This is a genomic window from Pseudomonas agarici, from assembly GCF_001543125.1.
Classification (GTDB): domain Bacteria; phylum Pseudomonadota; class Gammaproteobacteria; order Pseudomonadales; family Pseudomonadaceae; genus Aquipseudomonas; species Aquipseudomonas agarici.
Genome location: NZ_CP014135.1, coordinates 2,307,490 through 2,422,832, shown reverse-complemented (window position 1 = coordinate 2,422,832; position 115,343 = coordinate 2,307,490). Strand labels below are relative to the sequence as shown.

At 60.2% G+C, this 115,343-nt stretch carries 90 protein-coding genes and 1 pseudogene (1 of these 91 running past the window's edge); 49 read left to right on the top strand and 42 right to left on the bottom strand.

Going from position 1 to position 115,343, the window contains the following annotated elements; translation table 11 throughout:
* On the bottom strand, window positions 1-7,515 hold the 5' portion of the coding sequence (locus tag AWM79_RS10630; protein WP_060782787.1) for a non-ribosomal peptide synthetase. Its footprint begins 5,502 nt before the window's first position; only the first 7,515 of its 13,017 coding nucleotides appear in the window; its start codon is at window positions 7,513-7,515; its stop codon lies beyond the left edge, outside the window.
* A gap of 72 nt (window positions 7,516-7,587) precedes the next feature.
* A complete protein-coding gene (locus AWM79_RS10625; protein ID WP_017131833.1) occupies window positions 7,588-8,346 on the bottom strand; it encodes a thioesterase II family protein in 759 nt (252 codons plus the stop codon).
* 300 nt (window positions 8,347-8,646) lie between these two features.
* Between AWM79_RS10625 and AWM79_RS10620 the strand changes: the two genes are divergently transcribed.
* Window positions 8,647-9,195 carry an RNA polymerase factor sigma-70 gene (locus tag AWM79_RS10620; protein WP_026013162.1) on the top strand — a complete coding sequence of 183 codons (549 nt, stop codon included), beginning with the start codon at window positions 8,647-8,649 and terminating at the stop codon, window positions 9,193-9,195.
* Window positions 9,196-9,213: 18 nt separating this feature from the next.
* Here AWM79_RS10620 and AWM79_RS10615 read toward each other — a convergent pair whose 3' ends face one another.
* Both AWM79_RS10615 and AWM79_RS10610 read right to left on the bottom strand, forming a co-directional pair.
* On the bottom strand, window positions 9,214-10,227 hold the full coding sequence (locus AWM79_RS10615; RefSeq protein WP_017131831.1) for a GNAT family N-acetyltransferase: 1,014 nt from the start codon (window positions 10,225-10,227) through the stop codon (window positions 9,214-9,216).
* Between the two features lie 85 nt (window positions 10,228-10,312).
* A complete protein-coding gene (locus tag AWM79_RS10610; RefSeq protein ID WP_017131830.1) occupies window positions 10,313-11,071 on the bottom strand; it encodes a substrate-binding periplasmic protein in 759 nt (252 codons plus the stop codon).
* A gap of 410 nt (window positions 11,072-11,481) precedes the next feature.
* On the opposite strand from AWM79_RS10610, the gene AWM79_RS10605 reads away from it, so the two are divergent.
* Together AWM79_RS10605 and ppnP are read left to right on the top strand one after the other, a co-directional pair.
* Window positions 11,482-12,024: a 3'-5' exonuclease gene (locus AWM79_RS10605; RefSeq protein WP_060783970.1), complete on the top strand. Its 543-nt coding sequence runs from the start codon at window positions 11,482-11,484 to the stop codon at window positions 12,022-12,024.
* Between the two features lie 109 nt (window positions 12,025-12,133).
* A complete protein-coding gene (gene ppnP / locus AWM79_RS10600) occupies window positions 12,134-12,415 on the top strand; it encodes a pyrimidine/purine nucleoside phosphorylase (RefSeq protein WP_017125714.1) in 282 nt (93 codons plus the stop codon).
* A gap of 266 nt (window positions 12,416-12,681) precedes the next feature.
* Here the strand turns inward: ppnP and AWM79_RS10595 are convergent, their stop codons facing one another.
* Window positions 12,682-14,442 (bottom strand): ABC transporter transmembrane domain-containing protein, encoded by a 1,761-nt coding sequence (locus tag AWM79_RS10595; protein WP_060782786.1) that lies wholly within the window; start codon window positions 14,440-14,442, stop codon window positions 12,682-12,684.
* A gap of 241 nt (window positions 14,443-14,683) precedes the next feature.
* Between AWM79_RS10595 and AWM79_RS25270 the strand changes: the two genes are divergently transcribed.
* Window positions 14,684-14,860 (top strand): PA1571 family protein, encoded by a 177-nt coding sequence (locus AWM79_RS25270; RefSeq protein ID WP_017131828.1) that lies wholly within the window; start codon window positions 14,684-14,686, stop codon window positions 14,858-14,860.
* 58 nt (window positions 14,861-14,918) lie between these two features.
* Here AWM79_RS25270 and pdxB read toward each other — a convergent pair whose 3' ends face one another.
* The 3 genes from pdxB to AWM79_RS10580 all read right to left on the bottom strand — a co-directional run bounded on the left by pdxB (window position 14,919) and on the right by AWM79_RS10580 (window position 17,470).
* A complete protein-coding gene (gene pdxB / locus AWM79_RS10590; protein ID WP_060782785.1) occupies window positions 14,919-16,061 on the bottom strand; it encodes a 4-phosphoerythronate dehydrogenase PdxB in 1,143 nt (380 codons plus the stop codon).
* 116 nt (window positions 16,062-16,177) lie between these two features.
* Complete coding sequence (gene tusA / locus AWM79_RS10585) at window positions 16,178-16,429, bottom strand: sulfurtransferase TusA (RefSeq protein WP_017131826.1); 252 nt, start codon at window positions 16,427-16,429, stop codon at window positions 16,178-16,180.
* 81 nt (window positions 16,430-16,510) lie between these two features.
* Window positions 16,511-17,470 carry a terpene synthase family protein gene (locus tag AWM79_RS10580; protein WP_244159633.1) on the bottom strand — a complete coding sequence of 320 codons (960 nt, stop codon included), beginning with the start codon at window positions 17,468-17,470 and terminating at the stop codon, window positions 16,511-16,513.
* Window positions 17,471-17,829: 359 nt separating this feature from the next.
* Here AWM79_RS10580 and AWM79_RS10575 point away from each other — a divergent pair, with 359 nt between their 5' ends.
* Window positions 17,830-19,383: a prenyltransferase/squalene oxidase repeat-containing protein gene (locus tag AWM79_RS10575; protein WP_060782783.1), complete on the top strand. Its 1,554-nt coding sequence runs from the start codon at window positions 17,830-17,832 to the stop codon at window positions 19,381-19,383.
* Here the strand turns inward: AWM79_RS10575 and rlmM are convergent.
* Window positions 19,367-20,434, bottom strand: coding sequence for a 23S rRNA (cytidine(2498)-2'-O)-methyltransferase RlmM (gene rlmM / locus AWM79_RS10570; RefSeq protein WP_060782782.1), 1,068 nt, complete (start codon window positions 20,432-20,434; stop codon window positions 19,367-19,369). The two genes, AWM79_RS10575 and rlmM, sit on opposite strands and share 17 nt — an antisense overlap.
* A 410-nt stretch (window positions 20,435-20,844) precedes the next feature.
* Between rlmM and acnA the strand changes: the two genes are divergently transcribed.
* The 4 genes from acnA to AWM79_RS10550 all read left to right on the top strand — a co-directional run bounded on the left by acnA (window position 20,845) and on the right by AWM79_RS10550 (window position 32,615).
* Window positions 20,845-23,586 carry an aconitate hydratase AcnA gene (gene acnA / locus AWM79_RS10565; RefSeq protein ID WP_060782781.1) on the top strand — a complete coding sequence of 914 codons (2,742 nt, stop codon included), beginning with the start codon at window positions 20,845-20,847 and terminating at the stop codon, window positions 23,584-23,586.
* Between the two features lie 248 nt (window positions 23,587-23,834).
* A complete protein-coding gene (locus tag AWM79_RS10560) occupies window positions 23,835-28,718 on the top strand; it encodes a hypothetical protein (RefSeq protein WP_143063289.1) in 4,884 nt (1,627 codons plus the stop codon).
* Between the two features lie 121 nt (window positions 28,719-28,839).
* Entirely contained in the window at window positions 28,840-30,405 is a 1,566-nt protein-coding gene (locus tag AWM79_RS10555; RefSeq protein WP_060782779.1) for a methyl-accepting chemotaxis protein, read from the top strand.
* A gap of 356 nt (window positions 30,406-30,761) precedes the next feature.
* The gene (locus tag AWM79_RS10550; RefSeq protein ID WP_026013158.1) at window positions 30,762-32,615 is read left to right on the top strand and encodes a hypothetical protein; all 1,854 of its coding nucleotides are present in this window, start codon (window positions 30,762-30,764) and stop codon (window positions 32,613-32,615) included.
* An 88-nt stretch (window positions 32,616-32,703) separates the two neighbouring features.
* Here the strand turns inward: AWM79_RS10550 and AWM79_RS10545 are convergent, their stop codons facing one another.
* Window positions 32,704-34,821: an autotransporter outer membrane beta-barrel domain-containing protein gene (locus AWM79_RS10545; protein ID WP_017131821.1), complete on the bottom strand. Its 2,118-nt coding sequence runs from the start codon at window positions 34,819-34,821 to the stop codon at window positions 32,704-32,706.
* 486 nt (window positions 34,822-35,307) lie between these two features.
* On the opposite strand from AWM79_RS10545, the gene AWM79_RS10540 reads away from it, so the two are divergent.
* The 3 genes from AWM79_RS10540 to AWM79_RS10530 all read left to right on the top strand — a co-directional run bounded on the left by AWM79_RS10540 (window position 35,308) and on the right by AWM79_RS10530 (window position 39,932).
* A complete protein-coding gene (locus AWM79_RS10540) occupies window positions 35,308-37,206 on the top strand; it encodes a hypothetical protein (protein WP_060782778.1) in 1,899 nt (632 codons plus the stop codon).
* A gap of 143 nt (window positions 37,207-37,349) precedes the next feature.
* Complete coding sequence (locus AWM79_RS10535) at window positions 37,350-39,176, top strand: hypothetical protein (RefSeq protein WP_060782777.1); 1,827 nt, start codon at window positions 37,350-37,352, stop codon at window positions 39,174-39,176.
* 30 nt (window positions 39,177-39,206) lie between these two features.
* A complete protein-coding gene (locus AWM79_RS10530) occupies window positions 39,207-39,932 on the top strand; it encodes a hypothetical protein (protein ID WP_060782776.1) in 726 nt (241 codons plus the stop codon).
* A gap of 41 nt (window positions 39,933-39,973) precedes the next feature.
* On the opposite strand, the gene AWM79_RS10525 is transcribed toward AWM79_RS10530, so the two are convergent.
* Window positions 39,974-40,654, bottom strand: a complete 681-nt coding sequence (locus tag AWM79_RS10525) for an alpha/beta family hydrolase (protein ID WP_017131818.1) — start codon at window positions 40,652-40,654, stop codon at window positions 39,974-39,976.
* 208 nt (window positions 40,655-40,862) lie between these two features.
* On the opposite strand from AWM79_RS10525, the gene AWM79_RS10520 reads away from it, so the two are divergent.
* The 16 genes from AWM79_RS10520 to AWM79_RS10445 all read left to right on the top strand — a co-directional run bounded on the left by AWM79_RS10520 (window position 40,863) and on the right by AWM79_RS10445 (window position 61,882).
* Complete coding sequence (locus tag AWM79_RS10520) at window positions 40,863-47,549, top strand: hypothetical protein (RefSeq protein WP_060782775.1); 6,687 nt, start codon at window positions 40,863-40,865, stop codon at window positions 47,547-47,549.
* Window positions 47,550-47,897: 348 nt separating this feature from the next.
* The gene (ccoN, locus tag AWM79_RS10515) at window positions 47,898-49,319 is read left to right on the top strand and encodes a cytochrome-c oxidase, cbb3-type subunit I (protein ID WP_060782774.1); all 1,422 of its coding nucleotides are present in this window, start codon (window positions 47,898-47,900) and stop codon (window positions 49,317-49,319) included.
* Between the two features lie 10 nt (window positions 49,320-49,329).
* Window positions 49,330-49,938, top strand: a complete 609-nt coding sequence (gene ccoO, locus AWM79_RS10510) for a cytochrome-c oxidase, cbb3-type subunit II (protein WP_017131814.1) — start codon at window positions 49,330-49,332, stop codon at window positions 49,936-49,938.
* Window positions 49,939-49,941: 3 nt separating this feature from the next.
* Window positions 49,942-50,136: a cbb3-type cytochrome oxidase subunit 3 gene (locus AWM79_RS10505; RefSeq protein WP_279615812.1), complete on the top strand. Its 195-nt coding sequence runs from the start codon at window positions 49,942-49,944 to the stop codon at window positions 50,134-50,136.
* Window positions 50,133-51,071, top strand: coding sequence for a cytochrome-c oxidase, cbb3-type subunit III (ccoP, locus tag AWM79_RS10500; protein ID WP_060782773.1), 939 nt, complete (start codon window positions 50,133-50,135; stop codon window positions 51,069-51,071). The genes AWM79_RS10505 and ccoP (AWM79_RS10500) overlap by 4 nt, the downstream gene beginning before the upstream one ends.
* A gap of 334 nt (window positions 51,072-51,405) precedes the next feature.
* Window positions 51,406-52,848: a cytochrome-c oxidase, cbb3-type subunit I gene (gene ccoN / locus AWM79_RS10495; protein WP_017131811.1), complete on the top strand. Its 1,443-nt coding sequence runs from the start codon at window positions 51,406-51,408 to the stop codon at window positions 52,846-52,848.
* Entirely contained in the window at window positions 52,848-53,456 is a 609-nt protein-coding gene (ccoO, locus tag AWM79_RS10490; RefSeq protein ID WP_017131810.1) for a cytochrome-c oxidase, cbb3-type subunit II, read from the top strand. The genes ccoN (AWM79_RS10495) and ccoO (AWM79_RS10490) overlap by 1 nt, the downstream gene beginning before the upstream one ends.
* Window positions 53,457-53,461: 5 nt before the next feature.
* Window positions 53,462-53,647, top strand: coding sequence for a CcoQ/FixQ family Cbb3-type cytochrome c oxidase assembly chaperone (locus tag AWM79_RS10485; protein WP_003183474.1), 186 nt, complete (start codon window positions 53,462-53,464; stop codon window positions 53,645-53,647).
* The gene (ccoP, locus tag AWM79_RS10480; RefSeq protein ID WP_017131808.1) at window positions 53,644-54,618 is read left to right on the top strand and encodes a cytochrome-c oxidase, cbb3-type subunit III; all 975 of its coding nucleotides are present in this window, start codon (window positions 53,644-53,646) and stop codon (window positions 54,616-54,618) included. Before AWM79_RS10485 ends, ccoP (AWM79_RS10480) begins: the two co-directional genes overlap by 4 nt.
* Window positions 54,619-54,921: 303 nt before the next feature.
* Complete coding sequence (ccoG, locus tag AWM79_RS10475) at window positions 54,922-56,337, top strand: cytochrome c oxidase accessory protein CcoG (protein WP_017131807.1); 1,416 nt, start codon at window positions 54,922-54,924, stop codon at window positions 56,335-56,337.
* A gap of 11 nt (window positions 56,338-56,348) precedes the next feature.
* Window positions 56,349-56,888 (top strand): FixH family protein, encoded by a 540-nt coding sequence (locus AWM79_RS10470; protein ID WP_017131806.1) that lies wholly within the window; start codon window positions 56,349-56,351, stop codon window positions 56,886-56,888.
* Between the two features lie 52 nt (window positions 56,889-56,940).
* The gene (locus AWM79_RS10465) at window positions 56,941-59,391 is read left to right on the top strand and encodes a heavy metal translocating P-type ATPase (RefSeq protein WP_060783969.1); all 2,451 of its coding nucleotides are present in this window, start codon (window positions 56,941-56,943) and stop codon (window positions 59,389-59,391) included.
* A 22-nt stretch (window positions 59,392-59,413) separates the two neighbouring features.
* Window positions 59,414-59,632 (top strand): cbb3-type cytochrome oxidase assembly protein CcoS, encoded by a 219-nt coding sequence (gene ccoS / locus AWM79_RS10460; RefSeq protein ID WP_017131804.1) that lies wholly within the window; start codon window positions 59,414-59,416, stop codon window positions 59,630-59,632.
* Window positions 59,625-60,308: a sulfite exporter TauE/SafE family protein gene (locus tag AWM79_RS10455; RefSeq protein ID WP_017131803.1), complete on the top strand. Its 684-nt coding sequence runs from the start codon at window positions 59,625-59,627 to the stop codon at window positions 60,306-60,308. The genes ccoS and AWM79_RS10455 overlap by 8 nt, the downstream gene beginning before the upstream one ends.
* 232 nt (window positions 60,309-60,540) lie before the next feature.
* Window positions 60,541-61,275, top strand: coding sequence for a fumarate/nitrate reduction transcriptional regulator Fnr (gene fnr / locus AWM79_RS10450; RefSeq protein ID WP_017131802.1), 735 nt, complete (start codon window positions 60,541-60,543; stop codon window positions 61,273-61,275).
* Between the two features lie 58 nt (window positions 61,276-61,333).
* Window positions 61,334-61,882 carry an adenine phosphoribosyltransferase gene (locus tag AWM79_RS10445; RefSeq protein WP_017131801.1) on the top strand — a complete coding sequence of 183 codons (549 nt, stop codon included), beginning with the start codon at window positions 61,334-61,336 and terminating at the stop codon, window positions 61,880-61,882.
* 5 nt (window positions 61,883-61,887) lie between these two features.
* Here the strand turns inward: AWM79_RS10445 and AWM79_RS10440 are convergent, their stop codons facing one another.
* Together AWM79_RS10440 and moaB are read right to left on the bottom strand one after the other, a co-directional pair.
* Complete coding sequence (locus tag AWM79_RS10440; protein ID WP_060782772.1) at window positions 61,888-63,114, bottom strand: molybdopterin molybdotransferase MoeA; 1,227 nt, start codon at window positions 63,112-63,114, stop codon at window positions 61,888-61,890.
* Window positions 63,098-63,637 carry a molybdenum cofactor biosynthesis protein B gene (moaB, locus tag AWM79_RS10435; RefSeq protein WP_017131799.1) on the bottom strand — a complete coding sequence of 180 codons (540 nt, stop codon included), beginning with the start codon at window positions 63,635-63,637 and terminating at the stop codon, window positions 63,098-63,100. The genes AWM79_RS10440 and moaB overlap by 17 nt, the downstream gene beginning before the upstream one ends.
* A 112-nt stretch (window positions 63,638-63,749) precedes the next feature.
* Between moaB and mobA the strand changes: the two genes are divergently transcribed.
* Together mobA and AWM79_RS10425 are read left to right on the top strand one after the other, a co-directional pair.
* Window positions 63,750-64,361 (top strand): molybdenum cofactor guanylyltransferase MobA, encoded by a 612-nt coding sequence (gene mobA, locus AWM79_RS10430; protein ID WP_017131798.1) that lies wholly within the window; start codon window positions 63,750-63,752, stop codon window positions 64,359-64,361.
* A gap of 52 nt (window positions 64,362-64,413) precedes the next feature.
* Window positions 64,414-64,635: a YgdI/YgdR family lipoprotein gene (locus tag AWM79_RS10425; RefSeq protein WP_017131797.1), complete on the top strand. Its 222-nt coding sequence runs from the start codon at window positions 64,414-64,416 to the stop codon at window positions 64,633-64,635.
* A 68-nt stretch (window positions 64,636-64,703) separates the two neighbouring features.
* Here the strand turns inward: AWM79_RS10425 and AWM79_RS10420 are convergent, their stop codons facing one another.
* The 5 genes from AWM79_RS10420 to AWM79_RS10400 form a co-directional block, all read right to left on the bottom strand.
* On the bottom strand, window positions 64,704-65,594 hold the full coding sequence (locus tag AWM79_RS10420) for a pseudouridine synthase (protein ID WP_017131796.1): 891 nt from the start codon (window positions 65,592-65,594) through the stop codon (window positions 64,704-64,706).
* Window positions 65,595-65,814: 220 nt separating this feature from the next.
* Window positions 65,815-66,147: a hypothetical protein gene (locus AWM79_RS10415; protein ID WP_060782771.1), complete on the bottom strand. Its 333-nt coding sequence runs from the start codon at window positions 66,145-66,147 to the stop codon at window positions 65,815-65,817.
* A 151-nt stretch (window positions 66,148-66,298) separates the two neighbouring features.
* Window positions 66,299-66,499: a hypothetical protein gene (locus tag AWM79_RS10410; RefSeq protein WP_017131794.1), complete on the bottom strand. Its 201-nt coding sequence runs from the start codon at window positions 66,497-66,499 to the stop codon at window positions 66,299-66,301.
* 147 nt (window positions 66,500-66,646) lie between these two features.
* On the bottom strand, window positions 66,647-66,883 hold the full coding sequence (locus tag AWM79_RS10405; protein ID WP_017131793.1) for a glutaredoxin family protein: 237 nt from the start codon (window positions 66,881-66,883) through the stop codon (window positions 66,647-66,649).
* Between the two features lie 102 nt (window positions 66,884-66,985).
* On the bottom strand, window positions 66,986-68,194 hold the full coding sequence (locus AWM79_RS10400; RefSeq protein ID WP_017131792.1) for an ammonium transporter: 1,209 nt from the start codon (window positions 68,192-68,194) through the stop codon (window positions 66,986-66,988).
* Between the two features lie 340 nt (window positions 68,195-68,534).
* Between AWM79_RS10400 and AWM79_RS10395 the strand changes: the two genes are divergently transcribed.
* From AWM79_RS10395 to AWM79_RS10365, 7 genes are all read left to right on the top strand, one after another.
* Window positions 68,535-68,849, top strand: coding sequence for an ElaB/YgaM/YqjD family protein (locus AWM79_RS10395; protein WP_017131791.1), 315 nt, complete (start codon window positions 68,535-68,537; stop codon window positions 68,847-68,849).
* A 2-nt stretch (window positions 68,850-68,851) separates the two neighbouring features.
* Entirely contained in the window at window positions 68,852-69,229 is a 378-nt protein-coding gene (locus AWM79_RS10390; RefSeq protein WP_060782770.1) for a phage holin family protein, read from the top strand.
* The gene (locus AWM79_RS10385) at window positions 69,226-69,567 is read left to right on the top strand and encodes a hypothetical protein (RefSeq protein ID WP_017131789.1); all 342 of its coding nucleotides are present in this window, start codon (window positions 69,226-69,228) and stop codon (window positions 69,565-69,567) included. Before AWM79_RS10390 ends, AWM79_RS10385 begins: the two co-directional genes overlap by 4 nt.
* 108 nt (window positions 69,568-69,675) lie before the next feature.
* Window positions 69,676-71,007 (top strand): deoxyguanosinetriphosphate triphosphohydrolase, encoded by a 1,332-nt coding sequence (locus AWM79_RS10380; RefSeq protein WP_017131788.1) that lies wholly within the window; start codon window positions 69,676-69,678, stop codon window positions 71,005-71,007.
* Window positions 71,008-71,273: 266 nt separating this feature from the next.
* Window positions 71,274-71,690, top strand: coding sequence for a response regulator (locus AWM79_RS10375; protein WP_017131787.1), 417 nt, complete (start codon window positions 71,274-71,276; stop codon window positions 71,688-71,690).
* A 309-nt stretch (window positions 71,691-71,999) separates the two neighbouring features.
* Window positions 72,000-72,629: a response regulator transcription factor gene (locus tag AWM79_RS10370; RefSeq protein WP_017131786.1), complete on the top strand. Its 630-nt coding sequence runs from the start codon at window positions 72,000-72,002 to the stop codon at window positions 72,627-72,629.
* An 8-nt stretch (window positions 72,630-72,637) separates the two neighbouring features.
* Window positions 72,638-76,312, top strand: coding sequence for a transporter substrate-binding domain-containing protein (locus AWM79_RS10365; protein ID WP_026013155.1), 3,675 nt, complete (start codon window positions 72,638-72,640; stop codon window positions 76,310-76,312).
* 107 nt (window positions 76,313-76,419) lie between these two features.
* Here AWM79_RS10365 and AWM79_RS10360 read toward each other — a convergent pair whose 3' ends face one another.
* Complete coding sequence (locus AWM79_RS10360) at window positions 76,420-76,899, bottom strand: GAF domain-containing protein (RefSeq protein ID WP_017131784.1); 480 nt, start codon at window positions 76,897-76,899, stop codon at window positions 76,420-76,422.
* The gene (locus AWM79_RS10355; RefSeq protein WP_060782769.1) at window positions 76,896-77,786 is read right to left on the bottom strand and encodes an ATP-binding protein; all 891 of its coding nucleotides are present in this window, start codon (window positions 77,784-77,786) and stop codon (window positions 76,896-76,898) included. Before AWM79_RS10355 ends, AWM79_RS10360 begins: the two co-directional genes overlap by 4 nt.
* A 177-nt stretch (window positions 77,787-77,963) precedes the next feature.
* Between AWM79_RS10355 and AWM79_RS10350 the strand changes: the two genes are divergently transcribed.
* A complete protein-coding gene (locus AWM79_RS10350; RefSeq protein WP_026013154.1) occupies window positions 77,964-80,282 on the top strand; it encodes a hybrid sensor histidine kinase/response regulator in 2,319 nt (772 codons plus the stop codon).
* Window positions 80,283-80,316: 34 nt separating this feature from the next.
* Here AWM79_RS10350 and AWM79_RS10345 read toward each other — a convergent pair whose 3' ends face one another.
* Window positions 80,317-80,802, bottom strand: a complete 486-nt coding sequence (locus AWM79_RS10345; protein WP_017131781.1) for a glutathione peroxidase — start codon at window positions 80,800-80,802, stop codon at window positions 80,317-80,319.
* 55 nt (window positions 80,803-80,857) lie between these two features.
* Complete coding sequence (gene msrB, locus AWM79_RS10340; RefSeq protein ID WP_017131780.1) at window positions 80,858-81,253, bottom strand: peptide-methionine (R)-S-oxide reductase MsrB; 396 nt, start codon at window positions 81,251-81,253, stop codon at window positions 80,858-80,860.
* Between the two features lie 225 nt (window positions 81,254-81,478).
* On the opposite strand from msrB, the gene AWM79_RS10335 reads away from it, so the two are divergent.
* Both AWM79_RS10335 and htpX read left to right on the top strand, forming a co-directional pair.
* Window positions 81,479-82,690, top strand: coding sequence for a pyridoxal phosphate-dependent aminotransferase (locus AWM79_RS10335; RefSeq protein WP_060782768.1), 1,212 nt, complete (start codon window positions 81,479-81,481; stop codon window positions 82,688-82,690).
* Between the two features lie 317 nt (window positions 82,691-83,007).
* The gene (gene htpX / locus AWM79_RS10330) at window positions 83,008-83,895 is read left to right on the top strand and encodes a protease HtpX (RefSeq protein ID WP_017131778.1); all 888 of its coding nucleotides are present in this window, start codon (window positions 83,008-83,010) and stop codon (window positions 83,893-83,895) included.
* Between the two features lie 50 nt (window positions 83,896-83,945).
* Here htpX and AWM79_RS10325 read toward each other — a convergent pair whose 3' ends face one another.
* The 3 genes from AWM79_RS10325 to AWM79_RS10315 all read right to left on the bottom strand — a co-directional run bounded on the left by AWM79_RS10325 (window position 83,946) and on the right by AWM79_RS10315 (window position 87,631).
* Window positions 83,946-84,605, bottom strand: coding sequence for a thiopurine S-methyltransferase (locus AWM79_RS10325; protein WP_017131777.1), 660 nt, complete (start codon window positions 84,603-84,605; stop codon window positions 83,946-83,948).
* Between the two features lie 280 nt (window positions 84,606-84,885).
* The gene (locus tag AWM79_RS10320; protein WP_017131776.1) at window positions 84,886-86,559 is read right to left on the bottom strand and encodes a DEAD/DEAH box helicase; all 1,674 of its coding nucleotides are present in this window, start codon (window positions 86,557-86,559) and stop codon (window positions 84,886-84,888) included.
* A gap of 316 nt (window positions 86,560-86,875) precedes the next feature.
* Window positions 86,876-87,631, bottom strand: coding sequence for a spermidine synthase (locus AWM79_RS10315; protein ID WP_017131775.1), 756 nt, complete (start codon window positions 87,629-87,631; stop codon window positions 86,876-86,878).
* A 155-nt stretch (window positions 87,632-87,786) separates the two neighbouring features.
* Between AWM79_RS10315 and AWM79_RS10310 the strand changes: the two genes are divergently transcribed.
* Complete coding sequence (locus tag AWM79_RS10310; protein ID WP_017131774.1) at window positions 87,787-89,133, top strand: class II 3-deoxy-7-phosphoheptulonate synthase; 1,347 nt, start codon at window positions 87,787-87,789, stop codon at window positions 89,131-89,133.
* Between the two features lie 69 nt (window positions 89,134-89,202).
* On the opposite strand, the gene AWM79_RS10305 is transcribed toward AWM79_RS10310, so the two are convergent.
* From AWM79_RS10305 to AWM79_RS10295, 3 genes are all read right to left on the bottom strand, one after another.
* A complete protein-coding gene (locus tag AWM79_RS10305) occupies window positions 89,203-90,414 on the bottom strand; it encodes a winged helix-turn-helix domain-containing protein (RefSeq protein WP_060782767.1) in 1,212 nt (403 codons plus the stop codon).
* Between the two features lie 104 nt (window positions 90,415-90,518).
* Complete coding sequence (locus AWM79_RS10300; RefSeq protein WP_017131772.1) at window positions 90,519-91,268, bottom strand: sulfite exporter TauE/SafE family protein; 750 nt, start codon at window positions 91,266-91,268, stop codon at window positions 90,519-90,521.
* A 281-nt stretch (window positions 91,269-91,549) separates the two neighbouring features.
* The gene (locus tag AWM79_RS10295) at window positions 91,550-92,746 is read right to left on the bottom strand and encodes an amino acid aminotransferase (protein ID WP_026013153.1); all 1,197 of its coding nucleotides are present in this window, start codon (window positions 92,744-92,746) and stop codon (window positions 91,550-91,552) included.
* A 118-nt stretch (window positions 92,747-92,864) separates the two neighbouring features.
* On the opposite strand from AWM79_RS10295, the gene AWM79_RS10290 reads away from it, so the two are divergent.
* Complete coding sequence (locus tag AWM79_RS10290) at window positions 92,865-93,056, top strand: hypothetical protein (protein ID WP_017131770.1); 192 nt, start codon at window positions 92,865-92,867, stop codon at window positions 93,054-93,056.
* A 14-nt stretch (window positions 93,057-93,070) separates the two neighbouring features.
* Window positions 93,071-95,086, top strand: a complete 2,016-nt coding sequence (gene uvrB, locus AWM79_RS10285) for an excinuclease ABC subunit UvrB (RefSeq protein ID WP_017131769.1) — start codon at window positions 93,071-93,073, stop codon at window positions 95,084-95,086.
* Here uvrB and AWM79_RS26070 read toward each other — a convergent pair.
* From AWM79_RS26070 to AWM79_RS10275, 3 genes are all read right to left on the bottom strand, one after another.
* Entirely contained in the window at window positions 94,999-95,202 is a 204-nt protein-coding gene (locus AWM79_RS26070) for a GNAT family N-acetyltransferase (protein ID WP_143063290.1), read from the bottom strand. The genes uvrB and AWM79_RS26070 overlap by 88 nt on opposite strands.
* Before the next feature lie 43 nt (window positions 95,203-95,245).
* Entirely contained in the window at window positions 95,246-95,836 is a 591-nt protein-coding gene (locus AWM79_RS10280; protein WP_026013152.1) for a hypothetical protein, read from the bottom strand.
* A gap of 195 nt (window positions 95,837-96,031) precedes the next feature.
* Window positions 96,032-97,024, bottom strand: coding sequence for a hypothetical protein (locus AWM79_RS10275; RefSeq protein WP_017131767.1), 993 nt, complete (start codon window positions 97,022-97,024; stop codon window positions 96,032-96,034).
* A gap of 150 nt (window positions 97,025-97,174) precedes the next feature.
* On the opposite strand from AWM79_RS10275, the gene AWM79_RS10270 reads away from it, so the two are divergent.
* A complete protein-coding gene (locus tag AWM79_RS10270) occupies window positions 97,175-97,822 on the top strand; it encodes a carboxymuconolactone decarboxylase family protein (RefSeq protein WP_060782766.1) in 648 nt (215 codons plus the stop codon).
* A gap of 86 nt (window positions 97,823-97,908) precedes the next feature.
* Here AWM79_RS10270 and AWM79_RS10265 read toward each other — a convergent pair whose 3' ends face one another.
* Genes AWM79_RS10265 through AWM79_RS10240 form a run of 6 tightly spaced genes read right to left on the bottom strand, consistent with a single transcriptional unit; the run spans window position 97,909 to window position 103,678 of the window.
* Window positions 97,909-98,847 carry a Csu type fimbrial protein gene (locus tag AWM79_RS10265; RefSeq protein WP_244159632.1) on the bottom strand — a complete coding sequence of 313 codons (939 nt, stop codon included), beginning with the start codon at window positions 98,845-98,847 and terminating at the stop codon, window positions 97,909-97,911.
* A 46-nt stretch (window positions 98,848-98,893) separates the two neighbouring features.
* Entirely contained in the window at window positions 98,894-101,218 is a 2,325-nt protein-coding gene (locus AWM79_RS10260) for a fimbria/pilus outer membrane usher protein (RefSeq protein WP_060782764.1), read from the bottom strand.
* A gap of 43 nt (window positions 101,219-101,261) precedes the next feature.
* Window positions 101,262-102,056, bottom strand: coding sequence for a fimbrial biogenesis chaperone (locus AWM79_RS10255; protein WP_026013150.1), 795 nt, complete (start codon window positions 102,054-102,056; stop codon window positions 101,262-101,264).
* A gap of 34 nt (window positions 102,057-102,090) precedes the next feature.
* Complete coding sequence (locus AWM79_RS10250) at window positions 102,091-102,591, bottom strand: Csu type fimbrial protein (protein ID WP_017131761.1); 501 nt, start codon at window positions 102,589-102,591, stop codon at window positions 102,091-102,093.
* Window positions 102,592-102,596: 5 nt separating this feature from the next.
* Window positions 102,597-103,133: a Csu type fimbrial protein gene (locus AWM79_RS10245; RefSeq protein WP_017131760.1), complete on the bottom strand. Its 537-nt coding sequence runs from the start codon at window positions 103,131-103,133 to the stop codon at window positions 102,597-102,599.
* Window positions 103,134-103,153: 20 nt separating this feature from the next.
* Window positions 103,154-103,678, bottom strand: a complete 525-nt coding sequence (locus tag AWM79_RS10240) for a Csu type fimbrial protein (RefSeq protein WP_017131759.1) — start codon at window positions 103,676-103,678, stop codon at window positions 103,154-103,156.
* A gap of 623 nt (window positions 103,679-104,301) precedes the next feature.
* Here AWM79_RS10240 and zapE point away from each other — a divergent pair.
* Window positions 104,302-105,435 carry a cell division protein ZapE gene (gene zapE, locus AWM79_RS10235; RefSeq protein WP_060782763.1) on the top strand — a complete coding sequence of 378 codons (1,134 nt, stop codon included), beginning with the start codon at window positions 104,302-104,304 and terminating at the stop codon, window positions 105,433-105,435.
* A gap of 93 nt (window positions 105,436-105,528) precedes the next feature.
* A complete protein-coding gene (locus AWM79_RS10230; protein WP_060782762.1) occupies window positions 105,529-106,839 on the top strand; it encodes a leucine-rich repeat-containing protein kinase family protein in 1,311 nt (436 codons plus the stop codon).
* Window positions 106,840-106,864: 25 nt separating this feature from the next.
* On the opposite strand, the gene AWM79_RS10225 is transcribed toward AWM79_RS10230, so the two are convergent.
* Window positions 106,865-107,569, bottom strand: coding sequence for a YebC/PmpR family DNA-binding transcriptional regulator (locus tag AWM79_RS10225; RefSeq protein WP_017131756.1), 705 nt, complete (start codon window positions 107,567-107,569; stop codon window positions 106,865-106,867).
* A gap of 216 nt (window positions 107,570-107,785) precedes the next feature.
* Here AWM79_RS10225 and AWM79_RS10220 point away from each other — a divergent pair, with 216 nt between their 5' ends.
* On the top strand, window positions 107,786-109,684 hold the full coding sequence (locus tag AWM79_RS10220; protein WP_017131755.1) for a type VI secretion system Vgr family protein: 1,899 nt from the start codon (window positions 107,786-107,788) through the stop codon (window positions 109,682-109,684).
* 139 nt (window positions 109,685-109,823) lie between these two features.
* On the opposite strand, the gene AWM79_RS10215 is transcribed toward AWM79_RS10220, so the two are convergent.
* Window positions 109,824-110,381 carry an NADPH-dependent FMN reductase gene (locus tag AWM79_RS10215; protein ID WP_017131754.1) on the bottom strand — a complete coding sequence of 186 codons (558 nt, stop codon included), beginning with the start codon at window positions 110,379-110,381 and terminating at the stop codon, window positions 109,824-109,826.
* A 216-nt stretch (window positions 110,382-110,597) separates the two neighbouring features.
* Between AWM79_RS10215 and AWM79_RS10210 the strand changes: the two genes are divergently transcribed.
* Window positions 110,598-110,837 carry a hypothetical protein gene (locus tag AWM79_RS10210; protein ID WP_017131753.1) on the top strand — a complete coding sequence of 80 codons (240 nt, stop codon included), beginning with the start codon at window positions 110,598-110,600 and terminating at the stop codon, window positions 110,835-110,837.
* A 99-nt stretch (window positions 110,838-110,936) separates the two neighbouring features.
* Window positions 110,937-111,833, top strand: a complete 897-nt coding sequence (locus AWM79_RS10205; RefSeq protein WP_017131752.1) for a LysR substrate-binding domain-containing protein — start codon at window positions 110,937-110,939, stop codon at window positions 111,831-111,833.
* Between the two features lie 41 nt (window positions 111,834-111,874).
* Here the strand turns inward: AWM79_RS10205 and AWM79_RS10200 are convergent, their stop codons facing one another.
* The 3 genes and pseudogenes from AWM79_RS10200 to AWM79_RS24295 all read right to left on the bottom strand — a co-directional run.
* Window positions 111,875-112,435, bottom strand: a complete 561-nt coding sequence (locus AWM79_RS10200; protein ID WP_039792495.1) for a GNAT family N-acetyltransferase — start codon at window positions 112,433-112,435, stop codon at window positions 111,875-111,877.
* Between the two features lie 14 nt (window positions 112,436-112,449).
* On the bottom strand, window positions 112,450-114,705 hold the full coding sequence (locus AWM79_RS10195; protein ID WP_060782761.1) for an Orn/Lys/Arg family decarboxylase: 2,256 nt from the start codon (window positions 114,703-114,705) through the stop codon (window positions 112,450-112,452).
* Between the two features lie 137 nt (window positions 114,706-114,842).
* Window positions 114,843-115,022: pseudogene (locus tag AWM79_RS24295) on the bottom strand (IS5/IS1182 family transposase); the annotation flags it as partial.
* Between the last annotated feature and the right edge of the window lie 321 nt (window positions 115,023-115,343).

The following is a 115,343-nucleotide window of genomic DNA, read 5'->3' as shown; positions in this document are numbered from 1 at the left end:
GCCCTCCTCCAGCCGTTCAGGCGCCAGGCTGGCCAGCGGCATCACCACGGTTTCCGTCGGGCCGTAGGCGTTGAAGAACAGGCTCGGCTTGAATGCCGCACGAATCCGTTGCAGGTGCTCGCCGGTCAGGGCTTCGCCGCCGGTAATGCACATACGCACCGGCAAGGTCTGCGCCTGAGTCGCCAGCCACTGGGCCAATTGGCTGCCATAGCTGGGCGTAAAGCCGAGGATATTGACTCGTTCCTGGCGAATCAGTTGGCAGATGGCCTCGGCATCCCACTGTCCCTGGGCTCGCAATACTACTCGTGCGCCGCTCAGTAAAGGCACCAGCAGACGCTCGGTGGCGGCATCGAAGTTGATCGAGTAGAAATGCAGCTCACAGTCATCAGGCCGCATGTCGAAACGGCGGATCACCGCTTGGCAATGCATGGCGATTTCACCGTGGGACACCACCACGCCCTTGGGCTGGCCGGTGGAGCCGGAGGTATAAATCAGGTACGCCTGGTGCTGTGGCAAGCTGATAAACGGCGGCTCATCGGACGGATACGCCGCCAGCGCCGGACCGTCCTGCTCCAGGCACCATTGCCCGACACCCGCTGGCAATGGGCCAAGCGCGGCGAGCAAAGCACTGTTGCTCAGCAGCAAACCGATGCCGCTGTCCTCGATCATGTACTTGAGGCGCTCCAGCGGGTATTCCGGGTCCAGCGGCACATAGGCGCCACCGGCCTTGAGAATCGCCAGCAGGCCGATGACCATCTCCAGCGAACGCTCCAGCGCCAGGCCGACCCGCACCTGCGGCCCCACGCCCTGTTCGCGCAGGCGCCAGGCCAGGCGATTGGCCCGGGCATTGAGTTGGGCATAGCTCAGGGTCTGGCCGGCAAAGGTCAGTGCCGGTGCCTGTGGCCGGGCCTCGACCTGTTGGCTGAACAGCCGCTGGACGCACTGGTCGAGCCGGTGCTCGCCGTCTTCGCCCGCCAGGCTGGCGAACAGCGCCTGTTGCTCGTCGGCCTGCAACAGCGACAACTCGCTCAGGCGCTGTTGCGGATCGCTGATCAGTGCTTCAAGCAGGTTGCGCCAGTGCGCGGCCATGCGCGCGATGCGCGGTTCATCGAACAGGTCGGTGCTGTAGGTCAGGCAGCAACCCAGGCGATGATCAAGGTCGGTGACTTCCAGGTTGAGGTCGAACTTGGTCGCCCGGGCATCGTTGACCAGGTAGTCGACTTTCATCCCGCCGAGGCGGCGGCTTTGCTGGAACTCCCAGCGCTGGACATTGCACATCACCTGAAACAACGGATTATAGGCCGCGCTACGCGGCGGTTGCAGGGCCTCCACCAGATGATCGAACGGCAGGTCCTGATGGGACTGGCCTTCGATCACGGTGTGGCGTACCTGGTCGAGCAGCTCAGCAACGCGCATCTGCCCGTCGAGCTGACAGCGCACCACCTGGGTATTGAGGAAGGCACCGATCAGGCCTTCGCTTTCCGGGCGAATCCGGTTGGCCACCGGTGCGCCGATACGCAGGTCGGTCTGGCCACTGTAACGATAGAGCAGCACGGACAGCGCAGCCATCACGGTCATGAACAGGGTCAGGCCCTGTTGTGCGTTGAAGGCGTGCAACCGCGCAGCCAGCTCGTCACTGAGGTCGAAGCGGTACAACTCGCCGCGATGGCTTTGTACGGCGGGCCGTGGCCGGTCACCCGGTAGTTCGAGCAACGGATGTTCGTTGCCCAGTTGTGAACTCCAGTACGCCAACTGGCGCTGGCGCTCGCCAGATTCCAGCCATTGACGCTGCCAGACGCTGTAGTCAAGGTACTGCACCGGCAACGGCGGCAGTGGCGACTGGCGATCATCGATAAAGGCTTCGTAGAGCGCACTCAATTCACGGGCAAAGATATCCATCGCCCAACCTTCGGTGACGATGTGATGCAGGGTCAGGACAAAATAGTGCTCCTGCGCTCCGGCCTTGACCAGGCAGGCCCGTAGCAACGGTCCGGTCTCCAGGTCGAAGGGCCGATGCGCCTCGCGGTCGGCCAGTTGTTGCACACGCTGCTCGCACGTCTGGCGATCAAGGTCCGAGAAGTCTTTCCAGGCCAGGCGGATGCCGGTTTCGGTCGTCACCCGCTGATAGGCCACACCGTCAATGCTCGGGAAGCGGGTGCGTAGGGTTTCATGGCGCAGGATCAGGGCTTGCAGCGCGGCCTCGAAACAGGCGACATCGAGCACGCCGGTCAAACGCGCCATGCCGCCGACGTTATAGGCCGGGCTGTCCGGCTCCAGTTGCCAGAGGAACCACATGCGCTGCTGGGAATAGGACAATGCCACCGGCTGGCTGCGGTCGACAGTGCCGATTGTCGATTGCAGGTTACGCTGGCCGGACGCCTGGATCAGACGGACCCGCTCGGCAAACGCACCCAGCTCCGGCGTCTCGAACAACACCCGCAACGGCAGGTCGACATCGCAGGCCTGGCGGGTCCGGGAAATGATCTGGGTCGCCAGCAGCGAATGGCCGCCAAGGGCAAAGAAGTCATCGCCCAGCCCGACGCGCGCCAGGCCCAGCACTTCGCACCAGATCGCGGCGATTTGCCGCTCCAGCGCCGTGCGCGGCTCGATAGGCTCGCGTACCTGCCACTGCGGCTCGGGCAGAGCCTGGCGGTCCAGCTTGCCGCTGGGGCTCAGCGGCATTTGGTCCAGGCGCATCAGTTGCGCCGGCACCATATACTCCGGTAGCTGCGCCGCCAGGGCGGTCTTGAGCCGGAGAGCCTGGAGTTCGGCGGTTTCAGTCGCCTCGGGGCTGGTGTAGTAGCCGATCAACTGGCCGCCGGCGGCGGTCTCGCGCACCAACACCACGGCCTGAGCAACGCCGTCCTGAGCCAACAGACGTGCTTGGATTTCCTCGGGTTCGATCCGCAAGCCGCGCAGCTTGACCTGCTGATCCAAACGGCCAAGGTATTCCAGCACACCATCGGCGCCCCAGCGCACACGGTCGCCGGTACGATACAGGCGCTCGCCCGCCGTCCCCAGCGGGTCGGCGACAAAACGCTCGGCGGTCAGGGCGCTACGTCCCAGGTAGCCACGGGCCAGACCGTTGCCACCGATGCACAGCTCACCTGGCACCCCGCTGGGCAGCGGGTTCAGGTCGGCATCGAGCACCCGGCACAGCACGTTGCCCAAGGGCCGGCCAATCGGCGAACGCTCGCCGTCGGTCAATTGGCAGTGCCAGTGGGTGACGTTGATCGCGGTTTCGGTCGGGCCATAGCGGTTATGCAGCTGCACGTCCGGCAACTGCTCCAGCACCCGGTTGCGCAGCTCGGCGGGCAACGCTTCGCCACCGCTGAACAGCCGTCGCAGACTGGCGCACCGCGCCACCTGCGGTTCATTGATAAACAGTTGCAGCAGCGGCGGCACGAAGTGCAACGTGGTCACGCCGAACGCTTGCACCAATTGCGCAATGCGATAAGGATCGCGATGGTCGCCGGGGCCGGCGAGCAGTAACCGGCAGCCGGTGATCAGCGGCCAGAAACATTCCCAGACCGACACATCGAAACTCATCGGGGCCTTCTGCATCAGCACATCGCTGGCATCCAGGACGTAGGTCGCCTGCATCCATTGCAGCCGTTCGGCCAGAGCCGCATGGGTATTACCGACGCCCTTGGGCTGGCCGGTGGAGCCGGAGGTGTAGATCACATAGGCCAGGTTGTCGCCGTGCAGATGCAGGCCGGGTGCCTGGCTCGGCCAGTTGTCGAGCTTGAGCAGGTCCATCGCCACGGCACTGACGCTGGCTGTCACCGGCAGGTCGGCGAGCAGATGACTTTGGGTCAGCAGCAGTTCGGCGCCGCTGTCGGCGAGCATATAGGCCAGGCGTTCGCGCGGATAATCCGGATCGAGCGGCACATAGGCCCCTCCTGCCTTGATGATCGCCAGCAGGCCGATCAGCAACTGCGGTGAACGCTCCACGGCGATGGCCACCGGCACATCCGGACCGACACCCTTGTCCCGCAGGTAATGAGCCAGGCGGTTGGCCCGGGCATGCAGTTGGGCAAAGTCGAGGCTACCGCCCTCCCACACCAGCGCGACGCGCTCGGGGGTCAGCAGCGCTTGCCGGCTCAACAGCTCCGGTAACCACTGACGGGCTTCGGCACAGGGTGCCACGCTCCATTGGCGTTGCTGGGCCTGTTCGCTGGCCGTCAATAACGACAGCTCACCGACAGCCTGCTGTGGCCGGTTCGTGACTTGTTGCAGCAGGCTGACGAAATGCTCGGCCAGGCGCGCAATGGTCGCCTCCTCGAACAACTCGTCGGCATAGTCGAAAGCCAGGCTCAGGCGGCCATGGCGATCTTCCTCGCTGTGCAGTTGCAGATCGAACTTGGCCTCGCGGCTGTGCCAGGGCAACTCCTCGGCCAGCAGTCCCGGCAAGCGGCGCAAGGCATCAAGGTCACGCTGCTGGTGGTTGAACATGACCTGGAACAGCCCCTGCTCGCGGGCCTCGGGGAATGCTTCGAGCAGTTGTTCGAAGGGCAGGTCCTGGTTGGCCTGGGCCTCCAGGGTCGCCTGGCGGGTTTGCGCCAGCAGGTCGGCGAACGGCTGGCACGGGTCCAGCTCAACGCGCAGTACCAGGGTATTGATAAAGAAGCCGATCAGCCCCTGGGTTTCCAGGCGCGGGCGATTGGCACTGGGCACGCCGATACGAATGTCGCGCTGGCCGCTGTAGCGGTGCAGCAGACTCTGGAATGTCGCGAGCAACAGCATGAACGGCGTCGCCTCGTAGGCTCGGGCGGTCTGGCGCAGCGCCTCGCTGAGTGGGGCATCCAGGCGCAGGCTCAAGCGCGCCGCGCTACGGCGTTTGTATGCCGAACGCGGGTGGTCGGTGGCCAGGTTGAGCAGCGCTTGCCCGGCACCCAATTGCACTTGCCAGTACGCCAGTTGACGCTGGCTTTCGCCCTCGGCCAGCCATTGACGCTGCCAACTGCCGTAGTCAGCATACTGCAGCGGCAACGGCGTCAGTTCGGCGACCTGGCCTTGGGACGCCGCCGCGTACAGCCGGGAAAACTCGTCGAGCAGAATATTCAGCGACCAGCCATCAGCAATGATGTGGTGCATCGTCACCAGCAATTGGTGCTCCTGATCATCCAGGCGCATCAGGGTCACCCGCAACAGCGGCCCCTTTTCCAGGTCGAACGGGGTATGCGCTTCATTCTCGCGAATCTGCCGGGCGCGGGTTTCCCGCTGATCCGCCGGCAGATCGCCGAGGTCGATCAGCCGCAGTTCGAACGCGGCATCGGCGTCGACCCGTTGCAGGGCCTGGCCATCGCGCTCGTAGAAACGCGTGCGCAGGGATTCGTGGCGGTCGATCAACTGTTGGAAGCTGCGGCGAAGCGCCGCCTGGTCCAGTTCGCCGCGCAGGCGCAAGGCGCCGGGAATGGTATAGGCGCTGCTGTGAGGATCCAGTTGCCAGAGCAACCACAAGCGGTTCTGGGCCAGGGACTGCGGCAAATCCTCGTGGCGCGACAAGCGCGCAATAGCGCCCTGGGCCACCCCGCCGTCCTGTTGCTGGCATGCCACTTGGGCGGCGAATGCGGCGAGGGTCGGGGCCTCGAACAACAATCGCAGGCTCAATTCAATACCCAGTTCTTCACGCAACCGGGCCACCACCTGGGTCGCCAGGATCGAGTTGCCGCCGAGCAGGAAGAAATGGTCGTCGCCGCCGATCCGCTGCAGTTGCAGTTGTTCGCACCAGATCCGCCCGATTATTTCCTGCAGATCATCAGCCAGCGTATCGGTCGCCTCGCCTTGCGCAGCCGCTTGATCGGGGAACAACGCATAGCTGTCGAGGCCGCCGTCGGCCAGTTGGCTGCGGCAGGCCGAACGTTGCAATTTGCCGCTGGAGGTCTTTGGCAAGGCGCCCGGATTAAGCAGCACCACCACGCTGGGCGCCTCCTGGTAAGCCTCGGCCACGGCCTGACGGATAGCCTTGATCAATGCTTCAGGGGGCAAAATCTTCTGCACGCCGCGACTGATTTCCGCGGCGATGCCGATGCCTTCCTGGCCATCGCGAGTGACGGCGAAAGCAGCGACGCGACCCTGGCGCACCACTTCCACTGCGCGCTCGACGGTCTGCTCGATGTCCTGGGGATAGAGGTTGTGCCCGCGCACGATCAACAGGTCTTTCAGGCGCCCGGTGATATACAGCTCACCGTCGCGCAGGAACCCCAGGTCGCCGGTGCGCAGCCACGTGTGGCCATCATGGTGGACAAAGGTCCGGGCCGACGCCTCGGGGTTGCGCCAGTAACCCTGGGCAATGCTCGGACCGGCGGCCCAGACTTCACCAATGCTGTTGTCGCCGAGTACCTGTAAGGTGTTCGGCTCGACTACCCGCACCGCATGCCCCGGCTGGCCGGTGCCGCAACTCATGATTGGGCTACCCTCGCCCGGTTCCGCACGGTTCTGGGCCAAGGCCAGGTCATTCAGACGCAATGCCGCAATCCCCCGGCCACGCTGACCGCCAGCAACAAACAGGGTGGCTTCCGCCAGGCCATAGGAGGCGAAATAGCTCTGCTCGCTGAAACCGCACGGGGCGAACTTCTCGGCGAAACGTTCCAGGGTGTCGAGACGGATCGGTTCGGAACCGGAATACGCCACGCGCCAGCCGCTCAGGTCGAGCCGCGCCAGGGCAGTCTCGCTGATCCGCTCACTGCACAGCCGATAGGCGAAGTCCGGCCCGCCGCTGATGGTCCCACCGTACTCACTGATCGCCTCCAGCCAGCGTAATGGCCGACTGAGAAAATAACCTGGAGACATCAGTACACAGGGCACGCCGCTGAAGATCGGTTGCAGCAGCCCGCCGATCAGGCCCATATCATGGTACAGCGGCAACCAGCTCACGATCACGTCGTCGGGATTGAGGTCGATGCCGAAACCGTGGCGGATCAGCAATTCGTTGGCCACCAGGTTGCCGTGGCTGATCTGCACGCCCTTGGGCAGCGCTGTAGAGCCGGAGGTGTATTGCAGGAAGGCGATGCCATCAGGCTGTATGTCGGCTGCCTCCCAGGCAGCGGCCAAATCACTGTCGAGGGTATCGACACAGAGCAGTTGTGGCGCATCGACAGCCGACAACTCGTCCATCTGCAACAACGACTCGCGCAGATCGGCACGGCTCAACAGCAGGCGCGGTTGGGCATCGGCGATGATCGACAGCAGGCGCTCCCGGTGATGACGACGGCTCGACTCCGGCGGATAGGCCGGCACCGCGATCACTCCGGCGTACAGGCAGCCGAAGAACGCCGCGACATAGTCCGGGCCGCTGGGAAACAGCAGCACCGCGCGATCGCCCAGCCGGGCATTAGCCTGCAACGCCGCCGCGATGGTGCGTGCCCGCAGATCCAGGTCGCGGTAACTGAGGACTGCGCCCTGCTCCTTGTCTTCGGCGAGAAAACGCAACGCCACTCGCTCCGGAGTCTGCAGCGCACGGCGTTGAAGGGCCTGGGCCAGGGTATGGGGGAGTTCGAACGCGTCCATCATGGGATTCCTGCCTGGAGTCGGCTAGTCAATTGAATTCTGGGAAAGGGCTGTACGGGCGAACGCAGTACAGCTTCAGCTGGCGGCCTGGGCCCGTTGGCGAATCGCGCTATTGCGCCAACGCGCCAGATGCTCGTCGGCATAACGGCACAAGAGGCGCAAGAGCGCGGCTTGCTGATCGATCAGGTAGAAATGGTGGCCCTCGAACATATCCAGGGAAAAACCACCAGTAGTCTCCTCCTGCCAGTCGAGCAATTCATCGACGCGCACGCTGTCCTGCTTGCCACCGAAGACATGGATCGGCAGCGCCAGGGGGTCGCGCACGCCATAGCGGAAACTGCCGCAGAGCAGGAAATCGGCGCGCAGGATCGGCAACGTCAGGCGCATCAGCTCCTGATCGGCCAGGGCCTCCTGCGTCGTGCCCTGGAGCTCGCGCAGGCGCGTTATCAATTGTTCGTCGGTCTTCGCCTCGGCGTATTCGCTGACATCGCGCCTGGCCGGCCCGGCCGTTGCCGATGTGAACAACGCCAAGGGTGCCGGCAACCCTCGCTCCCGCAGCGCATGCGCCAGTTCGAAAGCCAGCAGGCCGCCCAGGCTGTGGCCGAACAGCGCGTAGGGACGCTCAAGTTCGGCACCGATTTCATCGGCCAGTTGCTCGGCCAACCGCGCGATGTCGTTCTGCAACGGCTCATCCATGCGCTTGCCACGTCCCGGTAACTCCAGGGGACACACTTGCAACCACTCGGGCAGGTTGCGTCGCCAGCGGCTGTAGACCACGGCGCTGGCGCCGGAATAGGGAAGGCAGAACAGGCGAAGGTTCAAAGAGGTGCTCATGCCCAGCCACCGTTGCGATTAACCATTGCGCCCTCCTCACGGGTATCGATCCTGAACCGGGTCGCTTACCCGGCCTATCACCCATGAGAACGGATGGCACTGGCAAATAATTAGTCCGCCAGACTGGCGGAACAACGACCGCCGAAAGCCCGGAAGCGAGCGTCATATTTCGGTAACGCACCGCAAAGCATTATTAATTCTACTTCGCAATTGACAATCATTATCATTAATAATAATTTGTCTCTCGATGTGTAACCAGCCGCTTACAGACCTCGACCTATTCGCTACCAGGTAATTTCCATGACGGAACAAGTATCCACAAGCAGGTGTGATTCACCATTGCTCCAGGCTTTTGTCGACAATCGTCTGATCCTGGTCAAGATCGCCGCGCGCATCACCGGCTGTCGTTCACGGGCCGAGGATGTGGTGCAGGATGCTTTTTTCCGATTGCAATCGGCACCGAGGATCACCTCCTCGTTCAAGGCCCAGCTCAGCTACCTGTTCCAGATCGTGCGTAACCTGGCGATCGATCACTATCGTAAGCAGGCGTTGGAACTGAAGTATTCGGGGCCGGAGGAGGAAGGGTTGAATGTGGTCGTCCACGGCGCTTCACCGGAAACCTCGCACATCAACTTCTCGACGCTTGAGCATATCGCCGATGCGCTGACCGAGCTGCCCCAGCGCACCCGCTATGCCTTCGAGATGTATCGCCTGCACGGCGTGCCGCAGAAGGACATCGCCAAGGAACTGGGCGTATCGCCGACCCTGGTGAACTTCATGATCCGCGATGCACTGGTGCACTGCCGCAAGGTCTCGGGGACCCGCGGTGACAGCTTCGCCCGGCGCTAAGCCATTGCCTGTTTTTCATCAGGCCAGCGAACAGCGTTCAAAAAAACGTTCACGCCCCAGCATCATCAAAGCTGCGCGCTTGTGAGGAAAGTCGAACTCCTTCTCGCAGTGAAAACATTGGTTGTGCATATGAGCGATCATCTTGGCGTTGTCGGCACGCGGCTCGGCCACCACGCGCTGGGTACGTGGATCATCGAGAAACAGATAATGCACCAGTGCCGACAACCAACTGGCGACCTTGTGCGGACCGCGATGATTCTCCTCCCCCACCAGCATGTGAATACCCCGATCGTAGTCGGCAACCTCGTAGAACGGCGCGATCCGATCCTCCTTGGCCCAGTACGCCTCGAAATAAGCGAACGGTTGATCATCGAAACAGCCGATCAAGGTCAGGGTATGCGGGTCGGCCTCGAGCTTTTCGAGATACTCGCGATGTCGCTCGATACTCCCGCCTTCCTGCCAGAAATTGAGTACCCGTGGGTGGTTCTGCCAGCGATTGAAGCGCGCTACGTCGCGCTCGATCTCCACGGTGCGCAGGGATACCCAGGTACCGAGCCGGGCATCGAAACGGCGGTACACCTCGCCAAGGGGTTTTGGCTCGCGAAAGGGGTGGCGCCGACCAGCACTGAGGACCATCTGCTGCGGATAAGGAGCGCTGCGGGAGCGCCCCAGCCAAGGCTGCGGCAGTTGCCAGAACAGCGTTCGCTCACAGCGGTATTCGCCGCTGATCGACGTCGCCAGCAATAAGCCGGTGGACAAGGCTTCATAGGGTGATTGCGGCAATTGCCACAGCAGTTGCTGACAGTCCGGGTCGCTGGCGAATAACCAGTAGCAGGCTGCCCACAAGGCCTGGGGATCGGGCTGTCGCTCGTCCTGTTCAAGGGCAATCCGCAACGTTGCCTTGCGCCTCAGTACCAGCCGGATCAGCGGCTGTCCCTCCAGCGTCAGGCTCAATCGGCCAGCGGTTTCATCGGCACCCAGGTGAACGCCCGAAGGCAGCGGCAAGGTGGTCAGCTCTTGGAGATAGGACATGAATGGGGCTCACGATAATCATCGAGGATACAGGTAAAGAAACGTGAGCGAGGAAGGCAAATTTAAGCGCCAGACAACCACTTCATCAGGGCTTGGCAGCGGTCGCATGGACGGCAGACATGACCTCGATGCGATAAGGCTGGAAGATCTTCATCAATTGGCCATTGTCACGCAGCCGCTGCAGCAACTGGCCGAACGCCTCGGCGCTGATCGGTGCCTTCGGCCGCAACAGGGCGTAGTGGTGATAGATCTGGTCAATGCGCTCGGAAATCAGCAACTCCTTGGCGACTCCCGGATTACGACTCAGGTAGTCGAACAGGTAGGAACGGGTGACCAACGCGATATCCGCCCGGCCGCGCAGCACCATCAGCAGGTTGCTGTCATGGGAATAGGTCAGCGTAGCGTTGTAGGTCTCGGCGAGGTACTTGGGGTCGGCATTGAACTGCGCGAACTCGTAGTGATAGCCGCTGAAGAGCGCGAGGCGCTTGTCTTTCAAGTCGGTAAAATAATCCTGGTCACGATCCGGCTTATTCTGGGCAACAAATATCTCGGCATCTTCCAGGCCCATGTCGACATTGACGTGGGCAATCGCGTTCCAGCCCCACTCCGGATTCTCGAAGATGGCCATGTCGGTACGACCGTCTTCGAAATCGCGAAAACGTCGGGGCACCGAGGTCGGCACCAGGACAAAGCGGTAGTCGCTCTGTAAGGCATTCAAGGCTTCGATCAGTTGCGGCAGCACACCGGTATCGGCCCCCTGCTCGGGTCGAATGGTGTAGGGTGGAAAGTGGGCGGCGCCGATCCTGACTTCTTGAGCGGCCGACACGGACTGAACCGCCAGCATCCCCAGCACCAACCCTAGAATTCGCAATGCCGTCCGTACTGGCGAAAGGTTCAAGGCCACGCACCTCAGAAAATACAATCGATGTTATTAAACTAAGCGCTTTCGACCACTTAGACAACGCCGCACCGATTAAATAATGACTTGCACAACGCGCACTTAGCTATCTGTGCAGGCCAGCATCAGGGCATCGTCAATCAGTTGCTTCGGCGTCGGACTGCCCCGGCGGGCAAAAACCTGGTGGCGCCCAGGATAAAGCCCCAGTCAGCGCACACCGGGTAACGAGTGCGCAGGGGCCGGAGCGATCAGGCCAAAAATCGGCAGATACGACGGCGACCGAATAAGCACCTAGGCGGATGCTTCGGCTTTGGCTACGCTTGATCCCGACTAGGATGCTGTCTTCGGAGCTCGATATGCCGCACTGGCTAGTGATTGATCTGGAAGCCACGACGGATGAAGGGGGCTGGCCGCTGGCGGAGATGGAAATCATCGAAATCGGTGCCACTCTGGTCAACCGCGAGGCCCGCGAGCAGGACCACTTCCAGCGTTTCGTGCGTCCCCTGCGCAGGCCACTGCTGACGCCCTTTTGCCGAAAACTGACGCATATCACCCAGGCTAACATCGACAGTGCAGCGCCGCTGACCGAGGTCTTGGAAGCATTCGAGCGCTGGCTCGGCCAACATCGGGAACGACTGGAGGGCTGGGCCAGTTGGGGCGATTATGACCGTCGACAATTGGAGCAGGATTGGCGACTCCTGCAACGGAGCAGCCTATTGAACCGGCTCCCTCACGCCAACCTCAAGCAACGTTTCGCCACGGCCCGTAAGTTGCAAAAACCTCCCGGTCTGAACACCGCCCTGCAACTGGCAGGCATGCAGTTCAGCGGGCAGCAGCACCGGGCGCTGGAAGACGCGCGCAATACCGCGCGGTTGTTACCGCTGATCCTGCCGAGCTGATGTCAGCTTTCCGCACAAACCTGCAACAGCGTCTTCAATGCGTGACGAGGCAAAAGCGCTTGGGCATACTGGTCGGCCAATTTTTTCAGCTCATTTCGAGGAGTCGCCCATGTTTAAAGTCAACGAGTACTTCGACGGCACCGTCAAGTCGATTGCCTTCGCACAAGCCGAAGGCGCGGCCACCATCGGCGTCATGGCTCCAGGCGAATACGAGTTCGGTACCGCCCAACGTGAAATCATGCACGTGGTGTCCGGCGCCCTGACCGTCAAGCTGCCTGACAGCAGCGACTGGGAAACCTTCGCCAGCGGCAGCCAATTCAACGTACCGGCCAACAGCAAGTTTCAGCTGAAAGTCGCCGTGGAAACCGCGTATCTGTGCGAATACCGCTGAGTCCGGGCGGGTAATACCAGAACGGCGCCCGCGGGCGCCGCTTTTGATGGGCCGGATTCAAGTCCCGCATCAGCGCTTGCGTGCGGCATCGCGAGCAGCAATGCATCGAGCATGAACTCAACGATTGCCCCAACCGCTCGCTGATATCGGCAACCAGCGAAAACATGCGGAGGGTCAACGTCAAGGGCGGCTGATAACGGATCATATCCTCGTCCGACTAGCCATCATGGGGAATCATAATGCCCGATCATGCAAGCTGCGGCCTATCAATGTTCAACAGTATTGAACTGCAACGCCGCCAGCCGTGCATACAAAGGGTTGCTCGCAATCAGTTCGGCGTGGCTACCGACCGCCACCAGCTTGCCCTGATCCATCACCGCAATCCGGTCGGCGTTCTGCACCGTGGCCAGGCGGTGGGCGATCACTAGAGTGGTGCGGCCTTGCATCAGGTTGGGCAGGGCTTGCTGGATCAGGTGTTCGCTCTGGGCATCGAGGGCGCTGGTGGCTTCGTCCAACAGCAGGATCGGCGCATCCACCAATAATGCCCGCGCAATCGCCAGGCGTTGGCGCTGGCCGCCGGACAGGCCCAGACCGCCATCGCCCAGATGGGTCCGGTAGCCGTCGGGCATCTGCAGGATGAAATCGTGGGCATGGGCGATCCGCGCCGCCGCGCGAACCTGCTCGTCGCTGGCCGTCGGGTTGCCGTAGCGGATGTTCTCCTCGACGCTGCCGAAAAACAGCGCCGGACTTTGCGATACCAGGGCAAAACAGCGCCGTAGGTCAAGCGGGTCGAGCTGGGTCAGGGGTTGCCCATCGAGCAGCAAGCGTCCCTGCTGCGGGTCGTGGAAACGCAGCAACAGGTCGAACAGGGTCGACTTGCCCGCTCCCGAGGGTCCCACCAGGGCCAGGGTCTCACCGGCCTTGACGGTCAGGTCGAGGCCGTCGATGGCGTAGCTGTCAGGTCGTGACGGATAACTGAAACGCAGGTTCTCCAGCACCAGGTTACCGTTGACCCGTTCGGCCAGCTGTACCAGACCACTGGCCGGCGCGGTGATCTCGTTGTTCGAGCGCAGCAATTGGCCGATACGCTCCGCCGCCCCTGCCGCCCGTTGCAGTTCGCCGATCACCTCGCTGAGGGTGCCGAAGGCGCTACCGACGATGAGGCTGTAGAAGACAAAGGCCGCCAGTTCACCGTTAGAGATGGTGCCGGCGATCACGTCCATGCCGCCGACCCAGAGCATCACGCCGACCGCCCCGAGCACCAGCACGATCACCAGGGTAATCAGCCAGGCACGCTGGACAATACGCTGGCGCGCAGTTTGGAAGGCCTGCTCGACGGTCACCGCAAAGCGCTGCTGGTCCTGCATCTGGTGGTTGTAGGCCTGCACGGTCTTGATTTGGCCCAGGGTTTCGGACACATAGCTGCCGACATCGGCGATACGGTCCTGGCTCAGGCGCGACAGACTGCGCACCCGTCGTCCGAAGATCAGGATCGGCGCCAGTACCAGGGGCAAGGTAACCACCACGATACTGGTCAGCTTGGGGTTGGTGATAAACAACAGTACCACGCCACCGATAACCATCAGCGTGTTGCGCAGGAACAGCGACAAGGAGGAGCCGATCACCGACTGCAGCAAGGTCGTGTCGGCGGTCAATCGCGACTGGATCTCCGAGCTGCGATTGTTCTCGTAGAACCCCGGATGCAGGTAGATCAGGTGGTTGAAGACCTGTCGACGAATGTCGGCCACTACCCGTTCGCCGATCCACGACACCAGGTAGAAGCGCGCGAACGTACCGACCGCCAGGCCCAGCACCAGCAGCAGGAACAGGCCGATGGATTGGTTGAGCAGGTCCGGCGACTGGGTCATGAAGCCCTGGTCCACCAGCAGGCGAATACCCTGGCCCATGGACAAGGTGATGCCGGCGGTGACGATCAGCGCCAGCAAGGCACCGATGGCCTGCCAGCGATAAGGCGCGACAAAACGGCTGGCCAGGCGGATGGCCCGGCGTTGGTGAGCTGAAAGCATGAAGGCGGATCCATGAGGGAATGAACAGAGCCTACACCGAAGTTCGGCTGAACTTTCGCAAACGCAATCAATCAGGTGAATGATGACCGCGAGCGCCAGCGCCCGGTGGCCTGACACTCAACCGGCGACAATGTGCCCTTTCGATTGCCCTACTTAATACAGCCTTATGTGGTAGAGGGTTGTCACAGCCCGGTCATGCCACGGTTATACACTTGCCAAGCACCTGATGAGGAGACAGGCCATGGACTTGCAACACAACACCCACCGGATCCCCGTGATTCGTCATCCCAAGCCCGAAACATTGGGCTGCGCGGTTATCGACGCAGCCGGGCGCGAAATTCCGATCACCGAAGAAATGATCCAGAAAGCCTGCCGCGAACTGGAACCGCAATTGGACAAGCCTACGCCGCAAAACTGACAGCCCGAAGGCTTTTATCGACCCGGTCTTGATACCAGGTTTTTTCTGTCCGGCGCTATCAGACCAACACCGCGCCCAGGGCCAGGACCATCTGCCGCAACGCCACGGACTCGCCGTTGATCTTCACCGACAGCCCTTCGATTTCACGTCGCTCGGGGTAGTGCTTGCGCAACAGGTCGAACGCCACCCGTTGTGCGGCCACATTGCCGGTCAGGCTGCGGCGAAAATCCGCGTCGTCACGGCGCGGGTCGTACACCGCGCGACAGATCATCGCCATGGCCCAGGCCGGGTCTGTGTCGGCATCGAGGGTGATTTGCGCCAATGCCGGCTTGGGCAGCAGGTCGTCGAGGCTGACCACCGGCGCCTGGTCGATAAAGGCGCAGTAGGCCTGGTAGATCTGCGCCGTGCCACGCTGCTTGCCGTCGAGGCTGTAGCCCGCGATATGCGGCGAACCGAGTACGCAGAGTTCTGCCAGTTCGATGTCCACCTGCGGCTCGGCTTCCCACACGTCAAGCACTGCTTGCAGGTCTTCGCGCTCCAGCAGTACGTCGCGCAAAGCGGCGTTATCCACCACTGGACCACGGGCGGCATTGATCAACCAGGTGCCGGGCTTGAGTTGCTCCAGCCGTTGGCGATCCAGCAGGTGCCAGGTCGACATTGCCCCGGAACGGGTCAGGGGCGTATGCAGGCTGATCACGTCGCACTGCTCGATGATCTGTTCCAGCTCGACATAATCCCCGCCCTCGACCGCCTGGCGTGGTGGGTCGCACACCAGTACCTTCCAGCCCAAGCCGCGCAAAACCTTGATCAGGCGCCCGCCGACTTCGCCGGCACCGATCACGCCATAGGTACGCCGGGACAGTTCGGCGCCCTCGATCTCGGCCAGGGTCAACAAGCTGCCCAGCACGTAGTCGACCACGCCACGAGCGTTGCAGCCGGGTGCGCTGGACCAGTGGATCGCGGCCTCCTGGAAATAATCCAGGTCCAGGTGATCGGTACCGATGGTGCAGGTGCCGACAAACCGCACCGCACTGCCTTCGAGCAGCTCACGGCTGACCGGGGTCACCGAGCGCACCAGCAGCACATCCGCCTCGGCCACCGCCGCACGATCGATGGCGCGCCCCGGCAGGCGGCGGATCTCGCCGAAACCGGCAAAAAAGGCATCGATCAACGGGATATTCTCATCGGCAACAATCAGCATGGCAGGCTCCTTTCGCGGACCCGCAGTGTGGCGCAGATCGTCAGCCACGGCCAGTCGGCGATTGGCCTGGGATTAGAAAGTTCATCCCGTGCGCCTACACCAAGTGTCCTTCGTTCCTAACCGAGTTTCTTGCGGATCCAATACAGATAAGTACCGGCTTCTTCCCGCTGTTCCACCAGTTGGTGATCAAGGAACACACAAAACTTGGGGATATCGCGGCGGGTCGACGGGTCGGTGGCAATCACCTTGAGCAGGCCACCGGGCTGCAAGTCGCGGATATGCTGGTGCAGCATCATTACCGGCTCGGGGCAGTTGAGGCCGGTGGCATCGAGGGTGCCGTCAACGTTGGGGTCGTGGGACTGGGTCATACTTCACTCCTGAAACCAGACCGACATTGTCGCGCAAACCACAACGTGACGTCACCTATCACGGCCTTTATCAACCCTCATTCATCCGGCACGCGCCGGATCGTAGTGCCACCACCAGGCGATAGCAGCAATGGGCAACGGTTCGATGCTCTCATCCAACGGTCTGTCCGCCAGCTCTCCACCCTCCAGGCAGATCTCACCATCAAGTCCATTGAGAAAAATATAGCGCGGATTGTTCAAGTGCCACTTGAGCACGCCACTGATGTAGTAACTCAAGCGCTCGACATAGCGCCTGATCGCAGGAGTTCCCTCCTCGATCAGTTGCTCTTGCAGCCGCATAAACAATCCCTGGACCCGATCTCGCATACGAATCGCTGACATAATAGCGTCCTCTACCGAACAGCCCTGCGTCCGCCTGATGACATCGATCAGGTTATGCCCACGCTTATCACGACTACGCATCATCTCCTTGGGAAAAGAGAACAAATCGTTATCCCAGGTCGCAAAAGTCGCGGCCATTTCAGTCAATGCCATGACCGGCCGACTCGCCAACTCTCCCTCACTGATGTCAATACGCGGAACCACATAACAGAACGGTGGAAATGTCATGCCTCCGCCGCCAAAAAGACGCTGAATGATGTAGTCGTTCAATGACGGCTGCAAACTGACCGATTTCCACATTTCAGCCATGAAGTAGGTGCGCATGACCGAGACGAAACGTGAAGCATGGAGCGGCAGACCGTGTGCCTGCATTCGAATCCGGATGTCTCTCAAGGCCATCCCATATCGGTCCTGCGTATCCAGTGGCAACTCGGGAGACTCCAGATGTCTCTGGATCCGGCTTGTCGTGTCAATCAATGCCCGGGTGTCCTGACTCTCGGGACCTTCGTCGCACACCTCATCGTCGTAGGCAAATGTCCACATCATATAGTCGGTGCCGATCTGTACCAGCTCATCCGATCCTTCTGGATAGATCATGCCGCACAACTCCCCAATTCCGCTGACTTCCAGGCGTCGGCGCTGCAGATCATCGGCGAACAACTTCCAACGCTCCATCCAGGTCGTGCAGCGAGGTAACAACAGATCGGTATTCGGGTGTCGAGCATGCGGAAGTGGGCAATAAACAGGGGGCAATCTGACAGGCCGCATCGTGGATGCTCCGCTCAAGAAAAGTAACAACCCGAGCAGCAAACACCTTTGACAAATAACACGTCAACGAAATTAACGAAATAAGCCGACTGCCAGCAGCTTATTAACAAATATAAAAAATAACTAAAGGCACTTAAAAACAATCTCCTATCTCAAAAAATTCTACGCCTCGATTTAACACGATTACTTAATTCAAAAAAATGACGTTATTCTCAGCCGAACAACCACCATGTAGAAAAATGAGCATGAGGATGTCCGTCGCAAAGGGCTCTCTCATATCATCCATTGACCGTTGCATTCGCCAGGTGAGCGATCATCTGCAGACAGGGATCGATGATCGAGGTGCCGTCAATCAGCGTTGCCGAAGCCGGATACTGGAATCGGTGCTGATGCTGCACCTGTTGCGCCAGACGAAACGTTATCCCGCCGCGCAGGATCGGCTGCTCTCGTTTCTGCGCGAGCGCCATCGGGCGGTTGGCAACAACCAACTGGACAATCTGCTGCTGGACGCCTTCCTGAGCGCAACTCCCAGCCGAGTGGAAGAGTTTGTCGCCCTGGCTCCCGAGCACTTGGCCACCCCGCGCAAACGCTGGATGTTATCGACTTGTCTGGCCCTGTCGGGCGCCTGCTCCTATCTGCCCGATGCCGACATTGGCGCTATCCACTATGAAAACCAGGTCTCCTGGGTCGGCATGATGTTGTGTGCAATCAAGATAGTGAATGCTTGCGCAAGGCAACGCCAGGCGCTGCTGGAGCCAAGGGACTGTCAGTTCCTGATTGATCAACTGGAGCATGGCAGCCAGCGGGAACTCTGGGAGGGCAATCTCCTGGCCCATCTCTGGGCCATCCTGGCCCTGCATGCACTCGAACCGGCGCATCCGTTGATTGACAATGGCCTCATTATTATCCTCGACAACCACAACCCGGACGGTGGACTGCCTTTTATCAGCCACATGACTGTCTACCTGACAGCCTTCGCCGGCATCGCCCTGAAGAACGCGGATGGCCCCTCGTCCAGGCTTGGACAGATGGCCGACTACCTCGCGAAACAGCAAACGCCCAATGGCGGCTGGTCCTACAGTGAAGGAGTGCGGCAGACCGATGTTGATTGCACGTGCTGTGTCATCGACTATCTGTTTTCGATTGCACCGCAGCGCCATGCCCGAACGATAAAACATGGTCTGGCCTATCTGTCAGCCATGGCCAACCCAGACGGCGGCTTTCCCACCTACCGGCGTCAACAACCGTCGGAAGTCACGATGACCGCGAATGCGCTCATCGCCTTTACTCCACACTGGCAAGCCCATGCCGATGTGCTGGTTGCGGCCCTCGGATTCCTGCTCCACGCGCAAGCACCGGGCGATGCCTTCGAGCGCAGTTGGAGTTTGAGCGAAACCTTCGCCATTTCCCGGGTAGTTTCAGCCCTGAAGCAAGCCCCGAATGCCTGCACTCACACCCTACACGGCGCTATCGATGCCGTGTACGAAAAGGCCACCCGGTATCTGCTGGCCGCACGGAATCCGGATGGTGGTTGGGGCCACACTCCGGGCAAATCCAGCGATGTCATCAGTTGCGCCCATGGATTATGTGCCGCGGCACTACTGAACCATGACGGTCTGATGGAAGGCGGTTGGCATTATCTTCAAACCCGGCAGTTGGCAGATGGCGGTTTCATCTCGATTCCCGATCAGGCAGGTCCACGCCCTTTTGCCTACGACTTCCCGATTCTGGCAAATATCTTTGCATTGAACGCTTTGGCCGAGTTGCGCCGATCCCGTATTGCCAGTATCAAGTCTTCTTTTTGACATCCAGTCGACGCAGGTGGCAGGTCACTTCCTCACGGTCGTGATACAACTGCTTGCAGCCTATCGCCACCTTGATACCACGGGCCTTGAAGCCGGCCTCGATACGCTCCAGAAGACGCCGGACCTCGGCATAACGCTGCTTCATCGGTAGTTTGAGGTTGACCACCGCTTCGCGGCAATGGCCTTCGCCGATCCAGGTCTCCAGCAACGCCGCGTTGCGTGCCGGCTTCTCGACGATGTCGCAGACCATCCAATCCACTGGCTGCTTGGGTTTGAAGGTGAAGCCGTCGGCCATCAAGTGCTGCACCAGCCCTGTGTCCATCAAGCTTTCGGCCATCGGGCCGTTGTCGATGGCGGTCACCAGCATGCCGCGATTGACCAGTTGCCAGGTCCAGCCGCCGGGAGCCGCGCCGAGATCGACGCCGGTCATGTCGCCATTGAGCCGTTCTTCCCACTGATCGCGGGGAATGAAGTGATGCCAGGCCTCCTCCAGCTTGAGAGTTGAACGGCTCGGGGCGTCCTTGGGAAACTTCAGGCGCGCAATGCCCATCGGCCACATCGCCGAATTATCCGCCTCGGCCATGCCGAGAAAGACTTCCCTGCCGCTCTTGAACGTCAGCAACAAGCGCGGCTTACCGGCATCTTCCACTAGTTTGCCGGCCTGGATCAGGGCTTTGCGCAACGGACCTTCGAACTTTTTGCAGAAATTCGACAGTTCCTTGCCGTCGTTGGTATCCACCACCTCCAGCCAGAGGCTACCGCAGCGTGGAAACGTCGCCAGTTGGGCGAGAATCACGCTGATACGGTCGGTTTCCGGCAAGTCGATAAAACTGCCTCGGGCCCACTGGCGCGGGAAAATCAGTTCGGCAAAGCGCAGGCCGGCCATCAGCCGCACAGCGCCGTCATCTTCGCTGCAGACAAATTCGGCATAGGCGCTGCCGGCCCTGGCCTTGGCATAACCTACGACGTTGAGGTTCGCGGCATGCTCGGATATCTCGGAACAGACTTCGCCTTCGAAGCCGGGCCGGCAGTGCATAAAGAGGGTGTTCACAAAAAAATCCTGGGCTGGGCAACTGTAACGACGAGGCTTGAGGGCATCTTGCGGACTTTCCCGCCCCATCGCCGGCAAGCGGGCGCGTACAAACGCGAACCTGTCACTTAAACCCGCGCATGATAGCCGAGTTCACAACCTAGTGGCCTGTACGGTGAGTAGGTGATCAAGTACGGCTGACACACGGCCATGGCCGAGGCGCTGTCACCCGTCACAGCCCGCTATGGCGAGGAACCGCAACGCCCGTCGGAGGCCGGTGGCGCCGAAATTGACTCACAGAAGTCGCCAGACAGACCACTGGGATTGCCCCATAGTATCCAGTGATTAGCCAAATCTGCCGATCGGAGCTAGATTCAAGGCTCAGTTCGTTCCACCCGGCCCGTGCCGTGCGGGCCTCAAGGAGTCATTTCATGTCATCCCTCGATAGCCTGAAAACCCTTAGCACCCTGAAGGTAGGCAACAAGACCTACCACTACTTCAGCCTGCCCCAAGCCGCCCAGTCACTCGGCGACTTGGACAAGCTACCGATGTCGCTCAAGGTACTGCTGGAAAACCTACTGCGCTGGGAGGACGGCAAGACCGTCTCCGGTACTGACCTCAAGGCACTCGCCGCCTGGCTCACGACACGCAGCTCCGACCGGGAAATCCAATACCGCCCGGCCCGGGTCCTGATGCAGGACTTCACCGGTGTGCCGGCGGTGGTCGACCTGGCCGCCATGCGGGCCGCCGTGGCCAAGGCCGGCGGCGATCCACAGCGGATCAACCCGCTGTCGCCAGTCGACTTGGTGATCGATCACTCGGTGATGGTCGACAAGTTCGCCACGGCGGCGGCGTTCGGCCAGAACGTCGATATCGAGATGGAGCGCAATGGCGAACGCTATGCCTTCCTGCGTTGGGGCCAGAGCGCCTTCGACAACTTCAGCGTGGTGCCGCCGGGCACCGGGATCTGCCATCAGGTCAACCTCGAATACCTGGCGCGCACGGTCTGGACCAAGGACGAGGACGAGCGCACCTATGCTTTTCCCGACACGCTGGTCGGCACCGACTCCCACACCACCATGATCAACGGCCTCGGCGTGCTCGGTTGGGGCGTCGGCGGCATCGAGGCGGAAGCGGCGATGCTTGGCCAGCCGGTGTCGATGCTGATTCCTGAAGTCATCGGCTTCAAGCTCACCGGCAAACTCAAGGAAGGCATCACCGCCACCGATCTGGTGCTGACGGTCACGCAGATGCTGCGCAAGAAAGGCGTGGTCGGCAAATTCGTCGAGTTCTACGGCGACGGCCTGGCCGACTTGCCCCTGGCGGACCGCGCGACCATCGCCAACATGGCCCCGGAATATGGGGCCACTTGCGGTTTCTTCCCGGTGGACGAGATCACCCTGGACTACCTGCGCTTGTCGGGCCGGTCGACCGCGACCGTAGATCTGGTGGAGGCCTACAGCAAAGTCCAGGGGCTCTGGCGCCTGCCGGGCAAGGAACCGCTGTTCAGCGACCACCTGGCACTTGACATGAGCAGCGTCGAGGCCAGCCTGGCTGGGCCAAAACGCCCGCAGGACCGGGTCTCGCTGCCGAATGTCGCCCAGGCTTTCAACGATTTCATCGGCCTGCAACTCAAACCCGCCAGCAAGGAGGAAGGTCGATTGGAAAGCGAAGGCGGCGGCGGTGTCGCCGTCGGCAATGCGGATCAGCTCGGCGGCGTGGACTACAGCCATGAAGGCCATACCTACCGCCTGAAGGACGGCGCGGTGGTGATTGCCGCCATCACCTCCTGCACCAACACCTCCAACCCCAGCGTGATGATGGCCGCCGGACTGGTCGCGAAGAAGGCCGTGGAGAAAGGCCTGAAACGCCAGCCCTGGGTCAAAAGCTCCCTCGCTCCCGGCTCCAAGGTGGTCACCGACTACTACAAGGCCGCCGGCCTCACCCGTTACCTCGATGAGCTGGGTTTTGCCCTGGTGGGTTACGGTTGCACCACCTGCATCGGCAACTCCGGGCCGCTGCCGGAGCCGATCGAAAAGGCCATTCAGCAATCGGACCTCACCGTCGCCTCGGTGCTTTCCGGCAACCGTAACTTCGAAGGTCGGGTGCATCCGTTGGTCAAGACCAACTGGCTGGCCTCGCCGCCGCTGGTGGTAGCCTACGCGCTGGCAGGTAGCGTGCGCATCGATATTAGCCGTGACCCGTTGGGCACCGGCAGCGACGGCAAGCCGGTGTACTTGCGCGATATCTGGCCGAGCCAGAAGGAAATCGCCGACGCCGTCGCCCAGGTCGATACCGCGATGTTCCACAAGGAATATGCCGAGGTGTTTGCCGGTGACGCCCAGTGGCAGGCGATCGAAGTACCGCAGGCCGCCACCTATGTCTGGCAGAAAGACTCGACCTATATCCAGCACCCGCCGTTCTTCGATGATATCGCCGGTCCCCCACCTGTAGTCGAAGACATCCACGGTGCCCGGGTGCTGGCGCTACTGGGGGATTCGGTGACCACCGACCATATCTCCCCCGCTGGCAATATCAAGGCCGACAGCCCGGCCGGTCGCTACCTGCGCGAACAAGGCGTGGAACCGCGGGACTTCAACTCCTACGGCTCGCGACGCGGTAACCATGAGGTGATGATGCGCGGCACTTTCGCCAATATCCGCATCCGCAATGAAATGCTCGGTGGCGAGGAAGGTGGCAATACCCTGCATGTGCCTTCGGGCGAAAAGCTGGCGATCTACGATGCCGCCATGCGCTACCAGGCCCAAGGCACGCCGCTGGTGGTGATTGCCGGCCAGGAATACGGCACCGGTTCCAGCCGCGACTGGGCGGCCAAGGGTACCAACCTACTGGGCGTCAAGGCGGTGATCGCCGAGAGCTTCGAGCGTATCCATCGCTCCAACCTGGTCGGCATGGGCGTGCTGCCGCTGCAATTTAAACTCGACCAGAACCGCAAGAGCCTGAAGCTCACTGGCAAGGAAACCTTGAGTATCAAGGGTCTGAGCGGCGCCGAACTGCAACCGCGGATGAACTTGTCGCTGACCTTGACCCGTGAGGACGGCAGTCAGGAAAAAATCGACGTGTTATGTCGGATCGACACGCTTAACGAAGTGGAATACTTCAAAGCCGGGGGCATCCTGCACTATGTGCTGCGGCAACTGATTGCTTCCTGATTATCCCCTAACATGTGACGCGAATACGCACCGGCATTGGCCGGCGCGTATTCCAAGGCGCATTGATTACAACCGCCACCTTTAATTCCCGAATATTATCTTACAAGCAATCAAACGGCCTCTTTCTTTCATTAATACTTTTTCTCACGCACGAAAGTAACATCGCATAAACCTTGCGCACTTTAAATTAAATCTCGACCCCTTATAAAATGGAGACAGCATCTACAACCAAAAACAAGAGAAACCATATGAATACAACGTTAGCGCAACATGAACAGGTACTACAAAAAAACAATCAAACACCAACAACTTCGCCCCCACAAATCGACTCCGGCGCGTCAGCATCTGCATACACCTCGGAAAACCGTATTACCGCCGCCGAGGCCTATTATCTATCGGTAGTGGACCAGGCGGGTGTAGTGGGCGGTCTTGGCGCGGAGCTCATTAATGTCGTCAACTCAATATTGCTTACCGCGCAAGACCAGTATCGTCACCCCGCGACCACTGCTCGCACAATTCTTGACAAGACCGATAGCGCCCTTGCCTACGCCTTTGAATTATTCAAGACAGAGAACAATCTGCCCGATAATTTCTTGTCCGATGATCAGTATGAAGGTCCGAAGGCTTATTGGGCTGACATCAGCCGCTCGCTGATCAAGGTCACTGACCAGGCACGCGCCTTGCTGGCCAAGGTGACAGACAACAATTCTCGCGCTGTGCCTGATGGGCGCCGCTACACCGCGAGCAACGTAGAAGTTGCCTGGTATGCCTCGGCGCGCAACCACCTCTTGTATTCATCGCAGGAGGCATTCATGGATGCCGTCGATGCCGCCACTGCCCACGGCAATTACCGGGAACATTATCTGCTGTTCAGTGATTGGATCGACATAAACCTGGGCAGTATCGACAAAAGCCCCTTCAAGGACGAAAAAGACCTGCTGCAACGCTGCCTGCGCTTTCTCGAACGTGCCGACGTGCAAACTTTCGCGGCCAGGCTGCTCAACGAACTGCTACCCGAATACGCCAGCCAGATCGGCAACCGAACCAACTTACGATTGACCGCCTATGCTATGGGCCGCTGGTCATACGACGATACCCTGGCGCCTTTTCATATCACCAGCCTGCTCTGGTCGGCTGACCCGGAAAATATCGAAGGTGCGCAAAACAGACAATCGGCGGATGTGCTGACCCTGCCGACCCCGGAGGGCTCGGAGCCGGTGGATATTCATTTCGCGCAGGGACTACAGCGTATTGCCCTGGATGCCCATGCCGGAGGTCTACGACAAGTCGAGCGCACGCTCAAGGCGCTCTCGGACCCAGACGACGCGCCGTTTTTTTCAATCCCTCCCCAAGATCCTTGTGCCAGCGCGCTCAGTGACGAGAAACTACGTGCTAGAGCGGATGAACGCTGGGGACAGACAAACAATATTGTCGAGGCACTCCACCCTACCGCTTTCTATCCTTTCTTTTTAGCGGGCGAGGACATTACCGGGGTAGCGCTGAAGGCGCTGAAGGCGCTATTAACCATTGATGAGGCCACGCGGTCTCTCTCGTATATCTGTCGCAGACCCGATATTCACAACCTTCTGTCGGACTTCACTGGCATGCGGATTCAATCGGGTGAAGGAGCCTGGGAGATTCTGCGTCGGCTCGTGCGCAGCCTTCTGGCCCCCATGGCCGCTATCGCAGATAACGGATTTTCTTCGATACCGGCATTTATCGCGCCCTGGCTAGCGGCTAATCAGCAAACGGATTTGCTCGAGCTGATTTTCACCAGCACGCTGCTGACACGCCAGTACCTTCCCGCCAGCGCCTGGAGACCGGGGATCGAACCACCGAAACCTACTGAAATTCCCTTGCCGGAGACCTTGCTCCTTGTGGATGATCCAGACGCCACGTTCGCGGCCAATCGACAAAAGTTGCAGGAGGTCATCAAGGAAACGTCGTCAACACCGGCATTCACCTCACGCCTGCTCGACAAGATCGGCTTGAATGCTCTCTTTATCCAGGCCCTTCCGGCATGGAACACCTTCGAACACTACCAACTGCTGCAAGGCTTGCCGACATTCAGCGAATGGGCCGCGCAAATGGCGCCGGCTCCCGTGCCAGCGACATCGGCGGCGTTGACTTCGGGCGAGCAAGCCTACCTGCTGGTGGAGACACTACTGAATATCGCCTGGCCAGCGGTGAAAGACCTATGGCAACTGGGTCCGAAGCTCAGCGGCGCGCCCACGGACAGCGAGGCCCAGACCTGGGGGAACCTCAAGGAGCGGCTGATTGCTTCTATCCATAAACGCCTGATGGACCAGAAAGTGATCGACCAGCCAGGACATGCGAGCTTTCTCGCCGGTCTGCTACTGCAACGCGCACGTCCAGAACTGTTCCTGCGCGACAGCGACAGCTTGACCCTCAATTATCAAAGTGATCCTGCCGCCATCACCTTGCGTTGGGCGGCAAGACTACTGAACGAAGTCAGTCCCCGTACCTCGATGGCCTGTTCGATCGCCGAAGTGGTGAGCATGGCCAAGGATATCGCCAGGCAAAGCGGTATCGATATCGATTCGCGGCAAATGCACGACGCCCAAATGCTTTCCCCAGCCAGGGAGGCAACGCAGCATCGACTCAGTGAGTTGAGTGGACTGATCCTGGGCGAACAGACCATCGCCACCGCCCGTGCCTGGGGTTATACCAACGCCATGGAGTGGCTCAACCTGACCAAGGACACAGAAGAGCGAAACCAGATGCATCTACTGTCGGTGAAACATGAGCAGGCGCCGGATCTGCGCGCCATGGCGAGCGTGCAACTCTGGGCCTTGGGTACTGATCCTCAAGCGAACTTCGGGGATCAGGACATCAGCACTCTCGATGCTTTTCTCTGTGGCATGAACATGGTCAATCACGATTATTACATTGCCCAGAGAAACGCCCTGCTGGAAAAGTTCACGTCTGATTCGAATCGCTACAAAGAACACTACAAGCCCATTATCCAATCGCAACTTGAATTGATCTTTCAGGGTTTGCCGCTGGAAAAACTTCATATCCTCGACACCGGGCGCTGGCGAATCCTCGCGCCCTCGTCACGCCACTCGTTGTTCTACAAAGCAGGCACCCTGGCCGTAGTCGAATTCGAAGCGCTGCAGGGCAAGCAAAGCCAATTCTTGAATATTCTGAAGTCGGATGATGGACTGCAAACCAGCTGGATCGATATCTGGAGCCGCTCCGCCATGCTGCTACCCAAGCCACCCTCTGCGGGAGGCAGGTTGGTGAGGTCTGGTATCCCTGCCGGTGTCGGATTGGAAGCCGGTGAATGGTACGCCGGGCTGAACGCATCCAGACTCTGCCCCAGCGATCCCGTCAGCACCGCCCATCAGGTAATAGATAAGCTGATCACCCCTGTATGGGATGCGCCCATGACATGGGCGGTCGATTATTCCAAGGAACAAAATATCCTCCCGCCACGCAATCGAGGAGAACGCTTCAGCCTGTTGTCGCTTATCCCGTTCTATGACTACTTTGCCAAACCTGCCGCCGAGCGAAGCAACGAGGACCATCTGGGCCTTACGATGGAGATCGTACTCACCGCGCTGCCTGGAGCCAAAGGCGTGGGTTCCGCCGTCAAGACATTGGGCACCGCCGTTCGAGCGGGCCTGCAAACGGCCCTTGGCCAAGGGCTGAAAAGCCAGGTTTTTTCCATCGGACAGCACGCGCTCACCACCGCATCGGGACAGACTGTCCGTAGAACCGTCATCGGTGGTTTATGGCAGACCTTGAATAATCTGGGCAGCGGCGTCAGCACGGGGCTGGCGAACCAGACCTTTCGCCAAGGCCTGCGCAAAGGCGGCCTGCAACTGACTTATGCGGTTGGCGAAAGCATCTTTTCCGCTTCGCCCATCCCCTTGTACAGCCCACGGACACTTGTGCGTTCGGCCAACAAGCTCTGGCAGAATATACGCAGTAGCGCAGGACAGACCGTGGAAGCGCTGAACAATGCCAAGCAGGCGTTCAAGCAACAACTTGACTCGGCGGCAAGCCAGGTCACCGGCAGGTTTCGGAAGAACAACGGCTGCCCGATGCCAGTTCGTCGCAGCCCAAGGGCGACCAACCTTCCATTCGATAAAATGCTGTCCGTTCGGGCACTTGATTGTATTTCTCTTGAGAATACCCTGCCTATCAGGCACGTTCCCAAGCTCGATCTTTTCCTCGGCTCCGATACCCCGCAAATCCTGGTAAAGCGGATACCGGAAGCAAACTCGACGAACGTACATGCAGCCTTTAAGAAGAAGGCCAATAGCCGGTCAGAGGCGATATTCACGCAAAAATTTCTGATGAAAAATCCAGATGAGAGCTGGAACATCGCGGTCCGTGATCGGGATAATAGCTGGGCGGCGCTCACTGCCAGGCAACTCACTCATTATCATGAAAAGATAGAAAGCATTCTGCCAAGTCGTGCGCTGCGCAATAAGTTTTATATGCAGATGCAAGGAGATACGCTTAATTCACCCTCATGGAAAAAACTTCATGAGACATCCTTACAGGAAGCACGGACACCCACGATTTCACGACTTAAACGCCCCGCGCCGGAAACCCCCGAATCGCCTCCCGCGACAACCCGACATTTCGATAGCGTTCCTCACTGTCCGGGCCTGAAAAGCCAGGAGATTCCGCGATCGGAGTGGAGCGAGTTCCTGTACAAATACATGGGCCGGGATAAGTATGCGGCTATTCGCGGAAGTGGCTACGGCACTGCCTTGCACATGCACCTGCCGGTCACCCGGCAAAGTCCGTTGGGCGACTTTACCCGTACCGATTATGGCATCTATGTGACCGACCTGGCACCGGGCAGCCTCCCGCACGAGAAGCTCTCCCAGAGTATTTTCGGCAAGCTGCACGGTCGCACGCAACAGAAAGCCCGAGCCTCTCATTACTTCGAACTGAGAACTTGCGAATTGCCAGAAGGTTGGACCTTGCACCGAATCTCCGGCCAAGGACTCTCGGGCGACAATATCTTCTTGATCAAAGGTCCCGTGCAAAATGGTCTCTTGCCGGACCTGCCTTTGAAAGGCTCGAAATTCAAGGAACCACTGAAGATCGTGGCAAGCCACGGTAAGTACCCACCTCCCGCACAGCCGTAACCCTCTTCAGGGACGAATACGCAGGGATTAAAAAGTGAACGGGCGCTGAAAGCTGAAATATATATTCAATATCTCTCCCGCCTGGCCGATAGGTTATCAAAGCCTTGCGGATTGAAAAACCATGCGTAACAACCAACCCATCACCCAACGCGAGCGCACCTTTCCCGCTCAGCAACGGTTGATTTCCACGACCGACGCCAAAGGTGTGATCAGCTACTGCAACGACGCCTTCGTCGAAATCAGTGGGTTCTCCCGCGAAGAGTTGATCCGTGCGCCGCACAATCTGGTGCGGCACCCGGATGTCCCGGCGGCGGTGTTTGCGCACCTGTGGAATACGCTGAAACAAGGCCAGCCATGGATGGGCATTATCAAGAACCGCTGCAAGAACGGCGACCATTACTGGGTCAACGCCTATGTCACACCGGTTTTCGAAAGCAATCAGGTGATTGGCTATGAATCGGTACGGGTCAAGCCCAACGCCGAACAGATTCGCCGGGCAGAGGCGTTGTATCGACGCCTCAATCAGGGCAAGTCGGCCATCCCCCAACGCGACAGGTGGCTGCCGGTGGTGCAGGACTGGCTGCCGTTCATCCTGGTCAGTCAGGTGAGTTTCCTGATCGGCGTCTGGCTCAACTCTCACTGGGGCTTCGCCCTCGCCGCCGCCGTTTCGGTACCGTTGGGCCTGCTCGGTCTGAGCTGGCAGCAACGCGGTCTCAAGCGCCTGCTACGCTTGGCCGAACAGACCACCTCGGACCCGCTGATCGCGCAGATGTACACCGACAGCCGAGGTGCCCAGGCGCGCCTGGAGATGTCCATTCTCAGCCAACAAGCACGCCTGAAAACCTGCCTGACCCGCTTGCAGGATACCGCCGAACACCTGAACGCCCAGGCCCGCAAGTCCGACGAGCTGGCCCGGAAGAGTTCCAATGGCCTGGACCGCCAACGTCAGGAAACCGAACAGGTGGCCACCGCCGTCAACCAGATGGCCGCCACCACCCTGGAAGTCGCCAGCCATGTCCAGCGCACGGCCGACGCCACCCAGGAAGCCAATCGGCTGACCCGCCGTGGCCGCGATATCGCCGGGGAAACCCGCGAAGCCATCGAGCGCCTGTCGATGGTGGTCGGTGAAACCGGCGGCACCGTGACCCAACTGGCTAAGGACAGCGACGAGATCGGCGGCGTGGTCGATGTGATCAAGGGCATCGCCGACCAGACCAACCTACTGGCCTTGAACGCCGCCATCGAAGCGGCCCGCGCCGGGGAAATGGGTCGTGGCTTCGCAGTGGTTGCCGACGAGGTGCGCCAACTGGCGCAACGCACCAGCGAATCCACCGGGCAGATCCATACCCTGATCGCCAAGCTGCAACAGACCGCCAGCATCGCCGTGCAAACCATGCACGCCGGTCATCGCCAGGCCCAGGAAGGCGTGGCGCGGGTCCTGGAGGCGGACGCCGCGCTGGTGGGCATCAGCGCGGCGGTAGCCAATATCACCGACATGACCACCCAGATCGCCGCCGCTACCGAAGAACAGAGCTGCGTGGCCGAAGAGATCAGCCGCAATATCAGCACCATTGCGCAATTGGCGGAGCAGACTTCGGAGCAGGCGCACGACTCGGCACAATTGAGTGAAGAACTGACCCATACCGCCAATACGCAATACTCTTTGGTGGAGCGCTTTAATCGCTGACAGATCACTGGCGACACAACAAACCCGATGACTGACAATCATCGGGTTTTTATTGTGTGAATAAAATAAGCAATTTTTCTTTTTAGCAAGTAAGAATTTTCTTTATATATACAAACTTAAAGCTTACACAAAATAAACAAACAACCCCACTCAAGCAAAACTCTTGACAACCAATCAAACTTACTATTCGTTGGGGCCTTGGCATCCTATCGCACAGGCAGTTACCTTTCATTCAAGACTTGAGTGCCTTATTTGCCAAATAAGCATGCGACAACGCAAAACACCGGCAATAAACGCCAATGCGTTCGAGTGTGAAAACGGCTGTCAATATTCAATTGGATTACAGGGATATCCGTATGAAGGATTTAGCAAGCACTCCACAAATTCGTCTCATGACCCAGGATCTTATTGCCCCCTTTGTCAAGCAGGCAGATCCGAAGGATGGGCTGTTGCAGGCCAACGACCTTAATTACCCAGTCACTGTGTCGTTTCCAACTTGGCCCGATGCGACACCTGATGACCGCTATCAACTCACCTGGAATAACACACTGATTGGCGAGCCAATGCAACTTCCATCCGCTCCACCGCCTGGAGATATGTTGTACCCCGAGCTTCCCGTGACGATGCTATCTGTCGAAGGGACCTACCAACTCGGCTATGCGGTCACGACATTTCCCGACACAATGCCCCTGCTGTCCCAGACAACACCCATTATCATCGACCGCACCCCACCTGGCGGCACACTGCTCGCTGCCCCAATCCTCCCGGCGCTCGCCGTCGACGGCCTGACCGACAGTGAACTGATCGAACTGGGTAACCAGCTCACGATCACTATCCCCGGCTACTTCGACATGCAATGGGGCGATGTCATCCATAGTTACTGGGGTGAACAGGCCGGCCCCGCGCATACGGTACAGGCTGATGAGCCCGGAACCGACAAAGTCCGGATCACTGTCGAGCGCCACTTCCTCGAACAACTGGGCAACGGCGAGCTCACCGTCAGCTACAACGTCCGCGACCGGGCCGGTAATACCTCGGTACGTTCACAACCGGTCATCCTCAAGTTGCGGTTGCAGCAACTGCCGGTCAACCTGCAAGCCCCCATCGCCCTGCAGATCGAAGGCGGCCAGGTTCACGATGTACACGCCCGCATAGGCGTGAAAATCGCGGTTCCCCGCTACGAGCATGTCGCCATTGGCGACGAAATCAGGGTGTTCTGGAACGGCGAGCAAACCGCCGGCCGACGCGTTATCAGTGCCCATGAGCAGCAAAAGCCCCTGCTGCTGAACGTGATGGTGCGTTACCTGGCCATCTCCCGTCATGGCGACGGTCCGGCCAGGGTGCATTACCAAGTCTGTCGCAATGGCGAGCTCTTCACCTCCCCGGACCTGGAGCTAGAAGTTTTTTTGCAATTGCCCGGGCCCCAAGACCCGACGCCGCAGACGGTGGTCAACGAAGCACTGGCGGCTCCGGTAATCAAGGGCAAGAACCCGAATGCCCGGACGCTGGACAACTACCTCGACGAGGACCACGCGCAACTCTCGGCCGACGCGATCATCGCCTGGCGCGACGCCTTCCGGGCCGGTGATCGGATCAATCTGTTCTGGGGCAAATCGACGCAGCCGCTGGTACACCTGATCGGCCAACGGGATATCGACAGCGGCGGCGCCCTGGTGATCAATGTGCCGAACCGTCTGATTACCGAACAGGGCTGCGGGGTGGACATCTGCGTGCAGTACACCGTGACGCGCGAAGACAACCCAAACACCTCCTACTCCCCCAAACAGTCGGTGGCGGTGATCTTCCAGATGCAGTTGCCAGGCGGTTCGCAGGGGCTACCGGAACCCGTGTTCAGAGGGGCCAACGTGCTGAATGTGATCGACCCGCGCAAGGACCCGGAGGGCACCGTGGTACATGTGACCCCGTATCGCAACATGAAGGTTGGTGATCGGATCGTCCTGCAGTTCTTCGGCTTCGATGCCCTGACGGGAGGCCGCGAGATCGTTGCGGCGCAGTTCACCGCAGAGCGCTGGGTGAGCGACCGCGAGATCCGCCACGGCTGTCGCTTCCGTGTGCCGCTGGCACGCCTGATGGCCGTCGAGCATGGCCGTGGTCGGGCGCGTTACGAGGTCATCGGCGAGCTGGGACGCAACACTTCGCTGCCGGCCGACGTCTATATCTCATCGCGTGCAACCGTTATGGTCCGCTGATCGCCGAGCATAAAAAAACCTCGACGAAGGATCGTCGAGGGATTTTCCGTCACGCGGGGACAATGATATCCGGCATGATGCCCGGCCATTAGAAACCGTAGCGCATACCGATATTCACACCCCAGGGTTGTTCGATGTTCTCGCCGTTCATGTAGTCGAAGTTAGCGTGCAACTGCAGGTTCTTCGACAAGGCAGCCGACACCCCGACACCCAGTTCGGCACGGGTACCGGACAGGTTGTTGTCAAAGGACACATCATTGATTTTCACCGTATTACCGCGACGAGAGAACTCATGGACCATCGCCGCCCGCAGATAAGGTTGCAGCAAGCCACCATCACTGAGTTCAAGGTTACGCCCCAGGGTTGCCCCCGCCTTGCCGAGCACGGACAAGGTGTGGTCGTTTTTTGCCCGCAGGCCATTGTCCAGAGTGTAGCTGTCGCCCTTGACGTTGACCGTGGACAGTTGCGCATAGGGTTCGACAAACATCGCGTCTTGCAATTTGATGTGCTTACCGAACTCCACCGAACCACCGTAGGCAAAGTTGTCATAGCTACCCTTGGCCTTGGCACCATTGGTCATCGAGACATCCGCCTGGTTGCGAAAGCGGTTGAGCTTGGCGACCGCATCCAGGTAGTAGCCCTCCTCCGTCAACCAGGTGCCGTAGGCCCCGATGTAACCGCTGTCGACTTTGCCGGCGGTGCCGCGACTCAGGCTCAGGTCGGACTCGCTATGACCGGCCATGACCCCGACCAGCAGTTGCCCATTGCCCACCGGCACGGGCAGGTCGACCCCAAGCGACAAGCCTTTCTGACGTTGCTTGTAGCTAAACCCGCCATCCGCGCCAACGTTGTACTGGTTGCCGTAACCGCGAATCCAGCCGCCTCCTTCGCCACTGGTACGAATTTCGCCCATGCGATTGCGCAAGGTCGCCAACTCACCATACCAGACCGTCGGCCCGACACTGAACAAGCCCAACGCCGCCTGAGTCGAGGGGCTGATGGTCTTGCCGGAGCCGACGATAAACCAGTCGTCACCTTGTTTTTCCAACTGGTAGGAATAGACACCGATGTCGACACTGCCGCCGACCACATCGAACACGGCACTGCCGCCTTCAGTGTGTACTACCTGCAGTGGGGTGATCTCGGGAGAATTGGGCTCCAGGCCGGTGTTCTGGATATTCAGCAGAAACTCGCCATGGGCCTCGCCATTGATGTCCAGCTTGTCGCCGGTGTTGTCCACCAGGTTGACCTGCATATTGAACATTCCGCTGCCGGACAACTCGCCCAGCGACAGGGTATAGAACTGCTCGGCGGAGCCCAGGGTCACACTGCCGCCGCCCAGGGACAGCGACTTGACCTCGGCATCACCAACCATTGTCCAGTTCGCGCCGTTGTTGATAGCCACGCTGTTGGTGTTGACCAGGTTACCGGTGAGCTGGGCATTGTTTTGCACAATGACATCCAGGGTGCTGGTGTCGTCAGCGACCAAATCGCCGGAAAGGGTGCTGTTGTCGGCAGTGAAACTCAGTTCGCTGGCCCCCGTGACATCCACCAGCCTGCCGTTACCGGCCAACAGAGTCGAACCGTTTTGCACGACAATACCCGCCACCGCCGCGTCGACGATCCGGATAGCCGGCCCGGTTAAGCCTTCGAGCGTTGAATTGTCCAACACCACGGAGGTACTCGAACCGACCGGTGCCGGCATACCTGGACCTAAGGTGTCGCCGGTGATATGCAAACCAACGGACTCCCCCTGGCCCAGGCTACCGTTGCTCATGTGCAAGGTACTGCCAGCGAGACGAATCGCCTCTCCGTCATTTCCCCCTCCCGCAGTGGCGGTTACCACGGTGCGATTCAAGGTGAGGTCACTCAGCGGCGCGACGATTGCACCAATTCCCACGCCAGAAACGCTACTGTTTTGAAGATTGGCCGAAGAACTCAATAGGTCATCACCGGTGAATACTGTACCGATCTCCAGTCCTCTGCCTGTCGCATTGTTGATCGTGCCATTGACCACAGATGTGCTGGCATCGAACAAGGACAACCCACCATTGACAGTCCCGTTGTTGATATTGACCACGGAACCACCGCTGACCGTTACCCGATCGGTCACCGCCCCGTCGAAGATTTGCAATACTCCCCGGTTGGTCACGGTCCAAGACTCTACCGGGCTGGAAGCGTCCAGGGTTTCAAGCCGGTTGTTCACCGTTCCGGTTATTGCACTACGCTCATCGAGCTGTGTCGCATGAACCTGAAAACCCAACGTCGCCCCACAGGACAAGCCTATAACCTTCAAACCGGCCTTATAAATAAGGTCTCTGCTTTCCTGATTCAGGTACCACATACTATTTCACCTGCATAAATAGAGAGTGTTCTATTCTGCGCAGGGCAATAGGGCTTTAACACACAACACATCCCGATGGACTACAAGCAAACTCCCAAACAAAGGGTGCAAAATTCCTACAGAAATTTACCCGCCACCAACGCAAAAAAATATTTATATAAATCCATTGACACCCGCCGTAAATCCCGATTACTTCAAAACCAGATTGAGCCTATCCAGCGCTTTATCGCCACGTCGAGTTTAATGATGTTGTAGGGTTGCGCACTTTATGAAAAGTGCCGATCAGACGCATGAATTCGCTCGCACGAAATACCTTATATAAAAATTTTCAATACTGAGAAACTGACAATGTGCATCTCAAAAAGCCCGATCATCCTTAACCGTAATACCTATAGCCGAACAAAACTGAATTTCTACGACAAGCCGGATGTAACCCTGGCATTGATTGATGGCCTATTACCCATCACTGCATTGAATGCGCCCCTGGAAGTTACCTTTCCACTGGCCGACGATGCCGGCCTTCATTATTCCTATCGATTGTTCTGGGAAGATGACCCACTGGGTGATGATTGGGTAAACGTGACACAAGATGACTTGGACAACCCGACGCGCCGCTTACGGCTGTACGTCCCCACGGAGTATCTGGTGGAGAAAAAAGATCCGGCCAATCCGACGGACAAAAAATACAAGTTGATCTATAAGTTCTTTAATAACGACAACCAGCTCGCTACTCCCTCTTTTGATTATCTGCTGGAAATCGACCAGACCAGACCCGGTTTGCCTGACCACGGCCCCATGATTTTCCCGCGCGAAGTAGAAGGTGGCCTGACTTCGGCGGAATTGACGGCACTGGGTGACCAGCTGGATGTCCGTATCACCAGTTACAACGTCATGGTGGAGGGCGATACCATCGAGACGTGGTGGGGAAATATCCGGGGCCCGTCTACTACTGTCACTAAAGAGGAGGAGGAACTGCAGGCCCTCATGCTGCCTTTTACCCGTGCCTTTCTCGAACAGGTCGAAGCACAGATCGGCAGCGGCGAAGCCGAAGTCACTTACTTCGTGACTGACCGCGCACTGAACATCTCTCCACGCTCCGAACCCGCCTATGTCAAGCTGCTATTGGAGGATATCCCGGAAGATCTGCGCGCACCGATTGTGCAGCAGGCCGACGATGGCCTGATCGACTATCAGGACGCGAAAACCGGCGTTACCGTCGGCATTCCCCACTACGACGGGGCGGCGCCCGGTGACAGAATCAGGCTGTTCTGGGGCGACGGCAACCCACTGCCGGAGCTCGACCTGCGTCCTGGCGACGAAAACAAGGACCCCGTACTGGAACCCGTTCTGCAGTTCGATGTGATCAATCTCATTCCGCAGGGACAGGTCAACGTCAAGTATGAGGTCCGTCGCCAAGGCGATCTGAAGGGCACTTCGCTGGTCAAGCCAGTCACTGTGTTTCTTACTTTGCCGATACCTGAAGAAGACCTGCGCGCCCTGACCCTTCAAGGCACCAGTAGCAATCCCAATGTCGAGGACAATGTCATCGACCCGGATGACTACGAACTCGATGCGCGAGCGATTTTCCGCTGGGTGACCGGCCTGCGTGTCGGCGACTTCATCAACCTGACCTGGGGCGAGCAGCAAGTTGCACAGTGGTATGAAATCAAGCAGTCCGATTTCGATGCCGGAGTGGATTTCACCATCCCCATCAGCAATCGGGTTATCCAGGATCAAGGCACCGGGCCGGCCATTGCGGTCAGCTACACCGTGACCCGCACCGGCAACCCCAACCCCGCCAACTCGCCGGTCCAGCCGGTTGCGGTACGCTCGCGAACCGAGCAGCCAGGTGGTGACGCCGGATTGCTAGCGCCACGTTTTACCCGCACGACACCGGGCGGTGTTATTGGCCCGATCGAAAACCCCAATGGCACACCACTGCACGTTGATCCCTACGACAATATCAAGGAGGGGCATACCGTCTACATGACCTTCGACGGTTATGACAGGGACGACAACCTGATCGCCGGCGCACACCACACCGATCAACGCGAATTCGATCAATGGGATATTGTCAACGGTTATGACTTCACCATACCCGATGACAAATTACGGGCACTTTGTGTCGGTCGTGCAGAAGCTACTTTCCGGGTTATCCCCAAACCCGAGCATAACCAGGAACCGGCAACTTCTCTGGTGGGCCATGTACGGGTGGATATGAGCCGTCCTGGCTTTGGTTGCGCATAACGTGTTTAACGACGGATCAGTTCGATCCGCCGTGGCAAATACCTGAAGTTTGAAATATCGCCGGGAAAACCCGGCGATATTGAGCAGTTCTTCGCAGCCATTTATTGATTGACTGCAATACTATTTCGATAGGATTTAATAAAATGAATGATTCTTTTGAAAAATATCAGACTCAAGCCAACGAACGCCTGCTGCAAAAACCCAGGGTGGAATCAGCACTTGATAATGGTGAGGGACTCTTACCTATCGATGTCCTGAATGCTCCGGTTCCGGTTACTTTTCCGGTATGGGTCAACCCCAGTACCGCCGAAACCTATCAGCTACTCTGGAATGATGTGCCTATCGGAACCCCCGTTCCCATTACCGAAGACGATAAACCGGGAGATCTGTTGACACTTGATATTGCGCCGGAGCTGTTGAAAGAAGGCACTTATCAACTGAAGTATCAAATACGCAACACTCACAATGGCGCAACCACACCTTCTTTTTTCACGCCCATTGAAATCGACACCACCGCCCCTGGTCACCCCACCACTCTCGCGCCCCTGGACTTCCCCCCAGCCGTCAATGACGGCCTCACTTCGGAAGAACTGACACAACTGGGCGATGTGCTTCCAGGCACCATCCACGGTTACAGCGGCTTCGACATCGGCGACCGGATTCGAACTTTCTGGGGCGCCATCGAAGGCCCCGGCGGCCAAGTCGAGGAAGATGACATAGAGCCCCGCAAAGTCATCATCGAATTTCCCCGTGCCTTTCTCGAATCGCTGGAGGACTTCAACGGTCCGGTGTTTTACCAGGTCACCGATCGGGCCGGCAATCCTTCGGATAACTCCACCACCACCCAGGTTCGGCTGTTGCTCAACGAACCGGTTACCGATCTCCCCGCGCCGATCATCGACGGCTATATCGAGCCCATCGACCACGAACAAGCGCAAGCCGGTATCGAAGTGTGGATTCCCACCTCGGAGCTGGTGGCAGGCGACGACCAACTTCTCTTGCATTGGGGCAGTGTCCCCTTAGGCCCATTCGACCCCGAGTCCATCGGCCAACCGATTGTCCTGCGCATTGATGTGGATTTCGCGACCGTCGAAGCCGCTGGCGACGGCGCCATCCGCCTGAGCTATGAGCTCAGCCGTGAGGGTCATGTCATCGGCTACTCGTTACCACTGGATATCGTGGTCAGGGCCAGGCTGCCGGTGCCCGGCCAAATGCAACGACCGGTCATTCGCGGCGCCTCGCCCGGCGCCACGGACAACCTGATCGACGAAAATGATTTTGAACGGGATGCGAACGCCATCATCGCCTGGAACCCCGGCTTTATCGAAGGACAGCTCATCCAACTGTCCTGGGGCGGTCAAGCAATGTTCGAACCGCCTTACCGCATCACCGCAGGCGATGTCAGCGCCGCCCGCGACCTGAATCGACCGGTTCTGAACAGTCGCTTCCAGCCGGTCGGCACCGGCACCGATATTCGCGTGCAGTACATCGTCACCCAGGCCGGCAATCCAAATACTTCAAGATCGCCGGAACAGAGCATCATCGTCCGCTCGCGGGATGAACTGCCCGGTGGACCGACAGGGCCCGACGCCCCGCTGTTCACTGACTTGAACGAACACGGTGCGATCAACACGATCAACGGTCGGGACGGGGCACCAGTCCACATCGCCCCTTATCTGAATATAAAGCCTGGCGATGTCATCCATTTCCTTTACGAAGGCTTCGACCAGCTGGTGGGCGGCAATCCGAAAAACCAGTGGCCGCATACCTCCGAACCGCTGACCGAGGAACAGACCCGCAACGGCTACGACCTGCGGGTGCCAAGAGCGGTGCTGGACAGCAGTTGCTACGGCCACGCCGAGGCTACCTTCAGCGTGGACAGCATCACCGGCACCGGCCGCTCGAAACGCCAGAGCGCCTACGTCGACATGCGCGTGGGCAGCCGATGTCCGCCAGCGTTTCGCCAATAACCGCCCCCTCATCCTTCTGGAGCTATTATCATGTCTGAGCACATCAACCCACGAAACCTCGATCAACCCGTGATCCTCAGCGTCAATCCCGCCGGAATCGGTGCCGTCGACGTAGAGAACCCGGAAAAACCCCTGCCTGTGCTGGTGGGACCGCTGAACCTCAAGCCCCGAGATCATATCGACCTGTACTGGGGCGATGCGGCGGAGCCGGTCAGCAGCTACGATCATCCCCAGGACGCGCCACCGATCAATGACTTCGTGACCCTAGCGGTGGCTACCCAAGGCATTGAATCGGCCAGAGATCCGCTGCCGGTTCGCTATCGCTTCACACCGTTTCCCGGCAGCGCGCCGCAAGACTCCGACATCACCCACATCCGGGTAAAACTGCAAAGCCCTGGCGGCATCGATATCGATCCGGCAACACCTTACGAGAACGAAGCCCTGCGCCCGCCCCAGGTACAACCGCCGGCGGTGATCGTCGATCCACGGGGGGTCAGGGTGATCGTCATGCCTTACCAGCATATGAGCGAAGGCGATCGCATTCGGATCAACTGGGCCGAAGAGGCGGTCGATCATCCGCCCCTGACGGCAGCGGAGCTTGACCGGGAGGTGATCATCTCGATTCCGGCGCAAATCGTCGAGGCAGCCGGCAACTCCAACAATCTGCCGGTGCGCTACGAGATCCATGATGTGGTCGGCAATTGGTCGAAACGCTCACCCGCCAGCCATGTCGTGGTCAGTATCGGCTCACACTGAGCCTAACCCCGCCGGTTGCCATAGGCAGGGCAGCCGGCGTTTCAAGCAACATGACGCCCGATAAAATCAGCGACATGCCGCGCCGCCGTGTCCAGATGCTGTTCATGGCTCAGACCGCTGGCCTTCAGCGGTTTGAGATCGTGATCGGCGGCCTGCAGCCAGCTCAGTTCCAGCCGCGCCGACAGCCTATAGTCGGCTACCGTCCGCCGATTGCCCAAGGCATCGCGCTCGCCCTGCACGATCAGCGTCGGCGTCACCAGATCGGCCAAGTGCGCCACTCGCGGTTTCTCCGGCTTGCCAGCGGCGTAGAACGGATACCCCAGGCAGACCAGTCCTTGTGCGCTGAGGTCGTCGGCCAACAGGCTAGCCATGCGTCCGCCCATGGATTTGCCACCGATGAACAATGGCCCCCTGACTAACCGCCGTACTTGCTCGTACACCTCGCGCCAACAGTCCAGCAACCTGGCCTGTGGGTTGGGCGGACGCTTGCCGCCCTCCAGGCGCCGCTGGGCCATGTAGGGAAACTCGAAACGCAGCACGTCAATGCCCAATGCCGCCAGGCGCTCGGCCATGGCGTTCATGAAATCACTGTCCATTGGCGCACCGGCACCGTGGGCGAGGATCAGCGTGGCCTGCGGGACGTCTTCCCTGACAGCGTTGTACAGATAGGCGGGATTGCCCGGCCAGGAGATCTGCGACCGGGTTGCCTGCTGAATCGACATAGAACCTCTCACTTCAACGCCCGCACTGACAGCGGGCTTGTGGCGCCGAAATTGACTGACACTAGCCACACAGGCCACTAGATATGTAATGCATCGCTGCGCCGCTTTTCCTGAAAATGAACGCACCTTAGCTGCCTGCGCAGACATTGCGAGGCCGGCGCTGCCGACACGGGAAACTTCCCGCGGTCATTTTAAGATGAGTATTGCCATGCCCCAAGATGCCCTCACCGACGCCCAACCACCTACTTCCAACCCCTTGCCAGCCGAGCGCGCGGTCAGGCCCGGACCAGAGAAAACCCGTCCCTCGCTTAGCCGCGCTTTCGCCAGCGTGGACGAAGCTGTCCAGTATGCCCATGGCCAAGCCGCTGTCAAAGCTTCCGGGCGACAGTTGTCGTTGATTCTGAAACATGCGCAAAAGGACGAATTCAAGGTCACGGAACCGCAAGACGCGGCACCGTCTCTCTTCGACCCGACGGTCGTCTTCGAACATGACGCCCAGGGCGCATTGCAAGTGCCCGAGGACTTTAGCCTCGTCGGTCTCTACGGCCAAGCCGAGACACAACACGAGCTCCTGCCGCCTCGGGAAAGCGGCCTGTATGAAAATTTCTTCAGTGCCCACGACTTATTCGCCGGACTCCATCACGCGCGTCGTTTACGGCCAGCGATACCCCAGTCTCTGCCGCTACCAGTGTTTTACGGCACGCCAGACGGCGCGCTGCTGGCCTATCAGGCTAGCGATAGCGACCTGGAGCAGGCGCTGTTGCCCGAAGGGGCGAATTGGCAGGCCCGGGCCGGGCACTATGATGAGCAACTGGCAAGTGGCGTGTTGCCTCCCAGCCAGTTGGTCCGGACCCTCGCTGCCGCCGGCCAACTACGAGTGCTGCAGACCAGCCGCCTGTGGAACCGCCTGGGCGAGGTGAGCGCGATCAAATGGACACCATTCGCCGATGCCGCCCTGCCGCAATTAGGCCCAAGCTTCCTCTCGGCGGACGACGCCGCGCGCCATGCCCAGCAGATTATCCAGGGCGGTACCGACAAGGAACTCGGCGGACTGATCTTCCAGCGCGAGGACGGCAGCTTTGTCGCCACCTTGCCCACCAGCGGCAGCGGCAGCCGATTCGACAGCGAGAGCCTGTATCCCGTCACGGAAACCGGTATTGCCGACTTTCCGCCAGGGCACCGGCTGCATGCGGTGTACCGCTCCAACATCAGCTTGTCGGCCATCCAGGAACAGGTCGGCAGCGCCTTAGGCAATCCATCGAGGCACAGCGAGCAGGAGAACCGCCTCAGACTCAAAAGCATCACCCCCGATGAAGTGCTCGCCACTCTCATCCCGCGCCCCCCCCAGGGGATAAAGGCGTTCTATGTGCTGATGACCGACTTGAACATCATTAAGTACATGCCTAGCGAGTCCGCCGAGGAAGACGCCCTGATCCCGCGCCTACTCCCTGGAAGTGACCTCGGCGACCTCGATCGGCTATTGCCGAGCGATTTCATCAAGGCCCTGGCAAGGGCCGGCGGGCTCTACATCGTCCGTGGCGACAACTATTGGGGCCCGCCGGGCAAAGTGCCCGAGGATTGGCAGCCCTACCCGTCCAGCCAAGCACCGGCCCGAGCGTTGCTGGCCTTCGGGCCGGTGTTCGACACCGCGGATGCCGCCGCCCTCCACGCCAATCAACGTATCAATGGCCAATACCGGGAGCGGCGGATCGGCTTCATCATCACCGACATCCACAACCGCTACGTGGCAAGCGAGCCCATCACCGCCAGCGAACCGTTGTTTACCACCAACCCGCTGCCGCGTATGGAGAATGACGGAACCCTGACGGGGCTACCCGGTTTTCGCCTGGCCGGTCTCTACTACAGCGCCGAGCTGTATCCGCAAAACCTACCATGCAAGGACGTCTGGATTTACCGGAACTTCTTTCTGCCCGACGAGCTGCTGGCCGCGCTCAAACTGATCGAAGGTTACCGCCCGGCCCCGACCGCGTCACATTTACCCTTGTACCTGAGCACCCGCGATGGCGCGCAACTGAAGTACGTCTCTCTGGACACCACGTTCGATCAATCGCTGCTCGCCGGCTCGACGAATCTTCCCAGCTACGGTGAACGACTGGTCCAGGGCATACTCGACCCGTTGGATTTGGTTCATTCGCTGGCCGAGACCGGTGAACTGAGCGTATTGCACCCGAGTGAACTCTGGGGATCGCCCACTCGCCTGACGGGCGAATGGCACGCCTATCAAGAACTGCGACGGCGCACGCTGGGACCGATCTTTGCCACGGCGGACGACGCCGCCCGCCATGCCCATGCGCAAATCGCCCGTCGCTACGACAAGGTGTATGGCGGCGTGATCCTCAAGCGCGAGGATGGCCAATTCGTTGCCACCACACCGCTGGTTTCGCCTACCGAAATTTTCGACCACACGCATGTATTCCCGATCAGCAACGGTTTTCCCCTGGAGGGCCACAGAATTGCCGGGATCTATAGCTCTCGCCTCGGCATGCTGGATTTTGCCTTACCGCAGAGCGAAGCCCGGCTCTACCTGAACCTGTTTCCGACCTGGGATATCTACCGGGCAATCAAGGATCGCTCGATTCCATTACACTACTTCTCATGCCAAGACGGCTCGTTGATCCGCTACAACAGCAAACATTCCCCGGATGAAGTCGATCTGTTCAACGCGCTACGGCCCCCATCGACGAGCCCGCTGAACCTGATGGAAAATCCGACGGAGCAGCACTTCAAAAGCACCAGGGACGAGGATAAGGGAGCAGTACTGGCCTTCGCCCGCGACCTGGTAAAAACCGGCGAGCTACGGGTCCTGGTCAACGGTCGCGAGATCTGGACAACCCCTGGCAAGGTGCTGACCCTGCGCGACACCGCCGCCGGCGTGCAGGTCGACACCGACAACACCTCCATCGCCACTGCCGTGCCCAGATTCAGCCCGGTGTTCATGACGCCGCTGGACGCCGTGCGCCACGGGCTCGCACAGATTGGCCAGCGAAGCGGGCGCAGCTTCGGTTTCATTTTCAGGAAAACCGCCAAGGAATATGTCGCCACCGAGGCGGTCCCCGATACCAGTGCGAACTTCGATCGGGCGCTCATCCTGCCGCCACAGATTGGCGTCCTCGGCCTGATCCCCGGGTATGTCATCGACGGCCTGTATGTCGCGACCGGCAGCCAGCGGACGCCGTCGACCGATGCGGTCTACCCACATTTCATCAGCGCGCGAGACTTTGCCCACGCCATCAAGACCGCCCGTGAAACGGCCATCGTGCCCGGCCACCAGGCCACTACCCGGCTTTATCTGTCGACCCTCGACGGCGCCTCGCTAAGCTATGAGGTACCGTTGGTTCCGGACGCGGACGAAGTGATCCGCGGCAGCGTCTTCCATAACGACGGTATCGACACCCAAGGCCAGTTGGAGAACGGCTCACTGTCCGGGCAAGACTATGTTCGTCGCGTGGCGGCAAGCGGCAAGCTGAGCGTGCGCCACCCCGGCACCCTGTGGCGCCAGACAGGTCCGGTGAGTGCTACCTGGAAACCTTCCGACAGTGCCGCAACCGGCACCCAGCCTTATGCCCTCAGCCCGCTGTTCGCCCATGCCGACGACGCAGCGTTGCACACCCACAACAAGATCGGTCGCGGTCGTGGCGCGCTGCTGGTCGACGCGATCTATCGAACCTCCGCCCCCGATGGCTACGTCACCCTGGAGCCTTTCATCGATGGCCAGGCGATCAAGGTCACTCGCACTCTGGCCGACCTGAAGACCCAGGCCCTGGAGCAGCAGCGCCTTGAATTGACCCTGGGCAAGACACCGCTCGACAGCATTCACTATGCCAAGCCATTGGCCCCTACCCGCTATCAGATCGACGATAGCCCCCCCGTCGATTTCTTCGCCGTCGAGGATATCTGCTTCGTCACCAAGACACTGCTGGCCGACAACCTCTTCCTCAATGGCATCTACTATTCCAGCCAGGACGGCGCCCTGTTCAAGTACGAGCCCAGGGACTCGAACGCACAGCGTGAGCTGTGCACGCCGATAGAACCGGAGCGCATCAAGGGCCTCACCCCACCCCAGTTGCCCCTGGTGAATGCGGTCGCCGCCGCTGGCAAGCTGAGTGTGCTGCAAACCAGTCACCTCTGGCCCACCCTCGGCCCGATCGATCCCACCTGGACGCCTGTCTGGACGCTCACCGATCGCCATCCGCGAGCCACACGCGAACTGATACCGCCACTGATCAACAGTTTCAATATCGGCGGCGTCGGCGCCACCGACGTGATCGACCCGCAACGGCCCCTGCCCGTGGTGATTGCGCCGCTGAACCTCAAACCCAGGGACCGGATCGACCTCTACTGGGGCACTCATTCCACCCCCGTCGCCAGCCATACCCAAGGCAGTGAGCCCGGCGCCAGCCATCTCACCCTGCGGGTCGACACACGCTGGATCATGACCGGCGAGGTAACAGTACGCTATGTCCTCACCCCCTTCCCCGGCGGCGCGCCGGAAACCGCCGAGACCCGTTTGCGGGTCAAGCTGGACGTGCCCGGCGACCCCGACACCCAATCGGCGACACCGACCATCAACGACAAACTGGAATTACCGCAGGTGGTGCCCCCAGGAATCATCGAGGATCCGGAGGGCGTCAGTGTGGTCATCAAGCGTTATGCCAACATGGCCGTTGGCGATTCAATCGTGGTGTCCTGGCATGGCCGCCTGGTGCAACACCCTCCCCTGACCGCGCCAAGCGACATCGTGGTGGTGCCGATCGATCCCGAGATTATCCGCGAAGCCGGCAACTCCGATGCGATCCTCGTGCGCTATGAGATACGCGATGGGGTCAACAACTGGTCGAGATGGTCACGTCCGGCGCTGGTCGAGGTGGGCATTGGCGATCCGTCCCTGCCCGCCCCGGTGGTGCCGCGCGCCCAAGGCATGCAGTTGGACCTGGACCGGCTCAATGGCGCCAACGTGCAGACACTGGTGTTGCGTTACGAGGGCATGAGCAGCGCACAGAACCTGCGCCTGCTGGTGGAACGGGAAACCGCGCTCGGCGCGGCGCTGCCGGCGTACAGCGCGCTCATGCGCGGCCACGATAGCGACCCCTTCGTGTCCTTCGAGGTGCCGAACGAGCAATTCCCGCTCATCATCCAAGGGCTGGCACGCTTCTATTATCATGTCGAAGAACCTAACCAACCCCTGCGCCGCTCCAAGAGCCGGTCGCTGAAAATCATCGGTCAGGCGCTGATACTCAAACCACCACGGGTGCCCGTGGCCGAAACCAACGGTAATGTGCTCGACCCGGCGGCCACCGGGGTGATTGCGCGGGTGGAGCCCTACCCATTAATTGCCGTGGGTCAGACGGTGACGCTGGTCTGGATCGGTACGACCGCCGCCGGCACCGAAATCCTTCATCAACAAACCCTGTCGGTCATCGACATCGGCAAGGACATCGACTTCACCATACCCGACGACAAGGTCAGTGTGTTGGCCGGAGGCTCTGTCGTGGTGCGTTATGAAGTCAAGACCGAAGCCCCTGAGCCGCTGGTGTCACAGCCGTTGCTGCTGCCGGTCAGCGCCCTGCCCCTGGATCTTCCACGCCCCACCGTGGTGGAGGCCCATGACACCGTACTGTTCCCGTTGCAGGCGCTCGATGGCGCGACGATCCGGGTCAGCTATGCCATGGAAACCAGCGACAGCATTCGCGCCTACTGGCGAGGCACGCCGGGAAGCGGCACGCCCCTGATCGACGCCAAGCCCGGCAGCATCGATGGCACGGTCGATTTCTCCGTTCCCGCCAGCGCCGTGAGCGCTAATATCGGCAAGCGCGTTGAGGTCGGTTACAGCGTCACCCGCCGGGGTATCGCCGCACCGTCGAAAGTCCTGCCGCTGGACATACTGCCCATCGCCCACGAAGACCTGCAGCCGCCTTTTGTTCGCGAGGCGCCGGACAACCTTCTGCTGGACCTCAACACCTTTGCCGGCGACGCCCATATCGAAGTGAGGAAATGGCCGCATATCCAGATCGGCCAGCGGATCTGGCTGAGAATCGACGGCACCCTGAGCAACGGTCGGCCTTTCGCTTTCACACTGTGGAACGCGGAACTGGTCAGTAATATTTCGGATGTCATCGAGGGCCTGCTCTCACGTACCCAGCTCGATCAGCTGCGCGATCTGAGCGGCCTGACTTTCACCTTCAAGGTGGCTTTCGACGGCAGCAGCGATGAGTCGAGTGCCCTGACGTTCCCGCGCCTGTCGCTAACGGTCAGGGCCCGCAAGCGCTTGCCGGAACTGGTTCTCGATACGCGCCCCGTCAGCCTGCCGGGAAAAATCTACCTGATTCCCTGTCATCCACGGGTGTTGCCGGAGTTCGGTCCCGGCACAACCCTGCAGCGCGCCGCCAGCGGCGGCGTGCCCGGCTATCACTACAGTAGCGATAATCCCGACATCGCCGTGGTCGACGGCAACGGCCGGGTCACCGTGCGCGGTAATGGCAAAACCTTTATCCGGGTCAACGACAGCGCTGGGCAGCGCAAAAGCTATGAAGTTACCGTCAGCGGTGTCATCCAGTGCTACAACCTGGGTGAAGGCGGCAGTACCGAGACGCTACGCAAGGCTCAAGCGCAAGGACTGAGCGTACCAACGCTGGAACAGTTGATCGACATCCGCACGGCATACGGCAAGCGCTGGCCCCTGCAATCGCCACTGAAGCAGAAAACCTGGTCATCGACCACGAAAACCCCATTGGGGCTGGTGCATGCGGTACTGGACATGACGTTGAACGTCATTGAGCCGGAGCGCCCTTATATCAAGATCACCCCTGGCCTGGGCCTGATCTATGAGGCCAGTGGCCTCGGGATCGGCCCCGTGCGACTCGCCAACTGCAAGTAAGGAGCAAGACAGTCGTCCTTGATCAACCCGCCGGTGGCCCTTGACCACCGGCAACTCCCACCCCATTGACTCCCGTCAATACCACCCGCTGGCTATTTGTCCATGCTTGGCTGGCTTCTAGTGGCTTATGTGGCTAGTTCTGTTAGTCAATTTCGGCGCCACGGCCCATGACCTGCGTAGCTGTTCCTCGCCATAGCCGGCTATGACTGGTCGCGGCGCCTGGGCCATGAACTTCTGGCATTCGAGCTTGAGCTAACGAACTCACCGTACAGGTCACTAATCTGCCTATAACTCCAGACCCCGCGAATGCAACAGTGTCGGCCGGGTCTGAACCGTGGACGGGGAACCATGAACACTTCAATCAGTACTGCCTACAACTACAAGGTGGTCCGCCAATTCGCCATTATGACGGTGGTGTGGGGCATCGTCGGGATGGGGCTCGGGGTCTTCCTCGCGGCCCAATTGGTCTGGCCCGAACTCAACTTCGACCTGCCATGGACCAGCTTCGGCCGTCTGCGCCCACTGCATACCAACGCGGTGATCTTCGCCTTCGGCGGCTGCGCGCTGTTCGCCAGCTCCTATTACTCGGTGCAACGCACCTGCCAGACCCAGCTGTTTTCACCGAAGGTTGCAGCGTTCACTTTCTGGGGCTGGCAGTTGGTCATTCTCCTGGCGGCCATTAGTCTACCGCTGGGCTATACCAGCTCCAAGGAATACGCCGAGCTGGAATGGCCGATAGATATCCTGATCACCATCGTCTGGGTGGCCTACGCCTACGTGTTTTTCGGCACCGTGATCAAGCGCACCACTCGACACATCTACGTGGGCAACTGGTTCTTCGGTGCGTTCATCATCACCGTGGCGATTCTGCATATCGTCAACAACCTGGAAATCCCGATCAGCCTGACCAAGTCCTACTCGGTCTATGCCGGGGCCACCGACGCCATGGTCCAATGGTGGTACGGGCACAACGCGGTGGGCTTCTTCCTGACCGCCGGGTTCCTCGGGATGATGTACTACTTCGTGCCGAAACAGGCCCAACGCCCGGTGTATTCCTATCGCCTGTCCATCGTCCACTTCTGGGCGCTGATCACCGTGTACATCTGGGCAGGTCCCCACCACCTGCACTACACCGCCCTGCCAGACTGGGCGCAGTCGCTGGGCATGGTGATGTCGCTGGTCCTCCTGGCACCCAGCTGGGGCGGCATGATCAACGGCATGATGACCCTCTCGGGCGCCTGGCATAAGTTGCGCAGCGACCCAATCCTGCGTTTCCTGGTGGTATCCCTGGCGTTCTATGGCATGTCGACCTTCGAAGGCCCGATGATGGCAATCAAGACCGTCAACGCCCTCTCCCACTACACCGACTGGACCATCGGCCATGTGCATGCCGGCGCCCTCGGTTGGGTAGCGATGATCTCCATCGGCGCGCTGTACCACATGATCCCGAAAGTCTTCGGCCGCACACAAATGCACAGTATCGGCCTGATCAACGCGCACTTCTGGCTCGCGACCATCGGCACCGTGCTCTACATCGCCTCGATGTGGGTTAACGGCATCGCCCAGGGTCTGATGTGGCGCGCGGTCAACGAGGACGGCACGCTGACCTACTCCTTCGTCGAAACCCTGGTGGCCAGCCATCCCGGCTTCGTCGTACGGCTGGTCGGCGGTGCGATCTTCCTCTGCGGCATGCTGCTGATGGCCTACAACACCTGGCGCACCGTGGGCAGTGCCGAACCTGCCACCGTCACCGCCGCGCAGATGGCCTGAGGAGTTCGCCATGAAACACGAAGTGCTTGAAAAAAACGTCGGCCTGTTGATGCTGCTGATGGTCTTCGCCGTCAGCATCGGCGGCCTGACCCAGATCGTCCCGCTGTTCTTCCAGGACGTCACCAACAAGCCGGTGGAAGGCATGAAGCCCTACACCGCATTGCAACTGGAAGGTCGCGATATCTACATTCGGGAAGGCTGCGTCGGTTGCCACTCGCAGATGATTCGGCCGTTCCGCGCCGAGACCGAACGCTACGGGCATTACTCGGTGGCCGGCGAAAGCGTCTGGGACCACCCGTTCCTCTGGGGCTCCAAACGCACCGGGCCGGACCTGGCGCGGGTTGGCGGCCGGTACTCGGAAGACTGGCACCGTGCGCACCTGTACAACCCGCGCAACGTGGTACCGGAGTCGAAGATGCCGGCCTACCCCTGGTTGGTCGCTAATGCCCTTGATAGCAGCCACACCGAAACCAAGCTGCGGGCCATGCGCACGCTGGGCGTGCCCTATACCGACGACGACATCGGCGGTGCGGTCGCCAGCCTCAAGGGCAAGACCGAGATGGACGCACTGGTCGCCTACCTGCAAGTGCTCGGCACTGCGATCAAGAACAAGAGGTGAGCCATGGAGATAAGTAGTGGAATGATCCGCGGCCTCGGCACGCTGCTGGTGATGACTGCCTTTGCCGGGCTTGCGATCTGGGTGTTCAGCGCCAAGCGCAACCCAGAGTTCGCCCAGGCGCGCATGCTGCCGTTCGCCGACGAGCCCTCGCCCGAAACACCTGAACAAGACCCTGCAACAAGGAGCAATCGGCCATGACCATCTTCTGGAGTACGTACATCTGCGTACTGACCATCGGCAGCCTGATCGGCCTGACCTGGTTGTTGCTCGGCACCCGCCAAGGTGAAACCAAGGGCGGCGTCGACCAGACCATGGGCCATAGCTTCGACGGTATCGAAGAGTACGACAACCCGCTACCGCTGTGGTGGTTCATGCTGTTCGTCGCAACCCTGGTGTTCGCCGTGGGCTACCTGATTCTCTATCCTGGCCTGGGCAACTGGAAAGGCGTCCTGCCCGGCTACGAAAACGGCTGGACCGGCGCACACGAATGGGAAAAGGAGATGGACAAGGCCGATGCCAAATTTGGGCCGACCTTCGCCAAATTCGCCGCCATGCCTGTGGAAAAGGCGGCCAAGGATCCACAGGCACTGAAAATCGGCGGTCGCCTGTTCGCTTCCAACTGCGCGGTCTGCCATGGCTCAGACGCCAAGGGTGCTTACGGTTTCCCGAACCTGACCGACAACCTCTGGCGCTGGGGTGGCAGTACCGACGCAATCAAGACCACCCTCATGGGCGGGCGAATCGCGGCCATGCCGGCATGGGGCGAAATCCTCGGTGAAAACGACGTGAAAAACGTCGCAGCCTATGTCCGTCATGACCTGGCCCAACTACCGCTGTCGCAGGACTCCACGGCAGACCTGGAAGCTGGCCGACAATCGTTCAACACCAGTTGCATCGTCTGTCATGGTGCCACTGGCCAGGGCAATCCGATCATGGGAGCCCCGGACCTGACCCAACCCGCCGGCTTTATCTATGGCAACAGTCTGGCACAGTTGCAGCAGACCATCCGCCACGGGCGCCAGGGTCATATGCCGGCCCAGAGCGAACTGCTCGGCAACGACAAGGTGCAACTGCTGGCAGCTTACGTATTCAGCCTCTCGCACGACCGTCAAGGAGAAGATAAAACTCAATAAATACCAGATGTTTCCCGCCGCATCGACGAAGATACGGCAACTTCCCGCCTGCACGCGACCAAGTGTCGCACCTGTCTTTTAGTCCGCCTACCCACTCTCGGGAATCGGTACTAAGCTTTGCAAACCCCGATCAATCCCTAACCCCTCGCCCGCCGGTCAATCGCGGTATTTTCGAGGACGGGCTTTGACCTTACACCGAGTATGGAAAGGCCGTAGAATCAGCGTCGTAACGTAGTGACCCGGGTCATGGCGCGTTGCAATGACCCTACACTTTATCCATACTTGCGACCGATTTTTACCCCTAATAACTATACCCAAACCGTGGAACCTTAGAATGAGCACAGCAATCAGTCCGACTGCTTATAACTATAAGGTAGTCCGCCAGTTCGCCATCATGACGGTGGTCTGGGGGATCCTTGGCATGGGGCTCGGCGTATTCATCGCTTCTCAACTGGTCTGGCCGGAGCTGAATTTCGGTCTGCCGTGGACGAGTTTTGGACGCCTGCGCCCGTTGCACACCAGCCTGGTGATCTTCGCCTTCGCTGGTTGTGCATTGTTTGCCACCTCCTACTATGTGGTGCAACGTACCTGCCAGGTGCGATTGATCTCCGATAGCCTGGCGGCCTTCCACTTCTGGGGCTGGCAGGCAGTGATCATCGGCGCCATCGTGACCCTGCCATTGGGTTACACCACCACCAAGGAATACGCCGAACTGGAATGGCCGTTGGCGATCCTCCTGGCGATCGTCTGGGTGGCCTACGCGCTGGTGTTCTTCGGCACTATCGTCAAGCGCAAGACCAAGCATATCTATGTCGGCAACTGGTTCTATGGTGCGTTCATTGTCGTCACCGCCATGTTGCACATCGTCAACCACGCGTCCCTGCCGGTGAGCTTCTTCAAGTCCTATTCGGTCTACGCCGGGGCGACGGATGCGATGATCCAATGGTGGTATGGGCACAACGCGGTGGGTTTCTTCCTGACCACCGGGTTCCTCGGGATGATGTACTACTTCGTACCGAAACAGGCCGAGCGCCCGATCTACTCCTATCGCCTGTCCATCGTCCACTTCTGGGCACTGATCACCCTGTACATCTGGGCCGGTCCCCATCACCTGCACTACACCGCCCTGCCGGATTGGGCGCAGTCGCTGGGCATGGCGATGTCGATCATCCTCCTGGCACCGAGTTGGGGCGGCATGATCAACGGCATGATGACCCTTTCGGGCGCCTGGCATAAGCTGCGCACCGACCCGATCCTGCGCTTTCTGGTGGTGTCGCTGGCGTTCTACGGCATGTCGACCTTCGAAGGTCCGATGATGGCGATCAAGACCGTCAACTCGCTCTCCCACTACACCGACTGGACCATCGGCCACGTTCACGCCGGCGCCCTCGGCTGGGTAGCGATGATCTCCATCGGCGCGATCTACCATATGATTCCCAAGCTGTTCGGTCGCGCGCAGATGCACAGTGTCAGCTTGATCAACACCCACTTCTGGCTCGCGACCATCGGCACCGTACTCTACATCGCCTCGATGTGGGTCAATGGCATCACCCAAGGCCTGATGTGGCGAGCCATCAACGAGGACGGCACCCTGACCTACTCGTTCGTCGAAGCCCTGGTCGCCAGCCACCCCGGCTACATCGTGCGTGCCCTGGGCGGTGCGTTCTTCGCCAGTGGGATGCTGTTCATGGCCTATAACGTGTACCGCACCGTTCGTGCCTCGAATCCGGCTGAAGCTGAAGCCGCCGCTCAGATCGCTGTCGTTGGAGCTCACTGATGAAGCACGAAGTCGTCGAGAAAAACATCGGCCTGCTAACCTTCTTCATGGTCATCGCTGTCAGCATCGGCGGCCTGACCCAGATCGTCCCTTTGTTCTTCCAGGACGTCACCAACAAGCCGGTCGAAGGCATGAAGCCTCGCTCGGCCCTGGAACTGGAAGGCCGTGACCTCTACATCGCCAACGGGTGTGTCGGCTGCCACTCGCAGATGATCCGCCCCTTCCGCGCTGAAACCGAACGCTACGGACATTATTCGGTTGCCGGTGAAAGCGTCTGGGACCACCCGTTCCTGTGGGGCTCCAAGCGCACCGGTCCAGACCTCGCCCGCGTTGGCGGTCGTTACTCCGACGACTGGCACCGTGCGCACCTGTACAACCCACGCAACGTGGTGCCCGAGTCGAAAATGCCGGCGTACCCGTTCCTCGTGGAAAACAAACTCGACGGCAAGGACACCGCAAAAAAAATGGAAGTCCTGCGCACCCTGGGCGTGCCTTACACCGACGAAGACATCGCCGGGGCGAGAGACGCCGTGAAGGGCAAGACCGAAATGGACGCGCTGGTGGCCTACTTGCAGGGCCTGGGCACCATCATTAAAAGCAAACGGTGATCTGGATGGATATCGGGATGATTCGTGGCCTGGGCACCGTCGTGGTGATGGTGGCCTTTATCGGCCTGGCGTTGTGGGTGTTCAGCCCCAAGCGCAAGTCGGAGTTTGACGACGCGACTTTGCTGCCTTTCGCGGATGACCCCGAAGCCATCAAGCACGTCGAGCAAGCTTCTAGGAGTAACAAAGAATGACTACGTTCTGGAGTCTGTACGTCACAGTCCTCAGTCTGGGTACCATCTTCGCCCTGACCTGGCTGCTGCTGTCGACCCGCAAGGGCCAGCGCGCCGAGCAGACCGACGAGACAGTCGGCCACTCCTATGACGGGATCGAGGAATACGACAACCCGTTGCCGAAGTGGTGGTTCATGCTGTTCGTTGGCACCATCATCTTCGCCCTCGGCTACCTGGCGCTGTACCCGGGCCTGGGCAACTGGAAAGGCCTGTTGCCGGGTTATGGCTATCTGGACAACGACCAGCAGGTCCCCTTCGCCGACGGCCAGACCGGCTGGACCGGCGTACATGAATGGGAGAAGGAAATGGCCCGCTCGGATGCGCGGTTCGGGCCGATCTTCGCCAAGTACGCCGCCATGCCGATCGAAGAAGTCGCCAAGGACCCGCTAGCCCTGAAAATGGGCGGTCGCCTGTTCGCGTCCAACTGCTCGGTATGCCATGGCTCCGACGCCAAGGGCGCCTATGGCTTCCCCAACCTGACCGACAACGACTGGCGCTGGGGCGGTGACCCGCAAACCATCAAGACCACCATCATGGGCGGTCGCCATGCGGTCATGCCGGCCTGGGCCGAGGTAATTGGCGAACAGGGCGTGGCCGATGTGGCCGCCTTCGTGCTGACCAATCTCGACGGTCGCAAGCTGCCGGAAGGCGCCAAGGCCGACCCGGCCAACGGGCAAAAGCTCTTCGCCGCCAACTGCGTGGCCTGCCATGGTCCGGAGGGCAAGGGCACCCCAGCCATGGGCGCACCCAACCTGACGCACCCTGGTGCGTTCATCTACGGCTCGAGCTTCGCGCAACTGCAGCAGACCATTCGTCACGGTCGCCAGGGCCAGATGCCTGCCCAGGAACAGACCCAGGGCAACGACAAGGTCCACCTGCTGGCCGCCTATGTCTACAGCCTGTCCCATGGCGACAACAAGCCCGCGGAATAAACTCCCGGCTCGCCGCTCCACCCATGACCCCGTCGGTGCAGACTGGCGGGGCCTTTTTTATCCGCAAGCGCTCTATCACGTGGGTAATCCGCATGCTAGGCCAGGCGATTTCATCTATAGTCAATTGACCTGCATCATGTTTTGTTACATTTGCTGCACTATTCGGATCGCTCCCTCAACGCGACCAAAGGTCGCACCCTTGAGCCAGAGTGACAGGCGTATCATTACGCCACTGCACTACCCTTTCTGATCGCGGTCGGCATGTACTGACCGAGGCTTTTCCCCCTACCGTGGGATGCAATGATGAGCAAGCAAATTCCGGTACACGACGTTACTCCGCCTGCACAGCACTCGAACAACACCGTCGATCTCTACGCTTCACGCGAAAAAATCTACACCCGTGCCTTCACTGGCCTGTTCCGCAACCTGCGGATAGCCGGCGGTGCCGCGCTGTTCCTGCTGTATTTCGGGACCGTATGGCTGGACTGGGGTGGCCACCAGGCGGTCTGGTGGAACCTGCCCGAGCGCAAGTTCTTCATCTTCGGTGCAACCTTCTGGCCCCAGGACTTCATCCTGCTCTCCGGCATGCTGATCATCGCCGCCTTCGGCCTGTTCTTCATCACCGTCTACGCCGGGCGCGTCTGGTGCGGCTACACCTGCCCGCAAAGCGTCTGGACCTGGATCTTCATGTGGTGCGAAAAGATCACCGAAGGCGACCGCAACCAGCGCATCAAGATCGACAAGGCGCCCATGAGCGCCAACAAATTCCTGCGCAAGTTCGCCAAACACAGCCTCTGGTTGTTGATCGGCTTCGTCACCGGCATGACCTTTGTCGGTTACTTCTCGCCGATCCGTGAACTGATTATCGACTTCTTCACCGGCCAGGCCGATGGCTGGTCGTATTTCTGGGTCGCTTTCTTCACCCTCGCCACCTACGGTAATGCCGGTTGGCTGCGCGAGCAGGTGTGCATCTACATGTGCCCTTACGCACGCTTCCAGAGCGTAATGTTCGACAAGGACACGCTGATCGTCTCCTACGACCCACGCCGTGGCGAAGATCGTGGCCCACGCAAGAAAGGTATCGACTATCAGGCTCAGGGCCTGGGCGACTGCATCGATTGCACAATGTGCGTACAGGTCTGCCCCACCGGCATCGACATCCGCGACGGCCTGCAGGTCGAATGCATCGGCTGCGCCGCCTGCATCGACGCCTGCGACAGCGTCATGGACAAGATGGAATACCCACGCGGCCTGATCAGCTACACCACCGAACACAACCTCTCCGGGCAGAAGACCCAGCATTTGCGGCCACGCCTGATCGGTTATGCAGTGGTTCTGCTGGCAATGATCAGCCTACTGGTGAGTGCCTTCTTCATGCGCTCGCTGGTGGGTTTCGACGTCAGCAAGGACCGTGTGCTCTATCGCGAAAATGCCGAGGGGCGGATCGAAAACGTCTACAGCCTGAAGATCATGAACAAGGACCAACGCGACCACACTTACGTCCTCGACGCCAGTGGCCTGCCGGACCTGAAGCTGCAAGGCCGGCGTGAGATCAAGGTACCCGCCGGCGAGATTTTCAGCATGCCGGTCGAACTGTCCAGCGCCCCCGAACAACTGCCGTCGAGTACCAATGAGGTGAAATTCATTCTCCGCGATGCCGATGACGACAGCGTCCACATTGAAGCCAAGAGCCGATTCATCGGTCCACAAATTCGCTAAGGGAATCCACGATGTCCGTCGCCACCGCCACCAGCCCCTGGTACAAGCACCTTTGGCCCTGGATCATTATCGCCATCCTGGCCTGCTCGGTGACCCTGACCCTGTCGATGGTGACCATCGCGGTGAAGAACCCGGACAACCTGGTCAACGACAACTACTACGAGGCCGGCAAGGGCATCAACCGCTCGCTGGACCGTGAGCTGCTGGCCCAGACCCTGCAGATGCGGGCCAACCTACGCCTCGACGAAGTCACCGGCGAAGTCGACCTGCGCCTGAGCGGCGCCAGCTATCCGGCGACCCTGCAACTCAACCTGATCTCGCCGACCCAGCCGCAGAAGGATCGACGGATCATCCTGACCCGTAGCGAGACCGAACAAGGGCGCTATATCGGCCAGTTGAGCGACAAGGTCGAAGGCCGGCGTTTCGTCGAGCTGCTGGGCAAGCAGGACGACAGGACCTGGCGTATGTTCGAGGAAGAGCAGGTCAGCCACGACCAAGACCTGCTGCTGGGCGACGAGCCACTGCAAGGCGCCGAAGACCTCGCCAAGTAACCTCGCTCGCCACCGAAGTCCGCTTGCCGGAATTGATTGACCGATGGCCCCTATGACCCGTCCCGTACCCTGCTACCACTGCGCCCTGCCGGTCCCCGCTGGCAGTCGCTTCACCGCGGTCGTCCTCGATGAAACCCGCGAATTCTGCTGTCCCGGCTGCCAGGCTGTGGCCGAAGCTATCGTCGCCGGCGGTCTGGCGCATTACTACAGCCACCGCAGCGAACCCTGCGCCAACCCCGCCGTGCTGCCGGTGCAACTGCCGGACGAACTGGCGCTATACGACCGCGCCGATGTGCAGCAACCCTTTGTCCACCACGATGGCGAGCTTGTCGAAGCCACCTTGCTGATGGAGGGCATCAGTTGCGCCGCCTGCGGCTGGCTGATCGAAAAACACCTGCGCAACCTGCCGGCCGTGGCCGAGGCGCGCCTGAACCTGTCCAATCATCGGTTGCAGGTGCGCTGGATCGACAGCCAACTGGCCCTGAGTACATTGCTCGTCGAGCTACGCCAGATCGGCTACGCCGCCCACCCTTACCAGCCCGACCGCGCCAGCGAACAATTGGCCAGCGAAAACCGCAAGTCCTTGCGCCAGCTAGGCCTGGCCGGCTTGCTGTGGTTCCAGGCAATGATGGCGACCATGGCCACCTGGCCGGAATTCAATATCGACCTGAGCCCCGAGCTGCACACCATCCTGCGTTGGGTCGCACTGTTCCTCACCACCCCGATTGTCTTCTACAGCTGCGCGCCGTTCTTTCGTGGCGCTCTGCGCGACCTGCGCACCCGGCACCTGACCATGGACGTCTCGGTCTCGCTGGCGATCGGCAGCGCTTATTGCGCCGGGATCTGGACCGCGATCAGCGGCGTCGGCGAGCTGTATTTCGATGCCGTGGGCATGTTCGCCCTGTTTCTGCTCACCGGTCGTTACCTTGAGCGTCGCGCCCGCGAGCGCACGGCGGCGGCCACCGCGCAACTGGTCAATCTGCTGCCGGCTTCCTGCCTGCGCCTGCTCGCGGACGGCCAGAGCGAACGAATCCTGCTCAGCGAACTGCGCCAGGGCGACCGCGTGTTGGTGCATCCCGGCGCCGTATTGCCGGCGGACGGCAGGATTCTCGACGGCCAGTCGAGTATCGATGAATCGCTGCTGACCGGTGAATACCTGCCGCAACCGCATGCTCCGGGGGACGCGGTCACCGCCGGCACGTTGAACGTCGAGGGAGCACTGACGGTCGAGGTCCTGGCCCTCGGCCAGGACACCCGCCTGTCCGCAATCGTTCGCCTGCTGGAGCGCGCCCAAAGCGAAAAACCACGCCTGGCAAAGATCGCCGACCGCGCCTCGCAATGGTTCCTGCTGCTGTCGCTGATCGCAGCAGCGGCCATCGGCCTGCTCTGGTGGCAGCTCGACCCGGAGCGGGCGTTCTGGATCGTTCTGGCGATGCTGGTGGCAACCTGCCCATGTGCGCTATCGCTGGCCACTCCGACAGCGCTGACCGCCGCCACCGGCACACTGCACAAGCTCGGCCTGCTGCTGACTCGCGGCCATGTCCTCGAAGGTCTGAATCAGATCGACACGGTGATTTTCGACAAGACCGGCACCCTGACCGAGGGCCGCCTGACCTTGCGCACCATCCAGCCATTGCGCGAGTTGGACAGCGAGTACTGCCTGGCTCTAGCCGCCGCCCTGGAAAGCCGTTCCGAACACCCGATTGCCAAAGCTTTCGGTCGCACCCCGCAAATCGCCGAAGATGTCCTGAGCACACCCGGACGTGGCTTGGCGGGCCGCGTCGGCGAACAGCAGCTACGTATCGGCCAGGCGGCTTTCGTCTGTGAGCTCAGCGGTTGCGCGATCCCCGCGCCGCCGCAGGCCAGCGGGCAATGGCTGCTGTTGGGCGACAGCCACGGCGCCCTCGCCTGGTTGGTTCTCGACGACCGACTGCGCAGCGATGCACCGGACTTGCTCGCGGCCTGTCGCGCGCGCGGCTGGCGGACCCTGCTGCTGTCCGGTGACAGCTCGCCGATGGTCGCCAGTATCGCCACGGAGTTGGGTATCGACGAGGCCCGTGGCGGACTGCGTCCAGAGGACAAGCTGCAAGTCCTGAAACAACTGCAACAACAAGGGCACAAGGTGTTGATGCTTGGCGACGGCGTCAACGATGTGCCGGTCCTGGCCGCCGCCGATATCAGCGTTGCCATGGGCTCGGCCACGGACCTGGCGAAAACCAATGCCGACGCGGTACTGCTGTGCAATCGCCTGGATGCCCTGGCGCAGGCCTTCGGTCTGGCCCGCCGCACCAGTCGGGTAATCATCGAGAACCTGATCTGGGCGGCGCTGTACAATGGTCTCATGTTGCCGTTCGCCGCCCTCGGCTGGATCACTCCGGTGTGGGCCGCGGTCGGTATGTCCATCAGTTCGTTGACGGTGGTGTTGAATGCCCTGCGCTTGACTCGCCAACCGAGCCCGCCGGTCAACCAGGTCCTACCCGATACCCGCCCGCTGCCGGCCTGAGCCGTGCGGGCCTGGAGCAAAGATGCCAGCTCTTTACGTGATGATCCCAGCGGCACTGCTGATCGTCGCCATCGCCGTCTACATCTTCTTCTGGGCGGTGGACAGCGGCCAATACGACGATCTCGACGGTCCGGCCCACAGTATCCTGTTCGACGACCAGGACCCTAACCACCAGGCCGCCATCGAGGAGGCCAACGGGACTCCCCGCGACCACGACCAGCAGGCCCCTCCCCATGCTTGAACTGGCGCCCCTGTTGGTCTCGGCGGTGATTCTCGGCTTGCTCGGCGGCGGTCATTGCCTGGGCATGTGCGGCGGCCTGATGGGTGCCCTGACTCTGGCGATTCCCCAGCAACAGCGAGCCCGACGCCTGCGCCTGCTACTGGCTTACAATCTAGGGCGGATTCTCAGCTACACCGCCGCCGGCCTGTTGATCGGCCTCCTCGGTTGGGCAGCGGCCAACAGTCCGGCGGCAATGCTGTTGCGGGTGCTGGCCGGCTTGTTGCTGATCGTCATGGGCCTGTACCTGGCCGGTTGGTGGAACGGCCTGATCCGCGTGGAAAGCCTCGGGCGCGGCCTGTGGCGACATATCCAGCCCGTCGCCAGCCGCCTGTTGCCAGTGTCTAGCCTGCCCCGAGCCTTGCTGCTCGGGGCATTGTGGGGTTGGCTGCCCTGTGGCCTGGTCTACAGCACACTGCTATGGGCAGCGAGCCAGGGCAATGCTGTCGACAGCGCGCTGCTGATGCTGGCCTTCGGCCTCGGGACCTGGCCGATCCTGCTAGCCACCGGGCTGGCGGCGGAACGGGTCACAGCGATCCTGCGCAAGCGCAGCGTGCGCCTGGGCGGTGGGTTGCTGGTTATGTTGTTCGGCTTGTGGACCCTACCCGGCCCTCATCAACACTGGTTGATGGGGCACTGATCCTTGTGACGAGCGAGGTCCTCGGAACGCTGCATCGTCCTGTCGGCCCGGTCGGGGTGCAGGGTGTTCGATGCCTACCTGGGACAGCAGCGTCGCCGGCGGCTTTCCCCCCAAATCATCTAAAACTCAGATGACTGCGGACCGCTGTACCATCCCGGCACACGCTGGCCTCAAGAACTCCCACTGAGGTACCCTTACAGTTTATGCGTGTCACCCTACAAGGATTTGAGAAATGTCTGAGCCCGTGAAACTGCGCTCCCACAGCCAGGCTCATTGCAAGGATTGCAGCCTGGCTCCTCTCTGTCTGCCACTTTCACTGAATCTGGAAGACATGGATGCGCTGGACGAAATCGTCAAACGTGGGCGTCCGCTGAAAAAAGGCGAGTTCCTGTTTCATCAAGGCGACACCTTCAGCTCCGTTTATGCTGTACGTTCGGGGGCCTTGAAGACTTTCAGCCTGAGCGACGGTGGCGAAGAACAGATCACCGGCTTTCACTTGCCCAGCGAACTGGTCGGCTTGTCCGGCATGGATACCGAGACCCACCCCGTATCGGCCCGGGCCCTGGAGACCACCTCGGTCTGCGAGATTCCCTTTGAGCGCCTGGACGAACTGGCCCTGCAACTGCCGCCATTGCGCCGTCAGTTGATGCGAGTGATGAGCCGAGAAATCCGCGACGACCAGCAAATGATGCTGTTGCTGTCGAAAAAGACCGCTGACGAGCGGATCGCTACCTTCCTGGTCAACCTTTCCGCACGTTTTCGCGCCCGCGGATTCTCCGCCCGGCAGTTCCGCTTGAGCATGTCGCGCCACGAGATCGGCAACTACCTGGGGCTGGCGGTGGAAACCGTATCCCGAGTGTTCACCCGTTTCCAGGTCAACGAACTGATCGTCGCCGAAGGCAAGGAAGTGCAGCTCCTCGACCCGATCCAACTCTGCGCGCTTGCCGGCGGTTCGCTCGAAGGCTGATCCAGACACACGTCGCGGGTATACTGGGGCGCTTACAGCCTTCCAGGACACCGCGACGATGGCCTTTGACAGCTTCGACATCAAATCCTTGATCCGCCCGGTTATCGACTTTCCGAAACCGGGAGTGATCTTTCGCGACATTACCCCGCTGTTTCAGTCGCCCCAGGCAATCCGAGTGGTGGCCGATACCTTTATCCACCGGTATGTCGAAACCGACTTCAGTCATATCGGTGCGATGGATGCCCGTGGTTTCCTGATCGGCTCGATTATCGCCTACCAGTTGAACAAGCCGCTGATCCTGTTTCGCAAACAGGGCAAGTTGCCGGGGGATGTGCTGTCCGAGGGTTATCAGACCGAATACGGCGAGGCCTTCCTCCAAGTCCATGCCGACAGCCTGTGCGAAGGCGACTCGGTACTGATCTTCGATGACCTGATCGCTACCGGCGGCACGCTGAGCGCCGCCGCCAACCTGGTACGGCGCATGGGCGCCAAGGTCCTCGAAGCGGCTGCCATCATCGACTTGCCGGAACTCGGCGGCTCCCAGCGCCTGAACGACATGGGTATCCCGAGCTACTGCCTGACCCAGTTCTCTCTGTCGGAAACGTGACCCTCTCAGCCCAGTACTTCACTCAGGGGAATGAAGTTGACCCAATCGCCTTCCACCAGCGTGGTACCTTCCAGCACTTCCACCAACCCTTCGGCCCACGCCGCGCTGCGTAGCACGCCGGAACTCTGGTTGCGATAGATGACCGCCCTGGCGTTTTCCAGGCGCCCGCGCAAGTATTCCCGGCGGTTGCCCGGCTTCGGCCAGGAAAACCCGGCCGGGACCTTGAACTGCAAAGGCCGGACCTCCTGTACGCCCAGGCGCCGCAGCAGATAAGGCCGAGCCAACAGTGCAAAAGTCACCAACGTCGATGCAGGATTGCCCGGCAGGCCAATCACCGGCACGCCACGAAAGTGCCCGAAGGTCAGGGGTTTTCCAGGCTTGATCGCCAGCTTCCAGAGGTCCAATTCACCTTCTTCACGCAGGGCGATGCCGAGGCAATCGGCTTCACCGACCGACACGCCGCCGGTGGAAAGAATCAGGTCAACATCCCCCAGCTCCGTCAGGCGCTGGCGGGTGGTCGGCAGGTCATCCGGTAGGATGCCGGCATCCACCACTGCGCAGCCCAGGCGTTTGAGCCAGCTGCACAGCAGTACGCGATTGCTGTTGTAGATATGCCCCGGTCCCAGCGCCCGACCTGGCTCGATCAACTCATCGCCAGTCGACAGAACGGCGACCCGGACCCGACGAATCACCGACAGTTCGGCACAACCCAAGGACGCCGCCAGGCCCTGTTCGATCGGCCCTATGCGGGTGCCCGCCGATAGTACCTGTTCGCCAACCGTGGTTTCCTGCCCCTGGGGGCGGATGTTCTGTTGCAGCACCAGCGGCTCGTTGAAACGTACCCGTTGATCGGCTTGGACATCGACGTTCTCCTGCATTTCAACGCAGTCGGCGCCTACCGGTAGCGGCGCCCCGGTAAAGATCCGTGCGCAGGTGCCGGATAACAACGGCGCTGGCGCGTGTCCAGCGAAAATCCGCTGGCTGACCGGCAATGGTTCACCGTGCCAGTCGGCCAGGCGCAAGGCATAACCGTCCATGGCGCTGTTGGGCCACGGCGGCAGGTCGAGACTGGAGACCAGATCTTCGGCCAACACCCGGCCCTCGGTCTCCGCCAGCGGCAAGCGCTCGGCTTCACGAATCGGCGCCGCCTCGGCCAGTTCCAACAATCGGGCCAGGGCGATCTCGACCGGAATCAGGGCGCCGGTCTTGCCCGGCTTACCCACGGGATTCACAAGGTGGCGCCTGTTTCAGGTGAGGAACGAAATTGCACGGACGCTGGCGAGAGTCCAGTTGCTCGGCGAGGATCCCGTCCCAGCCGGTACGCACCGCATTGGTCGAGCCCGGCAGGCAGCAGACCAAGGTTCCGTTGGCCAACCCGGCCAGAGCACGGGACTGCACGGTGGAGGTGCCAATATCGGCCACGGAAATCTGCCGGAACAGCTCGCCGAAGCCGTCCACCTGCTTGTCCAACAGGCACGCAACCGCTTCCGGGGTGCTGTCACGACCGGTGAAGCCGGTGCCACCGGTAATCAACACGACCTGGACCACATCCTCGGCGATCCAGGTGGCCACTTGCGCGCGGATCCGGTACAGATCATCCTTGAGCAGCACCCGCTCCGCGAGGCGATGACCGGCGGCGGTCAGGCGATCGACGAAGACCTGCCCGGAAGTGTCGGTTTCAAAGGTACGGGTATCACTGACAGTCAAGACCGCGATATTCAGCGGCACAAAGGGCGTATCAGCCTTGGTTTTCATAGGCCTGGTCCAGTTGTTATAGGAGAAACATGCCGGTGTTATATCACAGCGCTGCCTTTCATAAATGCCGTCATGAACGCCGTAACAGAGTCCTGCCCCGTCGAGGCTCGCCATGTCGTTGATCAAGGTTTCCATTGTGGTCCTGGCCGGTGGCCGTGGCCAGCGCATGGGCGGCCAGGACAAGGGCCTGTTGGAGTGGCGGGGCCGGCCGCTGATCGCCCATCTGCATGCCACCGCGCGGACGCTGACCGACGACCTGGTCATTTCCTGCAATCGAAATTCGCAACGCTACGCGATCTACGCCGACCGCCTGGTAGCGGACGACAGCGACGACTTCCCTGGCCCGCTGGCAGGAATTCGCGCCGCACTGGCGGTGGCGCGCCACTCACACCTGTTGGTACTGCCCTGTGATGTGCCACGGGTCGATCGCAACCTGCTCCAGGCCATGATCGACGCGGCTGGCCAGCACCCGGAACAGCCCCTGATGGTGCGCCAGGGCGAACACTGGGAGCCGCTGCTGTGTGTGATTCCCGTGGCACTGGCAGGGGCTTTCGAGCGAGCCTGGGCGAGCGGCGAACGCAGTCCGCGCAAGGTCATGTTGCCCCTGCAGGCCCTGGCCCTACAGTGCCCGGCGAACGATCCCAGGCTGGCCAATCTCAATACTGCGCAACTGCTTGAGCATGGCGATAACCCGCCGGATGGACACAGGCGAGGAACTTGCTGAAAATACTGTCGTCTTAATACTAATCAATCCGAATTTTTTCTGGAGAAGCACCATGACTCACCGGCCCCTCGCCGCCCTCATGCTGACCATGGGCCTGGCAGCCCTCGCCGGCTGTTCATCGCCGACCGTGATCACCCTGAACGACGGGCGTGAAATCCAGGCCGTGGACACTCCGAAGTATGATTCCGAATCCGGCTTCTACGAGTTCCAGCAGTTGGACGGCAAGAATACCCGCATCAACAAGGATCAGGTGCGTACCGTCAAAGAGCTGTAACCCTTCGCGCGCCCCGGCAAAGCCCGCCTTGTGCGCATGTGCAGGCTTTATGCCGGACTGAACCCGGTTCACCAGCGTAGGGTGATTTCGCTCTCGAAACAGCGCGTCTGCCCACTGATCGGGTCGACGAAACGCAATCCCTGGGCCAATAGCTTGAGCGGATTGGCGTAATCATCCTTCGCCTCCTTGAGCACCCGTGGATAAAACGGGTCGTTGCAAATCCCAGCCCCCAGGGCAGCCATGTGTACCCGCAACTGATGCTTCTTCCCCGTCACCGGATACAGGGCATACCGCCAGAGTCCGGCCCCCTTCTCGATCACCTCGATGGCCGTCTCGGTATTGCTGGCACCTTCGCCTTCACGCATGCGAAAGAACGGCTCGCCCTCTACCAGGCGACTCTGGTGAGTCCACGGAAAGGACAATTCGGGCAAGGGGCGGGCAATCGCCTCGTAGCGTTTCTCGATTTGCCGGGTCGGAAACAACGACTGATAAGCCGAACGGCTCTGGGGATTGGCTGAAAACAGCACCAGCCCGGCGGTATGCCGATCGATCCGGTGCAACGGTACCAGGTTGGGGTTGTCCAACCGGTGGATCAGCCGGCGCAGCAAGGTTTGCTCGACATACTCGCCAGCTGGGGTCACAGGCAGGAAATGCGGTTTGTCGGCTAATACCAGGTGCTCGTCGGCATAGAGAATCGTCTCCGTGACCGGAATCGGCGTCTCGTTCGGCACTTCGCGAAAATAATGAATCTTCAGGCCTTCGCGATAGGCCAACTGTGCCGTGATCGGCCGGCCCTGGGCGTCGAGCACTCGGCCCCGGGCAATCCGGTCGAGCCATTGCTCGCGACCGATGGCCTGAAAGTGCTCGCACAAGCACTCCAGCACCGTGGGCCAGGCACCTGGAGGCAGGTACAAGGTGCTGGCCTGGTTTTCGGCGGCGTTGAAAGGCGAAGCGGACATGACGGGGCTCGAACGGTTGGCTAGACAGGCATTATCCGGCAAGACCCAGGTGCCCCGTCAATCAATCGTGCCGCTAGTGGCCTGTACGGTTAGTTCGTTGGCTCAAGCTCGGATGCCACAAATCCATGGCCAAGGCGCTATGGCGAGGAACAGCAACGCCGGTCAGAGGCCGGTGACGCCGACATTGACTCATAGAACTCACCCCACAGGCCACTAGGCCTCAAACCGCAGCCAGTTGATTCCTCAACAGCGTCGAACCGGCCGCCTCGGTGTAGTCCTTCAGCCAGCGCAACACATCCACTGCCTCCCAGCGCCCCGGATCGTAGAGCGCATAAAGCAATCCCTGGTAACCCACCACATCCAATTGGCGGTGATAGCCCGCCCGCTGGAATAGCGCCTCGATTTCCGCGAAGCAGGTGTTAAAATGCAGCTTGTTGAACGGCGTCTTGCCTTCCGTCACCAGCCCATCCAGGCGCAACTCCAGCACCGCTTCGCGGACGACGTCCGCGGACATGCGGTTCACGCTGGCTTTCAACTGTTCGACATTGACCATGCTTTTACCCTCTTGATCTTTCCTGGTTTCGTCCCTGGGTGCGCATGTCATGGTGGACATCCTGTCCCAACGTCGAGACGAAAACTGTATGAATATACAGTAACTTAATTTTTTGTAATCCGCCAACGGATTACCGGCCACACACCGCGTGTCATGATTCCCTGGGATGGACCTTTCCATAGACGTTGCCGCCGATGAACGAACCCACCGTACCGAGGATCACCATGGCATAGGTTGCGCCATCAATCTTTCCATACCATGTCAAGGTCGCGGTGCTTACACCTACCACCAATGTCGCGAGAAATTTGCGTCCGCCCAATTGGTTGACCAGAAACACTTGCCTCCCTTTCATTTCACTTCCTCCCTGCACCACTGAGCGCGCTGCATCAAAACGTCATGAGGCGACGTAAGCACAGGCGTTTTGCGGGTGCAAGCTCAGGCAATCTGATGAAACAGAAGGACCGGGACAGCGTTGACAGCGAGGATGTAGAGGAAGGATTCAGCGTACAAAGGCCACGACCTGCTCGACGTCGAAAGGCCAACCCAGCTCTGCGCCGGTGTCTGCCCGCCGCAACACCGGAATCCGCAGGCTATAAGTCTCGAACAGCACTTCGCTGTCGGCGATGTCTATCAATTCGACCATCAGGCCGTGTTCGACCAACGGTATCAACACAGCTTCGGCGGCTTCACATAGATGGCAACCCAGGGTGCCGAACAACTGGCAGTCAGGAAGCATGGCAAAAGGCTCGAGACAAGATGAAGACTCATTTTAGGCTCCCTGTGCGGGGCAGTCGAGCCGGGGACTCAAGGCGTGAAGCGCACAGGGTGGAGCGCCGAATCAATCCTGACTGACCGCCCCAATCTTATGTATCGACAGGTCGGCACCGTAATACTCTTCTTCCTGACTCAGGCGCAGGCCGTGCAGCACCTTGATCCCCCCATACACGGCAAAACCGCCGATCAATGCGACCACCACGCCCAACGCCGTACCGATCAACTGGCTGGCCAGGCTGACGCCGCCCAGCCCACCCAGCGCCTGCTGGCCGAAGATCCCACAAGCCACGCCACCCCACACCCCGCACAGACCGTGCAACGGCCAGACACCCAGGACATCGTCGATCTTCCACTGGCTCTGAGCGGCAATAAAGCACCAGACAAACAATCCGCCCGCCACCGAGCCGGTCACCAGCGCACCGATCGGATGCATCAGGTCGGAACCGGCACAAATCGCCACCAGCCCGGCCAACGGCCCGTTGTGCAGAAAGCCCGGATCGTTGCGGCCGATGATCAACGCCGCTACCGTGCCGCCGACCATCGCCATCAATGAGTTGACCGCCACCAGGCCGCTGACGCCCTGCAGGGTCTGTGCGCTCATCACGTTGAAACCGAACCAGCCGACGATCAAAATCCACGAACCCAGGGCCAGAAACGGAATGCTCGAAGGCGCGAACGCCACCAGACGACCCTCACGATAACGGCCCTGACGTGGCCCTAGCAGCAGGACCGCCGCCAGCGCCAGCCAACCGCCCATGGCGTGCACCACCACCGAACCGGCAAAATCATGGAAGCTCGCTCCCAAGTGTGCCAGCAACCAGGCCTGCAGGCCGAAATTGCCATTCCAGACAACGCCCTCGAAAAACGGGTAGACGAACGCCACGATCAGCGCCGTGGCGCACAATTGCGGGGCAAACCTTGCGCGCTCGGCGATCCCGCCGGAGATGATCGCCGGAATGGCCGCGGCGAATGTCAGCAGGAAAAAGAACTTCACCAGCCCGTAGCCATGATCGCCGCTGATCTGCGCTGCCGGGTGCAAGAAGCTCACTCCATAGGAAATCCAGTAACCTATGAAGAAATAGGCCAAGGTCGAGACCGCGAAATCACTGAGGATCTTCGACAACGCGTTTACCTGGTTTTTCTGGCGCACGGTGCCGACTTCGAGGAAGGCGAAGCCGGCGTGCATGGCCAGAACCATCACCGCGCCAAGCAGGATAAACAGGGTATTGGAACCATGGACCAGACTGTCCACAGCGCTTTGCAAATTTTCCATGGAGACGGCAGACCTGAAGTCAGGGAAAGCACCAAAATTGTTCACAGCGCCTATTTTTCGCACCTTAGTGGCGCAACCGGCGACTGGCGGCGAACCGCTTTGGCGCAGGGCGAAGAACAGGGTCAACGAGCGCTTTGGTTTTTTCCGCGTGTTTGAACTATTTAAGGTAAGGTTTTCGCGCAGTTGCGCCCATCGACGCCCAGACACGGCGCACGCACCGACAACCACACACCCGCACGCAGCAAAACCCGTACCAGCCAATCAGAGTGAACCTTCGCACAAGGCCCGCACTCGAATCTGTCACACGTCGTCCACAACGCCTCTTAAGGAGATCAACACCATGGCCAGCAAAACGGCAAAGACTGCTCAGGAAATATTGATGGCGGATTTTCACACGCTGATCGGCGACACGGAACGCCTGCTTGAACACACGGCGACCCTGGCGGGCGACCAGGCTGACGAACTACGCGCGCAGATTCACGACAGCCTGCTAAAGGCCAGAGAGACCTTGCAATTGACCGAAGCGTCCCTACGCGAGCGCGGCCACGCCGCCGTGGAAGCGACTGAGGACTACGTCCAGGCCAATCCCTGGCAGTCCGTCGGCATCGCCGCCGGGATCGGCTTTCTGATCGGCCTGCTGGCCACACGGCGCTGATCATGGCGAGCGATGAATCGAACCGCGCCCGCTCCTCCACGCGACGCCTGGGTGCCGCCTTCCTCGGCCTGCTGCACAGTCATGTCGAGTTGTTCGGCATCGAACTGCAGGAGCAGAAGTCCCGCACCGTCAGCCTGTTACTGTTCGCCGGACTGGCACTGGTCTTCGCGTTACTGCTGTTGATCGGCCTGTCGGTGCTGGTACTGATCCTGGTCTGGGACACCTATCGCCTGAGCGGCATCATCGGCTTGTGCGTCTTTTATACGCTGGCGGCGTTATTCTGCGGCCTGCGCCTGAAAGCTGCGATCTTCGATGAATCCTCTCCCTTCAACGCCACGCTCGAAGAGCTGGCCAACGACCGCGAGCGACTGTTGCCATGAGCGAACCTGAACTGAAAAAGTACAGCTCGCGCCGGGAAATGCGCAAGGCGCTGATCCGCCTGCGTATGGAAATGCATCGTCAGGAAATCCGCCATGAGTCCCAGCAGATGCTGCAACCGCTACAGCGCCTGCGCGGCATGGGCCAACACTGGCAGGAAAATCTCGGCATCAAGCACGCGCCCTTGTGGGGAATCGGTGTGGTCACGTTGCTGGGTTTTCTCGGCGGCAAGGGCGCCAAGGGCAGCGGCCTCAATGGCCTGTCACGGCTGATACGCCTGGGCACCAGCCTGATCCCGCTGATCAAGCTGGTGCTGCAGGGTGGGTCAGGCAAGCGTTGATCGCCGCGCCTGGCCGATCGATAAAGCCGCGCCTGGCAGTTTTTGCTTGCAGGCGCGCCACCTAACCGGGAAGCTAGCGGTTCAATCACCCGACGGAGAGAACGTGCCTTGGATTGGCCAACCCTGCTCAACCGCGAACGCCTGGGAAAGCCCCTGCACAGCCCGCAAGAGCTGGGTCGCAGCCCTTTCCACAAAGATCATGACCGAATCATCTTCTCCGGCGCCTTTCGTCGCCTGGGCCGCAAGACCCAGGTACACCCGGTGTCGAGCAACGACCATATCCACACCCGCCTGACCCACTCGCTGGAAGTCAGTTGCGTCGGCCGCTCCCTTGGCATGCGCGTCGGCGAGACCTTGCGCGACGCCCTGCCCGACTGGTGCGAGCCGAGCGATCTGGGCATGATCGTACAATCGGCCTGCCTGGCCCACGACATCGGCAACCCGCCCTTCGGTCATTCCGGCGAGGACGCGATCCGTCACTGGTTCCAGCAGGCGGCAGGACGTGGTTGGCTGGATGACATGAGCGTCGCCGAGCGTGCCGACTTCCTCAATTTCGAAGGCAATGCCCAGGGGTTCCGGGTGCTGACCCAACTGGAATATCACCAGTTCGACGGCGGCACCCGCCTGACCTACGCGACCCTCGGCACCTACCTCAAGTACCCTTGGACCGCTCGTCACGCCGACTCGTTGGGTTACAAGAAACATAAGTTCGGCTGCTACCAGAGCGAGCTGCCGATCCTTGAGCAGATCGCCCTGAAGCTCGGCCTGCCACAGCTTGAAGAACAGCGCTGGGCGCGGCATCCGCTGGTCTACCTGATGGAGGCGGCCGACGACATCTGCTACGCCCTGATCGACCTTGAGGACGGCCTGGAGATGGAGCTGCTCAGCTATGCGGAAGTTGAGTCGCTGTTGCTCGGGCTGGTGGGCGATGACTTGCCGCAGACCTACCGGCAACTGGGCCCACAGGGCTCACGGCGACGCAAGCTGGCGATGCTGCGCGGCAAGGCCATCGAACACCTGACCAATGCCGCCGCCCGCGCCTTCGTCGAACAGCAAGATGCCTTGCTGGCCGGCACCCTGCCGGTCGATCTGGTGGAGCACATGCATGGACCGGCCAAGCACTGCGTGCTCAACGCCAAGGACATCGCACGCAGGAAGATCTTCCAGGACAAGCGCAAGACGCTCCACGAGATCGGCGCCTACACGACACTGGAAATCCTTCTGAACGCGTTCTGCGGCGCCGCGCTGGAACAGCACGGCGGTCGCACACCGTCGTTCAAGCATCGGCGGATCCTCGATCTGCTCGGCAATAATGCGCCTGATCCTGACTGGCCCCTGCACACCTCGTTCCTGCGTATGATCGACTTCATCGCTGGGATGACCGACAGCTACGCCAGTGAAATGGCTCGGGAAATGACCGGCCGCTCAAGTCCCCAGTGACCTCACGAACCCGCCTGCGACCAGCAGGCGAGTCCCTGATCGAACCGCGATGCCCCGCGCACCACGCAGAGAAAGCCTACATTTGCCCCGGAATCACCTGATGGAGCCTATGTTCGACCCGCTGAAATAATCCATTCCCTCTTAGTCTGCCACCCGGACTCAATCCGACCCCTCGCTCAACAAGCGCCCGACTTCAGGCCCAACCCCCCGTTCCATGCCTGCTCCTGAAGCCTTGTTCGAAGTAGGTAGTTCGCCTGGAAAATCGCATGTCCAAACAAAACCTGCGCGTATTGCTGGTGGAGGATCATCCCTTTCAACTGGCCGCGACACAGAGCTTGCTCAACAGCTACGGCTACCACCTTCTCACTCCCGCCGCAAACGCCGCCGAAGCACTGAAGGCCATGGCGACCTCGCCGGCACCCTTCGATCTCATGCTCTGCGACCAATGCCTGCCCGATATACTGGGACTTGAATTGATCGAAACCGCCCACCAGCGAGGCAAGATCAGGCAAGCGATCCTGCTCAGCAGTCTCAGCCTCGAAGAGCTCCAGGTGCTCGGCGAGATGGCCTTGTCACGGCAGATTCCCTTGTTGGGTTGCCTGACCAAACCCCTGAATGGCCAGGCCCTGAAAAGCATATTGGCGTTTGAAAGACAGCGGATGGCGAAAAGTCATTCATTGTGAGGGAAAATACTTCAGCCACTGCACCAGACACACAATCCAAGTATATAAATACTACAAATACAAACCCATCAATTTGTAGGACGCTTCCTAATAACCTATAAAAAATAACAAATATTTAACTAATACTCATAACCAAAAAATCTAAAAAGCCGTACATTTCCACCTTTGATTTGCCAAGAGCGTAAGCCAACAGCCTAATTAAAGTAGGAATATTCCTATACAGCTTCTGTAGGCACCTCTATTCATGCGCCTCGGGGTGCAACTGAGCTAATGTGCGCGCTTTCTACGAAGCTCGTATGGGATTTTATTATGAACTCGGTTTTTATCGTCGACGACCACCCCGTTGTCCGCCTTGCCATTCGGATATTGTTGGAACAGGAAGATTGTTATGAAATAGTTGGCGAAACGGACAATGGCGTCGATGCAATGCAGATGGTTCGCGAATGCATGCCGGATCTGGTCATTCTCGATGTCAGCATTCCCAAGCTGGATGGCCTGGAAGTGCTGGCCCGCCTGGACGGAATGAATCTGTCGCTGAAGACCCTGGTATTGACCGGGCAGTCGCCTTCGCTCTTTGCCATTCGCTGCATGCAATCGGGAGCTGCCGGGTATGTCTGCAAAACCGAAGATTTGAGCGAATTAATGAGCGCGGTCAAGGCAGTATTATCCGGCTACAATTATTTCCCTAGTCAAGCGTTGATCGGTGGGCGAAAAGATGAATCGACAAATCCGGAGTTGGAACTTTTCAGACTGGTGAATGACCGAGAACTGATGGTCTTGCAATTGTTCGCTCAAGGTCGGACGAACAAGGAAATCGCCAAGGGCATGTTCCTCAGTAACAAGACCGTCAGTACCTACAAGAAACGCCTGATGCAGAAACTGAAAGCCAAATCCCTGGTAGAGCTGATCGAAATGGCTAAACGCAACGCGGTAGTGTGAGAAAACGGATGCCCACGCGCTTAAAGGATTATCTGGCAATCGTCACGGGAATGCTCCTGTGCCTGTCAGCGCTTGCACAACCCAGCGATGTCACCCACTTCACCCTGCTCAGCCGTTCGGGTAGCGGTCAACTGGAGGTACGGCTCGACAAGGACCAGCGCCGCTGGATACAGGACCAGCGCATGCTGGTGCTGGGCACCTCCGCTCCGGACTATCCGCCGTTCGACATGACGAGCAGCGGGCGTGATTACGAGGGCATCACGGCGGACTATGCGGGCATTCTCGCCAAGACCATGGGGCTGCCCGTCAAGGTATTGAGCTTTGCCAGCCGGGAAGCGGCCATCGAGGCTCTCGAAGACGGACAGATCGATCTGCTCGGCAGCGCCAATGGTTTCGAAGCCGTCAACAAAAACATCTCGCTGTCCGTCCCCTATGCCGTTGACCAGCCCGTATTGGTCACCCGGGAGGGAGAGACCCGCTCATTGACCGACGGCCTGGCCGGCATGCGCCTGAGCATGGTTTATCACTACCTGCCATTGGATGAAATCCAGACCCTGTATCCCGACGCAATCATCCAGTTCCATCCTTCCTACCAAAATGCCATCAACGCAGTTGCCTTCGATCAGGCCGATGTGTTTCTGGGCGATACCATTTCCACCCACTACCTGATCAACAAGGGTTATCTGCGCAATGTGAAAATGGCCAACTTCGGCAAGCATGAAGCCTACGGTTTCAGCTTTGCCGTGCGTGGCGACAACCCGCTGTTGCTGGGCATCCTCAACGGCATTCTCCAGGCCATTCCCACCAGCGAGCGCGAGAGTATCGCCCAACGCTGGAGCGCCGGCAGCGACATCCTGCTGACCGACCACAAGCTGCAACTGACCACTCGCGAGGAACAGTGGCTCAAAGCCAATCCGGCGGTGCGGGTGGTGGTCAACGAGGCCCTGGCGCCCATTACCTTCTTCGATGCCGATGGCAACTTTCGCGGGGTAACGGCCGACCTGCTGGAACTGATCCGCCTACGCACCGGCTTGCGTTTCGAAGTGCAGAAGTCCCGCAGCCTGGACGACATGATCAAACGCATCGGTGGCGGTAGGGCCGACGTCATCGCCGCCATCAGCCCGACCAATGCACGGGAAAACCTCCTGCATTTCAGTCGCCCTTACATGGAGAACTCCTTCGTTCTGCTCACGGCCAAAGGCAAGGACAGCCCCACCAACCTGGACCAGATGCAAGGCAAGCGCCTGACCATTACCCGCGGCAGTCCGCTGATCGACTACCTGCGCAACAACTTTGCGCAGATCCGCCTGGTGGAGACGGATGACAGCCTCAAGGCAGTCGAGCTGCTCGCCCTCGGCCAGGCGGAGGGCGCGGTCGGCTCACTGGTGATCGCCAATTACCTGATCGCCTCACAGGTGTTCGAAGATAAGCTGCAGATCAGCGCGACCATCGGCACCCAGCAGGCGGTCTTCTCGCTGGCCACCGCACGCGGCGCCACCGAACTCGGCTCGATCCTGGACAAGGCGCTGCTGAGCATCGCGCCTGACGAACTGGGCATCGTCAACAGCCGCTGGCGCGGCTACACGCCGGTTTCCGACAGCTATTGGCGCAACTATCACCACCTGATCATCCAGATCATCGTCGGCGCCAGCGTGTTGTTGCTGCTGTCGTTGACGTGGAACGCCTACATGCGCCGCCAGATCCGCCAACGCCAACTGGCGGAGCGCGCACTGAGCGACCAGTTCGAATTCATGCGTGCCCTGGTCAACGGCACCCCGCACCCGATCTACGTGCGCGACCGCCAGGGCCTGCTGCAGACCTGCAACGACAGCTATCTGGAGGCGTTCTCGGCGAAGCTGGAAGATGTCGTTGGCAAAAGCGTGCAGGACGGTGCAAGAACGCTCGGCAACGAGCAGGAGGCCAACCAATACCAGGCCGACTACCTGCGGGTCATCGACAAGGGCACGGCGCTGATCTGCGATCGCACCCTGCATATTGGCGGACGGGAACTGACCATCTATCACTGGATACTGCCTTACCGCAATTCCCTGGGCGACGTGCAAGGGATCATCGGCGGCTGGATCGATATCAGTGAACGGCGCCAGTTGTTCGAGGAGCTGCGTTCGGCCAAAGAGCAGGCCGATGACGCCAACCGGGCTAAGAGCACTTTCCTAGCCACCATGAGCCATGAGATCCGCACCCCGATGAACGCGGTGATCGGCATGCTGGAACTGACCCTCAAGCGCGCTGACCAGGGACACTTGGATCGACCCGCCATCGAGGTTGCCTACAGCTCGGCCAAGGACCTGCTGGAACTTATCGGCGACATTCTCGATATCGCCCGTATCGAATCCGGGCGCCTCAGCCTGTCCCCGGAACGTGTCAACCTGAACGAACTGGTGGACTCGGTCGCCCGTGTGTTCGACGGTCTGGCCCGCCAGAAAAGCCTGGGCCTGGTGATGCCGGCACCGACGCAGGATCGCTCGTGCGACGTGCTGGTCGATCCACTGCGCCTCAAACAGATACTGTCCAACCTGATCAGCAACGCAATCAAGTTCACCGAGCAGGGCCAGGTCAGCATCGGCTTGAGCATCCAGGCCAGTGCGGACCCGCGACAGGTCGACGTGCAACTGCGGGTCGAGGACACCGGCATCGGCATCACCGCTGCCGACCAGGCCCGCCTGTTCCAGCCGTTCGCCCAGGCCGACAACTCCGGTCATCTGGCCCGCAGCGGTGCCGGGCTGGGCCTGGTCATCTGTCGCAGCCTCTGTGAAATGATGGGTGGAACCCTGACACTCTCCAGCGTGCCCGGCCACGGCACTCAGGTTACTGTGTCACTCAAGCTCGACTGTCTGGAACCGCTCCAGGGCGTGGTCGAGGGTAAACCGCAGATTCCTCCCGCCCTGCATGAGCTGAATGTACTGGTGGTCGACGACCACCCCGCCAATCGCTTGTTGATGTGCCAGCAACTGGGCTTTCTCGGGCATCGATTCAACACCGCGCAAAACGGTGCGACTGGCTTGCAGGCTTGGAAGAACGGGCACTTCGACCTGGTCATCGTCGACTGCAACATGCCCGTCATGAACGGCTATGAGCTGACCCGCCATTTACGTGAACATGAGGTCGCACAGGCATTGCCACGGTGCACGGTGCTCGGTTTCACCGCCAACGCCCAGCCGGAGGAGCGCACCCGTTGCCTGCATGCCGGGATGGACGATTGCCTGTTCAAGCCGATCAGCCTGACCGAGCTGAGCCAGAAGCTGGCCGACCTGCGCCCACTCCCCTTCGATCCGCCTTTCAGCGTCGATGGTCTGAACGCCCTGACCGGCGGTAAACCGTTGCTGGTGCGACGGCTGATGGACGAACTGCTCAATAGTTGCCGTACCGACCGCGAGGAGCTGAGCGCACTTGCGCTGCAGTCCGGCCTGGGTGCGTTCATGGATATGGCCCACAAAATCAAGGGTGCGGCTCGAATCATCCAAGCCAAGACCTTGGTCGAGCAATGTGAAAACATGGAGCATGCCTGCGAGCAGAACGTGTCGGCGCACGTGATCGAAAACGCCAGGGAGGCGATCCTCAAGGCCATGTCAAATCTGGAAGCGGCCCTACAACAGCATCTGACCCGACTGACTGACCCTTCCCCCACGCAGGATGATCCTCTCCCGCCCGATAAAGTCCTCTGAGCTGCTTCGAGTTATCCTCCAACCACTCGGTGCAAACCCGCTCCGAACAGTTGCCGTTGCGGGTGCTCCACGAAACGATAGAGCCGGCCAGGCCCGTGCGGGCGGGCTCAGTCGGTCAGGCGCAGGAAAATGGCCACCAGTTGCTCGATGCCCGCCTGGTCCTCCGGGGTGAAGCGCGCCAGGCGCGGACTGTCGAGATCGAGCACGCCGATCAGCTTGCCGTCCTTGACCAGCGGCACCACCAGTTCGCTGTTGGAGGCGCTGTCACAGGCGATATGCCCGGCGAATGCATGTACATCCTCGACCCGCTGGGTTTGCAGGCTGGCCGCCGCCGTACCGCAGACGCCACGCCCAAAGGGAATCCGCACACAGGCGATCTGTCCTTGGAACGGTCCGAGCACCAGTTCCCCATCGCGATTGAGGTAGAAACCAGCCCAGTTCAAGTCATCCAGTTGGTTGAACAGGAATGCCGAGAACTGCGCCGCGTTGGCAATGAAATCACGCTCGTGCGCCAGCAACGACTCCAATTGCGCACAGAGCAGGCCGTAGCCCTCCAGCCCCGTGCCGGCCTTTTGCAAATCGATCATGGTGTCTGCTCCAATAATTTCAATCCGACCCAGTAACGCGCAAACTGATAGGCACAACGACCGTTGCGATTGCCCCGTCCGGTGGCCCAGCGTACCGCCTGGATATCCAGTTGTTCATCACGCTGCCAGCTCAGCCCGGCCTTGAGCGCCAGTTCGCCGATCCAGTGCTCGACCACACTTAGATAGTGTTCCTGGGTAAACGGGTAGAACGACAGCCACAGGCCGAACCGATCGGAGAGCGCAATCTTATCCTCGACCGCCTCGCTGGGATGCAGCTCACCGTCGACCCGCGTCCAATGCTCATTGTCGCTTTGCTTCTCCGGGACCAGGTGACGGCGGTTCGATGTCGCGTACAGCAGCACATTGTCCGGTGCCTGCTCCAATGAGCCGTCGAGCACGCTCTTGAGCACCCGGTAGTCGCCTTCACCGGACTCGAACGAGAGATCGTCGCAAAACAGTACAAAACGCTGCGCCGACTTCATCAATTGCTCCACCACGCGTGGCAGGTCGGCCAGGTGATCGCGCTCGATCTCGATCAAGCGCAAGCCGGCGCCGGCATGTTCGGCCAGCAAGGCGCGGACCAACGAAGATTTGCCAGTGCCACGCGCGCCCCAGAGCAGCGCATGGTTGGCCGGCAGGCCGTCGATGAACTGCCGGGTATTGCGGGCCAGTTGCTCGCGTTGCAGGTCGATACCCATCAGGTCGGACAAGCGCATGTCCAGGCTGACCTCCAGCGGCAACAGGTAGCCGCTACGACCTTCGCGCTGCCAGCGGGCCACCAGGCAATGCTCCCAGTCGATCACCTGGCGCGTGGCGGGCAACAAGGGCTCCAGGCGAGAGAGAAACGCATCGGCGCGTTCCAGAAAGGCATTCAATCGAGCATCCACGACTTTTCCTCGGACAAGTTCACACTCATGATGTCGCGTTGGCGCCCTCGGGCGCGTGAAAAAACAAGCAATAGTCTCCGTCGACAACATATCGGAGCCTCATCACCAGATGCCGCCGACCTCTAAGGATCAGCTATGCTTGCCCGGCGAAGGGAAATGAACGTGGTACATCACCCCATGGATATAAAATTTACCCAGCGCTTGTCCTACAAGCAGGCCTGGTTGACTGTGCTGGTCGGGTTTATCCTGGGAACGCTGCTCAGTCTGGTACAAATAGGCCTCGATTATGCCAGCGAAAACGCGTCCATCAATCGTGAAATCCTCTCGCTACTGGAAATCAGCCACAACCCGGCCTCCAGAATCGCCTACAACATCGATGCCGAACTGGCCCAGGAGCTGACCCTGGGCCTGTTGCATTCTCCGGCCGTACTGCGGGCGCAGTTGATCGATAACAACAAATTGGTACTGGCCAGCGTCGAGCGCCCCCGTCAGAGCGGCAGCTACCGGATGATCAGCGATTACCTGTTCGGTGCCGACCGGCAATTCGAGGATCGGCTGTTTCTCAGTCATCTACCGGACGAATCCCTCGGCACCTTACATCTGGATGTCGACACCTACACCTTTGGCATTCGCTTCCTCAAACGTGCCGAGGTCACCCTGCTCAACGGCTTTGCTCGCAGCCTGATCCTCACCGGCATCCTCCTGGGGCTGTTCTACGTGCTGCTGACCAAACCGCTGGTGGGCGTCATTCGCGCCCTGAGCAGCGCTCAACCGGGGACCGCCAGACAATCGCGATTGGAGTTTCCACCCGGTCATGATAACGACGAGATCGGCGTTCTGGTCAAGGTCGCCAATCAACAGTTCGATACGATGGCCACCGAAATCCAACAACGACGCAACGCCGAGAACCGCCTGACCGACTACCTGGGGCAACTGGAAAACATTGTCTCGGCCCGCACCACCGAGCTCAAGGCGATCAACGCCCGCCTGAGCCAGTCCAACGAAGAATTGAAAGTCGCCCGCAGCACGGCCCTCAATATGGCGCAGGCCCGTTCCGCATTCCTGGCCAACATGAGCCATGAGATCCGTACCCCCTTGAACGGCCTGCTCGGCATGATCGCCTTGTCCCTCGACAGTTCGCTGAATGCCGAACAACGCCACCAACTGTCGATTGCCCATGACTCCGGAAAAGTCCTGGTGGAGCTGCTCAACGATATCCTCGATCTGTCGAAGTTCGACGCCGGACAACTGGAGTTGGAGAAAATCCCCTTCGACCTCGGCGCCCTGATTGAAGACACTGCCAATTTACTCTCGCAAAATGCAGCATCGAGTGTCGAACTGACCTGCCTGATCGACCCGCACTTTCCGGCCCAGGTGCTCGGCGATCCGACGCGGGTGCGGCAAATCGTCAGTAACCTGCTGTCCAACGCCCTGAAGTTCACTCGTTTCGGTCGTGTCGATGTGCGCCTGAGCGTCCGTGACAGCGGGGTGCGCATCGAAGTCTGCGACACCGGCATCGGTATCGCTCAGGAGGCCCAGGCGAAGATTTTTCAACCCTTCACCCAGGCCGGCGCCGGTATCACCCGCCAGTACGGTGGCACCGGGCTCGGGCTGACCTTGACCCATAATCTGTGCGAAGCGATGAAGGGTTGCCTGACCATCAACTCCGAGGTCGGCTTCGGCAGCCAGTTCTGCGCCGAACTGCCGCTGCCCTGCCATACACCGGCCAAGGTGCCGAAACCACTCAAAGGCACGATCATCGTCGTCAGCTCACCCGCCAGCGGCCTGAGCGAACTGCTCAGCAACCAATTGCCGGCCTGGGGCCTGGATTACCGGCGCTACGCAATGGATGAGAGCCTCGCCGGACTGACGGCCGACCTGTTGATTACCGATTGCCCCGAATGCCTGTTCGGGCTCCGCCCGACCATCACCGCACCGATCCTGCTGGTGACCGCCTACGGCAACTTCATGCCCAGCGAACAGGCCGCCACCCTGGCCCCGTTGCAACAACAGGCCCGGCCCCTGGCACGCAATGCGCTGTATCAGATCCTGCGCGACACGTTGCAGGTGGACGACCCGACTGACCCGGCGGTGCCGGCACACGTCAACCCGTCACAACGCCGTGGGCGCATCCTGCTGGTCGAGGACAATCCAGTCAATCAACTGGTAGCCAAGGGCATGCTCGGCAAGCTGGGTTGCGAGGTGATCGTCGCTGCCCATGGCGGCGAGGCACTGAACCAGTTGGAGCAGAAGAACTTCGACATGGTGCTGATGGACTGCAACATGCCAGTCATGGACGGTTACGAGGCCAGCAGACAGATACGTCGCAGCGGACGCTGGCCGCAGTTGCCTATCGTCGCCCTGACCGCCAACGCCATGCCCGAAGAACGCGAACGCTGCCGTGCGGCGGGCATGAATGACTACCTGGCAAAGCCTTTTCGTCGCGAGGAATTGATGGCGTTGCTGGAGCTCTGGGTCCCACCTGCGGCGCCTTGATGCAGGAGACGCGGCGAGTCGAGCAATCGCTCATTCATTTGAGCAAGGCTTCAATCTCGCGGGTCAAGTCCTCGGGTTTGGTCAGCGGGGCAAAACGCTTCACCCGCTCGCCGTCCTTATCGATCAGGAACTTGGTGAAGTTCCACTTGATGCGCTGGGAACCCAGCAGGCCTGGAGCCTCCTTCTTCAACTGCACGAACAGCGGATGCGCGCCGTCGCCGTTGACCTCGATCTTTTTGAACAGCGGGAAGCTGACGCCGTAGTTCAGCTCACAGAACGCGCAAATCGCGCCCTCGTCACCCGGCTCCTGTCGGCCAAACTGGTTGCAGGGAAAACCGAGGACCACCAGGCCCTGATCCTTGTAATTCTGCCAGAGCCGTTCAAGGCCCCTGTATTGGGGGGTGAAACCGCACTTGCTGGCGGTATTGACCACCAGCATGACCTTTGCGGCAAAATCACCGAGGGTCTTTTGCTCGCCCTTGATGGTGGTACACGGGATATTCAGCAGACTTGCGCCCATGTCAGTTCCTCCGTTGAATGCCAAATCCCTACGGCAACGGTGCCTGTGGCGGGACTCAGTCCCGTGGTGCCAGGTTCAGGCACACGGAGTTGATACAGTAACGCAAGCCGGTGGGCGGCGGACCATCCGGGAACACGTGGCCCAGGTGCGCATCGCACTTGGCACAAACCACCTCGGTGCGAATCATGCCGTGGCTGATATCACGAATCTCGACCATTGCGCTATCGCCGATCGGCTCGTAGAAACTCGGCCAGCCACAACCCGAATCGAATTTCGACTTCGAGTCGAACAACGGTTCCTTGCAGCAAATGCAGTGATAGACACCGTCGACCTTGGTGTCATTGTACTTGCCCGAAAACGGTCGTTCCGTGCCCTTCAGGCGACAGACGTTGTACTGCTCCGGATCGAGCATGGCACGCCACTCTTCCAGGCTTTTCTCAAGCTTCTCCATCGTGACACCTCTGCGACTGAAAAACCCCGATCTGTCTCTTTTCGACGGATCGGGTGGCACGTATGATTGCGCCTCGTTGAGCGCCAGTCTGGCACCCTCGCCCGGCGCATTCAAATCGGATTTTCCGAGGGGCGGCGCGGGGCCAGGTAACGCACAGAAAACGCAGTATTGCCACGGCGGCCTCAGCGAGTCGTCTGGATCGTCCATTTTCGGGATCACATCGCCATGCAGGTCAGCAAATCGAACAAGCTCGCCAACGTCTGTTATGACATTCGCGGCCCGGTGCTCAAGCACGCCAAACGCCTGGAGGAGGAAGGCCATCGCATCCTCAAGCTGAACATCGGCAACCTGGCGCCCTTTGGTTTCGAAGCGCCGGACGAAATTCTCCAGGACGTGATCCGCAACCTGCCGACCGCACAGGGCTACAGCGACTCCAAGGGCCTGTTCAGTGCCCGCAAGGCGGTCATGCAGTATTACCAGCAGAAGCAGGTCGAAGGTGTCGGCATCGAGGACATTTACCTGGGCAACGGCGTCTCCGAACTGATCGTGATGTCGATGCAGGCGCTGCTCAACAATGGCGACGAAGTGCTGGTTCCAGCACCGGACTATCCGTTGTGGACCGCCGCCGTGACCCTCTCCGGCGGTAACCCGGTCCACTACCTGTGCGATGAACAGGCCAACTGGTGGCCTGACCTGGCCGACATCAAGGCCAAGATCACCCCCAACACCAAGGCTCTGGTGATCATCAACCCGAACAACCCGACCGGCGCGGTGTATTCCAAGGATGTGCTGCTCGGCATGCTGGAACTGGCCCGCCAGCACAACCTGGTGGTGTTTTCCGACGAAATCTACGACAAGATCCTCTACGACGACGCCGTACATATCTGCACCGCCTCGCTGGCCCCAGACCTGCTGTGCTTGACCTTCAACGGTCTGTCCAAGTCCTACCGGGTCGCGGGTTTTCGTTCCGGCTGGGTGGCGATTTCCGGCCCCAAGCACAATGCCCAGAGCTATATCGAGGGCATCGACATGCTGGCCAACATGCGCTTGTGCGCCAACGTGCCGAGCCAGCATGCGATCCAGACGGCCCTCGGCGGCTATCAGAGCATCAACGACCTGGTGCTACCGCCCGGTCGCCTGCTGGAGCAGCGCAATCGCACCTGGGAGCTGCTCAACGACATTCCCGGCGTCAGTTGCGTGAAGCCCATGGGTGCGTTGTACGCCTTCCCACGGATCGATCCGAAGGTCTGCCCGATCCACAACGACGAGAAGTTCGTGCTGGACTTGCTGCTCTCGGAAAAGTTGCTGATTGTCCAAGGCACCGCGTTCAATTGGCCATGGCCGGATCATTTCCGCGTCGTCACCCTGCCGCGAGTCGACGACCTGGAACAGGCCATCGGGCGCATCGGCAACTTCCTGAAATCCTACCGCCAGTAATCTCCTACAACCCGCTGCGATTCAGGAAAGAGTGGCAGCGTGGTTTCTCTCTCATCGGTTGTTTTTTGTATGCGCATGCGTCACTTGCCGAGCTGTCCCGCAGGGTGCTCTGAACGGCTCTGCGGCAAGGCTTTCGAAGTAGATGCAGGCGCTGGCGCGAGAAAAAACCGGCTCCCGCGATTCGGAAATGACTGGCAGGATTCTAGAATCGAGCTGTAGGACACAGTTTGAAATAATCACCCGGTTGAATAGGCACTAACGGCACCTTATATACCCCGCATGACGCTACATCTTTAGATGAGGAGAAACTTTCAACCATGATGCGCATCCTGCTGTTCTTGGCCACTAACCTGGCGGTCGTGCTGATTGCCAGCATCACCCTGAGCCTTTTCGGCTTCAACGGGTTCATGGCGGCCAACGGGGTTGATCTCAACCTCAATCAGCTGCTGATCTTCTGTGCGGTCTTTGGTTTCGCCGGTTCGCTGTTCTCGCTGTTCATCTCCAAGTGGATGGCGAAGATGAGTACCAGTACCCAAATCATTACCCAGCCACGCACCCGCCATGAACAATGGTTGCTGCAGACCGTCGAGCAACTGTCTCGCGAAGCCGGGATCAAGATGCCGGAAGTCGGCATTTTCCCCGCTTACGAGGCAAACGCCTTTGCCACCGGCTGGAACAAGAACGACGCCTTGGTGGCCGTCAGCCAAGGTCTGCTGGAGCGTTTCTCGCCCGATGAAGTGAAGGCCGTGCTGGCCCACGAGATCGGCCACGTGGCCAATGGCGACATGGTCACCCTGGCGCTGGTGCAGGGCGTGGTGAACACTTTCGTGATGTTCTTCGCGCGGATCATCGGTAACTTTGTTGACAAGGTCATCTTCAAGAACGAAGAAGGCCAGGGTATCGCCTATTACGTGGCGACCATCTTCGCCGAACTGGTCCTGGGCTTCCTGGCCAGCGCCATCGTCATGTGGTTCTCGCGCAAACGCGAATTCCGCGCCGACGAAGCCGGCGCCAGCCTGGCCGGTACCACCGCGATGATCAGCGCGCTACAACGCCTGCGCTCCGAACAGGGCCTGCCGGTGCACATGCCCGATACCCTGAGTGCTTTCGGCATCAACGGCGGCCTGAAACAGGGCCTGGCGAGGATGTTCATGAGCCACCCGCCGCTGGAAGAGCGTATCGACGCTCTGCATCGTCGCGGCTGACAGCCACGAAGTACGCACCAAGGGCGGCCATCGGTCGCCCTTGGTGGTTTTCAGCGGCGCTTCTCTAACCGGTACACCCGCTCTTGCAGACGCGTTACCCCCGCCTGAAGAAACTTCCAACTCCCGTCGAGCACATCCCGCTCTTCTTCCATCCGTAACTGCCAGTGTGGTTCCAGCAAGTGCCGAACCTCATCATCGAGCACCGCGAAAGGCGGGCCCTTGAGTTGCGCTTGATCGTAATCAAGGGTAATCAATAAGCCCTGGCAACCACCCGGCAGGATACGCCTCAGATGCGCCGCGTAACGCTCACGCATCTCGGGCGGCAGGGCAATCAGCGCCGCACGATCATACAGTGCGGTGCAGTCGGCGACGTCCGCGGCGGTCAGGGCAAAAAAATCACCGCACCAGAGTTCCAGCGAGCCTGCCTCGTAGATCCGCAAGGCACCGTGTTCGCGTACTTGGGGCACGAGCGCCTGTTCGGCGAAAAAAGCTTCCACGGCCTTCTGCGACAACTCCACTCCCCGTACCCGCAATCCCTGGGCCGCGAGCCAGGCCAGGTCAAGGCTCTTGCCGCAAAGCGGCACCAGCACCTGCGCCTCGGGCTCCAGCGCCAGCTCAGGCCAGAAGCGTTGCAGGCAAGGGTTGACCTGATCCAGATGAAAGCCAATCTGGTTGAATTCCCAGCGTTTGTGCCAAAACTCAGGCTGCATGATTTACCTCAATAAATTCGATTAAAATCCGTCAGAACCTCTATTAGATTTAGCTTAATGAGCTGATCGAAAATAATCTCGCCTTAATGCGAGGGGCCTCCATTATGCTCTCAGGCTCGTTTATCTCACACGATTCGCCGATCTTACCCTGAGGGCGCCGAAGGTCTGTACGGTTAGTTCGACTGAAGCGCCAGAGCCGAATCGCAGACAAAAAAATCCCCGAACCAGTTCGGGGATTTTTTATCGATCAATCAACACGGCATCGATCAGCGCCTATCGATCAATCTTCGCGATAGCGACGCAGCTTGAGCTGCTTGCCGGCCACACGGGTGTCCTTCAGCTTGGTCAGCAACCGCTCCAGGCCATCTTCCGGCAATTCCACCAGGCTGAAGCTGTCGCGCACTTGGATGCGACCGATAGCTTCACGCGCCAGGCCACCCTCGTTGAGGATCGCACCCAGCAGGTTCTTGGCGGCGATACCGTCGCGCGCGCCCAGCGCGGTACGGCAGCGAGCACGGCCTTCAGCCAGCGGAATCGGTGCACGACGCTCACGATCGCTACGCTCGGGACGATCACCCGAACGCTCGGGACGATCGCCACGTGGCGCATTGTTCGGCACCAGTGGACGCTCTTTCTCGATAGCGGCCAAGTTCAGCGCTTGACCATTGGTAGCCTTGCGCAGCAGGGCTGCGGCCAGCGCACGTGGGCTGCAACCGATATCGGCGGTCAGACGATCGAGCAGATCACCGTGGGTCGATTCAGCATCGGCCACCAGCGGCGACAGGCTATTGGTCAGTTTCTTGATGCGGGCATCAAGAACGGCCTGGGCATCCGGCAAACGGACTTCGGCAACTTTCTGACCGGTCACACGCTCGATCACTTGCAGCATGCGCCGCTCACGCGGAGTCACCAGCAGCAGCGCACGGCCTTCGCGACCGGCACGGCCGGTACGACCAATACGGTGAACGTAGGATTCCGGATCGTATGGCATGTCCACGTTGAATACGTGGGTAATGCGTGGAACGTCCAGACCACGAGCCGCCACGTCGGTAGCCACGACGATGTCCAGGCGGCCATCCTTGAGGGAATCGATCACGCGCTCACGCTGGTTCTGGGCAATGTCGCCGTTCAGCGCGGCAGCCTTGTAGCCTTTGGCTTCCAGGGCACCGGCCAGGTCCAGGGTCGCTTGCTTGGTGCGCACGAACATAATCAGGGCGTCGAAGTCCTCGACTTCCAGGAGGCTCAGCACTGCCGAGGTCTTCTGGTCGGCGTGAACCAGCAGGTGGGCCTGCTCGATCGCGGTGACAGTCTGGGTCTTGCTCTGGATCTTCACGTGCTTGGGATCGCGCAGGTGACGCTCGGCGATGGCACGAATCGATTGCGGCAGGGTGGCCGAGAACAAGACAGTCTGACGGCTTTCCGGCATGGCCTTGAAGATGACTTCCAGGTCATCCATGAAGCCCAGCTTGAGCATTTCGTCGGCTTCGTCGAGAACCAGGTGGTTCACGGTCGCCAGGACTTTTTCGTCGCGACGCAGGTGGTCGCACAGACGGCCCGGGGTGGCGACAACGATCTGTGCGCCGTTCCGGATGGCTTTCAATTGTGGGCCCATCGGCGCGCCGCCGTAGACAGCCACGACCGTCACGCCCGGCATCTGCTTGGCGTAGGTTTCGAAAGCGGTTGCAACTTGCAGCGCCAACTCACGGGTTGGGGCCAGGATCAGAGCTTGCGGCTCGCGCTTGGACGGATCGATGCGGTGAAGGATAGGCAGGGCGAAAGCGGCCGTTTTACCGGTACCGGTTTGTGCCTGACCAATCATGTCGTGACCGGCAAGGATGATCGGAATTGACTGCTGCTGAATGGCCGAAGGCTCTTCATAGCCGGTAGCGACTACTGCAGCGACAATATTGGGATGAAGTTCAAGAGCGGCGAAGCCGCCGATTTCCTGGGTCATGGGTCTGCCTCTAAGTGCATCCGCAAAGACCCATGCTTCAAAGCCGCACATGCCGTGTAAGACTCTGAGAGTCACCCTGGCAGCTTTGTCGGCGGGGATTTGCGAAAACGATTGAATGAAAGAATCGTCAAGGATAGTTCGCAGGGCGAACAGCAGCCGAAGCTGACTTCGGGGAATTGCATTACCTAAACGCGGCCCGGTTAAAGGCCGGCGCGCACTATACCGGAATTGGCGAAAAAAGGGAGATTTATTTATCGGCAAAAGCCCTCGATTGCCCGCCTGCTCCAGGCTTTGCGGATCGGCGGCCCGCAGCCTCTCAGCTCGCCGGGCGGATATCCTTGATCAGCGCCTGCAACGAATATCCCAGGCGCGGCGCCAGTTCGTCGGCGCGACCGGCCAAGGCATCCCGGTCCAGCACCTGATCCAGGTCCGCCGGGATGATCAGGATGACGTTGCCCTCCTTCACCGGCAACTCCCAGTAGTGCCGGTGGTACAACCCCCGCAGCAGCGCGGCGCCCAATGGCTTGCCGTCGTCGGTGGCCCACTGGTTAATCACCAGCCAGCCGCCAGGATTGAGTTTCTTCTGGCAGTTTTCCAGGAAGCTCCAGGCGAGATGCCCCACACCCGGACCGACATCGGTGTACAGGTCGACGAAGATCAAGTCCGCCGACTCCGCCGTCTCCAGCAGTTCGACGGCATCGCCGACACGGATATAGAGCCGTGGATCATCGTCCAACCCCAGGTATTCGATGGCCAGACGCGGTACTTCCGGGCGCAGTTCGATGGCTTCGACATCCTCCAGCGGCAGGAACTTCAGGCACGCCTGGGTCAGCGTCCCGGCCCCAAGCCCGAGGAACAGCGCACTCTCGGGCAGTTCGTGGCACAAGGCGCCGATAAGCATGGCCCGGGTATAGTCATACTCCAGCCAACTGGGCTCGGCGGTGAATACGCAGCTCTGCTCGATCGCATCGCCAAATTCGAGAAAGCGGTAATCGTCCACTTCCAGCACGCGAATCATGCCGAAGTCGTCATGCACTTCAGCCAGCAGGCGCTCGACGCGCTCCTCGGACATGTCATCTCCTTGCCGCAAGCGGCCCCTGCCGTCGCGATGAATCAAGTCGCTCGACAATGAGCGGAAAACGCCGATTGTCGGCCAAGCCACAGGAGCAGGTCACGTACTAATTGCTGTTAACATGGGCCTTCGACCGTCAACACTAGAGTTCATAGATGAGCCAACCCTGGAGCCCCGATAGCTGGCGCGCCCTGCCGATCCAGCAGCAACCTCATTACCCGGACGCCGCCCACCTGCTGCGTGTCGAGCAAAGCCTGGCCAGCTATCCACCGCTGGTGTTTGCCGGCGAAGCCCGCGAATTGCGCCGGCAGTTCGCCGAAGTGACCCATGGCCGGGCCTTCCTGCTCCAGGGCGGCGACTGTGCGGAAAGTTTCGCAGAGTTCTCGGCCGCGAAGATTCGCGACACCTTCAAGGTGCTGCTGCAGATGGCCATTGTCATGACCTTCGCCGCCGGCTGCCCGGTGGTCAAGGTCGGGCGCATGGCCGGCCAGTTCGCCAAGCCGCGCTCGGCCGACGACGAAACCATCAACGGCGTGACCTTGCCGGCTTACCGTGGCGATATCGTCAACGGCATCGGCTTCGATGAAAAAAGTCGGGTACCGGACCCCGACCGTCTGCTGCAGTCCTATCACCAGGCCACCGCCACCCTGAACCTGCTGCGCGCTTTTGCCCAAGGCGGCTTCGCCGACTTGCACCAGGTACACAAATGGAACCTGGACTTTATCGCCAACTCGGCCCTGGCCGAGAAATACAGCCAATTGGCCGACCGCATCGATGAAACCTTGGCCTTCATGCGTGCCTGCGGCATGGACGGCTCGCCACAATTGCGCGAGACCAGCTTCTTCACGGCCCATGAGGCGCTGCTGCTGAACTACGAAGAAGCCTTTGTCCGCCGCGACAGCCTGACCAACGACTACTACGACTGCTCGGCCCATATGCTGTGGATCGGCGACCGTACCCGTCAGCTCGACGGTGCCCATGTAGAGTTTCTGCGTGGAGTGAACAACCCGATCGGGGTCAAGGTCGGCCCGAGCATGAACACCGACGAGCTGATCCGCCTGATCGATATCCTCAACCCGGACAACGATCCTGGCCGCCTGAACCTGATCGTGCGCATGGGCGCGAACAAGGTCGGCGATCACCTGCCACAACTGATTCGCGCCGTGGAAAGCGAAGGCAAGAAGGTGCTGTGGAGCTGCGACCCGATGCACGGCAACACCATCAAAGCCAGCAGCGGCTACAAGACCCGCGATTTCGCGCAGATCCTCAACGAGGTAAAACAGTTCTTCCAAGTACACCAGGCCGAAGGCAGTTATGCCGGCGGGATTCATATCGAGATGACCGGCCAGAATGTCACCGAGTGCATCGGCGGTGCGCGACCGATCACCGAAGATGGCCTGTCGGATCGCTATCACACCCATTGCGATCCACGGATGAATGCCGATCAGTCGCTGGAGTTGGCGTTTCTGATTGCCGAGACATTGAAGCAAGTGCGGCGCTAACCCCACGACATCCCTTCGTGGTGAGCCGGCTTGCTCGCTCACCACGAGGCATTGCGCCAAGCCAACGACTTACAGCAAACCCCGCAACCGCTGTGCACTGACCCGTTGGCAGTTGAGCTGGATGTCCACCAGGCCCAGCCAATCGGCCAGTCGCCGCAAACTGACGGCCAGCGCCGCTATCCCCGCATCATCCAACCCTTGCTCTTCCTCATGCACGGCATGCACCGCCAGGCGCCCGAGCGCCCGTTCCGCGCGCAAGTCCAGCCGTGCGGCGATGCGTTCGCCATGCAGGAACGGCAGCACATAGTAGCCATACACCCGCTTGTGTTGCGGCGTATAGATTTCCAGACGATAGCGGAAGTCGAACAACCGCTCAGTACGGCTGCGCTCCCAGATCAATGAGTCGAACGGCGACAGCAACGCGCTGGCTTCGACCTGGCGCGGCACCTTGATGCCTGCCAGACAATACACCGGCTGGCGCCAGCCCCGCACCTCGCCGACCTGCAACTCGCCCGCTTCGACCAACTCCGCCAGGCGCGCACGGCTGTCAGCCAGGTCCAAGCGGAAATAGTCGCGCAGATCCTTCTCGGTCGCCACTCCGAGGGCCGTCGCCGCTTGGCGCAACAAGCCGCGCTGGGCCTCGGCCTCATCGATCAGCGGCAGCCTGAGCAGCGCTGCGGGAATCACCCGTTCCGGTAAATCGTAGAGCCTCTCGAACCCCCGGCGCCCGGCCACCGTCACCTCACCGGCAGCGAATAACCACTCCAACGCGTGCTTCTCGGCGCTCCAGTCCCACCAAGGGCCGGCCTTTTCCTCGCGACTCGACAGGCTGCCCGCCCCCAGCGCGCCCCGTTCCTCAACCAGCGCCAGGACCCGACGAATGGTCGCCTGCTGCTCACGACCGAAGCGCGCCATCTGTTGATAGATTCCCTCGCCTCGGGAGGCTCGCGCCATGCGCCAGCGCATGAGCGGATACAGCGACATCGGTAGCAGCGAGGCTTCATGCCCCCAGTATTCGAACAGGGTGCGTCGCCGCCCCTGACTCCAGGCCGCCTGATCGAGCAGCTCGAACGAATAGTTGCCAAGACGGGAAAACAGCGGCAAGTAATGAGAGCGCACCAGGGCATTGACCGAATCGATCTGCAAGACCCCCAAGCGTTCGATCAACCGATTGATTTGCAATGGCTTGATCGGCACCGTGACCCTGCGCCCCTGGAACCCCTGGGCGGCCAGCGCCAGGCGCCGGGCTTGCGGCAATGAAAAAGACAGGTCCGCGGGCATGCATGCCTCCTGGTAAACCCACAAGCTAGCGCAAGCGCCCCATCCTGCTCATGCGCCATCGTCCCCAAGCATCGAGTGCCTGGCCGCACACATCGTCGAAGGTCTCAAACTTTAAAGCCGAGCAACAGCGCACCGAGTACCAGGTAAACGCAAAACAGGCCACGCAGGACTTTCTCGGGCAAGGCATAGGCCACTTTCACCCCCCAACCGATACTCATCAGGCCACCGATGGCCATGGGGATACCCATGTGCCAGTTTACCTGGTTATGCGCCGCGTAAGTCACCAGCGTGACGCAGGTGCTCGGCAATGCCAAAGCCAACGACAAACCCTGGGCCACCACCTGTGACGTACCGAAGACACTGGTCAGGAACGGCGTGGCCACCACCGCCCCGCCGACCCCGAACACCCCGCCCATGGTCCCCGATGCCGCGCCCAACACACCCAACCATGGCCACGGGTAACGCAGGTGCGCCGACACCGGGGATTGCACCATGAACAGCCGCACCAGATAGAACAGCGCCAGGGCCAGCAGAAAACCGACAAACCCCAGGCGCATGCTGCGCGGATCCAAGCCGACCGCCCAAAGAGCGCCCAACCAGGCAAAACAAAAACTCATTAGTACCAGCGGCAGCGCATGGCGCAGTTCGATGCGATTGCGCTGGTGATAGCGATACAACGCCAGCACCACATTCGGTACCACCATGACCAACGCCGTGCCCTGGGCCAACTGCTGGTCGAGACCGAACAAAATACCCAGTACCGGAATCGCGACCATGCCGCCACCGATGCCGAATACCCCTCCCAACCCGCCCATCACGACGCCCAGCAACAGATACTCAACCCATTCGATCACAGATGCCTCCCCACTGGGTACCCTTCATGCCACACAGTCCGCTCTAACGTGCAAACGCACCACAATGCGCGATGGCGATGCCAATCTCGCACAAACAGTTAGCTTAAGTTCGGCTGCCACACAGCCCAATTGATGGCTGCGCTGAAAAGGCTGGATGGGATCGGTCCTTATCTACAATCAACAGCCGTCGCATGCATCCTTGAAATACCAGACGCCCGATGTGGTGCATCGGGCGTCTGGAGACTGAAGCAGAGGTAAACCTATTTTTCCGGACCCGACAATCAGATCACCTGGACAATCGCCTTCACCACCGCTTCGATATTGCGCTGGTTCAACGATGCCACGCAGATACGCCCGGTATCCAGCGCGTAGATGCCGAACTCGTTCTTCAGGCGTGCCACCTGCTCCACCGTCAGGCCGGAGTAGGAGAACATCCCCCGCTGGCGACCGACAAAGCTGAAGTCACGCTTGGCGCCGTACTGAGCCAGCAGGTCGACCATCTGCATGCGCATGCCGCGAATCCGCAGGCGCATTTCAGCCAGCTCCGATTCCCACTGGGCACGCAGCTCAGGGTTGTTCAGCACAGCCGCGACGATGCTGGCACCGTGGGTCGGCGGGTTGGAGTAGTTGGTGCGGATCACACGCTTGACCTGGGACAGGACACGGGCGGTTTCTTCTTTCGATTCGCTGACAATCGACAGCGCGCCGACACGCTCGCCGTACAACGAGAACGACTTGGAGAACGAGCTGGAGACAAAGAACGTCAGCCCAGACTCGGCGAACAGGCGCACAGCGGCGGCGTCCTCGTCGATGCCATCACCAAAGCCCTGATAAGCCATATCCAGGAACGGTACCAGATCCTTGGACTTGATCACTTCCAGAACGTCCAGCCAGTCGGCCGGAGTCAGGTCGACACCGGTCGGGTTGTGGCAGCAGGCGTGCAACACAACAATCGACTTGGCCGGCAGCGCATTGAGGTCATCAAGCAGACCTGCACGGTTCACCCCGTTGCTCGCGGCATCGTAGTAGCGATAGTTCTGTACCGGGAAACCAGCGGCTTCGAACAGCGCACGGTGATTTTCCCAGCTCGGGTCGCTGATGGCGACGGTCGCGTTGGGCAGCAACTGCTTGAGGAAATCGGCGCCGATCTTCAATGCGCCGGTACCACCGACCGCTTGAGTAGTGAGCACGCGACCGGCGGCGATCAACGGCGAGCCTTCACCGAACAGCAAGGTTTGGACAGCTTTGTCGTAGGCGGCGATACCGTCGATCGGCAAGTAGCCACGAGAAGCATGCTGCGCCACGCGCTGGGTCTCGGCGTCGGCAACCGCACGCAACAGCGGAATTTTCCCACTTTCGTCGCAATAAACACCCACCCCCAGGTTGACTTTGTCGGTACGGGTATCGGCATTGAATGCTTCGTTGAGGCCCAGGATAGGATCGCGTGGTGCCATTTCAACAGCGGAGAACAGGCTCATTATTGCGTCAGCTCTGAATGGGGGTGGAGGGGGTGACAACGCTCCGGCCGATTGCACTAGAGCGGTGCACAAACGGGGAGCTAGTATAGAGCCCATAACCGGCAAGGGCGACCGACTAATGCCGGATTCCAGCAAGTTTTTTGATTTATTTTACGACCGCCAATCGAAATGCAACATTAACGTCCGACAGGCGTTTGCCTTGAAAGCCGTCGGACGCAACACCACATCTAGGCTTATCATGCTTTTTCCCTGCAACCTGCTGTTGCAGGCGATCTTTTTCGTTGCTGCGCGGCTTGCCGGGCAGGCGTGACCCAGAGGTACGTTATGTCCCAATTCCAGCTCGTCACCCGCTTCCAGCCCGCCGGCGACCAGCCCGAGGCAATCCGCCAGATGGTCGAAGGCATCGAGGCTGGCCTGGCCCATCAGACCCTGCTTGGGGTGACCGGCTCGGGCAAGACCTTCAGCATCGCCAATGTGATTGCCCAGGTACAACGCCCCACTTTGGTGCTGGCCCCGAACAAGACCCTGGCGGCGCAGTTGTATGGCGAATTCAAGGCGTTTTTTCCGAACAACGCTGTCGAGTACTTCGTGTCCTACTACGACTACTACCAGCCAGAAGCCTACGTGCCCTCATCCGATACCTTTATCGAGAAGGATGCCTCGATCAACGACCATATCGAACAGATGCGCCTGTCGGCGACCAAGGCTCTGCTGGAGCGCAAGGACGCGATCATCGTCACCACGGTATCCTGCATCTACGGCCTCGGCAGCCCCGAGACTTACCTGAAGATGGTCCTGCACGTGGACCGTGGCGACAAGCTCGACCAGCGCGCCCTGCTACGCCGCCTGGCCGACCTGCAATACACCCGCAACGACATGGACTTCGCCCGTGCCACTTTTCGCGTGCGCGGCGACGTGATCGACGTCTACCCGGCCGAATCGGACCTTGAGGCGATTCGCATCGAGCTGTTCGACGATGAAGTGGAAAGCCTCTCGGCCTTCGACCCGCTGACCGGCGAAGTCATCCGCAAACTGCCGCGTTTCACGTTCTACCCGAAGAGCCACTACGTGACGCCACGGGAAACCCTGCTCGGCGCCATCGATGAGATCAAGCTGGAATTGCAGGAACGCCTGGAATACCTACGCAACAACAACAAGCTAGTGGAAGCTCAGCGCCTTGAGCAACGCACCCGTTTCGACCTGGAGATGATCCTCGAACTGGGTTACTGCAACGGCATCGAAAACTACTCGCGCTACCTCTCTGGCCGTGAATCCGGCGCACCACCACCGACTCTCTACGATTACCTGCCCGCCGACGCGCTGCTGGTGATCGACGAATCCCACGTCAGCGTTCCGCAGGTCGGCGCCATGTACAAGGGCGACCGCTCGCGCAAGGAAACCCTGGTGGAGTACGGCTTCCGTCTGCCCTCGGCACTGGATAACCGACCGATGCGCTTCGACGAGTGGGAGGCCATCAGCCCGCAGACCATTTTCGTTTCCGCGACCCCTGGCAACTACGAGGCCGAACACGCTGGGCGAGTCGTCGAACAAGTGGTACGCCCCACTGGCCTGGTGGACCCGCAAGTGGAAATCCGTCCGGCGCTGACCCAGGTCGACGACCTGCTCTCGGAAATTGCCAAGCGCGTGGCCGTGGAAGAACGGGTACTGGTCACGACCCTGACCAAGCGCATGGCCGAGGACCTGACCGACTACCTCGCCGACCATGGCGTGCGCGTGCGTTACCTGCACTCGGACATCGACACCGTGGAGCGGGTGGAGATCATCCGCGACTTGCGCTTGGGTGCTTTCGATGTACTGGTGGGGATCAACCTGCTGCGCGAAGGCCTGGACATGCCGGAAGTCTCGCTGGTGGCCATCCTCGATGCGGACAAGGAAGGCTTCCTGCGTTCCGAACGTTCGCTGATCCAGACCATCGGTCGCGCCGCGCGCAACCTCAATGGCCGGGCGATCCTCTACGCTGACCGGATGACCGGCTCCATGGAACGCGCCATCGGTGAAACCGAGCGCCGTCGCGATAAGCAAATCGCGTTCAACCTGGCCAATGGCATCACCCCCAAAGGGGTGTTCAAGGATGTCGCCGATATCATGGAAGGCGCCACCGTGCCCGGCTCGCGCAGCAAGAAGCGCAAGGGCATGGCCAAGGCTGCCGAGGAAAACGCCCGCTACGAAAACGAACTGCGTTCGCCGAGCGAGATCACCAAGCGCATTCGCCAGTTGGAAGAAAAGATGTATCAACTGGCCCGCAACCTGGAGTTCGAAGCGGCTGCCCAGATGCGCGACGAAATCGGCAAGCTGCGTGAGCGTTTGCTGACGGTGTAGACCGGCACGAGCAGGCCCACACCCATGCCTATATCCGCATCGAGCGCAGCCTGTTCGGCGAATGCCATCAACCCCCGGCCCAGCCCGCACCCTCGATATTCCGGGCTGAGCGCCACGTTAGACTACAGGCTCGCGGATCTGCACCCGGATGCCGGCCACTCAATCGGTGGTGGAGGAAAGCGCGGCGGAAGCCCCGGCCCACTGGTAGGTCTTGTGGGCCGCGCAACGGGTATCGGCGGCCTTGGAGCGGTCGAAGACGAATTCGAACGTCACCGCCCCTTGATAATCCGTGCGCACAATCCGGTTGATGTCGAGCATGTGCCAACTACCATCCTGTTTCAATGAGTCCGGCGAGTGATAGACATCACTGCCCCTGACCACCCCCTGCCGGTTCAACGTATCCAGGTGAAAATTGATATTGGCCTTGTTGCCGCCGCCCTGGCCGTCGCTGCGGACAATCCGGTACCGCACGGCACTGACATCGAAGTACGCGGTGCTGCCGGCAGAGGCGAACACCACCCTGGCCTCCAGCTCGCCGCGGAAGCGGCCCACCGAGCAGGAAAAATAATCGGTGCGATTGCCCACCAACAGCTCCGCCGGGGTGGACTCGATGCCATCGGTGGCGGTGGAAGATGCGGCGATCCTTTCCCTGGACTCCAAACCGGGTCCCAACTGCGCGTGGGTGATACCAGCCGTGACAACCAGACCTGCGCACAGCAATGTACTGAATAAACCTCTGACAGCTCTCATCATGAATTCCCTTTGAACGATTCGAAAACTCGGGTCCGTCTCCACGGCCCGATTCGGGCGAGGCTGTTATTGGCCTTCACCCCATCGACTCATTCAAGCCAAAACCGCCCAGACCGGACAAGAGCACAACCGAGCCGTGGCAGGCGGGGGGAATCCGATCCCGGTGTCGGAGTCGGGTCGACCCTATGCCGGTCGTCAGCCCTCGCGCCGGGCAGCCCCAAACAGATGGACACTCTGCAGCTCACCCGCTTGCACCACCAGGCGAATCGGCGCGGTGCCACCGGGCATGCTGACCCGGACTTCGCCCGCCGTGACCCAGCCAACCCGCCAAGCCGCACAGGCCACGGCACTGGCGCTGGTTCCCGAGGACGCGGTCGGCCCTTCGCCACGCTCGAACACCCGGGCCTGCAGGTGCCCAGCTCCCTCGAGCGCCGCCCACTGCAAATTGACGCCGGCCGGGCAAGGTTCTCCAGCGCCCACGGGCGGCGCAAAGGCAATCGCGGTCAACCCCGGCTCCAGAGCCGGCCCAAGCATCTGCGCATTGCTCGGTAGCGCTGAAACCTGATCGACCAGCGTCACGCAATGGGGATTGCCGATCCGCACGAACTGGCTGTGCTGCCAGGCAGCGTGCAGATTCGCCAGGCCAGTGACATGGCTCAAGCGGCGGCCATTCAATTCGGTCTCCTTTTCACTTACCGCAGCGACCGCCACCGGACCGAAGGCCGGTTTGCCCAGCGCCAGCCAGAAGCCGTGGATCCCCTCGATCTGTGCCGGCTCGACCGCTGTCACTACGGGAGAGTGGCTGCCAGGTTGATCATGATGGACCCGCAAAAGGCAACTTTCCCGAGGCGACAGCAAGCCACTCTCGGCCATGGCCTGAGCGAAAATCGTCAAGCCGTTGCCGCTGCGCTCCGCCAGGGTGCCATCGGTATTGACGATCAACAGATCGAACGGTGCTTCGGACTGGAACGGCCCCACCAGCAAGCCATCGGAACGATGGTGCTTACCGCCTCGGCCGGACGCTTGAGCGTCCCAGCCGCACAGCGCCGCCACCGCCTCCGCGCTCCAAGCCGTGCGCAACGAGGCCGCCAATGCCGGATCCGCCGGCACAGCGAGGCCCAGACCGCGCACTTCAGCAGGACTGGCCACGGCATAGATATTCCCGCGTGCGTCGTAAAACCTCGGCATACACCCTCTCTCGAACCGTTCGCTCAAACCCGTCAATGTAGTGGTAAAACAGGGTTGCGAAAGCATTTTTCCGCGAGATTGACTAGGCTCCTATCCGTCGATGCTCCGCTGTCAACGACGCGAACCCTTATTTTTCGCAGAGGACCCACCATGAACGGCAAGGACCCCGTGACAGAACTTTACCGTGAAGGCCGTAAACAATTTATCGAGTGGGTGCCTGATGGCGGCGCCCGTTTGGATGCGCTGTTTCATAGCGCACCGGCACTGGCTGAGTTGGCGGTCGGCGTCGTCTACGGTCATCTGCACGAGCGCCCCGGCCTCGATCCCCGCTTGCGCGAAGCCGCAAGCTTCGCTGCCATCGTTGCGGCGGGCATGGTTGGCCCCCCGCTCAGCGTGCATTTCCAGACCGGTCTGGCATCGGGACTGGCGGCGGGCGAATACGCCGAGCTGCTGTTACAGACGGCAGCGTTCTGCGGTTTTCCCAGAGCCGTGGCAACCGCCGACCAGCTCAACCGCCTGTTCGCCGAAGCAGGTATGGTCTCGCCACCCGCCAGCCCCCCGAGAGCGGTGGTGTTGGCATTCTGTGAGGCGGTGCGGGAAAATCGCAGCCACTTGCCGATCTCACCCCAAGCGCGGGCCCTGCTGGGCAAACCTCATCAACTGCAAGTGAGCGCCACGGCGGCGGACCGGGTACTGGTGGAGTGCTACCAGAAAGGTCATCCCGCCCCGCGCGGCGTACTGCAAGTTCGCGTCGACGGCGAACAGGTAGTCGCCGTGGTGCTGTTCACTCCAGAGTAGGACTTGACGCACCGGCCACAGCAGTGCAGCACGCCGATAATCCCACTCACCGCAAAATGAGCAGCGGGTGTCACCAGGGTATCGGCTCAGAAGCCCACATCCAGAATCACGTTGTCAGTATAGACTCCGGCTGGCGGCGTATTCTGGTCGGCGTAGACCTTGGCGTTATAGTTGAACACCTGGCTGCCCAGGCCCAGACCATTGCCAGGGTTGACTTCAGCATCGTTGCTCGAACGCCGGGCCGAGCCGACATTGCCCCAAACTGTGGTTCCAGCGCTCTTGAAGATGTCGTAGGAAAGAAAGTTGCCTGCCGAGACCATCCGCCGCCGACCGCCGCTGGTGTTCTGGCCGGGGTCCAGACCGACTGTGTACGGGCTGCCCTTGGTACACGACACATTGATGGTCTGGTTGATCGTACCGAAGGCACTGATCACCGGCGCGCCACCGAAACTGATATTCGGTGCGCTGATCGTACAGTCGTTGTTGACGGTCATGTTCACCGTCAGGATGGCTGTCCCGGTGCCGGTGTCACGTCCCAGGCAGATACCCAGCGCACCGATACCGGAGCAGTAGTCCCAATCCCAGTAGATGCTCAGGGTCTCCGTGTAGATTCCCGCCGCAACGTTACCGCCGATGATCGTCCTCAGATAGATCGGCACGGTTTTTGGCGTCGATCCACCGAGCAGTCCCAGCAGATCAATGATCCCATTACGGGCAAAATCATAGCGCGTGTTCCGGGCAATCAGGTAGGCCGCACCCGTGTTATTGATAGCATAGAGGTTGTAGTTGATGACGTCGCCGGTGGGACCGACCATGCCAGCGGTACTGGAAGTGATGGTGGCATAGAAGTGATCGTTGAGGGACAGCAGGGTCAGCAGCGAACCGCTACACTTCAACCCGGCGTTGGTGCTCGAGGTCGATTGCGCCGTGGTGCGCACCAGAATCGAACTCACCGGGCCAAAGCCCGCCGGCGTTGTGTCGGTCACCGAGCACAGCGCCTGGGCCTGCGACACTAACCCGCTCAACAATAGACCCCACAGACAGCACACCTTCACTCGACACCTCCCGTGTCTATCGACAGACCAACGGACCGATCAGCGGCACCTGCTCGGCGGACTCCGGCATGCTGAACTGCACTCGGCAGCTGCCGCCGTCGACCAGGCTCACTTCCAGGCTATTGCGCAATGCCAGGTTCTCCAGATAAACCAGGCCATCCCAACCCACCACCGCCGACGCTCCGGTCTGCTCATGGAATACATGGGCACCCAGCGGCAGCGGTTGATTGCGGGCATCCACCAGAACGATGCTGGCGGCAATAATCCGCTTCAATGGGAAAGCCAGCAGGTAGCCGCCACCGCGCCGAACCGCCACGCGCTGCTCCACGGTCGAACTCTGGACGTTGGCCGGCAGGTTCAGCGGATCGATTTCGTATTTGCCGCGGTAGTAGCCGCTGCTCCAGGGCACCAGCAGGCGCCCGGACTTGTCGGTCTCGCCCACCAACTGGTTTTCATAACGAACCGGAACCTTGGAGTAACCGTCGGTGCTGACCACCACAAACGCGTCGTTGATACGATTGGCCGCGAACACCTGCTTGTCCATCCACACCAGCGAACCGCTGGCATCGGCCCAACGCGTCTGGGTATCGCTGCCGCCGTAGACGCCGGCTTGCAATTGCACCGACTGCAAGCGCCAGGTCAGGTCGGCCTGACGGTAATCGGCCCCCGAACCATGGGCGTAACCGAGGGTGTAGCCCACGCCGCCCTGAGTGGGGACGGAGCGACTGTAATGGATCCGCTCGCGACTCATCCCGTTCTTGTCACGCTCGACACTCATGCTCAGGCTGCCGTTGAGGTCGAAAGGGATCACCACCTGGGCCTGCGTCGCCCAGTGGCTGTCGCCAATTGCGCGGTTGGCCGATAGGTAGAAACTGCTGCCGCCCAACAGCGGCCGGGTCCAGGTCAGATTGAGTAACCGGGTACGGGATTCATCGGCCGCACGAATATCGAAATAACCGGTGCCCAAGCTCCCCCAACCGCCAAGATTGAGGCTGGCCGTGAGCTGCTCGCTACGTTTGCTCAGGCTGACATAGGAGGTGTCGATCACCGTCAGATCGGCATACTGGTCGTGACGTTCGATTCGCTGATAAGACAGGCTGTAGTGCTGGCTGCTGTATTGGTAGCCCAAGCTGACTTGCCGACCCTGGCGACCGTCGAAACGGCTCTGGCTGATGGCGCCGTTGAATACACCGAAATGACTCAGACGCAGATTGCCGCCGACACCGCCGAGGGTCAGTTCACTGGCTGCTTCAGCATGGCTTTCCAGGGTGAAGCTGTCGCTCAGGCCATAGCGTAAGCTAGCAGAGGTCACACCCGAGCCGTAACCGAAATCCCGCTGGGCATAGTCCCGGCGTAAGTTACCGGCGGCCACCGAAAAGTCCGACAACCCCTCTTGCAGCAGGGTACTGGTGACGTAGAACGGCACCGTGGTGGACACTTGCCGCCCAAGGGCATCGGTGGTCACCACTACCGCCTCCCCCGCACCGTTGATGAAAGGGATATTGGTCAACGTGTAGGGGCCGGGCTGAACATTGTCGCTGGACGACTTGAAGCCGTTGATAAACAAATCCACCGATGAAGGTACCGCCGCCTCCCCGGCGAACTGCGGCAACGGATAGGTCACCAAGTCTGGGCGCACGCCGAAGTCGCGCGACAGTTGCACCCCGCCCAGACGCACCGAGTTGCTCCAGGGCAAGGCGCCGCTGACCAGGTCGCCGGCTTCGTAGGTCAGAAGGCGTTCATCGTCGGAATAACGCCACGTGGTGTCGTAACGCAGATAACCGTTGTTCAACCCGTTGCCTGAGTTCGCGCCGAACCCCCGGCGGTACTGTCCGGTATTGGACAACGTCCCCCAAGTGTCGAACACCCGCACCTCGTTCCAGGCTGCCAGGTAAGTATCGGTATTATCGGTGTCATTGAGGTACAACTCATAGTTGAGCAGGGCACCGAAGCTGGTCATTGCCTCGGTGCGTGGATAGACCTGGCGATTACCGAGAAACTGTGCCGGCAGCCAGTGCGCCGGTACCGTCAGCAGCAGACGTTGGCCCTGGCTGTCGTACTCACTGTGCAGGCCCGGCAGATGGTCGAGGGCTACTTCGGCGGACACCGATGGCGGCAGCTTCATGCCGATCGCCTGGAGATCGGAGGCCGCCAGGAACAATTGGTCCTCCCGTTGGTTGACGACGACGACCTTGCCGGTGTCCATTTGGTTGACCAATAGTTCAAGGTATAGCTGCGCATCGCCCATGGCTTCCAGGCCGGCGGGCGGTGGCGGCAGCTCCCCGGCACCCACCCGAGGCATGAATACCAGCGAGCAGTAGCCCACCGCGATCCATGGCATAAAGGGGATAAGACGAGCCCACACTCAGCTCACTCCCTGCTCTTCATTGATCGGGCTTGATGCTCTGGACACTCGCCGCGCCGTTGACCCGCAACAGCAGCTCTTGGCCGCTGGCCAGGGACTCCGGCACCGGCCAGCGCATGATCGCACCCGGCAAGACATAGCCCATCAACCCCTCGACTACCGGTCGGGGCTGCCCTGCCTGCCTGACCGCCACATCGGTCAAGCGCGCATGCACCGCACCACGGTTACGGATCTCGATATAGGAGCGCCCGCCCTCGGCCACCTTGCGCCAGCTCAGATCCGGGATTCCGACACTCTTCGGATCACGCTGGCGCGTCAGGTCCTCTTTGCTCCAGAGCCCCGCGCCATAGGCGAACAACGGTATCGAGTAACGCATCTGAAACTGAATCGCCGCTGCCGTGTTGCCGTTCGAGACGGCGGCATCTGGAGATTTCGCCGAGGGGATTTCATCGATGATGATGCGATAGGCCTGTTCCCGCCCCAGCGGCATCTCTCGGGTCCGAGTCAGGCGCACCAATTGCTTCTGGCCCGGCTCGATGCGCGCCACCGGCGGGCTGCCAATCACCTCGCGTTGATTCTGGTACTGATCGTCGAACCCGCTCTGGCTCCAGGCGAAGACCCGGACCTGCAGGTTGGTGGTTTCATTGCCGCGATTCTCCAACCATAGGGCACTGGCCTGTTGATCGGCCTCCAACACCGGATCGATCGGCCAGATCAGCACCGAACTAGCCGCCCGGACCTGGCCCGCACCCAACAAGACCAAGACCATCAGTCCGTAATGCGCGGCCTGCAAGCACCGCCTGGGTGAACACATACGCAAACTCCTTGTCGCTTCCACTAAACCGCCCTTACCAGGACAACTGCACCTGCAGTACATCGCTGTAGGTCCCCGGCGGCTGATTCCCCGGTAAAACCACCCTGCCGTAGATCGGCAGACTGATGTTGTTCGCATTGCCGTAGACAATATTCACGCTCTGGCTGATCCCCAGCGCCTGGCTCAAGCCAGCGTCGCTGAACAACTGATAAGCCACCTGGGCCGTGCCACTGTTGAGCTTGAGGTGACGGCCGCTGCTGTTATTTTGTCCACCATCCACGCTCATACTCAGGCTCACCCCTGGCGTACACTGCAATTGCACGCCACCGGTCAGCGAGATAGACACCGCACCGGTCGACAACGCCGAATAGCTGCCGTAGTTCAGGTTGCCGTAGTGGGAGCCCCCGCCCACCACCAGGCAACCGGCGATAATGCTGGCGCTGACCTGCAAACTCGCACTGGTGACCGCTGCCAGCGGCAACGACAGGCTACTCGCGCAGGCCAGTAGTACGAGCGCGCATCCACGGCGAACCACCGCACTCAGAAGCTCAACTGCACGGAAATGGTGTCGGTGTAGGTTCCCGCCGGCAGCCCGGCTTTACCCACCGCCCTGCCCCAGATATTGATGGTCTGGGCATCGCCAGTACTGGACGCCAGGTTGATCACGCCATTGCTCGCCAGAAGGTCGTTGTATCCAGAATCGGTGTAAAGATCATAAGGCACGAAATTGGCGACCCCGTCGTACAGGGCTCGGGTTCCACCGCTGGACTGCCCGTCATGCAAACCGCTCTGGATAGTCACAGTGGGCGTGGTCCCGGACGAGCACTGGATCGACACCGCGCCACCGCCGTCGGCCACCAGTTGCGTGCCAATATTGGTGAACAGACTGGTCGTGGTACCGAAATTCAGCGTACCAAAATTCAGGTTGGCGGAACCGGCCCCACCATTGACCAAGCAACTGCTGGTCAGGATCAGGGTAGAACTGATCTGCCCCGTGACAGTGGTCGCGGCATGGGCAGCGCCTGCCACTGTCAGGCCAAACGCGGATAAAACGAAACGTGAAACAAGTTGCCGCATGATGCTCATCCTCTATTGAGTTACCAGTCCAACGTGACCGTCAGCGTGTCGCGGTAAGTGCCCGCCGACAATGTGTTGATATTCGCCACCATCGCGCCGTAGACCGGAATCGGCTTCCAGGCTCCACCGTCGACGGCGAAATTGCGTTGTTGTCCGATGCGGTAGCTGTCGATGCCGGCAGCATCGACCGTGAGTCGGTAAGGGATCGTCTGGCGTCCGTTGCTCAGGCGTCGGATGGTGCCGTCACCGTTGACCCCTCCGTCGATGGTCACGGTGAAACCGCTGACCGAGCTATTGCAGGCGACTTGCAGAGCCTCGTCGTCACTTCGGATATGGGCATTGAGTGGGCGAGCCCAGATTGGACCCGGACTACCGAAATCCAGTCGGCCGAGGTGGCTGGGCCTGTTCGTTCCGGCCACGTTCACCTCACAGGCAGGAGAAATGACCAGCCGAGCCTGGATAGTCCCAATCATCATCGCATCGGCGGCGTCCGCCAGAAAAAACAGGAGCCCTAGCACTAGCGCCGGGCGTTTGAGGTGTTTCATATGTCGATCCTACTTCCATGAGGATAAAGCCGATTGACCAGCCAATCGGCGGCGGCATTCCTTTTCCTACCTGGCTCCGCTCGACGGAGATTGCCTGCCAACGCCCAGGGTAGGCCGCATCTCTACTCGCAGTCGCAGGACCAAGGCAGGACGCCGTACAGTGTGCCCACAACGACCGAAACCAGAGATCGATTCTCAACGATGACTTGCGACAGGTTAGCAGTGAAGGACAAAGCTGTCAGTCAATTCAAAAATAAAATTGTCTTTTTTTGGTAATTTTCTTTGTAAAAGCCATAAATAGCACTATAAAAAACCTCAAAAAAACTATACAAGCATTATAACTACGTACACATTTGATGAGATTCATACAATCACCCCGAGCATTAAAAATAGCTTAAAAACAAGCATTGCCGGCCATATGCCTTCATTGTGTTTATATCCGAGCCCACACATGGCGACCGAAACCGCCTGACCACCTTCTTCGACGATTGCCGATTGCTACATCTTGTATGGTTAAATCAGCACGACCGTTGGCAAACTAACCTCGCGTCATCTGCGGCACATACTTGTGAGGACGTCATGTCCCAGACGTTCAGGACTTTCACCTAAGGGGATCTTCTCCGTTGGCCGCTCTCCCTCCTCATCGCCCTGGCGAGAAATCCCGCTGGCTGGCCCTGCGCCGTTTTTTCGGCAAGGCCCTCTCCGACGAGGCTGGCGCGGTAGCACCGCATCATGAGGTGCAGGCGTATTTCCAAAACAAGGCCAACCATCAGGGCTATACCCTGAGCCACAGCCAGCAGCAGGTCATCGAACGCATGGCGCAGCAGGCCACGTCGCTGTTGCGGGCCTCGCCTCGCCAGCGCAGTCTGTACCTGCATGGTGCCGTCGGCCGCGGCAAAAGCTGGCTGCTGGACGGCTTTTTCCAGGCCGTGCCGATTGCCGAGAAACAGCGCCTGCGTTTCCATGACTTCTTCGCCCACCTGCACCAGGGCATGTTCACCCATCGCCAGGCGCCGGATGCTCTCGGTGCCACCCTCGACGACCGACTCGAGGGCTGTCGGCTGCTGTGCTTCGACGAATTCCATGTCCATGACATCGGCGATGCCATGCTGCTTACCCGGTTGTTCAAGGCCTTGTTCCAGCGTGGTGTGTTGTTGGTGGTGACCTCCAACTACCCACCCCAGGGCCTGCTGCCCAATCCGCTCTATCATGCCCGATTCAAGCCGGTGATCGACCTGATCACCGCCCGAATGGACATCATGGAAGTCGGTGGCCCCCGCGACTATCGCAACCAATCGCCCAGTCATACCCAACAGCAATTCACCCATGGCCAGTACATCTGGCCTGGCAGCCTCGAACAACGTCACGCCCTGCAATTGCCGGAGCGCCGAGCCGCAGCCAGCGCCCTGACCGTGGGTACACGCCAGCTAACGGTGCGCCAGAACCATGATCGCCGCGTACGCTTCGAATTCGCCGATCTGTGCGAAGCACCCACGGCGGTGATGGACTACCTGGAGCTGTGCCGGCGTTTCGACACCTGGATCATCGACGAACTACCCTGCCTGGAAAATTGCTCGATCGCCGCCCAGCAGCGCTTTATCAACCTGATCGACGTCCTCTACGATCAGGACAAGCGCCTCTTGCTGATCGGCGCGCGCTCACTGTGCGACAGCCTCGGCGGCCATGCCATTGACCTGGCACGCACCCGTAGCCGCCTGAGTCAACTGGTCGAGATCGGGCCGGGCGCGTCTGGGTGATACGACAAGCCAGCGCGCAGCGCCGCAACCCGACAACATTGCTATCATGGCGATGCTTTTTTCGATGATCGTGACGAGTACTCAAGCCTGCTTATGCATACCCTCGCCCAACTGCGCGCCGGCCAACTGACCGGTATCAAGCGCCTCGACCTGTCCTGCGGGCTGACCGAGTTTCCCCGGGAAATCTTCCAGTTGGCCGACTCCCTGGAAATTCTCAACCTGAGCGGTAATCGGTTGAGCTGCCTGCCGGACGACCTCTATCGCCTGCCGCATCTGCGCATTCTGTTCTGTTCCGACAACCTGTTCAGCGAATTGCCCGTCTGTCTTGGCCAATGCGTCCAGCTAAGCATGGTCGCCTTCAAGGCCAATCGCATCGAACACGTGTCGGCGGCGGCATTACCGCCACTGTTGCGCTGGCTGATCCTGACCGACAACCGCATCGGCGAACTGCCCGATGAGCTGGGCCGCCGCCCGTTGCTGCAAAAACTCATGCTGGCGGGCAATCGCCTGCGGCAACTGCCGACGACCTTGGCCCATTGCCACAGGCTCGAACTGATCCGCATCGCCGCCAACCAGTTGAGCGAATTGCCGCAGTGGCTACTGACCTTGCCCAGCCTGGCCTGGATCGCCTATGCCGGTAATCCGCGACTCGATCACACCGGCGAGGTACTGGCCACTGATACCACGCCAAATATCGACTGGGCACGCTTGCAACTTGGGCAACGGCTGGGCGAAGGCGCTTCGGGGGTGATCAGCCAGGCCCTATGGGTCCAACCTTCGGCACCGGCCAAGGCGGTGGCGGTCAAGGTGTACAAGGGCAGCATGACCAGCGACGGCTCGCCACTCAATGAAATGAATGCTTGCATCGCAGCCGGGCCGCACCCGAACCTGATCCGGGTCGAGGGTCGTATCGTCGATCATCCAGACAACCTGTCGGGGCTGGTCATGGAACTGATCGATCCACGATTCACCAACCTCGCCGCGCTGCCCAGCCTCGACTCGTGCAGCCGCGATGTCTATTGCCACGATACCCGCTTTAGCGCCGGGCAGGTCCGACGCATGGCTCGCGGGATCGCCTCGGTCGGCGCGCACCTGCACCGCCTGGGCCTCTGTCATGGCGACCTATACGGGCACAATATCCTCTACAACGCCGACGGCGATTGCCTGTTGGGAGATTTTGGCGCGGCCTCGTTTCATTCGCCGACGGACAGCCCGCAAACCCACGCCCTGCAACGGATCGAGGTGCGGGCGTTCGGGATTTTGCTGGGGGAGTTATTGGAACGGATCGATGGCAATATCGATCCGCGCCTGCTGGAAGCGCTCCAGGCCTTGCAACTGCGCTGCATCCAGCCGCAGGTGCTGGCACGTCCGGGATTCGAGGCGATCTGCGCTGAACTGGCCTGAAACGATCAAGCCCCTCGCCACAGGATCAGCCCACCAGACCGACGAACATGTCCTGCACGTCGTCATGATTGTCCAGGCCTTCAAGGAAGGCTTCGACTTCCGCCATCTGCTCGTCGCTCAAGCCGCTGACCGGGTTCTTCGGTTGGTAGCCCAGCTTGGCGGACAAGACGGTGAAACCTTGTTCCGGCAAGGCTTTCTGTACGGCATCGAGGTCGGTCGGCTCGGTGATGAACAGGGTCGCGCCCTCTTCGCCTGGCTCGAAATCCTGCGCGCCGGCTTCGATGGCGGCCATTTCCGGGTCCGCGTCAGGGCGCTGCGGCGAGGCCTCGATCAGGCCGACATGGTTGAAGTCCCAGGCCACCGAACCCGAGGCTCCCAGTTGCCCCTTGCGGAAGGCCACGCGGATTTCCGCCACGGTACGGTTGACGTTGTCGGTGACACATTCGACGATCAGCGGCACTTGATGCGGAGCGAACCCTTCGTAGGTCACGCGGTGGTACTGCACGGTCTCACCCAGTTGACCCGAGCCTTTTTTGATCGCACGTTCCAGCGTATCACGGGGCATCGAGGCTTTTTTTGCCTGCTCGACCACCAGGCGCAGGTGCGCATTGGTGGTGAGGTCCGCACCATTGCGCGCAGCGATAGTGATTTCCTTGACCAGCTTGCCAAACAGCTTGCCCTTGGCGTTGGCTGCGGCCTCTTTGTGTTTAACCTTCCACTGTGCGCCCATTACTCACTCTCTCGATCAGTGGCGTCGTGACATTTATTGGCCGACGCTTTGCGCGCAGTTTATACGGCAAAAAGTGACTGATCGACCAAAACCTGATAATCGCTACGACTCTGCTCAGATCATCGTAGGCAATTTCCCAAAAGCTGTTTTGCTCTGTCCAGGCGCCCGCGCCGTTTCGTACCCTCTGCCGCAAAATCCCCTATAAGAAGAGATGCAATGGCTCAGGACAAGGAACGACTGTTCTCACTGGCGATCTTCCCCTTCGCAACGCCTTTTCAGGTCATTCACTTCAATGGGCGTGAGGCCCTGAACCGGCCCTATCGCTTTGAAATCGAACTGCTGGGCGAGGACCCAGAACTGGATCTGCACGCGCTGCAGCAGCAACCGGCTTTCCTCAGCTTCGGGCAGGCGCAAGAAGGCGCCCATGGGCTGATCCATCAAATCAGCAGCCGCTACCTCAACCCGGATTTGTGTCACTACCGGCTGGTGCTGGGCCCGCGCCTGCAGCTTCTGGAACGCAATACCAGGCGCCGGGTGTTCTATAACCTGAGCGTCCCCGACATTCTCCGGCAGTTGCTCGAGAGCCATGGCCTGAGCGCTGCCGACTATCGCTTCGAACTCGACCAGGGCACTTACCCACCGCGCCCACAGTGCCAGCAGCACGATCAGGACGACCTGCAGTGGTTGAACCGGCTCTGTGAGGAGGAAGGCATCCACTATCACTTCGAACACAGCCCCGGCCAGCACGTCGTGGTATTCGCCGAAGATCCCCAGGCCTTTCGCGAGCGCCCCGGCGCCGTCCCCTACTGTGAAACGCTGCCTGCCCATGGCAAGCCAGTGATCAGCCGACTCCACGAACGTCACGCGATGCTCGCCCATCCCGACAACCATCGCACGCCCGTGATCGCTTATCCGCCCTGGTCGGAGCAACCCTGGAGCACAGCGCCAGAGCATGACGGCGCCGCCAATCAGGCGGCGGCCTATGGTCTGTACTCGGCGATTGCCGATCCGCAGCAACGCCATGCGCAACAGCGCAGCCGACGCACCCTGGAGCGGCTGCGCTGTGAGGGCCGGCAGGTTCAGGGCAGCAGCAACCTGGGGCAATTGCACTGCGGTGATGTACGCCGTCTGAGCGGTCACCCGCGCCCGACACTCAACGACCAGTGGTTGATCATCGAAGTCCAGCACTGGGGCGAGCAACGATGGCGGGGCGAGGCACTTGGGCGACTCACCGACGAATACGGGCAAGTCCCCTTGTCCGATGAGCACTTCGAGACCCAGGGTTACGGCAATCACTTCACGGCGATGCCCTGGGCCACACCGTTTCGCCCGGCCTTGCGCCAGGTACGCGCGCGGTGGCAGGGCTATCAGGTCGGCACCGTGCTTGGTCCGCCGGGACAATCGATACAGGCGGATGCCCAAGGGCGACTGCCGATCCAATTGCAAGATGCCTTGCACTCGGCGACCCACCTTCCCGGCTGCTGGATTCCCGTGGGCATTGCCGAAGGAAAAGCGCTGCCCGTGGGTAGTCAGGTGCTGGTCGATTGTGTCGACCATGACCCGGACCAACTGGTGATCTGCGGCTTTCTGGCCGGCAGGGACAGCGATATCCCAGCCGATGCCATGCCTGCGGATCAGCAGCCAACGCTTCAACCCGGCTCATGCAATCCCGCGGCGCGGCACCCTGCCACGGCGTCGGACGACCCCGCTGCACCGGGAGAAATCTACCTCTACGAACAACCACAGAACCCTGGCCGCTGCCTATGCGACAGTCTCTGGTACATCGTGCGCATGCCACGACCGGACCTCAAGGCACTGACGCGCATGGGCCGCGATGACATCCTGCTCGAAGGCCGCAGCGATAGCCGAGGCGTCGCCGCGCTGAGTCCAGACCAGAAACATCGGCTGGCGCTGGAGCTCAGCCATACCCCGGAACAGCTCTGGTTGCTCTATCCCGGGCAGTGCGTGGCCCTGCACGACTACCTGAGGCAACACTGGAGTCTCGCTCAACACCTGGCCCTTCTCCAGGCAAGCTCGAACAACAGCCCCGATACCTGCCGTGATGAACTGAACAGCGTCTATGAATGGTTGATTAAGCCGATAGGGCCGCACTGAACGTCACGGTGCTGTCGGTAGCCGATCATGTGCCGGTCGCGCAAGTCATCGGCGATGATTGGCACGGCAGAGATCCGAGAAGCATGGCTGACCTCCAGGGACAGTGCGATCCCTGCCCCTGAGGCCAGCCGCCTGAAAGTCAGGCCTTCTTGTGCTGTTCGACCCACTGGGCATAGGCATCGATAAAGGTCTGCAGGAACGCGGCGCTCCGCTCCGCCAGCTTGCCTGACTCATCGAAGGCGCTGCCTGCCCCACCAAAGTAGGCTTCCGGCTGCTGCATACACGGCACATCGAGGAACACCAGAGACTGGCGCAGGTGATGGTTGGCGCCAAAGCCACCGATAGCGCCTGGCGATACGCTGATCACCGCCCCCGGCTTACCGCTCCAGACACTTTTGCCATAGGGGCGGGAACCGACGTCAATGGCGTTCTTCAATACGCCAGGCACTGAACGATTGTATTCCGGAGTCACGAACAGCACCGCGTCGGCACCGGCGATCTGCTGGCGGAACGTCGTATAAGCTGCCGGCGGCACATCCTCGATATCTTCGTTATAGAGCGGCAATTCACCGAGCTCGACAATCTTCAATTGGAGATTGGCCGGTGCCTGATCGATCAAAGCCTGCGCGACCTTGCGGTTGAACGATTGTTTTCTCAAGCTGCCGACTAGGACAGCGACGGTATGGACATTGCTCATGGACATTCCTGATAGTCGGGATAAAGACGCCCCAGTATAGATGATCGAACGCCGTTATTCGAGAATCTTTCTCATCTCCAGCTCGGCATCGCCCTACACGACATTCAGAACCCGTAGGATGAGTGGACTATTTTTTCCACGCCGCAAAACTTCCCTCACCAAACAGGGGTCTACTGGGCGGTAAATCGAGCGTTCACTTCCAGAGGTTCTAAACAGATGGCCGCAGTACTCGTCGGACAATTTCATGCCAGGGACGCGGAAGGCCGTGTCTATTCCGTGCATGAGTTCAAGGAATCGATGCCTTCCGTTGACGGTTTGGCTGGCACGGAACCGGTCATCACCTACAAGCTCGCCATTGGCGATCGTGTCAACAAACTCGACGATCAGGAATTCCTGCTGGTGCAGTCGGGGATCACCATCATCCGCGAACCCGCGAGGGCCGTAGTCGATTCATAACTCATGGCTATCAGCCATTGCGCGAACTGCAGTCTTGCGAGCCAACTTGAGTTAGGATCAGTCCACTGACCTCCTCTGTGCTGGACATGGACTTCAAGCATGCGTTTACGCCATATCGAAGTAATCCAGGCCATCGTGCAGACCGGCAATCTCGGCACCGCCGCTGAGTTGCTACAACTGCCGGCCCCCACGCTCAGTGCAACCTTGCAGGAAGCCGAGCAGCAACTGGGCTTTCTGTTGTTCGCCACCGTGCGCGGGAGAATGCAGGCAACGCACGAAACCCGCGAGTTGCAACCGCTAATCAGTCGCTTATACCGGGAACTGGAGCCATTGCGGCGCCTGGCCGGCGATCTGCGCCAGCATCAGGCCCCGCCCCTAAGGGTGATCTGTACCCCGCCGCTAGCCCAACAACTGCTCCCGCAAAGCGTCGCGGCGCTGCGTCGACGCTTTCGCGAAACGCCCTGCACACTCTCGAGCCAGCACACCCGCGACATCGCCCGTGGCCTGCTGCTACGCGAAATCGAGCTGGGCCTGAGCCTGCACGACCCCGAACATCCGCAGATTCAATGTGAGGCACTGACCCAGGGCAAGCTGCAATTGCTAGCCCCTCACGGCTGGCTGCAACCCCGACAAAAATACATTTCCCTACAAGACCTGGCGGGACAATCGATGGTCGGCCTGGAGGAACAGGACACCCTCAGTCTGCTGCTCGATAGCAAGCTGCAGGCCTTACGTCCGCAGCCGGTTGTGCAGACGCGGGTGCAAACCTACCAGATGATGCGCAGCATGGTCGAAGCCGGGGAAGGCCTGGCGATCGTCGACCCGTTCACAGCCGTAGGGGCCAGAGCCAGCGGTCTGGATGTCTGCCCGCTGTCACCGGCCATCCCCATCACCCTGTATGCCCTGGTCTTGAAGGAGCACGAGCCTTCAGCCGCGCAGAAGGCTTTGTTGGAGATCGTCGGCGAAAAAGCCGAAGCAATGTTGGCACCGACCTGATCCGTGGATTCATTGACTAATAGAACTCACCACACAGGTCACTAGAACAACAGATACCAGAACAGCGCCACCTCGCAAGTCTGGGCATCAATTGCGCGATAGCGTAGGTGATCCATTCCGCCCAGCACATAACCGCAACGCTCGTAGAGCCGGCACGCCCCCAGATTGTTGTTCTGGGTTTCCAGCATGACGCCCGGCAGGTTTTTCTTATGGCTCCAGAACCGCACCACATCCAGCAGCGATTTGGCCACGCCATGGCGGCGCGCCTGCGCATCGACCGCCAATTCGTCAACATGGGCGAAGCCGTTCCAGTTGGTACTGACCACCACATGCCCGACTGCCCGGCTATCCAGATAGGCCATGAAAATCGCACTGTCCGTCGCCCCTCGATAGCTGGCGAACTCCTCGGGATCGATCCCATAGCACTTGCGATACGGCGTCACCGCGACCAATGGCCATTGGTCGACCCTGCGGTTTATCTCGGCCCGGCCATAGGCCTTGACTTCGAAACTAAAATCGCTACCCCAGATGTACTCGGAGAAGCCCTCGTCGGCCACCCGGACCGAGACCTCAGGGTCTTTCGGGTTCATGACTAAATGCATAGGGCGAACTGTCCTTAATCCTTGATGCAATCGACGGTATAGCAACGGCCATGACCGTCGTCTTCATGTTGCAGGCCGTGCACGTCCGCGACGAAGCCGGGAAAGCCGCTGTTGAAGGTCCGGGCGAAGGCCAGGTAGTCAATAATCGAGCGGGTTGCTTCGGTGAAACGCTCACCGGGCATGATCAGCGGAATGCCCGGTGGGTAAGGTACCAGCATGACGGCTGCGATCCGACCTTGCAGTGCATCAATCGATACGGCCTCGACCTCGCCACGGACCAGACGGTCATAGGCATCGGCCGGTTTCATGACCACTTCCGGCAGCACCGTGTACATGCGCTTGAGATGTTTGGCCGTCGCATTACTGCGATAACAGCCGTGCAGTTGATCACACAGATCGCGCAACCCCATCCCCTGATAACGCTGCGGCCCCTGTTTCGCGACGGACGGTAAGCAACTGGTCAGGCTGATATTGGCGTCGTAGTTGCGCTTGAACTCCAGCAGCTCGGTCAACAGGGTGCTCCATTTGCCCTTGGTTATCCCCATGGAGAACAGCACGAGGAACGAGTAGAGGCCGGTTTTTTCCACCACCAAACCGCGCTCCCAGAGAAACTTGCTGACCACCGCCGCCGGAATCCCGCGTTCGCTCAACGCACCGCCCGCCGTCAGGCCCGGCATCACCAGGGTGACCTTGATCGGATCCAGCAGGACATAGTCCTCGGCGACGTCGCCAAAGCCATGCCAATCGGCCTGTGGCTCCAGCAGCCAGTCTGCCGTCTCGATCCGATCGATGCCCTCCGCCCGCGGGGCCTGCCAGATGGTGAACCACCAGTCATCGGCAGCAATATTCTGCCTCAGATTAGCCAAGGCACGGCGAAAGCTCAGGGCCTCATCGAACATTTCCTGCAGCAGCGAGCGTCCCGCCGGGCCTTCCATCATCGCCGAGGCGACGTCCAGGGAGGCGATGATGCTGTACTGCGGCGACGTGGAGATATGCATCATAAACGCTTCGTTGAAACGGTCGCGATCTAACTGTCGCGCACCGCCGTCCTGCACATGGATCATCGAGGCCTGGCTGAAGGCCGCCAGCAGTTTGTGGGTCGAATGGGTGGTAAAGACCAGTGGGCTGTCCGGGGCTCGCGAGGTGCCCATGCCATAGCGCCCGGCGAAGAACTCATGAAAGGCCGCATAGGCATACCAGGCCTCGTCGAAATGCAGCACCTCGACACTGTTGCCCAAGCGCTGCTTGATCAGTTCGGCGTTGTAGCACAGGCCGTCATAGGTCGAGTTGGTGATCACCGCCAGCTTGACCTTCGGCGTGCGTCCCTGAGTCAGCGGGCTGGCATCGATCTTCGCCTGGATCGACTCCCGGCTGAATTCGCTCAGGGGAATCGGGCCGATAATCCCCAGTTCGTTGCGCTCCGGGCACAGGTATAGCGGGATGGCGCCAGTCATGATGATCGCATGTAACACCGACTTGTGACAGTTGCGATCCACCAGCACCAGATCGTCACGACCGACCATCGAATGCCAGACGATCTTGTTCGCGGTCGAAGTACCGTTGATTACGAAGAACGTGTGGTCGGCACCGAAGTTACGTGCCGCTCGCGCCTCGGCTTCGGCCAGCGGGCCGGTGTGATCCAGCAACGACCCCAGCTCCGGTACGGACACCGACAGGTCGGAACGCAGGGTGTTTTCCCCGAAAAACTGATGGAACGCCTGCCCCACCGGACTCTTGCGATAGGCCACGCCACCGCCATGACCCGGTGTGTGCCAGGAGTAGTTCGAGTCGGCGGTATGCTGCACCAGGGCACGAAAAAAGGGCGGCAACAGGCCATCCAGGTAATTGCGTGCCGCCCTGGCCACCTGCCGCGCCAGGAACGGCACGGTGTCCTCAAACAGATAAAGGATGCCACGCAGTTGATTGAGTTCGCTCATGGCATCGGCGGGTGCGTTTTCCAGGGTGACCTGCTCGCCCAGGGCGAAGATCGGCAAATCCGGCGCCCGGACCCGCGCCAGGCGAATCAGCTCGACCATGTTCTGCAGCAAGTGGGTATTCTCCCCGGCCCCCTCGGCTGCAATCAACATACAGGCCAGGCCATGGTGAGTCGAAGCGACCAGGCGGCCCTCGGCATAGTCGACGGCACCAAAGACACTGAAGCCGTCCTGCTCCAGTTCTTTGGCGATTCCCCGTACCCGATCCCCGGCGACAGTGTCCGCCTTGATATCGCGGTGCACGATCAGGATCGGAAACTTCAAATCCTTGTACATGGGCATTTCAATCCTGAAGCGACAGAACCTTGTCCGCCAATTCCTTCAGGGTAGAAGCTGTTTGCCCTACATGTGAACTGAAGCGAGACCTCTTGTAACAAAAAACCGCTGAAAAAAACACTGGGTCTCTTGTCGTTTCACATGGGTAGCCAAGGGAAGGCGCATGCCATGGGAACCACGTTCTCATCGTTTCTCTTGAGCTTGTCGAATCGAGACGCCAAGGCCCGGTAGTGTTTCAACCAGGCGAAAGCGCTCTCGACCAAATACCGACTTCAATAAAGACCTCTGTCCAGGTCTCTATTTGGAAAGCTGTTTCGGAAGTGGTCCAAAAGTTTCACAACGAGTTAACGAGTATTCAATTCGGCTAAATCGAAGGTCCGGTAGATTGGGTAGTCAAAGTTTAATTGCATTGGTTGTATGTGTAAAAGTGAGTTCGGCGAGGGTGACTTTTTCAATGGACGGTAGATCCAGCCTCGGCACTTAGCGTGTTGCATCGTGTGGTATGCGCCCACTGTGGCCGTTAAAAATACGCATAAGGGGTAGTGTATTTTTGCCTTTATCTTAAAAGGTGATTTTTATCTTTCTTCGAGTAAGCGCCTGGCTAAAGGTCATTGCCGAACATTCCTAGCTATTTTTGG

Excerpts from the sequence above, each read along its gene's own strand:
- AWM79_RS10230 (WP_060782762.1), top strand. The coding sequence starts at position 105,529 with ATGCATACCCTCGCCCAACTGCGCGCCGGCCAACTGACCGGTATCAAG.
- ppnP (WP_017125714.1), top strand. The coding sequence starts at position 12,134 with ATGTTTAAAGTCAACGAGTACTTCGACGGCACCGTCAAGTCGATTGCC.
- AWM79_RS10195 (WP_060782761.1), bottom strand. The coding sequence starts at position 114,705 with ATGTACAAGGATTTGAAGTTTCCGATCCTGATCGTGCACCGCGATATC.
- uvrB (WP_017131769.1), top strand. The coding sequence starts at position 93,071 with ATGTCCCAATTCCAGCTCGTCACCCGCTTCCAGCCCGCCGGCGACCAG.
- AWM79_RS10625 (WP_017131833.1), bottom strand. The coding sequence starts at position 8,346 with ATGAGCACCTCTTTGAACCTTCGCCTGTTCTGCCTTCCCTATTCCGGC.
- AWM79_RS10425 (WP_017131797.1), top strand. The coding sequence starts at position 64,414 with ATGACTCACCGGCCCCTCGCCGCCCTCATGCTGACCATGGGCCTGGCA.
- AWM79_RS10215 (WP_017131754.1), bottom strand. The coding sequence starts at position 110,381 with ATGAGCAATGTCCATACCGTCGCTGTCCTAGTCGGCAGCTTGAGAAAA.
- AWM79_RS10575 (WP_060782783.1), top strand. The coding sequence starts at position 17,830 with ATGTCCGTCGCAAAGGGCTCTCTCATATCATCCATTGACCGTTGCATT.
- AWM79_RS10385 (WP_017131789.1), top strand. The coding sequence starts at position 69,226 with ATGAGCGAACCTGAACTGAAAAAGTACAGCTCGCGCCGGGAAATGCGC.
- AWM79_RS10335 (WP_060782768.1), top strand. The coding sequence starts at position 81,479 with ATGCAGGTCAGCAAATCGAACAAGCTCGCCAACGTCTGTTATGACATT.
- AWM79_RS10280 (WP_026013152.1), bottom strand. The coding sequence starts at position 95,836 with ATGAGAGCTGTCAGAGGTTTATTCAGTACATTGCTGTGCGCAGGTCTG.
- AWM79_RS10400 (WP_017131792.1), bottom strand. The coding sequence starts at position 68,194 with ATGGAAAATTTGCAAAGCGCTGTGGACAGTCTGGTCCATGGTTCCAAT.
- ccoO (WP_017131810.1), top strand. The coding sequence starts at position 52,848 with ATGAAGCACGAAGTCGTCGAGAAAAACATCGGCCTGCTAACCTTCTTC.
- AWM79_RS10395 (WP_017131791.1), top strand. The coding sequence starts at position 68,535 with ATGGCCAGCAAAACGGCAAAGACTGCTCAGGAAATATTGATGGCGGAT.
- AWM79_RS10305 (WP_060782767.1), bottom strand. The coding sequence starts at position 90,414 with ATGCCCGCGGACCTGTCTTTTTCATTGCCGCAAGCCCGGCGCCTGGCG.
- pdxB (WP_060782785.1), bottom strand. The coding sequence starts at position 16,061 with ATGCTGATTGTTGCCGATGAGAATATCCCGTTGATCGATGCCTTTTTT.
- ccoN (WP_060782774.1), top strand. The coding sequence starts at position 47,898 with ATGAACACTTCAATCAGTACTGCCTACAACTACAAGGTGGTCCGCCAA.
- AWM79_RS10205 (WP_017131752.1), top strand. The coding sequence starts at position 110,937 with ATGCGTTTACGCCATATCGAAGTAATCCAGGCCATCGTGCAGACCGGC.
- AWM79_RS10485 (WP_003183474.1), top strand. The coding sequence starts at position 53,462 with ATGGATATCGGGATGATTCGTGGCCTGGGCACCGTCGTGGTGATGGTG.
- AWM79_RS10525 (WP_017131818.1), bottom strand. The coding sequence starts at position 40,654 with ATGTCGATTCAGCAGGCAACCCGGTCGCAGATCTCCTGGCCGGGCAAT.
- AWM79_RS10415 (WP_060782771.1), bottom strand. The coding sequence starts at position 66,147 with ATGGTCAATGTCGAACAGTTGAAAGCCAGCGTGAACCGCATGTCCGCG.
- AWM79_RS10455 (WP_017131803.1), top strand. The coding sequence starts at position 59,625 with ATGCTTGAACTGGCGCCCCTGTTGGTCTCGGCGGTGATTCTCGGCTTG.
- AWM79_RS10240 (WP_017131759.1), bottom strand. The coding sequence starts at position 103,678 with ATGAAACACCTCAAACGCCCGGCGCTAGTGCTAGGGCTCCTGTTTTTT.
- AWM79_RS10610 (WP_017131830.1), bottom strand. The coding sequence starts at position 11,071 with ATGCTGGCGGTTCAGTCCGTGTCGGCCGCTCAAGAAGTCAGGATCGGC.
- AWM79_RS10420 (WP_017131796.1), bottom strand. The coding sequence starts at position 65,594 with ATGTCCGCTTCGCCTTTCAACGCCGCCGAAAACCAGGCCAGCACCTTG.
- moaB (WP_017131799.1), bottom strand. The coding sequence starts at position 63,637 with ATGAAAACCAAGGCTGATACGCCCTTTGTGCCGCTGAATATCGCGGTC.
- mobA (WP_017131798.1), top strand. The coding sequence starts at position 63,750 with ATGTCGTTGATCAAGGTTTCCATTGTGGTCCTGGCCGGTGGCCGTGGC.
- ccoS (WP_017131804.1), top strand. The coding sequence starts at position 59,414 with ATGCCAGCTCTTTACGTGATGATCCCAGCGGCACTGCTGATCGTCGCC.
- AWM79_RS10345 (WP_017131781.1), bottom strand. The coding sequence starts at position 80,802 with ATGGGCGCAAGTCTGCTGAATATCCCGTGTACCACCATCAAGGGCGAG.
- ccoG (WP_017131807.1), top strand. The coding sequence starts at position 54,922 with ATGAGCAAGCAAATTCCGGTACACGACGTTACTCCGCCTGCACAGCAC.
- AWM79_RS10540 (WP_060782778.1), top strand. The coding sequence starts at position 35,308 with ATGTGCATCTCAAAAAGCCCGATCATCCTTAACCGTAATACCTATAGC.
- AWM79_RS10295 (WP_026013153.1), bottom strand. The coding sequence starts at position 92,746 with ATGAGCCTGTTCTCCGCTGTTGAAATGGCACCACGCGATCCTATCCTG.
- AWM79_RS10275 (WP_017131767.1), bottom strand. The coding sequence starts at position 97,024 with ATGCCGAGGTTTTACGACGCACGCGGGAATATCTATGCCGTGGCCAGT.
- AWM79_RS10535 (WP_060782777.1), top strand. The coding sequence starts at position 37,350 with ATGAATGATTCTTTTGAAAAATATCAGACTCAAGCCAACGAACGCCTG.
- AWM79_RS10470 (WP_017131806.1), top strand. The coding sequence starts at position 56,349 with ATGTCCGTCGCCACCGCCACCAGCCCCTGGTACAAGCACCTTTGGCCC.
- AWM79_RS10220 (WP_017131755.1), top strand. The coding sequence starts at position 107,786 with ATGGCTCAGGACAAGGAACGACTGTTCTCACTGGCGATCTTCCCCTTC.
- AWM79_RS10505 (WP_279615812.1), top strand. The coding sequence starts at position 49,942 with ATGGAGATAAGTAGTGGAATGATCCGCGGCCTCGGCACGCTGCTGGTG.
- AWM79_RS10370 (WP_017131786.1), top strand. The coding sequence starts at position 72,000 with ATGAACTCGGTTTTTATCGTCGACGACCACCCCGTTGTCCGCCTTGCC.
- acnA (WP_060782781.1), top strand. The coding sequence starts at position 20,845 with ATGTCATCCCTCGATAGCCTGAAAACCCTTAGCACCCTGAAGGTAGGC.
- ccoP (WP_060782773.1), top strand. The coding sequence starts at position 50,133 with ATGACCATCTTCTGGAGTACGTACATCTGCGTACTGACCATCGGCAGC.
- AWM79_RS10560 (WP_143063289.1), top strand. The coding sequence starts at position 23,835 with ATGAATACAACGTTAGCGCAACATGAACAGGTACTACAAAAAAACAAT.
- AWM79_RS10325 (WP_017131777.1), bottom strand. The coding sequence starts at position 84,605 with ATGCAGCCTGAGTTTTGGCACAAACGCTGGGAATTCAACCAGATTGGC.
- AWM79_RS10365 (WP_026013155.1), top strand. The coding sequence starts at position 72,638 with ATGCCCACGCGCTTAAAGGATTATCTGGCAATCGTCACGGGAATGCTC.
- ccoN (WP_017131811.1), top strand. The coding sequence starts at position 51,406 with ATGAGCACAGCAATCAGTCCGACTGCTTATAACTATAAGGTAGTCCGC.
- AWM79_RS10595 (WP_060782786.1), bottom strand. The coding sequence starts at position 14,442 with ATGCTTTCAGCTCACCAACGCCGGGCCATCCGCCTGGCCAGCCGTTTT.
- AWM79_RS10615 (WP_017131831.1), bottom strand. The coding sequence starts at position 10,227 with ATGTCCTATCTCCAAGAGCTGACCACCTTGCCGCTGCCTTCGGGCGTT.
- AWM79_RS10315 (WP_017131775.1), bottom strand. The coding sequence starts at position 87,631 with ATGTCCGAGGAGCGCGTCGAGCGCCTGCTGGCTGAAGTGCATGACGAC.
- AWM79_RS10200 (WP_039792495.1), bottom strand. The coding sequence starts at position 112,435 with ATGCATTTAGTCATGAACCCGAAAGACCCTGAGGTCTCGGTCCGGGTG.
- ccoP (WP_017131808.1), top strand. The coding sequence starts at position 53,644 with ATGACTACGTTCTGGAGTCTGTACGTCACAGTCCTCAGTCTGGGTACC.
- AWM79_RS10210 (WP_017131753.1), top strand. The coding sequence starts at position 110,598 with ATGGCCGCAGTACTCGTCGGACAATTTCATGCCAGGGACGCGGAAGGC.
- AWM79_RS10605 (WP_060783970.1), top strand. The coding sequence starts at position 11,482 with ATGCCGCACTGGCTAGTGATTGATCTGGAAGCCACGACGGATGAAGGG.
- AWM79_RS10410 (WP_017131794.1), bottom strand. The coding sequence starts at position 66,499 with ATGAAAGGGAGGCAAGTGTTTCTGGTCAACCAATTGGGCGGACGCAAA.
- AWM79_RS10550 (WP_026013158.1), top strand. The coding sequence starts at position 30,762 with ATGAAGGATTTAGCAAGCACTCCACAAATTCGTCTCATGACCCAGGAT.
- AWM79_RS25270 (WP_017131828.1), top strand. The coding sequence starts at position 14,684 with ATGGACTTGCAACACAACACCCACCGGATCCCCGTGATTCGTCATCCC.
- ccoO (WP_017131814.1), top strand. The coding sequence starts at position 49,330 with ATGAAACACGAAGTGCTTGAAAAAAACGTCGGCCTGTTGATGCTGCTG.
- AWM79_RS10225 (WP_017131756.1), bottom strand. The coding sequence starts at position 107,569 with ATGGGCGCACAGTGGAAGGTTAAACACAAAGAGGCCGCAGCCAACGCC.
- AWM79_RS10405 (WP_017131793.1), bottom strand. The coding sequence starts at position 66,883 with ATGCTTCCTGACTGCCAGTTGTTCGGCACCCTGGGTTGCCATCTATGT.
- AWM79_RS10620 (WP_026013162.1), top strand. The coding sequence starts at position 8,647 with ATGACGGAACAAGTATCCACAAGCAGGTGTGATTCACCATTGCTCCAG.
- AWM79_RS10360 (WP_017131784.1), bottom strand. The coding sequence starts at position 76,899 with ATGATCGATTTGCAAAAGGCCGGCACGGGGCTGGAGGGCTACGGCCTG.
- AWM79_RS10465 (WP_060783969.1), top strand. The coding sequence starts at position 56,941 with ATGACCCGTCCCGTACCCTGCTACCACTGCGCCCTGCCGGTCCCCGCT.
- AWM79_RS10310 (WP_017131774.1), top strand. The coding sequence starts at position 87,787 with ATGAGCCAACCCTGGAGCCCCGATAGCTGGCGCGCCCTGCCGATCCAG.
- AWM79_RS10390 (WP_060782770.1), top strand. The coding sequence starts at position 68,852 with ATGGCGAGCGATGAATCGAACCGCGCCCGCTCCTCCACGCGACGCCTG.
- AWM79_RS10260 (WP_060782764.1), bottom strand. The coding sequence starts at position 101,218 with ATGCCATGGATCGCGGTGGGCTACTGCTCGCTGGTATTCATGCCTCGG.
- AWM79_RS10245 (WP_017131760.1), bottom strand. The coding sequence starts at position 103,133 with ATGCGGCAACTTGTTTCACGTTTCGTTTTATCCGCGTTTGGCCTGACA.
- AWM79_RS10445 (WP_017131801.1), top strand. The coding sequence starts at position 61,334 with ATGGCCTTTGACAGCTTCGACATCAAATCCTTGATCCGCCCGGTTATC.
- AWM79_RS10555 (WP_060782779.1), top strand. The coding sequence starts at position 28,840 with ATGCGTAACAACCAACCCATCACCCAACGCGAGCGCACCTTTCCCGCT.
- AWM79_RS10520 (WP_060782775.1), top strand. The coding sequence starts at position 40,863 with ATGCCCCAAGATGCCCTCACCGACGCCCAACCACCTACTTCCAACCCC.
- AWM79_RS10530 (WP_060782776.1), top strand. The coding sequence starts at position 39,207 with ATGTCTGAGCACATCAACCCACGAAACCTCGATCAACCCGTGATCCTC.
- AWM79_RS10255 (WP_026013150.1), bottom strand. The coding sequence starts at position 102,056 with ATGTGTTCACCCAGGCGGTGCTTGCAGGCCGCGCATTACGGACTGATG.
- tusA (WP_017131826.1), bottom strand. The coding sequence starts at position 16,429 with ATGACCCAGTCCCACGACCCCAACGTTGACGGCACCCTCGATGCCACC.
- htpX (WP_017131778.1), top strand. The coding sequence starts at position 83,008 with ATGATGCGCATCCTGCTGTTCTTGGCCACTAACCTGGCGGTCGTGCTG.
- AWM79_RS10270 (WP_060782766.1), top strand. The coding sequence starts at position 97,175 with ATGAACGGCAAGGACCCCGTGACAGAACTTTACCGTGAAGGCCGTAAA.
- fnr (WP_017131802.1), top strand. The coding sequence starts at position 60,541 with ATGTCTGAGCCCGTGAAACTGCGCTCCCACAGCCAGGCTCATTGCAAG.
- AWM79_RS10350 (WP_026013154.1), top strand. The coding sequence starts at position 77,964 with ATGGATATAAAATTTACCCAGCGCTTGTCCTACAAGCAGGCCTGGTTG.
- AWM79_RS10320 (WP_017131776.1), bottom strand. The coding sequence starts at position 86,559 with ATGACCCAGGAAATCGGCGGCTTCGCCGCTCTTGAACTTCATCCCAAT.
- AWM79_RS10375 (WP_017131787.1), top strand. The coding sequence starts at position 71,274 with ATGTCCAAACAAAACCTGCGCGTATTGCTGGTGGAGGATCATCCCTTT.
- AWM79_RS10290 (WP_017131770.1), top strand. The coding sequence starts at position 92,865 with ATGCCGGATTCCAGCAAGTTTTTTGATTTATTTTACGACCGCCAATCG.
- msrB (WP_017131780.1), bottom strand. The coding sequence starts at position 81,253 with ATGGAGAAGCTTGAGAAAAGCCTGGAAGAGTGGCGTGCCATGCTCGAT.